The organism is Enterococcus sp. AZ129 (assembly GCF_051714505.1).
Classification (GTDB): Bacteria; Bacillota; Bacilli; order Lactobacillales; family Enterococcaceae; genus Enterococcus; species Enterococcus faecalis.
This window is the reverse complement of the sequence record NZ_JBIORY010000001.1, coordinates 992844-1108186: the sequence shown is the minus strand read 5'-3', so window position 1 is coordinate 1108186 and position 115343 is coordinate 992844. Positions and strand designations below refer to the sequence as shown.

The 115343-nt window shown below is 36.9% G+C and carries 110 protein-coding genes (1 of these 110 only partly in view); 21 read left to right on the top strand and 89 right to left on the bottom strand.

What is annotated here, in order from left to right; translation table 11 throughout:
- Positions 1 to 1297, bottom strand: partial view of a cation-translocating P-type ATPase gene (locus IGJ90_RS05560; protein WP_438767719.1) — the 5' portion only. Its footprint begins 1124 nt before the window's first position; only the first 1297 of its 2421 coding nucleotides appear in the window; its start codon is at positions 1295 to 1297; the stop codon falls past the left edge of the window.
- 218 nt (positions 1298 to 1515) lie between these two features.
- On the opposite strand from IGJ90_RS05560, the gene rnhC reads away from it, so the two are divergent.
- Entirely contained in the window at positions 1516 to 2433 is a 918-nt protein-coding gene (rnhC, locus tag IGJ90_RS05555) for a ribonuclease HIII (RefSeq protein WP_002393198.1), read from the top strand.
- 66 nt (positions 2434 to 2499) lie between these two features.
- On the opposite strand, the gene IGJ90_RS05550 is transcribed toward rnhC, so the two are convergent.
- A complete protein-coding gene (locus IGJ90_RS05550) occupies positions 2500 to 3672 on the bottom strand; it encodes a class I SAM-dependent rRNA methyltransferase (protein ID WP_002366544.1) in 1173 nt (390 codons plus the stop codon).
- Between the two features lie 257 nt (positions 3673 to 3929).
- Between IGJ90_RS05550 and IGJ90_RS05545 the strand changes: the two genes are divergently transcribed.
- The 3 genes from IGJ90_RS05545 to IGJ90_RS05535 all read left to right on the top strand — a co-directional run bounded on the left by IGJ90_RS05545 (position 3930) and on the right by IGJ90_RS05535 (position 7411).
- Positions 3930 to 6038: an LTA synthase family protein gene (locus IGJ90_RS05545; RefSeq protein ID WP_002366543.1), complete on the top strand. Its 2109-nt coding sequence runs from the start codon at positions 3930 to 3932 to the stop codon at positions 6036 to 6038.
- A 105-nt stretch (positions 6039 to 6143) separates the two neighbouring features.
- Positions 6144 to 6845: a hypothetical protein gene (locus IGJ90_RS05540; RefSeq protein ID WP_002357870.1), complete on the top strand. Its 702-nt coding sequence runs from the start codon at positions 6144 to 6146 to the stop codon at positions 6843 to 6845.
- A gap of 14 nt (positions 6846 to 6859) precedes the next feature.
- Positions 6860 to 7411: a hypothetical protein gene (locus IGJ90_RS05535; protein ID WP_002366542.1), complete on the top strand. Its 552-nt coding sequence runs from the start codon at positions 6860 to 6862 to the stop codon at positions 7409 to 7411.
- A gap of 38 nt (positions 7412 to 7449) precedes the next feature.
- On the opposite strand, the gene IGJ90_RS05530 is transcribed toward IGJ90_RS05535, so the two are convergent.
- The gene (locus tag IGJ90_RS05530; RefSeq protein WP_002366540.1) at positions 7450 to 8919 is read right to left on the bottom strand and encodes a sensor histidine kinase; all 1470 of its coding nucleotides are present in this window, start codon (positions 8917 to 8919) and stop codon (positions 7450 to 7452) included.
- Entirely contained in the window at positions 8919 to 9638 is a 720-nt protein-coding gene (locus IGJ90_RS05525) for a response regulator transcription factor (RefSeq protein WP_002381953.1), read from the bottom strand. The genes IGJ90_RS05530 and IGJ90_RS05525 overlap by 1 nt, the downstream gene beginning before the upstream one ends.
- A 214-nt stretch (positions 9639 to 9852) precedes the next feature.
- Here IGJ90_RS05525 and IGJ90_RS05520 point away from each other — a divergent pair, with 214 nt between their 5' ends.
- The gene (locus tag IGJ90_RS05520) at positions 9853 to 10632 is read left to right on the top strand and encodes a Cof-type HAD-IIB family hydrolase (protein WP_002363786.1); all 780 of its coding nucleotides are present in this window, start codon (positions 9853 to 9855) and stop codon (positions 10630 to 10632) included.
- Positions 10633 to 10649: 17 nt separating this feature from the next.
- Here the strand turns inward: IGJ90_RS05520 and IGJ90_RS05515 are convergent, their stop codons facing one another.
- Positions 10650 to 10856 carry a hypothetical protein gene (locus IGJ90_RS05515; RefSeq protein ID WP_002357875.1) on the bottom strand — a complete coding sequence of 69 codons (207 nt, stop codon included), beginning with the start codon at positions 10854 to 10856 and terminating at the stop codon, positions 10650 to 10652.
- A 231-nt stretch (positions 10857 to 11087) separates the two neighbouring features.
- On the opposite strand from IGJ90_RS05515, the gene IGJ90_RS05510 reads away from it, so the two are divergent.
- Both IGJ90_RS05510 and IGJ90_RS05505 read left to right on the top strand, forming a co-directional pair.
- A complete protein-coding gene (locus IGJ90_RS05510; protein WP_025186598.1) occupies positions 11088 to 11864 on the top strand; it encodes a threonine/serine exporter family protein in 777 nt (258 codons plus the stop codon).
- Positions 11865 to 11875: 11 nt separating this feature from the next.
- Positions 11876 to 12337, top strand: coding sequence for a threonine/serine exporter family protein (locus IGJ90_RS05505; RefSeq protein WP_002357877.1), 462 nt, complete (start codon positions 11876 to 11878; stop codon positions 12335 to 12337).
- 31 nt (positions 12338 to 12368) lie between these two features.
- Here IGJ90_RS05505 and IGJ90_RS05500 read toward each other — a convergent pair whose 3' ends face one another.
- The 4 genes from IGJ90_RS05500 to IGJ90_RS05485 all read right to left on the bottom strand — a co-directional run bounded on the left by IGJ90_RS05500 (position 12369) and on the right by IGJ90_RS05485 (position 16732).
- The gene (locus tag IGJ90_RS05500) at positions 12369 to 13136 is read right to left on the bottom strand and encodes an ABC transporter ATP-binding protein (RefSeq protein ID WP_002357878.1); all 768 of its coding nucleotides are present in this window, start codon (positions 13134 to 13136) and stop codon (positions 12369 to 12371) included.
- Positions 13133 to 14020: an ABC transporter permease gene (locus tag IGJ90_RS05495; RefSeq protein ID WP_002366536.1), complete on the bottom strand. Its 888-nt coding sequence runs from the start codon at positions 14018 to 14020 to the stop codon at positions 13133 to 13135. Before IGJ90_RS05495 ends, IGJ90_RS05500 begins: the two co-directional genes overlap by 4 nt.
- Positions 14021 to 14044: 24 nt before the next feature.
- Complete coding sequence (gene trpX, locus IGJ90_RS05490) at positions 14045 to 15034, bottom strand: tryptophan ABC transporter substrate-binding protein (protein WP_002391629.1); 990 nt, start codon at positions 15032 to 15034, stop codon at positions 14045 to 14047.
- A gap of 1038 nt (positions 15035 to 16072) precedes the next feature.
- Complete coding sequence (locus tag IGJ90_RS05485) at positions 16073 to 16732, bottom strand: hypothetical protein (protein ID WP_438768316.1); 660 nt, start codon at positions 16730 to 16732, stop codon at positions 16073 to 16075.
- A 219-nt stretch (positions 16733 to 16951) separates the two neighbouring features.
- Between IGJ90_RS05485 and efbA the strand changes: the two genes are divergently transcribed.
- From efbA to IGJ90_RS05470, 3 genes are all read left to right on the top strand, one after another.
- Entirely contained in the window at positions 16952 to 18664 is a 1713-nt protein-coding gene (efbA, locus tag IGJ90_RS05480; RefSeq protein WP_002366534.1) for a fibronectin-binding protein EfbA, read from the top strand.
- Positions 18665 to 18819: 155 nt separating this feature from the next.
- Positions 18820 to 19083, top strand: a complete 264-nt coding sequence (locus IGJ90_RS05475; RefSeq protein ID WP_002381957.1) for a hypothetical protein — start codon at positions 18820 to 18822, stop codon at positions 19081 to 19083.
- A gap of 73 nt (positions 19084 to 19156) precedes the next feature.
- Positions 19157 to 19498: an iron-sulfur cluster biosynthesis family protein gene (locus tag IGJ90_RS05470; RefSeq protein ID WP_002391631.1), complete on the top strand. Its 342-nt coding sequence runs from the start codon at positions 19157 to 19159 to the stop codon at positions 19496 to 19498.
- Between the two features lie 38 nt (positions 19499 to 19536).
- Here IGJ90_RS05470 and IGJ90_RS05465 read toward each other — a convergent pair whose 3' ends face one another.
- From IGJ90_RS05465 to IGJ90_RS05455, 3 genes are all read right to left on the bottom strand, one after another.
- Positions 19537 to 19995, bottom strand: coding sequence for a DUF441 domain-containing protein (locus IGJ90_RS05465; protein ID WP_002357887.1), 459 nt, complete (start codon positions 19993 to 19995; stop codon positions 19537 to 19539).
- A gap of 473 nt (positions 19996 to 20468) precedes the next feature.
- Entirely contained in the window at positions 20469 to 21518 is a 1050-nt protein-coding gene (locus IGJ90_RS05460; protein WP_025186595.1) for an oxidoreductase, read from the bottom strand.
- 24 nt (positions 21519 to 21542) lie between these two features.
- Positions 21543 to 22976 (bottom strand): glycoside hydrolase family 1 protein, encoded by a 1434-nt coding sequence (locus IGJ90_RS05455; RefSeq protein ID WP_002366531.1) that lies wholly within the window; start codon positions 22974 to 22976, stop codon positions 21543 to 21545.
- 242 nt (positions 22977 to 23218) lie between these two features.
- Between IGJ90_RS05455 and IGJ90_RS05450 the strand changes: the two genes are divergently transcribed.
- Both IGJ90_RS05450 and IGJ90_RS05445 read left to right on the top strand, forming a co-directional pair.
- Positions 23219 to 23932: a GntR family transcriptional regulator gene (locus IGJ90_RS05450; protein ID WP_002366529.1), complete on the top strand. Its 714-nt coding sequence runs from the start codon at positions 23219 to 23221 to the stop codon at positions 23930 to 23932.
- Between the two features lie 270 nt (positions 23933 to 24202).
- Positions 24203 to 24733: a DUF5067 domain-containing protein gene (locus IGJ90_RS05445; RefSeq protein WP_002384665.1), complete on the top strand. Its 531-nt coding sequence runs from the start codon at positions 24203 to 24205 to the stop codon at positions 24731 to 24733.
- A gap of 32 nt (positions 24734 to 24765) precedes the next feature.
- Here IGJ90_RS05445 and IGJ90_RS05440 read toward each other — a convergent pair whose 3' ends face one another.
- The 23 genes from IGJ90_RS05440 to IGJ90_RS05330 form a co-directional block, all read right to left on the bottom strand.
- A complete protein-coding gene (locus IGJ90_RS05440) occupies positions 24766 to 25731 on the bottom strand; it encodes a LacI family DNA-binding transcriptional regulator (RefSeq protein ID WP_002366528.1) in 966 nt (321 codons plus the stop codon).
- A 15-nt stretch (positions 25732 to 25746) separates the two neighbouring features.
- A complete protein-coding gene (locus tag IGJ90_RS05435) occupies positions 25747 to 29022 on the bottom strand; it encodes a GH36-type glycosyl hydrolase domain-containing protein (RefSeq protein WP_438767714.1) in 3276 nt (1091 codons plus the stop codon).
- Positions 29023 to 29039: 17 nt separating this feature from the next.
- The gene (locus IGJ90_RS05430) at positions 29040 to 31190 is read right to left on the bottom strand and encodes a glycoside hydrolase family 3 N-terminal domain-containing protein (RefSeq protein ID WP_438767712.1); all 2151 of its coding nucleotides are present in this window, start codon (positions 31188 to 31190) and stop codon (positions 29040 to 29042) included.
- 4 nt (positions 31191 to 31194) lie between these two features.
- Complete coding sequence (locus tag IGJ90_RS05425) at positions 31195 to 31959, bottom strand: endonuclease/exonuclease/phosphatase family protein (protein ID WP_025186594.1); 765 nt, start codon at positions 31957 to 31959, stop codon at positions 31195 to 31197.
- Positions 31940 to 32857, bottom strand: a complete 918-nt coding sequence (locus IGJ90_RS05420; RefSeq protein ID WP_104659747.1) for an acetylxylan esterase — start codon at positions 32855 to 32857, stop codon at positions 31940 to 31942. Before IGJ90_RS05420 ends, IGJ90_RS05425 begins: the two co-directional genes overlap by 20 nt.
- Complete coding sequence (locus IGJ90_RS05415; RefSeq protein WP_002357898.1) at positions 32850 to 33443, bottom strand: DUF624 domain-containing protein; 594 nt, start codon at positions 33441 to 33443, stop codon at positions 32850 to 32852. Before IGJ90_RS05415 ends, IGJ90_RS05420 begins: the two co-directional genes overlap by 8 nt.
- A gap of 56 nt (positions 33444 to 33499) precedes the next feature.
- Positions 33500 to 35098, bottom strand: coding sequence for a hypothetical protein (locus IGJ90_RS05410; protein WP_002394370.1), 1599 nt, complete (start codon positions 35096 to 35098; stop codon positions 33500 to 33502).
- A 17-nt stretch (positions 35099 to 35115) separates the two neighbouring features.
- On the bottom strand, positions 35116 to 35997 hold the full coding sequence (locus tag IGJ90_RS05405) for a carbohydrate ABC transporter permease (RefSeq protein ID WP_002357901.1): 882 nt from the start codon (positions 35995 to 35997) through the stop codon (positions 35116 to 35118).
- A gap of 14 nt (positions 35998 to 36011) precedes the next feature.
- Positions 36012 to 36923 (bottom strand): ABC transporter permease, encoded by a 912-nt coding sequence (locus tag IGJ90_RS05400; protein WP_002382199.1) that lies wholly within the window; start codon positions 36921 to 36923, stop codon positions 36012 to 36014.
- Between the two features lie 291 nt (positions 36924 to 37214).
- Positions 37215 to 38105 carry a metallophosphoesterase gene (locus IGJ90_RS05395; RefSeq protein ID WP_002384670.1) on the bottom strand — a complete coding sequence of 297 codons (891 nt, stop codon included), beginning with the start codon at positions 38103 to 38105 and terminating at the stop codon, positions 37215 to 37217.
- Between the two features lie 257 nt (positions 38106 to 38362).
- On the bottom strand, positions 38363 to 39037 hold the full coding sequence (locus IGJ90_RS05390) for an AP2 domain-containing protein (protein ID WP_002394369.1): 675 nt from the start codon (positions 39035 to 39037) through the stop codon (positions 38363 to 38365).
- A complete protein-coding gene (locus IGJ90_RS05385) occupies positions 38988 to 40478 on the bottom strand; it encodes a helix-turn-helix domain-containing protein (protein ID WP_002366520.1) in 1491 nt (496 codons plus the stop codon). Before IGJ90_RS05385 ends, IGJ90_RS05390 begins: the two co-directional genes overlap by 50 nt.
- 410 nt (positions 40479 to 40888) lie before the next feature.
- Positions 40889 to 42145 (bottom strand): NADPH-dependent oxidoreductase, encoded by a 1257-nt coding sequence (locus tag IGJ90_RS05380; RefSeq protein WP_002360528.1) that lies wholly within the window; start codon positions 42143 to 42145, stop codon positions 40889 to 40891.
- An 18-nt stretch (positions 42146 to 42163) separates the two neighbouring features.
- Positions 42164 to 42772, bottom strand: coding sequence for an NADPH-dependent FMN reductase (locus IGJ90_RS05375; protein ID WP_002366518.1), 609 nt, complete (start codon positions 42770 to 42772; stop codon positions 42164 to 42166).
- Between the two features lie 26 nt (positions 42773 to 42798).
- Entirely contained in the window at positions 42799 to 43734 is a 936-nt protein-coding gene (locus IGJ90_RS05370; RefSeq protein ID WP_080001645.1) for an FAD:protein FMN transferase, read from the bottom strand.
- 219 nt (positions 43735 to 43953) lie between these two features.
- The gene (locus IGJ90_RS05365; RefSeq protein ID WP_002382193.1) at positions 43954 to 44844 is read right to left on the bottom strand and encodes a helix-turn-helix domain-containing protein; all 891 of its coding nucleotides are present in this window, start codon (positions 44842 to 44844) and stop codon (positions 43954 to 43956) included.
- Positions 44845 to 45028: 184 nt separating this feature from the next.
- Positions 45029 to 46357, bottom strand: a complete 1329-nt coding sequence (locus IGJ90_RS05360; RefSeq protein WP_002394366.1) for an amidohydrolase — start codon at positions 46355 to 46357, stop codon at positions 45029 to 45031.
- Complete coding sequence (locus tag IGJ90_RS05355; protein WP_002394365.1) at positions 46341 to 48125, bottom strand: adenine deaminase; 1785 nt, start codon at positions 48123 to 48125, stop codon at positions 46341 to 46343. Before IGJ90_RS05355 ends, IGJ90_RS05360 begins: the two co-directional genes overlap by 17 nt.
- Positions 48101 to 49165, bottom strand: coding sequence for an ABC transporter substrate-binding protein (locus tag IGJ90_RS05350; protein ID WP_002366514.1), 1065 nt, complete (start codon positions 49163 to 49165; stop codon positions 48101 to 48103). Before IGJ90_RS05350 ends, IGJ90_RS05355 begins: the two co-directional genes overlap by 25 nt.
- Before the next feature lie 26 nt (positions 49166 to 49191).
- Positions 49192 to 50232: an ABC transporter ATP-binding protein gene (locus IGJ90_RS05345; RefSeq protein ID WP_002366513.1), complete on the bottom strand. Its 1041-nt coding sequence runs from the start codon at positions 50230 to 50232 to the stop codon at positions 49192 to 49194.
- Positions 50233 to 50270: 38 nt separating this feature from the next.
- On the bottom strand, positions 50271 to 51050 hold the full coding sequence (locus IGJ90_RS05340; RefSeq protein WP_002366511.1) for an ABC transporter permease: 780 nt from the start codon (positions 51048 to 51050) through the stop codon (positions 50271 to 50273).
- Positions 51043 to 51879 (bottom strand): ABC transporter permease, encoded by an 837-nt coding sequence (locus IGJ90_RS05335; RefSeq protein WP_002382189.1) that lies wholly within the window; start codon positions 51877 to 51879, stop codon positions 51043 to 51045. Before IGJ90_RS05335 ends, IGJ90_RS05340 begins: the two co-directional genes overlap by 8 nt.
- 207 nt (positions 51880 to 52086) lie before the next feature.
- Positions 52087 to 52467 carry a hypothetical protein gene (locus IGJ90_RS05330; protein WP_161975016.1) on the bottom strand — a complete coding sequence of 127 codons (381 nt, stop codon included), beginning with the start codon at positions 52465 to 52467 and terminating at the stop codon, positions 52087 to 52089.
- Between the two features lie 230 nt (positions 52468 to 52697).
- Between IGJ90_RS05330 and IGJ90_RS05325 the strand changes: the two genes are divergently transcribed.
- Entirely contained in the window at positions 52698 to 53459 is a 762-nt protein-coding gene (locus IGJ90_RS05325) for a WxL domain-containing protein (RefSeq protein WP_025188861.1), read from the top strand.
- Positions 53460 to 53573: 114 nt separating this feature from the next.
- On the opposite strand, the gene IGJ90_RS05320 is transcribed toward IGJ90_RS05325, so the two are convergent.
- The 3 genes from IGJ90_RS05320 to alsS all read right to left on the bottom strand — a co-directional run bounded on the left by IGJ90_RS05320 (position 53574) and on the right by alsS (position 57174).
- On the bottom strand, positions 53574 to 54656 hold the full coding sequence (locus IGJ90_RS05320; RefSeq protein WP_409533522.1) for a PA2928 family protein: 1083 nt from the start codon (positions 54654 to 54656) through the stop codon (positions 53574 to 53576).
- 149 nt (positions 54657 to 54805) lie between these two features.
- Complete coding sequence (budA, locus tag IGJ90_RS05315) at positions 54806 to 55510, bottom strand: acetolactate decarboxylase (RefSeq protein WP_002366507.1); 705 nt, start codon at positions 55508 to 55510, stop codon at positions 54806 to 54808.
- Positions 55511 to 55521: 11 nt separating this feature from the next.
- The gene (gene alsS, locus IGJ90_RS05310; RefSeq protein WP_002357923.1) at positions 55522 to 57174 is read right to left on the bottom strand and encodes an acetolactate synthase AlsS; all 1653 of its coding nucleotides are present in this window, start codon (positions 57172 to 57174) and stop codon (positions 55522 to 55524) included.
- A gap of 277 nt (positions 57175 to 57451) precedes the next feature.
- Between alsS and IGJ90_RS05305 the strand changes: the two genes are divergently transcribed.
- Positions 57452 to 58360, top strand: a complete 909-nt coding sequence (locus IGJ90_RS05305; RefSeq protein ID WP_002396082.1) for an LCP family glycopolymer transferase — start codon at positions 57452 to 57454, stop codon at positions 58358 to 58360.
- A 72-nt stretch (positions 58361 to 58432) separates the two neighbouring features.
- Here the strand turns inward: IGJ90_RS05305 and IGJ90_RS05300 are convergent, their stop codons facing one another.
- The 10 genes from IGJ90_RS05300 to IGJ90_RS05255 form a co-directional block, all read right to left on the bottom strand.
- Positions 58433 to 59134 carry a hypothetical protein gene (locus IGJ90_RS05300; RefSeq protein ID WP_002366504.1) on the bottom strand — a complete coding sequence of 234 codons (702 nt, stop codon included), beginning with the start codon at positions 59132 to 59134 and terminating at the stop codon, positions 58433 to 58435.
- 3 nt (positions 59135 to 59137) lie between these two features.
- Positions 59138 to 59971: an ABC transporter ATP-binding protein gene (locus IGJ90_RS05295; RefSeq protein WP_016630258.1), complete on the bottom strand. Its 834-nt coding sequence runs from the start codon at positions 59969 to 59971 to the stop codon at positions 59138 to 59140.
- Positions 59972 to 60321: 350 nt separating this feature from the next.
- Positions 60322 to 61785 carry a helix-turn-helix domain-containing protein gene (locus IGJ90_RS05290; RefSeq protein WP_002396084.1) on the bottom strand — a complete coding sequence of 488 codons (1464 nt, stop codon included), beginning with the start codon at positions 61783 to 61785 and terminating at the stop codon, positions 60322 to 60324.
- 187 nt (positions 61786 to 61972) lie between these two features.
- Positions 61973 to 64084 (bottom strand): MucBP domain-containing protein, encoded by a 2112-nt coding sequence (locus IGJ90_RS05285; RefSeq protein WP_025186589.1) that lies wholly within the window; start codon positions 64082 to 64084, stop codon positions 61973 to 61975.
- Positions 64077 to 64421, bottom strand: coding sequence for an LPXTG cell wall anchor domain-containing protein (locus tag IGJ90_RS05280; RefSeq protein WP_002366500.1), 345 nt, complete (start codon positions 64419 to 64421; stop codon positions 64077 to 64079). Before IGJ90_RS05280 ends, IGJ90_RS05285 begins: the two co-directional genes overlap by 8 nt.
- A gap of 16 nt (positions 64422 to 64437) precedes the next feature.
- Positions 64438 to 65466 (bottom strand): DUF916 and DUF3324 domain-containing protein, encoded by a 1029-nt coding sequence (locus IGJ90_RS05275; protein ID WP_025186588.1) that lies wholly within the window; start codon positions 65464 to 65466, stop codon positions 64438 to 64440.
- Positions 65453 to 66118 carry a WxL domain-containing protein gene (locus IGJ90_RS05270; protein WP_002366498.1) on the bottom strand — a complete coding sequence of 222 codons (666 nt, stop codon included), beginning with the start codon at positions 66116 to 66118 and terminating at the stop codon, positions 65453 to 65455. The genes IGJ90_RS05275 and IGJ90_RS05270 overlap by 14 nt, the downstream gene beginning before the upstream one ends.
- Positions 66119 to 66303: 185 nt before the next feature.
- The gene (locus IGJ90_RS05265; protein ID WP_438767704.1) at positions 66304 to 67647 is read right to left on the bottom strand and encodes an NADH peroxidase; all 1344 of its coding nucleotides are present in this window, start codon (positions 67645 to 67647) and stop codon (positions 66304 to 66306) included.
- 186 nt (positions 67648 to 67833) lie between these two features.
- Positions 67834 to 68526: a response regulator gene (locus IGJ90_RS05260; protein WP_002366497.1), complete on the bottom strand. Its 693-nt coding sequence runs from the start codon at positions 68524 to 68526 to the stop codon at positions 67834 to 67836.
- The gene (locus IGJ90_RS05255; protein WP_438767701.1) at positions 68507 to 70057 is read right to left on the bottom strand and encodes a Spo0B domain-containing protein; all 1551 of its coding nucleotides are present in this window, start codon (positions 70055 to 70057) and stop codon (positions 68507 to 68509) included. Before IGJ90_RS05255 ends, IGJ90_RS05260 begins: the two co-directional genes overlap by 20 nt.
- 147 nt (positions 70058 to 70204) lie before the next feature.
- On the opposite strand from IGJ90_RS05255, the gene IGJ90_RS05250 reads away from it, so the two are divergent.
- Positions 70205 to 71530, top strand: a complete 1326-nt coding sequence (locus IGJ90_RS05250) for a 2-hydroxycarboxylate transporter family protein (protein ID WP_002357930.1) — start codon at positions 70205 to 70207, stop codon at positions 71528 to 71530.
- A 31-nt stretch (positions 71531 to 71561) separates the two neighbouring features.
- Positions 71562 to 72731, top strand: coding sequence for an NAD(P)-dependent malic enzyme (locus IGJ90_RS05245; RefSeq protein WP_438767699.1), 1170 nt, complete (start codon positions 71562 to 71564; stop codon positions 72729 to 72731).
- Between the two features lie 72 nt (positions 72732 to 72803).
- Here the strand turns inward: IGJ90_RS05245 and IGJ90_RS05240 are convergent, their stop codons facing one another.
- The 4 genes from IGJ90_RS05240 to ireB form a co-directional block, all read right to left on the bottom strand.
- Positions 72804 to 73652, bottom strand: coding sequence for a helix-turn-helix domain-containing protein (locus tag IGJ90_RS05240; RefSeq protein ID WP_002385984.1), 849 nt, complete (start codon positions 73650 to 73652; stop codon positions 72804 to 72806).
- A gap of 499 nt (positions 73653 to 74151) precedes the next feature.
- Positions 74152 to 74457 (bottom strand): DUF1292 domain-containing protein, encoded by a 306-nt coding sequence (locus IGJ90_RS05235; protein WP_002357933.1) that lies wholly within the window; start codon positions 74455 to 74457, stop codon positions 74152 to 74154.
- 37 nt (positions 74458 to 74494) lie between these two features.
- Positions 74495 to 74917 (bottom strand): Holliday junction resolvase RuvX, encoded by a 423-nt coding sequence (gene ruvX / locus IGJ90_RS05230; protein WP_002357936.1) that lies wholly within the window; start codon positions 74915 to 74917, stop codon positions 74495 to 74497.
- On the bottom strand, positions 74914 to 75183 hold the full coding sequence (gene ireB, locus IGJ90_RS05225; RefSeq protein WP_002357937.1) for a regulatory phosphoprotein IreB: 270 nt from the start codon (positions 75181 to 75183) through the stop codon (positions 74914 to 74916). Before ireB ends, ruvX begins: the two co-directional genes overlap by 4 nt.
- A 435-nt stretch (positions 75184 to 75618) precedes the next feature.
- Here ireB and IGJ90_RS05220 point away from each other — a divergent pair, with 435 nt between their 5' ends.
- The gene (locus tag IGJ90_RS05220; RefSeq protein ID WP_002357938.1) at positions 75619 to 76371 is read left to right on the top strand and encodes a threonine/serine exporter family protein; all 753 of its coding nucleotides are present in this window, start codon (positions 75619 to 75621) and stop codon (positions 76369 to 76371) included.
- Positions 76372 to 76376: 5 nt separating this feature from the next.
- Positions 76377 to 76886: a threonine/serine exporter family protein gene (locus IGJ90_RS05215; RefSeq protein ID WP_438767697.1), complete on the top strand. Its 510-nt coding sequence runs from the start codon at positions 76377 to 76379 to the stop codon at positions 76884 to 76886.
- Between the two features lie 51 nt (positions 76887 to 76937).
- On the opposite strand, the gene IGJ90_RS05210 is transcribed toward IGJ90_RS05215, so the two are convergent.
- The 17 genes from IGJ90_RS05210 to IGJ90_RS05130 all read right to left on the bottom strand — a co-directional run bounded on the left by IGJ90_RS05210 (position 76938) and on the right by IGJ90_RS05130 (position 94346).
- Positions 76938 to 77804: a TIGR03943 family putative permease subunit gene (locus tag IGJ90_RS05210; RefSeq protein WP_002357940.1), complete on the bottom strand. Its 867-nt coding sequence runs from the start codon at positions 77802 to 77804 to the stop codon at positions 76938 to 76940.
- Positions 77805 to 77822: 18 nt separating this feature from the next.
- Complete coding sequence (locus IGJ90_RS05205; RefSeq protein WP_002357942.1) at positions 77823 to 78737, bottom strand: permease; 915 nt, start codon at positions 78735 to 78737, stop codon at positions 77823 to 77825.
- A gap of 210 nt (positions 78738 to 78947) precedes the next feature.
- The gene (locus IGJ90_RS05200; RefSeq protein ID WP_002357943.1) at positions 78948 to 79754 is read right to left on the bottom strand and encodes an MBL fold metallo-hydrolase; all 807 of its coding nucleotides are present in this window, start codon (positions 79752 to 79754) and stop codon (positions 78948 to 78950) included.
- Positions 79755 to 79810: 56 nt separating this feature from the next.
- Positions 79811 to 80665 (bottom strand): two-component system regulatory protein YycI, encoded by an 855-nt coding sequence (locus IGJ90_RS05195; RefSeq protein WP_002365516.1) that lies wholly within the window; start codon positions 80663 to 80665, stop codon positions 79811 to 79813.
- On the bottom strand, positions 80665 to 81975 hold the full coding sequence (locus IGJ90_RS05190; protein ID WP_002397184.1) for a YycH family regulatory protein: 1311 nt from the start codon (positions 81973 to 81975) through the stop codon (positions 80665 to 80667). The genes IGJ90_RS05195 and IGJ90_RS05190 overlap by 1 nt, the downstream gene beginning before the upstream one ends.
- Positions 81972 to 83801, bottom strand: coding sequence for a cell wall metabolism sensor histidine kinase WalK (gene walK, locus IGJ90_RS05185; RefSeq protein WP_002357946.1), 1830 nt, complete (start codon positions 83799 to 83801; stop codon positions 81972 to 81974). Before walK ends, IGJ90_RS05190 begins: the two co-directional genes overlap by 4 nt.
- 6 nt (positions 83802 to 83807) lie before the next feature.
- Positions 83808 to 84512 carry a response regulator YycF gene (yycF, locus tag IGJ90_RS05180; RefSeq protein ID WP_002357947.1) on the bottom strand — a complete coding sequence of 235 codons (705 nt, stop codon included), beginning with the start codon at positions 84510 to 84512 and terminating at the stop codon, positions 83808 to 83810.
- Positions 84513 to 84685: 173 nt separating this feature from the next.
- Positions 84686 to 85387 (bottom strand): MIP/aquaporin family protein, encoded by a 702-nt coding sequence (locus IGJ90_RS05175; RefSeq protein WP_002394358.1) that lies wholly within the window; start codon positions 85385 to 85387, stop codon positions 84686 to 84688.
- A 117-nt stretch (positions 85388 to 85504) separates the two neighbouring features.
- Positions 85505 to 86365, bottom strand: coding sequence for a DegV family protein (locus IGJ90_RS05170; RefSeq protein WP_002357950.1), 861 nt, complete (start codon positions 86363 to 86365; stop codon positions 85505 to 85507).
- Positions 86358 to 86927 (bottom strand): DUF1836 domain-containing protein, encoded by a 570-nt coding sequence (locus IGJ90_RS05165; RefSeq protein WP_002366491.1) that lies wholly within the window; start codon positions 86925 to 86927, stop codon positions 86358 to 86360. Before IGJ90_RS05165 ends, IGJ90_RS05170 begins: the two co-directional genes overlap by 8 nt.
- A 126-nt stretch (positions 86928 to 87053) precedes the next feature.
- Entirely contained in the window at positions 87054 to 87707 is a 654-nt protein-coding gene (locus IGJ90_RS05160) for a TIGR01906 family membrane protein (RefSeq protein ID WP_002382167.1), read from the bottom strand.
- On the bottom strand, positions 87695 to 88465 hold the full coding sequence (locus IGJ90_RS05155; protein WP_002366490.1) for a TIGR01457 family HAD-type hydrolase: 771 nt from the start codon (positions 88463 to 88465) through the stop codon (positions 87695 to 87697). The genes IGJ90_RS05160 and IGJ90_RS05155 overlap by 13 nt, the downstream gene beginning before the upstream one ends.
- A gap of 5 nt (positions 88466 to 88470) precedes the next feature.
- Entirely contained in the window at positions 88471 to 89112 is a 642-nt protein-coding gene (locus IGJ90_RS05150; protein ID WP_438767694.1) for a YutD family protein, read from the bottom strand.
- A 34-nt stretch (positions 89113 to 89146) separates the two neighbouring features.
- Entirely contained in the window at positions 89147 to 90529 is a 1383-nt protein-coding gene (locus IGJ90_RS05145; RefSeq protein ID WP_438767692.1) for a bifunctional metallophosphatase/5'-nucleotidase, read from the bottom strand.
- A 124-nt stretch (positions 90530 to 90653) separates the two neighbouring features.
- On the bottom strand, positions 90654 to 92342 hold the full coding sequence (locus IGJ90_RS05140) for a ribonuclease J (protein WP_002357956.1): 1689 nt from the start codon (positions 92340 to 92342) through the stop codon (positions 90654 to 90656).
- 30 nt (positions 92343 to 92372) lie between these two features.
- Entirely contained in the window at positions 92373 to 93245 is an 873-nt protein-coding gene (gene dapA / locus IGJ90_RS05135; protein WP_002357957.1) for a 4-hydroxy-tetrahydrodipicolinate synthase, read from the bottom strand.
- A 33-nt stretch (positions 93246 to 93278) separates the two neighbouring features.
- On the bottom strand, positions 93279 to 94346 hold the full coding sequence (locus IGJ90_RS05130) for an aspartate-semialdehyde dehydrogenase (RefSeq protein ID WP_002381968.1): 1068 nt from the start codon (positions 94344 to 94346) through the stop codon (positions 93279 to 93281).
- A gap of 206 nt (positions 94347 to 94552) precedes the next feature.
- Here IGJ90_RS05130 and IGJ90_RS05125 point away from each other — a divergent pair, with 206 nt between their 5' ends.
- Positions 94553 to 95011: an S-ribosylhomocysteine lyase gene (locus tag IGJ90_RS05125; protein WP_002357960.1), complete on the top strand. Its 459-nt coding sequence runs from the start codon at positions 94553 to 94555 to the stop codon at positions 95009 to 95011.
- A gap of 83 nt (positions 95012 to 95094) precedes the next feature.
- Complete coding sequence (gene nfsA, locus IGJ90_RS05120; protein WP_002360554.1) at positions 95095 to 95829, top strand: oxygen-insensitive NADPH nitroreductase; 735 nt, start codon at positions 95095 to 95097, stop codon at positions 95827 to 95829.
- A gap of 57 nt (positions 95830 to 95886) precedes the next feature.
- Here nfsA and IGJ90_RS05115 read toward each other — a convergent pair whose 3' ends face one another.
- The 13 genes from IGJ90_RS05115 to IGJ90_RS05055 all read right to left on the bottom strand — a co-directional run bounded on the left by IGJ90_RS05115 (position 95887) and on the right by IGJ90_RS05055 (position 107115).
- On the bottom strand, positions 95887 to 96135 hold the full coding sequence (locus IGJ90_RS05115) for a YtxH domain-containing protein (RefSeq protein WP_002357962.1): 249 nt from the start codon (positions 96133 to 96135) through the stop codon (positions 95887 to 95889).
- 90 nt (positions 96136 to 96225) lie between these two features.
- Positions 96226 to 97104, bottom strand: a complete 879-nt coding sequence (gene scrK, locus IGJ90_RS05110) for a fructokinase ScrK (RefSeq protein ID WP_002361643.1) — start codon at positions 97102 to 97104, stop codon at positions 96226 to 96228.
- Positions 97105 to 97330: 226 nt separating this feature from the next.
- The gene (locus tag IGJ90_RS05105) at positions 97331 to 97543 is read right to left on the bottom strand and encodes a hypothetical protein (RefSeq protein ID WP_002357965.1); all 213 of its coding nucleotides are present in this window, start codon (positions 97541 to 97543) and stop codon (positions 97331 to 97333) included.
- On the bottom strand, positions 97536 to 98600 hold the full coding sequence (locus tag IGJ90_RS05100; protein WP_002366485.1) for a DUF916 and DUF3324 domain-containing protein: 1065 nt from the start codon (positions 98598 to 98600) through the stop codon (positions 97536 to 97538). Before IGJ90_RS05100 ends, IGJ90_RS05105 begins: the two co-directional genes overlap by 8 nt.
- Positions 98601 to 98738: 138 nt before the next feature.
- On the bottom strand, positions 98739 to 99149 hold the full coding sequence (gene tagD, locus IGJ90_RS05095) for a glycerol-3-phosphate cytidylyltransferase (protein ID WP_002384695.1): 411 nt from the start codon (positions 99147 to 99149) through the stop codon (positions 98739 to 98741).
- Between the two features lie 53 nt (positions 99150 to 99202).
- Complete coding sequence (locus tag IGJ90_RS05090; RefSeq protein ID WP_002363732.1) at positions 99203 to 99796, bottom strand: hypothetical protein; 594 nt, start codon at positions 99794 to 99796, stop codon at positions 99203 to 99205.
- Positions 99797 to 100543, bottom strand: coding sequence for a WecB/TagA/CpsF family glycosyltransferase (locus IGJ90_RS05085; RefSeq protein ID WP_002360559.1), 747 nt, complete (start codon positions 100541 to 100543; stop codon positions 99797 to 99799). It abuts the gene before it with no gap.
- The gene (gene tagB / locus IGJ90_RS05080; RefSeq protein WP_002363731.1) at positions 100533 to 101645 is read right to left on the bottom strand and encodes a teichoic acid biosynthesis protein TagB; all 1113 of its coding nucleotides are present in this window, start codon (positions 101643 to 101645) and stop codon (positions 100533 to 100535) included. Before tagB ends, IGJ90_RS05085 begins: the two co-directional genes overlap by 11 nt.
- Before the next feature lie 316 nt (positions 101646 to 101961).
- Entirely contained in the window at positions 101962 to 102231 is a 270-nt protein-coding gene (locus IGJ90_RS05075) for a type B 50S ribosomal protein L31 (protein ID WP_002357967.1), read from the bottom strand.
- A gap of 100 nt (positions 102232 to 102331) precedes the next feature.
- Positions 102332 to 103624 (bottom strand): transcription termination factor Rho, encoded by a 1293-nt coding sequence (gene rho, locus IGJ90_RS05070; protein ID WP_002357968.1) that lies wholly within the window; start codon positions 103622 to 103624, stop codon positions 102332 to 102334.
- Positions 103621 to 104913: a UDP-N-acetylglucosamine 1-carboxyvinyltransferase gene (locus IGJ90_RS05065; RefSeq protein ID WP_241708970.1), complete on the bottom strand. Its 1293-nt coding sequence runs from the start codon at positions 104911 to 104913 to the stop codon at positions 103621 to 103623. Before IGJ90_RS05065 ends, rho begins: the two co-directional genes overlap by 4 nt.
- Positions 104914 to 105086: 173 nt before the next feature.
- Positions 105087 to 105956: a class II fructose-bisphosphate aldolase gene (locus tag IGJ90_RS05060; protein WP_002357972.1), complete on the bottom strand. Its 870-nt coding sequence runs from the start codon at positions 105954 to 105956 to the stop codon at positions 105087 to 105089.
- Between the two features lie 202 nt (positions 105957 to 106158).
- Positions 106159 to 107115 carry a YitT family protein gene (locus IGJ90_RS05055; RefSeq protein WP_002381974.1) on the bottom strand — a complete coding sequence of 319 codons (957 nt, stop codon included), beginning with the start codon at positions 107113 to 107115 and terminating at the stop codon, positions 106159 to 106161.
- 232 nt (positions 107116 to 107347) lie between these two features.
- Between IGJ90_RS05055 and IGJ90_RS05050 the strand changes: the two genes are divergently transcribed.
- Positions 107348 to 107842 carry a YajQ family cyclic di-GMP-binding protein gene (locus IGJ90_RS05050; RefSeq protein WP_002357974.1) on the top strand — a complete coding sequence of 165 codons (495 nt, stop codon included), beginning with the start codon at positions 107348 to 107350 and terminating at the stop codon, positions 107840 to 107842.
- Between the two features lie 16 nt (positions 107843 to 107858).
- Here IGJ90_RS05050 and IGJ90_RS05045 read toward each other — a convergent pair whose 3' ends face one another.
- Genes IGJ90_RS05045 through IGJ90_RS05015 form a run of 7 tightly spaced genes read right to left on the bottom strand, consistent with a single transcriptional unit; the run spans position 107859 to position 115237 of the window.
- Positions 107859 to 108542 carry an HD domain-containing protein gene (locus IGJ90_RS05045; RefSeq protein ID WP_279434896.1) on the bottom strand — a complete coding sequence of 228 codons (684 nt, stop codon included), beginning with the start codon at positions 108540 to 108542 and terminating at the stop codon, positions 107859 to 107861.
- 21 nt (positions 108543 to 108563) lie between these two features.
- The gene (locus tag IGJ90_RS05040; RefSeq protein ID WP_002357976.1) at positions 108564 to 109529 is read right to left on the bottom strand and encodes an asparaginase; all 966 of its coding nucleotides are present in this window, start codon (positions 109527 to 109529) and stop codon (positions 108564 to 108566) included.
- Entirely contained in the window at positions 109526 to 111988 is a 2463-nt protein-coding gene (locus IGJ90_RS05035; RefSeq protein ID WP_025186587.1) for a helicase C-terminal domain-containing protein, read from the bottom strand. Before IGJ90_RS05035 ends, IGJ90_RS05040 begins: the two co-directional genes overlap by 4 nt.
- A 60-nt stretch (positions 111989 to 112048) precedes the next feature.
- Positions 112049 to 112543 (bottom strand): GrdB-related putative oxidoreductase, encoded by a 495-nt coding sequence (locus tag IGJ90_RS05030; RefSeq protein ID WP_438767688.1) that lies wholly within the window; start codon positions 112541 to 112543, stop codon positions 112049 to 112051.
- A gap of 17 nt (positions 112544 to 112560) precedes the next feature.
- Positions 112561 to 113916: a PTS cellobiose transporter subunit IIC gene (gene celB, locus IGJ90_RS05025; protein WP_002384702.1), complete on the bottom strand. Its 1356-nt coding sequence runs from the start codon at positions 113914 to 113916 to the stop codon at positions 112561 to 112563.
- 18 nt (positions 113917 to 113934) lie between these two features.
- On the bottom strand, positions 113935 to 114264 hold the full coding sequence (locus IGJ90_RS05020; protein WP_002357981.1) for a PTS sugar transporter subunit IIB: 330 nt from the start codon (positions 114262 to 114264) through the stop codon (positions 113935 to 113937).
- Positions 114265 to 114283: 19 nt separating this feature from the next.
- Positions 114284 to 115237: a N(4)-(beta-N-acetylglucosaminyl)-L-asparaginase gene (locus IGJ90_RS05015; protein WP_002361636.1), complete on the bottom strand. Its 954-nt coding sequence runs from the start codon at positions 115235 to 115237 to the stop codon at positions 114284 to 114286.
- Between the last annotated feature and the right edge of the window lie 106 nt (positions 115238 to 115343).

Sequence of the window (115343 nt, the reverse complement as noted above, 5' to 3'; positions counted from 1 at the left end):
TTGTATAATGTTCCACTTCAGATTGATACATTTCATAATTGTCTCTCAAAATCATCTCTGGCGCCCCAAGAATATACGTCGCTTCTGGGAAAGTCACGCTACTAAATTTTTCGACAGACGAAAACGAGGTGTAGCTAACGGCTTCCCTCTGATTATTAGTAACAAAAAATTCTTTCATCGCTTTCATCGTATCATTGTCAGCTGACATTGTTCGGCAAAAATCGCCAATTAATTTTTCGACATTGGTTAAGTCTGTACCATCATTTTCGATACTCACCACAGGAACCAACTCTTGGACTTCCATCGTGTTTTCAGTAATTGTTCCTGTTTTATCTACACATAACACATCAACACGTGCTAAGGATTCGATACTTTTCATGTTGTGCAATAAAACGCCGCGCTTCGCTAAGCGCATTGTGCTGGCAGCTAATGCAACGGTTGTTAAAAGGTACAACCCTTCCGGAATCATCCCAATCAAGGCAGCTTCCATGGAGACAATGCTGTCATGAAGCCCTTGATGGTTGATGAAATAACTTTGGAAAAATAGAACACAGCCGATCGGGATAATAATAATCCCTACCCATTTCACCAAACGGTTAATGGAACCGACCATCTCTGATTGTTCCCCTTTTTTAATTGATTTCGCTTCAAGCGTTAATTGATGAACATAGGCCTCAGCGCCAATTTTATCAATTCTTGCATAACAAGAACCTGACACAATAAAGCTACCTGACAAAAGTTGGCTATCTGCTACTTTGGTAATCTCATCAGATTCCCCAGTTAACAAGGATTCATTCACACGGACTTCACCAGATAAGACAATTGCATCCCCAGAAATCTGTTCACCCGATTTAAAGAGCACCACATCGTCCAAAACCAGTTCATCTGGCGAAATTTCTTGTTCTTGGCCATCCCTCACAACGGTTACTTTTGTAGCATTTAGAATATTTAAGCTATCTAATACTTTCTTCGACTTAATTTCTTGGTAAATTCCAATGACCGTATTAATGATTACTACTGGCAAAAAGGTCATATTTTTATAAGATTGTACCAGCATTAATAACACACCTAGTACCACAAAAATTAAGTTGAAATACGTAAATACGTTATTAATAACAATCTGTTTCGTTGTGATAAACTCTGTATCGACGGCAGCATTGACTAAGCCTTTTCGCTGTCTTTCTTCCACTTGTGCGGCCGTCAAGCCTTGTTTATCTTCTGGATAATAGCGTTCCGCGTTAGCAGTCACTGCTATTGGTTCATTTTCTTGCATTTCTTTTTTTCTTCTCAAACACATCACCCCTTGTTCTAGTCGACTCTTTCATCGTCTCCTTCTCTCCCACAGTATAGCACTGAATAAAAATTTAGATAACAACTAGCGCCCAACTATAGAAAAAAATTATACATTTCCTAAACATTGTCATTTTCAGGAACAAGCTAACGCAAAACCTTTTCATTTACTTGTTTTTCCTTTACTATAGTAAAGAAGAAATATCAAGAAATGAGGAACAATTGATGGCACAGAATCACGTAATTAAAGTTAGTAAAAAAACATTAGCAGAGATGACCACTGTTTATCAACCCAATCGTTTAAATAAAACGGTCCCTTATACTGTCTTTGTGGCCAAGGTTGGCACCACTACCATCACTGCTTATCAATCAGGTAAAGTCATGTTTCAGGGACCTCAAGCTGAAAAAGAGGCCGCTCGTTGGGAAGGAACGAGTACCACACCAAAGAAAAAAATTTCTCCCCAGACTACTACACTGCCTGCTGATTTTGGCAACTGGTCTGTGATAGGTTCCGATGAAGTCGGTAATGGTAGCTATTTTGGTCCAGTAACTGTCTGTGCTGCCTATGTTGACAAAAGCATGATTAGCAAACTAAAAGCATTAGGTGTTCGTGATTCCAAAGAATTAACCGACCCACAAATTATTCAATTGTCACATGTCATTAAAGAACTGATTCCTTACAAGTTATTAATCGTTGAACCAAAAAAATACAATGAGATCCAACCAAACTACAATGCTGTACACATGAAAGTCGCTTTGCATAACCAAGCGATTTATCTGTTGCTACAAGAGTTGGCTCCCACAAAGCCAGAAGGGATTTTGATTGACCAATTCACCCCTGAAAATAACTATCGGAAATATGTTCGTAATGAAAAAAATCAAGTCACTGAAAAATTGTTCTTCGTCACTAAAGGAGAGCAGTATCATGTTGCTGTTGCTGCCGCCTCTATTATTAGCCGCGCTGCTTTTTTAGAAGAGTTAGACAAAGAATCTGCAGAATTGGGTTTCTCTGTGCCCTCTGGTGCTGGCAGCAAATCAGACCAAGTAGCCGCCCGTATTTTGAAAAAAGGCGGCCTAGACTTATTAGCGAACTACGCGAAGTTGCATTTTGCAAACACCCAAAAAGCCCAAAAGTTACTATAAAATAAACACCAAGCAAAAGTCCCAATACCGATTAGCGGCGCTGGGACTTTTGCTTGGTGTAAAAAATTATTTTTCAATTTCGATAAACAGGACTTTTAAGTAATCACCTTCTGGAAAATTAGGATTCACTTGAAAGTCTGCTGGTAATTGATACGTGTCCGTAATCTTGTAACGGACATTTTTCTCTTGCAAGGCAGTAATTACCATTTTTTGATATTTGGCTAAGGATAAATTTGCCGCATTGGTTGAGGCAATAAGCGTTCCCTTATCCGTTAAAATATCAATAGAATCTTTCACTAGCTCCCCATAATTTTTAGCAACGGAAAAAACTTTCTTTTTGTTGCGAGCAAAACTTGGCGGATCCAAAATGATCATGTCATAACTCAAGCCTTTACGTGAAGCATATTTAAAGTAGTCAAAAACATCCATGACAATAATCTTTTGCGGGGCAAGATTTAAATGATTGACTTCAAATTGCTCAGTCGTTTTCGGTAAGCTTCGTTTAGCTAAATCCACACTAGTGGTGGCCACGGCACCCCCCATAGCGGCAGCTACTGAAAAAGCACCTGTATAACTAAACATATTTAAGACTGTTTTCCCTACTGCAAAACCATCTACTAATCGACCACGAACTTCTTTTTGATCTAAAAAGATGCCTGTCATTAATCCTTCGTTTAAATAGGTAGCAAATTGAACGCCATTTTCAGTGACAAGTAATGGCTCGGGTGCTTGTTCGCCATACAAAAACTGTGATTCGGGTAAATTTTTTGTGGAAAAGCGAATCTTTTCGTAGGCACCAATAATGTCAGGGTAAACTGTGCGAAACGCCGTCAAAAGTTCGGCTTTTTTCTGATAAAGGGTTTCATTATACCATGAAAAAACGGCGTAATCTGCATAGCGATCGATGATTAGACCCCCAATGCCATCTCCTTCTCCATTAAATAATCGATAAGCGGTTGTCAGCGAATCCTTTTCAAAAGATGTCCGCTTCTCACGACTTATTTCAAAGAGTTGTTGAAAAAAAGATTGATTAATTGGTCCATGCCATGACAGCAACCAACCAATTCCTTTATTTTGTTCGCCTAAATATCCTTCGGCTAAACGCTGGCCTTTACTATCAATCAAAGTAAGCCAATCTGTTGGCAACGGCGCTGGCACTTGTTGCAAATCTTCTTTCTGAATTAAAGGATATCCTTTTTTAAATTTATGTTCTGCTTTTTTAGTTACTTGAAGTTTCATTCTGTACACCTACTTTTCAAAGTCCTATCTAGTATAGCAAAAAAAGGCCCATCTGTCTTTAAAGGATTCAAGCTTCACGTCATTTAACGAACTAAAAAGTTTAAGGAAATAGTAAGTTTTCTTTAACATCACCATTCCTCACTTCGGTAAGAATTGACATAAAATTTGTGAAAGAGTAAAATTAAAGCGATATTGTAAAATACGAAATTTACCTAATTTTACTTTTATAGAATCATCGTTTAGAAAGGACGTTTATTTTGAAAAAATTATTTAAAACAAATATTTTGAACACGCGACTGGGGTTATTCTCGCTAATCGCCATCTTACTGTGGCTAAAAAACCTCTTTGCGTACGCCGTTGATTTCCATTTACGTTTGGAAAATATTAACGAGTATTTCATACTCTTAATTAATCCAATTGCTACAACGGTCTTTTTATTAGCCATCGCTTTGTATGTTCGCCGTAAAAAAGCTTCTTATATTACAATGATGATTATTTACTTCTTGATGAGTTTACTGCTCTTCTCAAATGTCGTGTATTATCGAGAATTTACTGACTTCATCACAGTTAATACGATGCTTGGTGCTGGCAAAGTAGCTAGCGGTCTTGGCGAAAGTGCCTTACGTCTCTTTAGACCTTATGACGTCATTTATTTCTTAGACTTCATTATTATTGGCGTATTATTATTAACGAAAAAAATTAAAACAGATGCGCGTCCAGTCCGCGCACGTGTAGCAGTCTCTGTCACACTCCTTTCTGTTGTCTTTTTCTTATTCAATCTATTTATGGCTGAAACAGAACGTCCCCAATTATTAGGACGTCAATTCTCTCGTGACTATATCGTGAAATTCTTAGGCTTAAATGCCTTTACCGTGTACGATGGCATTACGACTTACCAAACAAACCAAGTCCGTGCCGAAGCCAGTGCTAACGATATGAAACAAGTTGAAGATTACGTGAAACAACAATATGCGGCACCCGATGATAGTAAGTTTGGTATTGCAAAAGGCAAAAATGTAATTTATATCCATTTAGAAAGTTTCCAACAATTTTTAGTTAATTACAAATTAAAAGATGAAAATGGCGTAGAACACGAAGTCACACCATTTATCAATAGTCTTTACAATAGTAAAAGTACCTTTAGCTTTGATAACTTCTTCCACCAAGTTGGTCAAGGAAAAACAAGTGATGCCGAAACCTTACTTGAAAATTCACTATTTGGTTTAGATCAAGGTTCACTCTTTACACAAGTTGGTGGGAAAAATACGTTTGAAGCAGCACCCGATATTTTAAAACAAACGCAAGGTTACACTAGCGCTGCTTTCCACGGAAATGCCGGTAACTTCTGGAATCGGAATGAAACCTATAAACGTTTAGGCTATGACTATTTCTTTGATGCTAGTTATTATGATGTTAATTCAGATAACTCATTCCAATATGGGTTACACGATAAACCATTCTTTAATCAATCCGTTCAATATTTAGAACATTTACAACAACCGTTCTATTCTAAATTTATTGCTGTGTCCAATCATTATCCTTATTCTCAATTTACAAACGATGAAGCAGGATTCCCAATTGCAAAAACCTCTGACGAAACAATTAATGGTTACTTTGCAACAGCGAATTATTTAGATAAAGCGGTCGAAGAATTCTTTAACTACTTGAAATCTTCAGGTCTCTATGAAAACTCAGTCATTGTTCTTTATGGCGATCACTATGGGGTTTCTAATTCAAGAAACCAAAACTTAGCAGAATTAGTAGGTAAAACCAAAGCAGATTGGAACGATTTTGACAACGCCAATATGCAACGTGTTCCTTATATGATTCACGTTCCTGGTCAAGAAAATGGCGGTGTGAACCATACGTATGGCGGCCAAGTTGATGCCTTACCAACCCTTCTACACTTGCTTGGTGTCGATACGAAAAACTACATTCAGTTAGGCCAAGATTTATTCTCTAAACAACACAATCAAATCGTTGCTTTCCGCAACGGCAATGTTGTAACACCTAAATATACTATTTTAGGTTCTAGCATTTACGATACTAAAACAGGCGCTTTAATTACAGAGCCAACCGAAGAAGTTAAGAAAGAAGTCGCTGATTTAAAAGCCAAAGCGACGAAACAATTAGAAACGTCTGACCAAATTACTAACGGTGACTTGCTTCGTTTCTATACCAATAGCGGCTTAAAACCAGTTAACCCAGAAGACTATGATTACAAGAACCAATTGCAACAACTGGAAGCAATTGAAAAAGAAAAAGGTGAAAAATCAACGAGTGTTTACAGTAAAAACAATAATAAATCAACCGTTGATGAATATCACACTGACAGTTATCAAGGCTATCAAAAAACGGGTAAATAAATCTTCAAAAAGCTTGAGCAATTTGCTCAAGCTTTTTTGCTACTTTTTCATAATTAATTCATATTATTTCACTATACTAAAGATAGTTTAGAGAGGTGAAAGTTGATGAGAAGTGTCCGTTACGCTACAGCTAGTAGTTTTTATCATAAAAAAATCACGTTAATCACTGCACTCTTCTTCTTCCTGTTCTCTTTCTTATTGACTGGGCTGTTTAACTTAATTGATTTTGAAAAAGAGTTTTTACGAACGATGCCAGACTTTGTCGATATTGAAAAACAAACTAGTTACCATTACCAACTGATCCAATACTATTGGCACCTCTATCTAGGTAGTGTCATTTTCTTTGGTGTTACTTTTCTTCTGTTGATGTATGTGACATTACGCATAAAAAAGGAAGAAATACATACATGGTATCACATGCACTTTTCAAATATGTATGTCACCAAACAGCTCTTACTAGAGTTGTGTTTACCGGCTCTATTAGGAATTTTCAGTTTTTTACTTTTCACTTTAATGTTTCAAGAAACGTATAATACTGTTCTTTGGGCTGCTCGTGATGCTATTTTACAGTGGTCTCATTTGGAAACTCCAGCATTTTTAGCTAAAAGTACCGACCAGGATGTCACGATTACAAATATCCAGCATTTAGGGATTCAAACGATCCAAGCGTTTTCTTTTGATTTTAAAAGTATGCAGTCGCTTTATACAATCCGTAACTGCTTTGTTAACTGCTTAATCTTGCTTGGCATTCCTCTTGTTTGCGGGACTCCTTTCACGTTGATTTATTTACGCACACATCAGAAATAAGGGAGGGATTTTCTATGAATGTCACACCATCATTCAAAAAAACAACCGAAAAAAAATCCTCATTCGACGCGTTAGCTTTGCGAGAAGTTTATGGAATCATTTATTCTGCTCCAGAACAAGAACTCGCATTGGCCGATTTTTTCCAAACAAATCAACTAACCATTACTAGGCTTTCTTCTAGTGAAACCTTTCTGCCCTACTTGCCATTAGAAGAAAATTTATTTATCGCTAGTACAATCAAAGAACGGGATCGAAAAGTAGTTCTAGCCGAAGCTTTCCAGGTGTTCCAATTAGAACCTGCCTTACTTGGTCGTTCCTTTACTTCTTTTACGACTTTTGAAAAAATTAAAATGCGCATAATACAACTTTTGCTTTCAAAAACAAGTACGTTAGTGATTGATGATATCTTTTCTTCATTAACGATTGGACAACGTCAAGAAATTTTACCTCAATTAAAAATAGCAGTTCAAAAAAGAAACAAGCGCTTGCTATTTCTGACAAAAGAGCCACAAATTATTGATAGTCCCTATGTGCACCCCCTGTCTCTACATGCGTTATTAAACTAAAGAAAACGTCTGGCACTGATTGTGACCAGACGTTTTCTTTAGTTTTCAGTGATTTCAACATCAGGAAATGAAATAATAAATGTGGTGCCTTTACCAGGTTCGCTCTCAACATTGATTTTTCCTTTATGCAAGCGGACCAATTGTTGAACGATTGGTAAGCCTAATCCTGATTCTCCATATTTCGTATTTTTACGGGATGGATCTACTTTGTAATAACGATCCCAGATATTCAGAATTTGCTCTTCCGTCATGCCGATTCCTGTATCAGAAATACGGACAATGGTTTCTAAATAGCCTTTTTCTAAAGCAATATGAATTTCGCCATTTTCAGTAAATTGGATAGCATTTTGAACAATATTGACAACTACTTGAACGAAACGATCATAATCGGCATACACATCAATTGGTTCGGTGGTGTCTAAATACAATTGATTACCGGCGGCTTCAGCTTTGGCCGTTAGTTGAGTCACAATATTTTCTAAAGCTTCTGTTCCGTTGAACTTCTTCACAACAATTTGAATCTGGTTGGTCCGAATTTTTTCATAATCAAGATTTTCATTGACTAAGCGAATCAAGCGAGCGGTCTCATTTTGCATCAGTTTAATCGCATTCTCTTTTTGATTTTCAGGAATAGCATTATACTGCAATCCCTCTAACAAGCCATTAATAGTTGTTAAAGGCGTCCGCATTTCATGAGAAGCATCCGCCATAAATTGACGACGGCGCTCTTCTTGCCGATTGATTTCTTCTTGTGATTCTTTTAAAGACGCGGCCATTTTATTAAAATCTTCTGCTAGGTCATCAAATTCATCTTTGTCATGAACCGGTAATTGAATATCAAAATTTCCACTAGTGATTTCTTTGGTGGCTTTACGCATCCGATTTATTCGTTTCACTTGGAAAGTCGCAAATAGATAACTTAGTAACAAGGCAATCACACCAGAAAAAATAAAGCCTTTAATCAAGTTTTGTGTCACGGACTGGACACTTCGGTCAACGTTTTTGGCAGGTTGTGTAATAACGAGTGAACCAATAATCACTTTTTTATCAGAAGACTGATTTGATGCATACACCGGTAACATTACATAGGACGAAGTATTTCGGGCCCCGTAAATATCAATGTTTTCTGTTGCATAAACACGATTGCCTTTCATGATTTGATCCCAATTTTTATCGATTAAGGAAAAGTCTAATTTTTTCGTGCTATCAACTGGTGGGTACTGCACTTCGCGGTCCTTGTTAATAAACACAAATTGCACATCTTGCTTCTGGAGTACGCGCTCAGTCAACTGAAATGAATAGGATAAAACATCTCGATCTGAAACGCCTGCGACATTAATAAAAAAGTCACGTGTTTCTAAAGCCGATTCTGCATAACCATACAGCTGTTCATAGTTATTTTCTTGCATTGTGCGCTTGGTCAATTGTGTGAAAGACGTTCCGACAATGAGAATAATCAGAGCAATCACACCTATAAAAGCAAGTAATTGTTGATACAAATACTTCATTAAGCAACACCTGAATCGTCGAATTTATACCCTACGCCCCAAACCGTTTGGATGACTTGAGGACCCACTTTTTCAATTTTTTGTCGTAATTTTTTGATATGGGCATCAACTGTCCGTTCATCGCCAAAGTATTGATAGTCCCAAACCAATTCTAGTAGTTGTTCGCGTGAAAAGACTTGGCGTGGTTTTTTTGCTAAAGTGTATAGCAAATCAAATTCTTTAGGTGTTAAGCCTTCAATTAATTGATTATCTAAATATGTTTCTCGTGTTTTCGTATTCATTTTAAAATGATCCGTAATCACATCAAATGTTTCATCTGTATTCTCAGACGTATCATGCGCAGCCTCTGCCACCTCGGCACGACGATGTAGAGCTTTCATCCGTGCAATTAAAGTTAATGGACTAAATGGTTTTGTCACATAATCATCCGCACCCATTTCAAGGCCAATTACTTGGTCACTTTCAGAATCACGAGCGGTCAACATAATAATGGGAACATTGGCTGAAACTTTGCGAATTTCACGACAAACAGCCATCCCATCCATACTAGGTAAGTTTAAATCTAACGTAATCATGTCCCATTTTTCTGGCGAAGCAAGAAAAGTCGCCAATCCTTCTTTGCCATCATCTTTAAAGGTAGCTTCCCACCCTTCATTTAAGAAAAACATTTGCATCATTTCTGAGACGGATTCATTGTCTTCAATCATTAATATATTCATTTCATTCACTCCTTATTCACTTTTCATAAAACTGCTCTATTGTAGTATACTCTAAAATTGAATTTGTACCAACCGATTCTATATTTCTTCAAAAATCCTTTACAGAACCATCAAAAATCACTTTTTTTCCTGCTCTTTTAAAGAAAACGAAAGGAACCCATTGTCTTTTCAGAAAAGTTTGTTAAAATAACAAGCGTAGAGAGGATGTTAGGGTATGGATAAAATGAAAGCTATTACTTTTTTTGATTTAGATGGAACTTTGTTAGATGGAACATCGCAAATAACTCCTGAGATTACCGCAGCAGTGGCGGCCTTGAAAGACAATCAAATTTTACCTTTAATTGCGACAGGTCGGACCTTGTGTGAGATTCAGCCAATCATGAAAGCCAGTGGCATTGATTCTGCGATTGTAATGAACGGGCAATTTATTCATTATGAAGGAAAAACGATTTATTCAGATGAATTTACAACAGAGGAATGTGTTTCACTGCATGAACATGTCAAACAGCGTGGTCATGAATTGGCTTTTTACAATGAGCGCCGTATTTTTTGTACAGGGCATACTGGCACAGTGAAACAAGCCTATGATTATATTCATTCAGCTGTTCCAGAAATTGATCCCACAGGTTATGAGAATGATGCCGTCAACATGATGTTGGTCTTAAGTCAACATGGCGATGATGATGAATATTACTATGAGCGGTTTCCTGAATTGACCTTTTATCGCAATGGTCCTTTTTCAATTGATATTGTTCGTAAAGGGGTCTCTAAAGGCTCTGGTGTCAAAAATCTTTTTAACACCTTGGGATTAAACGGCATTCCCACTTATGCCTTTGGTGATGGCATCAATGATTTGGCGCTGTTTGAGGCCTGTGATTATGGAATTGCCATGGGTAATGCGCGAGAAGAACTAAAAGAAAAAGCCACCTTTATTTCAACTAAAAATACTGAGAATGGCATTGTTAATGGCTTGAAAAAATTTGATTTACTATAAGAGAAAACTACCTTCTTCTATTGATGTACTTTAGAAGAAGGTAGTTCTTTTGTATGTTCATTTTTCTTTTTCTGCTGTGCACAGAGAGCTACTCCCACTACTTGAATCAGCAAAATCGCTCCCAACAAACAACTTAATACGATGTTTCCTGATAGGATTGTTCTTCTGATTAAAATAATTAATACAACACTGCTAATTCCGTAGAGTAACCATTGGTTGTCCATTTTTATTGACCCCTTTGTTTTTCTATGTTTAGGATAGGATGTTTCCTACTAAAATGCAAGGAAAGATCCTAGATTCTTACAACTAACCCATAATTTTTACTAATTCCTTATTTGTTTTCATTTATTCTTAAGATTCGTTTCATTTTTGTAAAAAATCACACTTTTTTTCTATCTCTGTTTTAAATTGCGTACAGTTCTTAAAAAAAATGATACACTAAAAGTGAACTCGAAATGAAAGGAGCCATTCCTTTGGTTAATAGCGAAAAAAGAAAACAATTAATTATTGATACATGCATTTTAGCTGGAAAAATTATGCTGGAAAGCGGATCTGAAGTATATAGAACCGAAGATACAATTACTCGGATTGCTACAAATGCTGGCGAGCCAGAGAGCGTTTGTTACACGACGGCTACAGGGATTTTCGTGGGCTTTCGTTCCAGTAATTATACGCAATTAGAAAACATCCCCCAGCGCTCGATTAATTTGGAAAAAGTTAGCCTTGTCAATCAATTATCAAGAGAATTTGCGCAAAAGGAGATTACTTTGCCAGATCTTTATCAGCGCTTAACTCTATTAGAAACAGATACCCCCACTTTTTCAATTTCGTTACGCTTGTTAGCAGCCGGGATTGTTAGTTGTACGTTAATGTACATTTTTGGTGGCACTTGGCAAGATTTTATTGCAACTTTTTTTGTTGGCATGATTGGGTATGCCAGTTATCTTTTTACCCAAAAGTTATTCCAAGTTCCTTACCTCGATTCATTCGCAGCCGCTTTTGTCATTGGTTTGTTGGCCTATTTGGCTGTGCATTTTCACTTAGCGGTCAACATCGATAATATTATTATTGGTGCGGTAATGCCATTAGTTCCAGGTGTGGCGATTACGAACTCTTTTCGCGACATTTTAGCGGGCCACCTCATCAGCGGGACGGCGCGAGGGACAGAAGCTATTTTTATTGCTGGGTCTGTTGGCCTGGGAATTGCCTTGATTTTTAAATTATTTATGTAAGGAGTGTTCAAATGGAACTAATTTTTCATCTTCTCTTTAGTTTTTTAGCGACTGTGACGTTTGGTATTATTACGAACATTCCTCGTAAAGCACTGGTGGCTTGTGGCATTACTGGCATGACAGGCTGGATGATTTATTATGTCTTAACGCAAACTTTTGATGCTAGTCAAACCTTTGCAAACTTTTTAGGAACGGTCGGGTTAGGAATCGCTAGTATCTTTTTTTCCCGTTACAAAAAAATGCCGATGATTATTTTTTATATTCCAAGTTTGGTTCCTTTAGTGCCAGGAGGCCCTGCCTATCAAGCGGTTCGGAGCATTTTGTTAGGAAATATTGATGACGGTTTGCAGTTGATTTTAAAAGTTGTCTTTACTGCTGCAGCCATCGCAGCGGGCTTTATGGTGACATCGCTACTGGAACGAATTGTCAAACGTTTTTTCCCCAAGCGACTCTTCCGATTGGTCAAAAAATAAAAAAACAAGCTCATTTTCTGAGCTTGTTTTTTTACTCTACTTCTTCAAAGAACAGCAACAAATCTTGTAGCGTTAATTGTGCTTTTTCAGCAGCGTTTAAATCTTGAACAATTTTACCTTTTTGTAAAACAATTAAACGATTGCCATATCGTAAAGCATCTTCCATTCGATGGGTAATCATCAAACAAGTTAAGTTCCCTTCTTCAATCCGTTGTTCCGTTAAGTGCATCAACTGCTTGGATGTTTTGGGATCTAAGGCAGCAGTATGTTCATCTAAAAGTAATAATTCTGGTTTTGTGATAGTGGCCATTAATAAACTTAAGGCTTGGCGTTGACCGCCAGAAAGGTTACCTGTCGGTGTATCCAGATGATTTTCCAAGCCATTGCCAACTTCTTGACAGATTTTTGTAAACAAGGCGCGTTGCTCATTTATCTTCCGTAATGTTAAGGGACGTTTTTGTCCGCGTTTCATGGCAAGCAATAAATTTTCTGCCACGGTCATTCTTGGTGCTGTCCCCATTTTAGGATCTTGAAAAACACGCGCTAGAGATTTAGCCCGTTTGACTTCAGAAAGATTGGTGCGATTGACTCCTTCAATTAAAAATTGTCCTTCTGTTAGTGTCAAAGTTCCTGCTAAACTATTGAACAGCGTACTCTTGCCTGCGCCATTTCCACCTAAAACAGTAATGAAGTCCCCAGGATAAATGGCTAAGTTCACATGATCCAAAATCACTTTTTTTTCATTCATCCCATTATCAATGATTTTTGTCGCATTTTTTAATTCAACAACTGGTTTCATTTCGTTTCCCCCTTATCAGAAAAGCCGTGTAGGTGTAATGCTTTTTTCAATTGCGGGATTATTAAACAGATTGCTAAAATCACTGCTGAGAAGATTTTCAAATACGTCGTATCAAAGCCTAATTTAATCACTAATAAAATCAATAGTTGATAAATAATACTCCCTACAACAATCGCCATCAACCGTTCACCAAACGTTAATTCTCCAAACAGTACTTCACCAATAATGAGTGAAGCCAAGCCAATCACAATGACACCGGTTCCTTTACTTACATCCGCATATCCATCATTTTGGGCAATCAAAGCGCCAGATAAGCCAATCAAGCCATTCGATAAAACCAATCCTAAAATTTTCATGCGATCCGTTTGAATGCCAATCGAGCGAGCCATTTCTTCATTGTCACCTGTCGCAATATAGGCTTGTCCTAAACTAGTGTTAAAGAAAAATAACAGTAAAATCATTACCACAGCCAAAACACTAATCCCTAAAAAAATAGTATCATAATAATCTGGTAAGGCCATTTTTTGAAAAACATCTTGAATCTTCGGTTGGTTTAATAAAGACTTATTTGGCGATTTCATCACAAATAAAATCACGGAATTTAAACCAGACATCACTAAAATTCCTGCTAAAATAATTGGAATTTTTCCTTTTGTAAATAGTAAACCAGTCACTAAACCGGCAAGCATTCCTGCTCCAACCCCTAAAAGAGTCGCTACAAATGGTGAAACCCCTGTTGTAATGGCAGTTACACAAACCGCCCCTCCTAACGGAAATGAACCTTCTGTGGTCATATCTGGAAAATTTAAAATACGATAAGTCATAAAAATACCTAGTCCTAACAAGGCCCATAACATTCCTTGTCCAATTGCTGAAACAATCATCGCTTCTCCTACTTTCTTTCCTAATTAGTTAATCAATTTCGATTTTTTTGCTAACTCTGCGGGAATCGTAATTCCTAACTTTTGAGCTTGTTTTTCATTGATAATTGTGTCGCCTGTATTAAAGGTATAAATGGGTGTAGTTGCTGGTTGACTTTTCCCAGACAGAACCTCTGCTGCCATTTTGCCGGCTTGTACCCCCAACGCATGTTGATTAATCCCAACAGTTGCTAAACCGCCTTGTTCTACCATTGTATCCACCGAAGGAATAATCGGCGTCTTGGTTCGATTTGCTTCTCCGACTACCGTTTGCATGGCATTAGCAATCGTATTATCAGTTGGTATATAAATCACATCTGTTTCCTTAGTCATCACTTGAACCGTTTGTGCAATTTCATTACTAGATGGCACAGCATATGTTTTCACTGTCAATCCTTTGGCTTCAGCTGCTTTCTGCGCTTCAGCTACTTGGTATCGAGAATTTTCTTCTGAGGAAGCATAGAGAATACCTATTTTTTTGGCAGCTGGTATCAATTCTTTTAGTAAATCCATCTGGGCTGACAAAGGTGATTGATCACTAACACCCGTGATGTTACCGCCTGGCTTTTGATTGTCTTTCACCAATCCAGCACTAACAGGGTCCGTAATGGCGCCTAAAATGATCGGGATTTCTTGGGTAGTGTTGGCTAACGCTTGCGCAGCTGGCGTGGCGATGCCAATTAAAACGTCTGCCTTTTTTTGTACTAATTGTTGACTCATGATTGCTAACTTACTCTGGTCGGCTTGACCATTTTGAAAAATAATTTCTAAGTTTTTGCCTTTGTCATAGCCATTTTCCTTTAACCCTTCCTCAACACCTTTATAAATTTCATCCAAGGCGGGGTGACTGACAAACTGCAAAACCCCTACAGTAACTGTTTCTTTCTTTGAATTCGTCACTTTTTGATTCACAAAAAAAGCACCAATTAAATAAATAGCTAATAAAGACACGACAAACGTTAAACGTTTATTTTTCATTTTGCATTCTCCTAACTGCCCTTTTGTTTGGCAACTTTTTCTTTTTAATAATAAAACCATTATCTATAGGGCGTTTCTTCCGTTGAAAGTGAAACTGAGATTCGTAATCCTCTGCTTAGTCAAAATCCTAGGAACACTTTTTTACAAATGTCAGGATTTAGCTGCGACGAGGATCGCAATTTTGGTGAGAATCTCAGGAGCACTTTTTCTACGAATGTGACAACGTTCTCTTCGTTCACCTTGTGCTACTCATCATTCTTAAAGGCCAAACTGCGGCGAGTATACGCAGCCTGCATCTACTCTGTCACTTCGTGCCAATCGTAGTGCTTGTCAGGATTTAACTGCGACGAGGATCACAACTTTGGTGAGAATCGCAGGAGCACTTTTCTACGATTGTGACAACGTTCTCTTCGTTCACCTTGTACTACTCATCATCTACTCTGTCACTTCGTGCCAATCGTAGTGATTCGTAGCAAAAAACAACGACTTATCCTAAGTGTTTAGGAGTGGTCGTTGTTTTTATGCAAAACAAAAACCACATAGATGGGTCCTCTATGTGGTCGTTTTTTCTTCTTGAATATAACCAGCATAGATACACTTTTTAGAATAAGTCTTCTAAAGTTGTATCTATGAAAGAATCATACATACAACTATCTACGCCAGTTTTGCCATGATTGGTGCATTTCTTTTACGTTAGATAATTGTGTCATGTATTTTCCCTCCTAGTTATGTTGTTAAAGGTAGTCTACACTATATTGATTTTGTTCGTCAAGAAAAAGTTTTTATTTTCTTGCATTTCTTTTACTTCTAAAAAACGAGCCACTCTTATGAGAGGCTCGTTTTTCTTTATTTCAGCATATTTACCACTTAATTGTTTCGGTTTCTTTCAATTTTCACGGGAACTTTAACTGCTTGTTTTTGCGATTGAATCAGCCATAAACTTACTAAAATCGTCATTGAAATTACTAATGCCATCGAAAATCCCCTCTTTCTAATTCCTTAAAACTTTCTACAATCTAAGTTTAACATAGCTAGCTATTATTCACCAGTTTCTGGTACTGTATCAGTGCTTTCTGTCGTCGTTTCAGTAGATTGAGCAACGCCAGTCGTGCTGGTCGTCGTCTGTGTTTCAGCGGTCTTTGCTGCTTCTTTTTCAGCTTCTTGGGCCGCCTTTTGTTGGTCTTTCAAAACGCCAGCCATCGGTAATCGATTTAATTCTGGTATTAATTGTGTTTTTAAATCCATAGATTTTTCGACAACCGTCCGTGTCTTTTCTTTGCCTTTTTCAAAGAAAATAAGCGTAATCTCATCGCCGCTAACATTGTATTGCTCTTGTGCTTTGCCAGCATTATAAATTAACGGATAGATATACAGCGAACGATGAAATTCATTCATTTTATCTGAATTAAACAGCTTCACCATTTGATCGTATTGCTTGCCAGACGGTTTAGCAAACATGACTGACATGGCTCCTGTTTCTTGGATTTTCTTGTCTGCTGTTTTGTAATCTAAGACACTGACTTTCTCTGATTTGATGGGTCCTGCGACTAACGATTCAACTTGAGCAGCTCGAATATTTTTTTGCATCGTTGGAATAAAAATGATTGAGCCAATTATTAATACTAATGCTACAATAGCGGTAATCATTAACAGTTTTCTTTGTCTTAATTCATAAAGTGCCTCTTTTAGTTCTTCCATAAAATTATTCAACTTCTAATCGCTCCTCGCTTTTAGTTCTTATCTATTATACTAATCATTTTCTTTCTTGCCTACCCTTGCGCTTTAATTACTAAAAAAACCAGCAAACTTCCCCAGCTTTCTAAGGAAAACCCAACTCCTTTTTAACAAGCTTCTTTCTTAAATTCAAAAACTCCGCTATAATAAAGCTATTAGTCGGAAAGAAACGAGGGATTTATTATGTCATTTGATGGCGTATTTACTCATAGCATGGTTCATGAGTTGACAGAAACACTCGTAAGTGGCCGGATTTCAAAAATCCATCAGCCTTATGAAAACGAAGTCGTTTTAGTCATTCGTGCGAAAGGTAAAAACCATAAATTATTATTATCAGCACATCCTAGTTATGCGCGCATACAACTATCTACAATTACCTATAGCAATCCGGAAACACCTCCTAATTTTGTGATGATGTTACGAAAATTTCTGGACGGTGCCATTTTAGAAACGATTCAACAAATAGAAAATGATCGCGTGATTCACTTCACCTTTTCAAAAAGAGATGAACTAGGTGACTTACAAAATATTGTTTTGATTGTTGAATTAATGGGACGTCACAGTACAATCGTTTTAGTTAACCAATCTTCTGGAAAAATCTTAGATGCGATAAAACACATTGGAATGAGCCAAAATAGTTATCGTTCGTTGCTTCCTGGAGCAACTTATATTGAACCGCCAAAACCAATGGGACTTAATCCGCTCACGGCCTCAAAAGAAGAAGTCTTTGCGCTTCTTTCTACAGCTCCTGAATTAAACGGACGCTATTTACAACAACATTTCCAAGGTCTAGGCAAAGATACAGCAGACGAATTAAGTGCCCGTTTACTTGCACAACCAAATGAAAAAATGGCCATCTGGACGGAATTTTGGTCCTCAGTCACTGAAGCTGTTGTACCGACATTAACAGTTACTGAAAAAAAAGAATATTTTACGCCCATTCCTTATCAATCATTAGTTGGTGAACAAACAACGTATCCGACACTCAGTGAATTACTAGATGCCTTTTATTCTGGTAAAGCAGAGAAAGACCGTGTCAAACAACAAGGCGGCGAACTAATTCGCAAAATTGAAAATGAACTAAAAAGAAATCAAAAGAAACTTAAAAAATTACAACAAACCTTAGCCGATACAGAAAACGCTGAAAATTACCGTCGCGACGGAGAACTATTAACAACCTTCATGGCACAAGTCCCAAAAGGAACCACCGAGGTGGAATTACCAAATTATTATGAAGAAAATGCACCGTTGCGTATCTCGCTAAATCCTGCACTTTCACCTAATCAAAATGCACAAAAATATTTTCAAAAATACCAAAAATTGAAAAATGCTGTCCGAGTTGTTAAGACACAAATTCAGCAAACACAACAAGAAATTTCTTATTTAGAGTCAGTTGTGGCACAACTTGAAATTGCGACACCAATGGACATTGAAGTGATTCGTGAAGAACTGATTGAACAAGGCTATTTAAAACGTAAAAAAAATAAAAAACAAAAACAGCCGAAAAAAAGCCAACCCGATCTTTTTTATGCTACAGATGGCACACCTATTCTCGTTGGAAAAAACAATTTGCAAAATGATCAATTGACTTTACGAACCGCTAAAAAAACTGATTATTGGCTCCATGCCAAAGATATTCCTGGATCTCATGTAATTATTCGTGACGCACATCCTAGCGAAGAAACCCTTACTGAAGCCGCACTTCTAGCAGCTTATTTTTCAAAATATCGACTTTCTTCACAAGTGCCTGTTGACTATGTCCAAGTAAAACATGTGCATAAACCCAATGGAGCAAAACCAGGTTATGTGATTTATGAAAACCAACGAACGTTATATGTGACGCCAACAGAAGAATCGATCAAAAAAATCCAGCAAAATAAGGCTTCTGCTTCCTAATTATATTAAACTAAAAAACAACGTACTGCCGATTGATCGTACGTTGTTTTTTTGCATTGGCAAAGACATTTATCAAGTGATAAATAACACAAGTAAGCTCAATTAGTTTACAAACTAGCCATTTCTCTCTATACTGACTGTTGGAGGTGAAATTCATGGTCTTTTTACACATTATTTTTGGGATGTTTGCCTTTATTGGCGCTTTAGGTTTAGGTGTCGCCTTCCGCGATAGCTTTACAGAACTTTCAACACCAAAGAAAGCAGCGATTATTTTATCTTACGTAGGTGCGATTGGTTCAACAGTCCTAGGGTTCACATCAGCAACAAAAAATCCATTTGTTTTAGCTGCAACAGTTGTCTTAGTTGTCGCCTTTTCTATTGCTCTTTTCAAAAAAAGCAGTAAAGAAACAAGCAAATAACAAAACCTTTGAAGAGCGGCATAGCGACAAGCTACCCTCTTCCTTTTACATACTATTTAAAGGAGTGAGGCAAATGTCTCTGACTATTTCTGAAGAAGTAAAACAACGTTTAGCCCCTTTCTTAACTGAAACGAACACCTTCTTGTTGGTAGCAAATGACGGCTCTAATCCTTATTCTTCCGCAGAAGGTTGTTGTATGATTGGCGATCGTTTCATTATCGTTCCTGTTGATCAAGCAGAAGCGCCTTATACCGAAACAATTGCTAATGATTCTTTTCACGTCTATACTTCGACGTATGACCAAATGTTTTTAACAGGGCATTTACAGCTAGTGATTCATCCGAATGCGGGAACCATTACTTTAAAAAATGAAAGTGGCATATTAGATAGTAATGTGGACATTTATCAACACTAAAAAAGCAAACAAAACGTTTACGCGTTTTGTTTGCTTTTTTAGTGTTGAAAGGCTTGAAAGGTAGTAATGATTACGTACATCATCCCCGATGCAATAATCGGACCAGCTGCAATTCCTTTTAAAAAAACGACGCCAAGAATCGTTCCAAAAACTAAGGCCACCGTAATCTCAGGCGATTGATTAATTAAACCTACTCCTTTTGAGGATAAAACAGCCACCAGAATTCCACAAAGTATCCCCAGCCATCCCATCGGTGTTTTGAATGATTGAATTAAATCCTTTAAGCCAATTTGTCCTGTAGCAATCGGGACTAAAATGGTAATTGAAATAATTGTGACGCCTAAATTAATGCCTTTATCTGACAACCACGACATGATTTTCGCACTATTTGGTAAAGCTTTTAAAGCAAGCACAACAACTGACGCAATTAATAAACTTTGATTTTTTGCAACAAACGCAATCAAGGCAATCAGTAGTAAAAAAAGCCAACTTTCCACTGGTTGTCCTCCTTTCTGATTTGGTTCTTTCGTTAACCAAACTTTCTTGTCTTTCCTATTTTAGCAAAGAACCTCTTTAATTACCATTCAGCTTCAGTAATTATTGTCTTTTTCACCCGAATCTTGCTTAGAAAAAACGAGTTAAAAATTAATTTTTTCTCATAACAAGCCTTTTTCTCTTTGAAAAATTATTTTATGAAGTATACTAATATTAACTATAAAGTAGTTTACTTGCATTTATACTGGATATTCGATATCCTATTTAAGGCTCTTCAATTGAGCGAGCATCACAAAAGACATTTTAGTAGCAATTCTTGGGGAAGTAGTGCTACTAAGATGTCTTTCCTTTTTTTATTTTTACTAACAATATACGTTTCTTATATTAAAATTCACAATTCTTTATAAATAAAAGCGCCTGCCCCACAGTTGTCTGGACTGTGGGGCAGGTGCTTTTCAAGTCATTTAAACACGCTTTAGTTTTCTTTCAAACGATAAACACTTGGACTTGGGTTAAGGAAACCTGCTTCTAAAATTTCGATGTTAGTTAATGCTTGCTCTTCAGTTACTAGTTGCGGTGCACCATTTTTCAACGTTTCATAAACGGAATCATAATAGCGACCGTAATCACCTATAGGCGTTTTAATTTGTTTTTTAATCCAGTCGCCATTGCCATTACGGTAGGTCACTTCTCCATAATACATTGGTGAATCTTCTCCAAAGCCTGGTGCATCTGGCATGATTCCGGCTTTTAAATCATTTTCTTGTTGATCTTCGCCATATTTGATGAACGAGCCATTGCTGCCATGAACAATAAAACGTGGATACGGACTAGCGACAGAATGATTCGTTTTAACTTTTACTTTTAATTTTGAACCATAATGTAAATCAACGTCAAAATAATTATCAACTGCCTCGCTCACTTCATTATTACGAATATCATAAGTGACTTGATCTGGACGCCCGAAAAGAGCAATCATGCGATCCATTAAATGAATGCCTAGTCCGTAAAACGAACCATTTTCTTTAGGTCCTTGTTCCGTGATACTTCCTGGTCGATAATAATCAATATGTGTTTCCACTTCATTGATTTCTCCTAAAAAGCCTTGCTCCACTACTTGCTTCATCGCTAGGTAATCGCCGTCGAAACGTCGATTTTGATAAGGCATCACTACTACCCCTTTTTCTTGCCCTAAAGCAAATAATTCCTCTGCATGTTCTAACGTATCACAAAATGGTTTTTCCACAATCACTGATTTACCAGCTAAAATGGCTTGTTTGGCTAAATCATAATGTGTATGCGCAGGCGTACAGATTGTGATCAATTCAATTTCTGGATCCGTCAATAATTCATTAAGGTCAGTGGTAAAATTTACGCCTTTTTCTTTAAAGGGCGCCGCTGCTTTTTCATTAACATGTAAATCGAAAATTGTTTTCACTTCTAGTGTTTCTCGAATCATTACGTAAGGTAAATGGTAACGATTGGCACTTTTACCAAATCCAATAAACCCCATTTTTACTGTCATATTTTCCACACTCTTTTCTTATAATTAGATAAGTCCATTTGTTTCAATGACTTTTTGATACCAATAATAACTGTCTTTCGGGATTCTTTCTAAGGACCCTTTTTGTGTTTCATCTTGATCCACATAGACAAAACCATAACGCTTTTGATAGCCGTTGAGCCACGACAGTAAATCGGTGTAACTCCATGTACAATAACCAATAACTGAAACACCATCCGTAATCGCCTCTTGAATCGCTTGGATATGGCTTCGCAAATAATCAATGCGATACGTATCATGAATTTGTTTATCTTCTGTTAAGGTATCATATTCGCCTAACCCATTTTCAGTAATTAAAATAGGCACTTGATAGCGACTAGCTAATCGTCGTAAGGCAATTCTCAAACCTTGCGGGTCAATGGCCCAATCCCAGTTCGTTCGTTCAACATATGGATTATTTACTTTTTTAAATAGCCCCGGTACCCCAGATTCCGTTTCAGAACCCTTTTCACCCGTTGTATTCATCTTCCCTATTCCGACGCCATCTAATGGATTAGCAGCAACCGTATCCGTCCGATAATAATTAATACCTAGAAAATCAGGTTTGGCTGAACGTAGTAACGCTAAATCTCCCTCTTTTATCGTTGGGGCCACACCTTGCTCCTGTAAGTAATTTAATGCGGCAATTGGGTATTCTCCCCAAAGATAGACATCTAACCAAAAATGCGACAGCAAATCTTCTGCATTTTCAGCCGCTAATACATTGGCAGGATGCGCATCAACGGCATAAACAGGCGTATAAGCAAAGCTAGGGCCAATTTTGCCAGGCATTTCTAATTCATGAAACGCATTAATCACTGCTGCATTGGCTAGATTAGCAATATGATTGGCCTCATACATCCGTTTATTGTCTGTTACGCCGGGAGGATGCACGGCTAATTGATAACCTAACGAAGTAAACACATTTTGTTCGTTTAAACTAATCCAATAGCGAACTTTGCCACGGAAAGCGTCAAATAAAATTTTCGCATAGGCCACAAAATCATCAATAATTTTTCTTGATTCCCAGCCACCATATTCTTTTTGCAAAACAGCTGGCAAATCCCAATGATATAAAGTTACCATTGGTTCAATTCCTGCCGCTAATAACTCATCAATTAAATCTGAATAAAATTTCAGTCCCGCTTGATTTACTTGACCACGCCCTTCAGGTAAAATTCGTGTCCATGCAATCGAGAAACGATATGCTTTTAAACCTTGTTGTTTCATTAAAGCCACATCTTCTTTGAAACGATGATAATGATCGACGGCTAAATCGCCAGTTGTCTCTTTGAACGTTTTTCCTGGTAGCCGAACAAATTCATCCCAAACAGATGCGCCTTTGCCGTCTTCATTCCAAGCACCTTCTACTTGATAAGCTGCCGAAGCAGAGCCCCATAAAAAATCTTGCGGAAATGCTTTTAGTTGGTGATGTTCCATTGTCATACCTCCCTCTTTTCTGTGCTGCCCTTTTATTGTAAAAGGTTTTCACAAAAAGTACCAATCAGATCAATAAGTTCTTCTGTTTACTTTTAAAACTATATAGTTTTAAAAAGAATAAGTCAACTACTTTTATTTAAGTACTTGATTATTAAGTTGTTACGTTAAAAATAAATATATAGTTTTAACATGTTAAATTCATGGTATAATGAGAGAAATACTGGTGATAAAGGAGGACTCTGATGCGGACAAATACACGTTATAAAGAAATTTATGCAGCTATAAAACAGGATATTGAAGCAGGTGTTTATCCAATTAATCAAAAGTTACCCCAAGGTCGTCTTCTTGCAGAAAAATATCAGGTCAGCGAACTAACCATTACAAAAGCCTTACATTTGCTTGTGCAAGAAGGTTATGTTGTCAGACGACGTGGCTCGGGCAGCTTTGTTCAAGACTTTCAAAATCGAACCATTACTAAATTTTCTCCGTTAACCGGCACTTACTCAACCTACGATGGAAAAGTTGAATCCGTGGTTTTAGGCTTTGCAACAGAAGTACCTGAGCCTTGGGTGACTGAAAAATTAAGTATTACAGAAGAAGAGTTAGTCTACAAAATTATTCGTTTACGGATTATCGAAGATGTGCCCTCAATTATTGAATATACTTGGATGCCCGTTGCCCTAATTCCGAACTTGACAATGAAAGAATTGAAAGTCTCCATTTATCAATATATTTCGGAACAATTGCATCAAAAAATTCAAAGTGCGCGGGTCAGCATTTCTGGGATCCGTCCTTCTGCGTTGGAAAAAAAATATTTAAACTTAACCGATAATGATTTCCTGATGCGTGCAGAACAAATTGCTTACCTAGGCAATGGGCATATTTTTGAATACTCAATTGCGAATCATATTCCTAGTGAATTCACTTTTGAAACTGTCTTAATTGCAGAAAAATAGAAAACTTTTATGTTGCCATTTCTCATTTCTAACAAAACGATCTCTTTACTTTGAGCCAATACTTTTTGTTAGAAATGTTTTTCTGCTAGTTAAAAATATTTTTCAAATTATATTTCCAAACATGAATTTTGATAAAAGTATTGCTATTTACTAGAACTACGATTAAAATATTGCTTGTAGCACTCTTTTTTATATAGATACAAGCAATTTGTTTTTTACATAGTCAATCAACCAAAGTGAGGACTTTATATGAGGAAACCCTACATTTTAATGAGCTTACTCGTTCTAAGTACCTTATTAAGTGCTTGTTCAACTGTAAGTGGCAGCCCAGCAAGTCAAAGTGCGCCCGCACCTGATGAAGTGTTGGCGACAAGTATTGGGACGTATGAAAATCGAACATTGTTGGTTCCAGATGGTCGTTTAGCCTTAACTGCCTTGCATAAAGGAAAAGATTATCAAGGCAAACCAATGTTTTATGTCCTGTTTGAATTAACCAATACAACCGAAAAAACACAAAATATTCAGCTAATGATTCAAAGTTTTATGGAAGTTAGTCAAACTGTCCACGGAAAAGCCCAAAATTTACAATATGCAGTCTTAACAGATTCACCTTTCCAAGACAAATTAGATCGTTTAGCAGATGAAATCAATCCTGGTGAAACAATTCAAGGCGCTTACCCGTATGAATTTATTAATGAGAACAAGCCGGTCCATTTTAAATTTAGAGATCGCCTTCTCAGTCTGGATGAACCCATTGCATCAGAAGAAATTACCATTACAGAAAAAAGTTTGGTCCGCTAGCTTAGCTAGCATTGGACCAAACTTTTTATTTATTATTCAGATGGAAAAGATTCTCCTTCTATAAAACGTGTGTAAATGTGTTCGCTCTCAGCAAGTTCTCCCCGCATTAAATGAATAATTTTCTCTGCAGCCACCATGCCCCATCGATGTTTAGAATAGGCAATTGTTGCTAATCGCGGTTGCACAAACGCACCTAGTTCAGAATTATCAAAACCAATCATCCGAATGTCTTTCCCCATTTGGTAATTTGTTTCTGCAACATATTTATAGACACCGATCGCCATTTCATCATTAAAAGCAAAAACATCGACTGGTTCTGTCTGTGGTTGACTCAAAATTTTTTTAGCAGCCGCATAGCCAGAAGGTTCGGTAAAATCGCCTTGGATAATTTCATAAGGTATCCCAAAACGAGTTAATTCTCGTGTACTAACAGCCAATCTTTCTTGGCTATCATAACCTTGTTCTGGTCCAGAAAGCAGAAGAACTTTTTTTGAACCCACATTGACAAATTGCTCAATTGCCTGCGTGGCACCGCCACGATTATCCAAGAGAACTTGCCGAATATTCCTATGCTCAGTGGTTCGATCAAGGACAACGATCGAATGGCCTCGTTCAGCAAACTTTTCAATTTCTTTTGTTGGAAATGTCCAATCTAAAATAATTGCCCCATCCACCATTTTTTCAGGAATGAAAAGATGTGACTTTTTACCGCTGCAGACAATCATCTCATAATCAAACAGTGCTAAGCCTTTCTTAATTCCCTCCAACAATTCACCATAAAAACTACCGCCATAATCGGCCAAATAGACACCAATAATATTAGTTTGACGACGTTTTAATGTGCGAGCGGCCATGTTAGGAACATAGTTTAGCTCTTCAGCAATTGCTTGGATGCGCGTTCGTGTTTCTTCAGTTACCTTTGAACTACCATTCAATGCGTAAGAAACGGTCGAGATTGATACGCCTGCTTTTTTTGCAATATCTTTAATTCCTACCATGGACTACTCTCCTTTCTAATGGTAAATTTCAATAACACTTGCTTCATTTAATAATGAAAGCACCTCGTCTTTTTGAACTTCCATTCCCCCTTCTCGATAAGGGTTTTCTTCAAACTTAAACGGAACCTCTTGACCATCGATAACTATTTTCGCTGACTGATTTGGGTAAAATTTATATGTGACAGGTTTATCAAACAATTGGTAAGTTAGTGCTAAACCAGACAATTTTTCTGGTAACACGGGATCAAAAACCACACTTTGGGCCTTTTGCCGAATCCCTAAAACAGCTGTAATTAATTGATTTAAATAAATTCCCGGCCCGCTTGAATAAATTCGCCAACCACCTTTTACCCCAATACTTCCATCTTTTAGTTTACCAAAATTTTCTTGTGATTCATACCTTGTTTTAAAATCGCCATCGGAACTACTAAAATAGGCATTGGCTTGACGTAACTCTGCATTGTGAACCACTTCTTTTAATTGAACTGGATTGATTTGCATTAATGCTTGCCAGGTTTTGTCTCGCTGACCAATTTTCGCCATCGCTTCTGTATAGCGAATGTGCGCATGAACATACTGTAAGCCAATTTCGCGACCAAAATTAGCCGCCTGTTCTGCTCGTTTAAAATTAGTGCTCACACCGCCTCGATAGTTCGCTGGTTTGTTCATTAAACGCACGCCATCAGGAAACGTTAATTCTTTTTCAATAATTTCTAAATGATGACTTACTTGTTCCGGTGTTAATAATTCGGCTAACATACTACGGGTCATTGGCAATAATCGATATTGAATCCCTGTTTTTTGGTCATTTGGGTGAATCATTTGTTCAAAAGTTTCTGGCGTTTCCATATAAATAAACCCTGGAATCGTTTCATCCGCCAACATATATTTTTGAAAATCGTTCTTTATTCCTGCGACTAAAATTGCTAAGTGCTGACTATAAGTAGCATCGATTTCCGTAATTAAAGCCGCAAATTTTTTCAACACTTGATACGTTAAGGCAACGGTCCAACTACTAGCCATTTGCTCTTTAAGACGATTATCGTAAGGTTGTAACGTGTCATCCCAATCGCCGTCACCATAACAGGATAGAAAAGTTTCTGGTAAAAAATGTTGTTCAATATAATTTATTTCTTTTTTCAAATGTTCAAATAAAGATGCTGTTTCTTTTGTTTTGTGATTATCTTTGCGACTTGTATAAGGGATTTCCGTAGCTAAGATTGAATAATCTGCGGTTTGTTCCAAATAATCAGTCACTACTTTCAATGGCCAGACGATAATATCGCCATGGCTTTCACTGGCTTTTTGTTCTTCGTATCGGTCAAACATAAACCATTGCGGCCAGTTGCCATCGTCCTCAAATTGATTTTCAAATAGATGCTGAATAATGGAGGCCACGATCTTAGGCTGTTGCGTCGCAAAGAAAAATTCTGTCGGTCCTTGCGACACATCTCGTGTGCCCCAAGCTGCTCCACCATATTGTTCTAAGCCATGTGGCGACAAATAATGAACGAGCATATTATGAGTATACCAACGAGTTAATTGATTCATTTGCTGCACACTTGAGTCTGTGTGTGTTAACTCAAAATGATGCAACAAGCCATTAATGAATGCCAAATATTGACTTTCTGCTTTTTCAAAATCTAATGGTGTATTAACTAATGCTTGGTCCTCTATACTGCCCGTAATAAGTAGTGAAAATTTTTGGGTCTTTTCGATTGCCAAGACTAATAAGTCTGCTTCAGCTCCACCAAATAATGTGCTATCGGTTACTTGAAATGATTTATCAACTGTCAATGCATAGGTTAGTTCTGGGTAATAATTTTCTGTAGCAGAATGATTTCCCGTCACTCGAAGCGTTTTGCCAGTTTGTTCTAATTGATAGGTTGGTACTTCTTCCGGTCCTAATAACAAATGGTTAGAAACAGCCCACATATATGCATCCTTTTGACTGGTCACTTCCAATTGAATCACTCTTGAATCAGGCGAAGTGAAGGTGCGTACTCGAATTGTATCCTTTGGCAACTTATAATACCACGTAGCAGAGTTCAACCCCATTTCAAAAGCAGAAGGCATTGTTAGTAAGCGCCATAAGCCATTCTCTAAAATGTAGATTCGTTGACCAGAGCGTTTCATAACGTTTAAAGCGTTTCGGCTATTACTCATTAATTTGTTCATGGTCGTATTTCCTAAAACTACTTGTGAATTGAAAATGCCATACATATACACTGTTGTACTAAGCAAAGGTTCATCAACCGTTAAGCCTTTACCACTTAATAAAATGTGGCCATGCGCTCTTTCCATGGCAATTTCTTTTTCTTGAAGAACAACGTGATGGTAATTTTCCGTGAAAAAGGAATACGTCTGACCTGCTACTTTTTCAATTTGTGTCTGAAGGGGATAAAGTGCGGCCAACTCTTCTTCTGTCAATGGATTTCCTGTGATAGGTTCTCCTAAAAGTTTCGTAGGATAGTCCTGTGTTTCTTCTAATGAATCGAATGTCACAGTTTCATAAATAGCTTGTAAGTCTTCTTTCGATAAAAAAGGTTCAGCTAATGCTTGCGGATGTGTTTCTGTTACCGCACCATAAAAAACAAATTCCTTACTTTCATTCGTTAATTGGACGGCTTCCGTTTGTAAAGCGGTGTAAGCAAATTCATATTGATAGACTTCATTTGCTAAATATCTTTTCCCCAATGCTTCTGGTGTGTTTGTTTGTTTAAATGAACGTCCGAAAAATTGATAACCGTCCGTTGAGTAGCCTGCTAATTTTTGAAAACTCCCTTGAATAAGGGCTGGAAACTTCTCATTTTGCGGTTGATTTTGTCTTGATAAAACAACAAGCTCTTCGCCCTCTTGCCAAATGTGATGATCAAGATACTGCGACACATACGCTTCATTTGACTGAACGGCTCCTTTTGTCGCTAAGCCAATATCTTGACCATAAACAATATCTACTAAGCCAGTTCCAGTGACATTAACCCGCCAGAACCATTGATTGCTTGGCCCCAAACGAAAGTCAACTTGGTAACGAACCGCTTCAAATTCACCCCGCCATGTCAATTGGTTATCTGAAAGATAAAAATCACTTTGACTGTTGGAACCAATCATTGGTCGATAATTAATTGTGTCCCCTGTAATTATCCGCAAATAGAGTTGGTTCATACTGCCGTCTAAAGGATTGCCTTCTAATTGATTAATCATCATGCCACAGCTATTCAATTCTTTTAAATCACCTGTCTCTAGAAATGTAGCAACTGTGTCTGCTTGCTTAAGCTTCTTTATCTGCATAACTTATCCTTCCCATCTTATTCATTTAACGTGACTGTTGCGGTTTGTACATCGCGACTATTTCCACCAATCATTACGATAAATTCACCTGCATCACTGGTTACCTGATTGTCTGAATGAACATAACGCACCATATCCTCTGAAAGAAGAAACTGAACTTCTTTTTCTTCCTTTGGTTCCAGCCAAACTTTTTGGAAATCTTTTAACTCTTTAATTGGGCGAACCACTTGTCCCACCAAATCACGTACATAAAATTGCACGGTTTCCTCTCCAGCGATTGGACTGTCATTTCTTACTAAAACAGAGACAGTGACTGGTTGTTCTTTGGTAAATGTTAATGCACTTAGTTGAATTGGTTGATAAGAGAAATGACTATAACTTAAGCCAAATCCAAAGGGATATTTAGCGTAATTGGAGACATCTAAATATTTAGAAACATATTTTTCTTCTGGTGCTGACTCATAAGGACGCCCAGTATTGTCGACATTGTAAAAAATTGGCACTTGACCAACCGTTTCTGGGAACGACATACTTAAACGACCACTTGGATTGTACTCTCCCCACAAAATTTCTGCTAGCGCATTGCCCCCTTCTGTTCCAGGTTGCCAAGCTTGCACAATTCCTTTTGCAACATCTATCCCTTGTAAATCTAAGGGCCGGCCACTGTAGACCGTGACAACAACATTGGGATTTTTCTCAATAATTTGTGCCACTACTGCTAATTGTTTTTCGGGTAGACGAATATCACTGCGACTGGCAGCTTCCCCACTCATCCAATCTGTTTCGCCTAGTGCCACTACTACTTTATCTGCTTGACTAGCTAACGTTAAAGCCTCTTCAATGGCCGCCGCGGTCGGTTCAAAGTAATCAAAGGGTTCTTGGGCAACTAGAAGATTTGTAGTTAATTTTTTGGCCCCAGCCACGAGGGAAATGGCTTCTTCTTTCTTTCCTTGCCATGACCAAGCCCCTAAAATATCTTGTGATTGGGCCCCTGGGCCGACAAGCGCGATTTTTTCTTGCGGCGTAAAAGGCAAAATATTTTCATTTTTTAAAAGAACCATTGATTTTTGAGCAATCTTTTTAGCTATTTCTCGATGCTCTTTGCTTAAAATCACTTCTGCTTCCGCTTGTTCATCCGCACCACGATAGGGATTTTCAAATAAGCCTAGCTCATTTTTTAGTTTTAAAATTCGCATAACTGCTTCATCAATAAGTGTTTCAGCAATCCGGCCTTCTTCAAGTAATTCTTTTAAATAATCTGGATAACACGTGGTCATCATTTCAATATCTACACCAGCTTTGATAGCCAATTCTGCTGCCTGTTTTTCATCTTTGGCAACACCATGAGGAATTAATTCTTTAATCGCTCCCCAGTCTGAAATCACAACTCCTTCAAAGCCAAATTCATTTCGTAATACGTCTCTAAACAGCCATTGGTTGCCTGTAGCAGGAATCCCATCCACTGTATTGAAGGACGTCATGACAAGTTTTGCACCCGCATCTAATCCAGCTTTATAGCCAGGTAAATACATTTCTCTTAGCTGCCGTTCAGACATATCTACCGTATTATAATCCCGACCAGCTAAGGCACCACCATATGCCGCAAAGTGCTTCACGCACGCGGCTACTCGCCAATTGTCCTCTTTTAAATTTTCTCCTTGGTAACCTCTAACCATTGCAGCAGCTAAGCGACTGTTGAGTAATGGATCTTCACCTGTTGACTCCATGACACGTCCCCAACGTGGATCGCGCACTAAATCAACCATTGGTGAAAAGGTTACATGTAATCCTGAAACAGCAGCTTCTTTTGCTGAAATCTCCGCCATTTTTTCAACCGCTGCTTCATCCCAAGTGCTTCCTAAAGCCAAAGGAATCGGAAAGATGGTTCTGAAACCATGAATAATATCCGCCATTAAAAGTGTTGGAATATTTAATCGATGATTTTGCATATATTCTTTTTGAACACGTTTTGCTTCATTTGCACCAGAAACACCCAATGTTGTCCCCGCCGTATCAATCGTTTCTTGACTTAGTCCTAGCTCTGACATAGGGCCGGTCTTTTCTTCTGCTTTATCTGAATAAAACGCTGCTGCTAATTGTAATAATTGATTAATTTTCTCATCAATTGTCATTTCTTCGACTAATTGAATCAGTTGATTTTCTTTCATACTCTCACCTTTCTTCAATACATACTTCTGCTTCTAAAGGAAAATGGTCGGAAGGAAAACGTCCATCGATGCTATCTGTTAAACTTGCGGTTTGCTGTACTTGCCAACCTTTTACATAAATATAATCAATTTCTTCTAATTCCGCCCAAGGTTTTGTGTAAGTAAAATTTTGAAATGTTCCTTTTGGGCCATAATGAGTAGCTAAATTTTTACTATCTTGAAATTTTTTTTGAACAAGTTGATGCACCGCTTCACCCGACTCTGCATTAAAATCGCCCATTAATAAAGTTGGATACTGTGCAATTTTGTCATGTAACTCCTCTAAGATAACGGTCATTCCTGCTAAACGAGCATGAGCTGAAATATGATCCAAATGAACATTGATGACTAAAAAAGGCGTATTTTGAGTCGTTTCCTTAAATAGTCCCCACAAAGCAATTCTTGGACAGCCAGCTTCAGGATGGATACTTGGCTGCTGAGGTGTTTCAGATAACCAAAAATACCCTGTATCAATAGCCTGAACTTTTTGTTCGTTATAGAGAATCGCTAGTCCTTCTCCTTGACCATCCCCTTCTCTTTCCGCAGAAAGACAGGTGAATGTTGTATACGCCTTTAAATCCCTGACTTGATTCGGTCGTACTTCTTGAATACAACAAAGGCTCCAATCATGAAAATTGATTAACTGACAAACAGCCTCTTTACGAAAAGACCATTGCCAATCTTGGTCATACTCTGTATCTACCCGGACATTATACGTAGCTATTTTCATTTTTAACCTCCTGCAATAGTTGTTGAATTTGACACATCTCACGACGGATCTGGGTTGTTTCACCGCCACCATGGCCTTTTTTCCAATACACTCTGACTGCTTTTCTTGCCTTTATCTGATGATAAGAAGGGAAAAAATCTTTCATTGGACATATCGGATCGTGACTCCCAACAGAAGCAAAGACTGGATTTTTAATTTGCGAAACAAAGTGACGACTATCAAAATAAGGAAGAACCGCGGCAATTTTTTCATGCGCTTGAGGATGCTCTTGTAAGTACTGATGAATAATTTGATACGAACCCGTTCCTTCTGCTACTCGATTTTCTAAACAAGAATGACTTGGAACATCTGCAAAAGTAGCTAAAATCGGGAAGTCAACTAAACTGTTCACCATTAACACTACGCCACCCCCTTGGGAACCACCACGAAGAATGATTTGGTCCTGATTAATTTCAGTAAAGGTCCGCACCACTTCTACGCTACGTAAATGGTCGGCAAACAAGCGGCGTTGGTACCAATCTTCTTTGTCTAGAAATCCTCGTCCCATTGGTGCTTCATGCCAAATTGTTTGATATGGCACGCGATCTTTGGTTAATCCCCCTTGACCTCGATTATCAATGACAAAACAAGCACAACCAATTTGTGTCCAATGAGCAAATTGCCAAGGTTCTTGAATATGATTCATATAGCCTAAACAATCAATCACTATTGGCTGTTTCCCCGCCGTTTTAGGAAGTAACAAATAGCCAAAGATGCGCTCACCTAGGAAGCTTAAAAAGTCGACCTGTTCCACTTGAACATTTTCCAATGGATAGTCAATGACCCGCCGATGGATATCTAGCGGTATTTTTTGAAGTTCTTCCTTGGTCTTTTGCCAAAACTCAAAATACTCATTCATGTTCCACACCTAACACTTTCTGAAAAAACGCAACTTGAAGAAAAGCCGTTGTCCCGAATCCTAACGCAATATATAAAAACAAATTAAGCTTATAGAAAAAAACAAACGTTAAAAGAGGTAAAATAAACAAAATAATCGCATTGGCACTATTACTTAAGACCACATAAACCGTCTCACCTAGTGTCTTTTTAACGGACCAATTAAAAACGGAAAAGAGAAAAAGAAAACTCGTCAAAAATAATGCAACAAAACTTAATAGAAAAATAGCTAAGAAACCTAAACTAGTGGCTATTTTAAATAAACTTGTTACGACAATACCGCCCAGTAAAAAAGCAACGAACAAGACACCTGTTAAAATAAAACCTCGCATGATATTATTTTTTAATGCTGTCCAAAACGTTCGCAAAACAGGAATATCTTTTTCACGATACAAACGATAAATCGTTCGATACAACGCAATTAAGCCGACACCACTAAAGATGCCTGTTATACAGGTAATTAAAAAGAGAAAATTAATAATGATCAAGTTGGCAATAAAAGAAAAAATCCGATAATACCAACCTTCATATGCAAATAGCTTATTCATATTAAAAGAGAAAAGCGGATTTCTCGTTGCTTTATCCGCTTTTCTCTCCTCCTCTCTTACTTAAGTTTGTCTCTGTTTTCTGCCATTTTCTCAGATTTTATTTTTTCAATTGCATCCCATTTATTTGATTTTAAGAATGCTTTGTAGTCTTCTAAAGATTTGTCAAAGACTTTATCATCTTTCGCACGAATCATTGAAATAACGGTTGTATTTAGTTTGGTTTCAATCGCTTCATTCGCCCGAGCTTCCGGCGTTCCTGCATCTGGATTAATATTTTCAATTACGAAATGTGGGACCAATTTTCCTTTGCCCCATTCTTGCATTTGCGTTAAAGCACTTTCCATTGGCACTTTTAGTTTATTAACACGGTCATTGTTAAAGTATAGGAAACGACTAATGCCATATTTTTTGTTGTAGGCATCATTGTCTGTTTGTTCTAATTTTTTCACTTCTGGTAAATAATCAATTTTCCCTTGATCATTGTACGCATAAGTAACTCCTTCAACGCCATATTTTGTTAAAATTTGTCCCGGTTCATCAATTAAATATGTGAACAGTTGAGTGACTTTCGCTGGATCTTTCGCATCTTTCGTAATGTAATTACTTAACCAACCTGAAATGCCGGTTTGATTTAATGTTGGTTTTCGGCCAGAAGTGCTACTTGGTCCATCAATGGCTATATAACGTGTGCCAGATTTTTTCATAAATTCTGTGAAGTTCCCACCTTGACCACTGGTTCCGGCAACGAGCATGGTTGCATAATTTCCTTGTTTCACTTTTTCATCAAACGTTGCCCCATCATCTGTGAAGCTATCATCACTAATATTGCCTGCTCGGTAAACATCATTAAATGTTTTTAACCATTCTAAATATTCTTTATCTAAATTTCGATCATAGTATTTACCATTTTTATCCTCTAAAGGAACACCTAAGAAGTCTTGTAATTTGTCTAAAAATGGTCCTGCACCATCGCCCACTGTGGTGAAGCCCATTGGGGTCATCTCAGGATATTTTTCTTTAATCTGTTGCATGACTTTTTCAAAATTTTCTGGTGTTGAAACGTCTGGCTTGCCTAATGCATTATAGACATCTTCACGAATAACAAAATTATCATTTACTGGGATATTTCCACTTTCATAATCCGCTTTTGTATTAGAGTAATTAGGGTAACCATATGTTTTTCCATCCTCTAAGGCATACCATTTAAACGTATCTTGGTTAACAACTTTCATTAAATAGGGGTCATATTTTTTAGCTAAATCGTTTAAAGAATAGGCCCAAGAATCTGCTTTCAATGCTGCTTGTCCAGTTTTTTCAGTTAATGTCACGATATCAGGCATATCTCCACTTGAAATCATGGCATTTAATTTTGAATCATCGCCGGAAATAAATTCAATATCCACATTTAAATCTTTTTTTATCTGCGCAGTGGTCACATCTTTCCCAAAAGGTAGCGCCGTCCAATCTGAGTTAATATACCATTTAATCTTGGTCGGTTCTTTCTTCTTATCTAACTTCCAAGCAGGCGTCTTTTCATCTAATTCATACCGATCCTTAATTGAGACATCTGAGCTAGCTTTCTTTTCCCCACCGCTACATGCCGCTAAACTAACGACCGCCGTTGCCACCAATAAACCGCCTAAAACTTTTTTCATATTGTTCCCTACTTTCTTTATTCTTTTACTGCACCGGCCATCATACCGCCGATAAAGTGTTTTTGTAGTAATGGATAAATGATTAAAATTGGTATCGTTGTAATGACAATTGTTGCCAGCTGAACACCACGTGTCGTTGCCTGCACCACCATATCTGTACTGCCGCTCTCTGTCATGGTACTCAAGTTTGATTGAACAATAATTTCATAAATTTTCATCTGCAATGGATACAGATATTCTTTGGTAATGTATAATTTCGTGGTCATAAAGTCATTCCATTGACCAACCCCATTAAATAAAATAATGGTGGCTAATGCCGGTTTTGTTAAAGGTAAAAAGATTTTATAAAAAATTTGAAACTCACTGGCGCCGTCTATTTTGGCGGATTCTTCTAAAGATGGTGGAATTTCTCGGAAAAAGTTCATTAAGATAACTACATCATAATAGCTAAATAAAGCTGGAATGATATATACCCAGAAGGTATCTAAGAGTCCTAATGACTTAATCAAAAGATATGTGGGAATCATGCCCCCACCAAAGTACATTGTAATGACACCCATCGTTGTATAAATGTTACGCCCGACTAGTCTAGATTTACTAAGTCCATAGGCGACAATTGCACAGAACAGCGTATGCGTCGACGCACCGATGACTGTTTTTAAAACAGAAATCAAAAACGCTCGCGGAATGCTACTATCCGAAAAAACTTTCCGATAATTTTCTAGCGTAAATCCTTTCGGCCATAAAACCAAGCCTTTACCGGCTAAACCCGAACTTGACGAAACTGAGGAAACTAAAATATTCCAAATTGGCACGATAATTAATAAAGAAAACAACACAAGAATTAACGTATTGAAAAAGTAAAACCATTTGTTTTCTTTTGATTTTCTTTTAATCACAGCTGTTGCCTCCTTTATAAAATAACCGACCGACCATTGTTCATTTTTCTAGTAATGCGATCCGTAATGACTAATAAAACAATTGAAATAACGGAAATCCCTAAACCAACTGCCGTCGCATAAGAAAAGTCCCCTTGCGTTAGCCCCATACGATAAACAAATGAATTAATTACTTCTGATTTGTTTTGGTTTTGAGCATTCATTAAAACCAACGTTTGATCTAAGTTCGATCCCAATAAACCGCTAACATTTAGAATTAAGTTCAACGAAATAATCGGCGCTAATAAGGGCAAAGTAATCGTTCGGATTTGTGTTAATTTTGAAGCACCATCAATTCTCGCCGCTTCATAAAACGTTGGATCAATACGAGACATGCCAGCAAGATAGAGAATCGTGCCCCAACCTACTTCTTTCCACAAATCAGAAAGAACAGCAATCCACCAATACTTATCAGGATCTAACAAATGATTGACGCCCTGATTCATTAAGCCTAACGACATCATGACTTGGTTGATAAAGCCATTTGTTGAAAGCCACGAAATCAACATCCCGCCTAAAACGATCCAAGAAAAAAAGTGCGGAATATAAGAAATTGTCTGAATCACTTTTTTTAAATGTCCATCTCTCATTTCAAAAATCATTACCGCTAAGATAATCGGAATAGCGAATCCTAAAAAAAGTTTCATTAAACTAATCGCTAAGGTATTACGAACTGCTTCCCAAAAAAAACTATCTTCCATAATGATTCGAAAATTTTCAAGTCCAACCCATGGTGCAGAAGAAACCGTGTCAACAATCGTATAATTTTTAAAAGCAATGATAATTCCATAAATTGGAATGTAGTTAAAGACAATCATGAATGCTACACCCGGAAGTACCATCCAATGCAATTGCCGCTGATCATAAAACTTTTTTAGTTTTTTCATAAGCAGGGTTCCTTTCTTTTTAGTGAAACGTTTCTACAAACAGATTATACATTCACTTCAAACGGTTGTAAACCCTTACATTATGGTTTTATTTAAAAATAACAGCATTAAAAAGCGCTATAGACCATTTATAAAGAAATTATTTTCCCTGCTTCTTTTTCCATAAAAATACTCTTTTCTAGATATTTTAAAGCATTTTATAGAAACGTTTCACCAAAATATGAACACCTTTTTCTTAAAAATAATTCTGTTAAATAACAGAAAAAAGTCTGGTCGGATTGACCAGACTTTTTAAATATAGATAGTAAAATGTGTAATTTCAGGGATCACCCCAAAACGGGCATGAATGGCGGTCGTTCCTAAGCCTGTATTAACATATAGTTGCGTTTCTTGGTCCAACTGATACAATCCTCTGGTATACTTTTCTGCTAAAACATTTGTGATTGGATAAAAAGGAATCCAAATTTGTCCGCCATGGCTATGTCCTGCTAAAACTAACTGTGTACCCGTACCAACAAATGCATCCGCGACATCTGGTTCATGGGTCATTAATAACGCATAGTCATACGTTTCTCGATAGGATAATGTTTCTGAAACGGAAGGATTTCCTAATAACGAGTCATCTAAACCACCAATAAAAAGACGGCGTCCATCTGCTAAGGTTACTGTTTCTCCTTGGTTTTTCATAACGGTAAAGCCACTGGCCTCCATGACTTCATCATACACCGCAGAAGCACCACCACCATAATCATGATTTCCCCAAACTGCATATTTTCCAATTGTCGCTTGCAACTGTTTTAACTTTTCAATCATCGGTTCTTTTTGTTGCGGATTTTTGGCATAATTGTCAAATAAATCACCTGTAAAAACGATAATATCTGGTTTTTCACGATTGACTTTTTTTATGACTTTATCTAACCGCTTCGTCTCATAAAATTCTGAAACTTGTATATCCGAAAGTTGCACAACATTCAATGGTTCTCGTTGATTTTTCTTTCCCAAAGTCACCTGATTAACGTGAACTAAATTCGGCTCAATCTTCCACGCATAGATTGGGAGTGCGATAATTAAGAAAAAAAATAAGAGCATTATACTTAAACCAATTTTTTTAACCACATCACTCGCTCCTTTCTTTTCTTTGATTTCCGAAGACTTAGTATAGAGAAAAATCTTCTTAACCACAATCTAAAACAAAGGAAATTAAGGCTTTGTTAAACAACCTAAAGAATTTCCACAATCTCTTATCCTTTTCTTAGCTTTTTTATAAAAAAAGCTAGATAATTTCATCTGTCGATGAAATTATCTAGCTAGAACATTCTTCTCTTAATGATGATGTTTTCGAAACGTTTGATAACCAATTAAGCAAAATAAAATCCCCAATAAAATCATTCCAGTTACTGAAAATAAGCCTGCTAACATCTTTCGCATCCTCTCTGTTGCTAAACTTCCTTATTTGTAGTCACTATTTCTTGTTGTAAAATTGGTTGAAATAGACGACGTTCTGCTAATTTTCTTGCTAAAATTGCTTCACTTTTTTTCGTAAAGATACCTAAGTTATGGCGCTTGCCTTTCAAAGAGATATAAGCCAGCCATTTCCCAGAAGCGGTCTGGCTCACCCCTTTGTGTCCACTGCTATTATTTTTGGGGCGTTTACTTTGTAACTTCCCTGGAATTACGCCAGCAACTCTTTGTCGGTAATCCTTCTTTTTACGATGACCGCAACTTTTGGTATGGCCATTCAACAAATTTTCACAGCGAACCCAGCAAGATTGTCCGCACGAACACAGACAATACGCTTTCATTGTCTGTTGAATACTTTCGATCCGTACCACGACTAATTCATGATAGTTTTTTTTCAACATTGTTTGATAGCGATGGTGCGCACATTTGGTTCGATACCCACGAATTAGTTGTCTTCTTGAAGCTTCTGTATAGCTCCCACAAGAACAGCGACAGGTCCAAACAATTAGCCCTTCTTTTCTTTTTGCCGTTGGTGCTACTACTGTCAACTCACCAAACTTTTGACCAGTTAAATCTTTATAGTTACCTGCTTGTCTCAATTGACTATCCTTCGTATTCTTGTTCTCGCCACATCTCGATTGGGTCTCTCCCATAGTGCTCATTTTTCTGAGTCTCTCCCTTTCTTAGTTCTCTGACCACCTCAGCAAATACTTGCCAATCTTTTGTTTCCGGCAAATGACGCCATGTCAATTGACGACACCGTACTTTCGAACTATAAAAATCGGACAAATACAAATCGGTTTCTAAGGTTAATTTGTGATCAATCATGACATCCATATAATTGAAAGAAGCAATAATTTTTGCAATAAAGCGGTTATAATCCTCCCCACCAGAAAAATCAACAAATACATGAATCGTTTTTTCAATTGCGCAAAAAGACCGATCATTTAACAAACAAAACATAAAATCATAGTATAGATGCACGCGTTCATACATTAAAAATCGTTTTTGATGCAGCGACTCTGTCTTTTGTATAAAACCATCTAAGGCGCGATGAATTTGAGGAAACCGCTCTTCAAAGAAACTGCTCTGCTTGGCGGGAATAAATGCAGCCACTGAAAAGTATAGGCGGTCCCAGCGATAACAAATCAACTTTAATTTTTCTTTTGTTTCCACCGTAATTCGCTTTTCAAAGAAAGGAATAACACTATTCATATGATCAATAAATTCGTCTAACATGGTTAACTTATCTGGAAAAACAATCGGACTATCAATGTATTCATTTAAACTTAAAAAAAGAAAAATATATGAAGTCTCTTTGCCAAAATCCTCTTTAAAAAGAGGTGTTTCGCTTGTATAGATTTTTTCAAACGCGTGCTGTAAACAGCTAGGCACATGAACTTCCGTAAAAGAGTCCACTACATGATCAGAAAACACACGAAAACGTTGGATCGTTAAAAGAATAAATAGTTGTGCGCTTTGATTAAGACTAAACGTTCTTTGATACATCAGTTGTAAATCGTTTATAAATCGCTTAATGCCAGGACTATTTTCCAGCAAAATGTTAGGCAGCCTTTCTTGATTACTTCCATAAAAATAATACAAGCATTGAAAACAAAAACTTCGGATATTTTTCTCTTCTCCAACCAAGCCTGTTGACTTTAATTTAATACGCCAATTAGCTAAAATCAGATTTAGTTTATACGAGAAGGCATAAATTTTGCTTTTGCTCATAAAATGAATTTGAGAAAATTCTTGAATCGTATGCTTTTGATAGAGGCCCACATCAAGAAGCAACTTGGCCATTAGTGATTGATCAAAATAATATTTTCTTAAGGCTTGATAATCAATTTGCGATAATTTTTGCGCACTAATCAGTCCTTTAGCTGGAAAAAGAATTTGACTCCTTGAAGAAATCTGTGTACATTCATAATTTATTTGACGGCACAACGATTCTAACTTTTGAGTGGATAAATCAAAATATCCATAAAATTCTTCTTTTAATAATGGACCTTCACTATTCATAAAAGTTTGATAAATGAGTAATTTATCTCGGAATTCTTGGTCTAATAATTCATCTAACAAAGTAGTCACATTTTCAACTCCAAACTATCACGCCTTAAGTATCTATTTTTTTAACAAGACGTGAGTGTCAATCTTGCTTATTTTTTCCACAAATTTAAAAATGATTCTTTCAATATTTAGGAATCTTCATAGAAAAGTATTATTTTAACCAAAAAAAGCCCCCTTGCGTCACCAAGGAGGCTTTTTTGTTATTTTTTTACTTTAAATTTAAAGAAAAGCTGATTTGTTTGACTAATTTTCTGTTTCTTTTCTAGCCTATTCGTCAAAAATGATTGAAACTTTTGGTTCGTCTTCTATACTATCTTCCTATAAAGTTCTTACTCTTTTAAGTATCAGCTTCTGTCAATAAAAGTCCTCATTTGGCATTGCTAATCTGAATACAGTATGACTACTTGTTGCCGCTATTTTTTGCTGTTATTTTACTCTTTAATTGAAGCGCTAGAAACGCTGTCAACTGTTGGCTTTTCGGTCGCTGACTCTTCTTCATGGACTGATGCACTTGAGACACTATCTGCCGTTTCTGGCGCTTCTTTTTTGGAGGCACCACTGACTGCATCGACGTTTTTTCCACCGACTAATTCTTGCCCAGTTTGTTTTAAATACCAATCAACAATTGGTTTAAAGTCTAAAATATACTCATTAATTCCCGCGTAATTTCCATTATCATCATACATCGCTTGATAATTATGCACTACATAGGTATCTGGTCCGTGCATTGGAACATGAACGCGAATAGCATCTGTTTTTCCTGACCGTAATTGTTGAATAACCCATTCTACATTTTTCAATGCTTTTGGCGGATGACAATTCGCTAATGGATTACCAACCTGTCCTGGTTGCCGTTTAGCAAACATTTCTTCAGCAGCCATTTTTTTATTGTAATATAAAAATTGATTATTACTGTCTGCGTAAGTCAATTCCATTGGCATTGATTTTAAGAAATAATTTAGCTGATCTACGGTTAAAATGCCTCGATCTAATTTTACATATGTGTCGCCTTCCACAGCCTGAACCGCTTCTGCTGCTTGTTCTACCCAATCATCTGCTGCCATATCAACCCCTTCGATCGTTGTTTCAATGGTTCCTTTTGCATGTAAATCTTCAGGTAAGTCTTTTGGCTTAGCCCCTTCTAATTTTGAAATCACATCAATGAATTCCACGAATTTTTGTAATGTGCTTTCTAAAAATTGACGTGTTCCCTCCGCAATTAAGTTGCCGTTTTCATCAAATGCTTCTTTCGCTTTTCCTAATAAAAACTCGTTTCCAGGCATAACGATTGCATTGACACCAGGTGCATCAAGAATTTGACGAAGATGTAATTGCGCACGTGAGGTTCCTTGATCATAATAAGAGCAACCAACAATCATTACTGGTTTATTTTCCAGCGGATGAATTTTGAAAGATAACCATTCTAACACACTTTTCAAACCGGCAGGAATGGTATGGTTATGTTCGGGCGTCGCAATAATTACGCCGTCTGCTTGTAAAATTTTGCGATTCATATTCTGAATCAAGACACTGTTCGTTTGATCCTTACTTTGATTAAACATTGGAATATCTTTAATTTCTAAAATTTCCAAGTCGAACATTTTATAAAACTCTTTGCCAATATATTGCAGTAGTAACCGATTATAAGAAGAATCAGCGTTTGATCCGACGATCCCAATTAATTTCATTTTATTCACTCCATTTCGTTAAATCGTTTCCCATGAGAAATTTTCTGCTTCTTTTTTATTTTGCGCATGCGCATGTTTCAGCTGTTCTGTAATTTCAATAAATACACAAAAATCTGCAAACAAACCAGCTAGTTTATCTATTTGTTCTGAATCTTTTAACGCATTGTTTTCATCAAAAGCTTGTAAGGAATGCGCTAATAGAAATTCAGAGCTTGGCATAATTCGTGCTTTCAATTCAGGAGCATCTAAAATTTGACGCAGATGCGCTTGTGCTCTAGAGGAACCTAACGTGCCATAGGATGCACCAGTAATCATAACTGGTTTATCAACAAACGGAAAAATCCCGTAAGATAACCAACTTAGGGCATTCATCAAAGAAGCCGGAACCGCATGATCATATTCAGGCGTACTGATAATGACGCCATCTGCTGCTTCAATTTTTTCAGCAACCGTTTTAACTATTTCTGGCAAAGCTTTGTCTTCTGGCTTGTTAAACATAGGAAAGTCAACAATTTCAACTAGTTCAATGTGAGCCTCCTGCGCAAAATAGTGTTGCATAAATTGCAAAAGTTGACGATTGGTTGATTGCTCTGAGTTCGTTCCTACTAAGCCGATAATTTTTTTCATAATGAGCTGTCCTTTCTTTTTCGGTTCTATGAATGGATAATGTGAAGAGTATCTGCTAACCCGCTGCTATATAAAATTTGCTGGTCTTGTGTAATGATGACTCCTTCAATCCCATCTAGTTGATTGAGGATTTCAAGCGCTGCTGGAATTGGATAACCAAATAAACGCGTTGTCCAAATCTCACCATCCACTGAAGCATCCGAGATAATTGTGATGCTGGCCATTTCAGTTTCCAATGGGTATCCGGTTGTCGGATCCAACAAATGGTGATAGACTCGCCCAGCTTCGGTTAAACTTCTTTCATAAATGCCCGACGTCACAACCGATTGATTAGCCACTTCGACAAGTAAGCTGATTGTTTCTCTGGATTCTTGCGGATTGCGAATACCAATTCGCCATTTTTTGTTTTGATGCGTAGAGGGCCCCAACGTCACAATATTGCCGCCCAGATTAATCAAAGCAGACGTCACATGGACTTCTTTCAAATAGGCAATTAGTAAATCAGCGATATAGCCTTTTGCTAAAGCCCCCAGATCTAATTTCATTCCTTCTTCTTCCAAAAAAACCGTTTGTTTTAATGGATTTAAGTGAATCTTTTCTGGATTAATTTTTTTCAAACAGGCTTTAATTTCCTCTTCTGACGGGACACGGGCATCTTTAAAACCGATTCGCCATGTTTGAACTAACGGGCCAATGGTAACATTCAAATGACTAGCTGGATCACAACTATGTTTTTTCCCTAATGCAATTAATTGATACAACTCTGGATGAACGCTGACTGGTTTTTGCCCAGCTTGTTGATTGACAGCCATCAGTTCCGAAGTTGAATCATTTGCACTAAAACGTTGTTCATAAGTGATCAATCGTTGATGCACTTCTTCTAGAATTTTTTCAGGTTCTTCATGGTCTACAAATACATCTATTACTGTGCCCATCAAATAAATAGTTTGACTTTGTTGCACCTCAAGACTTCCTCTCCACGAAAGATTGTGTTTTATTTCACATTTATTCACAAATGAATCATACGCCTTTATTTGATGCCAGTCAAGTCGTTTATATATTTTTTTATATAAAATAACGACCTTAAAATTTTCATTTAAGGTCGTAACATGTCTTGAACTCTTTTAAAAAACGCTTTTTTTATTATATTTTGAAAATAAATATATAATTTTCTATATAAACTAATTATTCTTAGATAAAATTGTTTCTTTCAATGTTTGAATTGCTTCCAACAAGATGCGGTTTTTATTGATTTTTGCATACGCGCGGGCATCTTGTAGTAGTTCTAAAATTTGTTCTTGGGGCTTTTCTTCAGCTAAGGCATTTTTCGCAAGTTGGAAAGCTGCTCTTGCCAAGTAATACGTGACGTGATTATCAGAACAGATGGAAATCGCATACTCTAACAAAGCATCACTTGTTTCTAAATCGCCTTTTTCTGCATAAAAAACACCACAGTGAAAGACAACATTTAATACTCGCCAAGTATCTTCCATTGATTGAATAGTATAAAGATATATTTCCTTGAAGACCTTATTGAAATAAAATTCCGCTTTCTCAATTTCGCCTTCTTTGGCATAGGCCATGCCAATTCCAGTAAAAGCTAACAAACGGTAAATATCGCTCGTGTATTTTTGCTCTTCAAACAGAAGTTTTTCAAAGGTAAATAAGCAATCCATCAACGAAGCATTTTGAAAAATCATGACAAAGCCTTGTAAATAATAATATTCTAATAACAGTTGGGAATCTTTGATTTCATCAAAAGGAATATTTTTTAAAATTGTTTGCAATTGGTCATGTTCGCTGGTAATCAAGAAGAATTCTGCTTCTTCCATTTTTTCAAGAATTTCAGGTTGTTTAATCCCTACGCGCGGGAAGAGTTCCCCCAAAGGTAGCTCTAAACGATTACATAGTTGGATCAATATTTTTAAAGTTGGGACTTGACCATTCTTTTCAAAGCGACTAACCGTAACTTGCGTACAAATCCCTTTAGCTAATTCACTTTGCGACAAACCACGTGCTTTGCGTTTTTCTATAAACCGTTGTATATTCATTGCTTTTCCTCTCATTCTCATCTTCTCAAACTTACTATAATACAACTTACCTTAAAAATATATATAGAAAAAGAAAAATGTTTATAACAAAAAAGAACACAGACAACTCTTTCATTAAAAGTTTGTCTGCGCTCTATTAGAACCTGAATCACTAAACGTCAATTCAGCGTTATTTAATCAATCCGATACGTCCTACTTGTTCTGTTTAGAGAGCAGCTCTTTTTTTAGCTTCTTTCACAAACGTATTCATGGCCTGATATAATTTTTCCTTGATTTCTTTGAGATTAGCTTGTTGTAATTCTTTATTGGCAACTAACTGTTGACCGTTCACCCAAACAGCTTCAACATTGCTAGCATTTGCTGAATAAACTAACGCTGAATAGGCATCAAAAATCGGAAACATATTAACTGATTGCGTTTCAATTAATGTTATATCCGCTTTTTTGCCCACTTCCAATGAGCCGACTTGCTCCGCCAAGCCTAACGTTTTAGCGCCCCCCATCGTTGCCAGATAAACAATTTCTTTCGCAGGAAACAAAGAGCGATCTTGGTGTGCTGTCTTATGAAAATTCGCAACCATACGCATTTGGGTGAATAAATCTAATGTATTCCCACTACTAGGTCCATCCGTGCCTAAACCGACAATAATCCCTTGATCAAGCATTTGCTTAATCGGCGCTACGCCTTTGGCTGATTTAGTATTCGCACCGATACAATGAGCGACACGCGCTTTTCCATTAGTCGCAGCTAAACTCGCAAGATCTTCATCTGTTGCCAAAATACAATGCGCTAAAATAAACGGCTCGCTCAAATAACCCAGTTCTTCTAAGAAAGCAATTGGTGTTTTTTGATAGGCTTTTTCAAACTCAGCCATTTCATAAGTCATTTCAGCAACGTGCATGGTCACAGGAACTTGGTATTGCCGACTAAGTTCAATAATTTTTGCCAACACTTCTGGTGAATTGGTATTCGGTGCATGTGGCGCAAGTATAGGCGTAATCAACGGATGGCCTTGCCACTTGCGAATAAAGGTTTCCGCGTAAAAAAGACCGCCTGAAGGCTCCGGACTATCACAAGTGGGCATATCAATGATCGTCTCTCCGAGCAAAGCACGAACACTCATTTTTTCACAACTTTTAGCAATTTCATCTTCAAAATAATACATATCACAAAAGCTCGTAATACCACTCAGTAACATTTCGGCAATTGCATAATCACTACTGCATCCTACTAATTCTTTTGTCATGAATTGTTCTAATGGAAAAAGAAAACGCCGGAGTCGATCTGGCACATCGTCTCCTAACGAACGAAACGGAATCATGCCTACATGGGTATGGGTGTTAATCATCCCAGGCATTAAAATTCCATTTTGACCATCGATTACTTGATTTGCAGCCATTCGCTTTTCATCAAGTGTGGTCATTGGTGCTAATTCCACAATTGTGTCTTCTTCAATCACTAAATAGCCGGCTTTGATTTCTGAAAATTGCTCATCCATTGTTAGTATATGCACATTTTTAATGAGTGTTTTCATGCAAAAGAACTCCATCCTCTGGAAAAACTAATGGATAGAAACGTTGTGACTTCGTATCCATCATCCCAAAATCTGTCACTTTAATGGCTGGCGAGACAGGTAATGATAGTGTAGAAAAGGACATGATTTCATTCATATTTTGATAACCTAACGCTTGCATAGCTTGTCGGACTTTTTGTAAAGAAGCGCCTAATTGTTCAATCGGTGCTTGCGATAAAATCCCACCAATTGGTAAAGGACAAGTTGCCATCACTTGCTGATCCGAAGCAACCAAATAGCCGCCTTGCATCGCTAATAATTCATTCTGCGCTAACAGAATATCCTCAATCGTATTACCCATCACCATTAAATTATGATGATCATGGGCCCAGGTTGTCGCAATGGCTCCTTTCTCGGAAAGAGGTTGATCCATTAAAGAAAAAGAAATATTACCATTTTTTCCGTAACGTTCCATCACAATTAATAAGGCGCAGTTGGCTTTTTGCCATTGCAACAATCCATTTTCAACAGGAATTTCTTTTGTAATTCGTTCTGTAAATGTGCCAATTTCTTGTTTTTGAATCACATTACAACGAACTGTTTCTTTTGTTGTAGCCACCTTTAAAAGTAAATCTTCTTCTGTTAACTTTTTACATTGGATGGTTTGTTGGTAAGCGGCTGGAAACTCTTCGATTTTTTCTGGATAATGGAAGGGCTCGCCTTTTTCAAAAACGACCTTTCCAGATTTATAAACCGTATTAATATCAAAACTTTCTAAGTCATTTAATAACAAAAAGTCAGCTTTTTTACCAGGTGCAATTTCGCCGCGATCATGGAGACCCATTCGTTTGGCCGGCGTATAAGTTGCCATATAAATGGCTTTTTCGATAGGTAATCCTGCATGAACGGCTTTTTTGACATTTTCATTTAGATGACCTTTTAACAAATCATCGGCCATCACGTCATCCGTGATAATACTTGCATAATTGTAGAAGTCATTGTCTACTATCACCTGAATATTTTCAGGAGTGATTGATTTATTTTGAAATTGAATAAAGACGCCCGCTTCAATTTTTTCTTTTAACGTTTTAGGAAATTGATGGGTATGATCTGAAGTGATACCACTATATAGAAAATCTGCTAACTCTTGATCTTCGATTTTAGGACAGTGGCCTTCTAAAGGCATGGTTGGTCGTTGTTTTTGGCACAAATCGATAATTTGACGAATTAAAGAATCTGGCTCATAGGAAATCCCTTTAAAATTCATGGCTTCCCCTAAACAAATCACTTTTGGCTCTTTGAGTAATTCTGCTACTTCTGCTAAGCCGATAATCCCACCAGTTGTTTCTAATTCGGGAGTGGTCGAAGGAACCGAGGAAGGAATTGCGTGAAAGATATCTAGTTCTGTTTCAGCGGCCATAAAAGCTTTTAAGCCTTCTAAGCCAAATACGTTAGCCATTTCATGGGCATCGGCAATCACCGTTGTCACACCGTAACGCACTACTGCTTTGGAAAAAATAGTAGGTGTCGTCATGGAACTTTCAATATGCATGTGTGCATCAATTAAGCCGGGAATCATCCATTGATTCTCGGCATTAATTGTTTTTTTGGGCTGTAAATTGACGTTCTCTTCTTCATAAATGTAATAAAATTTATCATTTTTAATCGCAACATTTTGTTGAACGAATGTTTGAGTGACTGTTTGATACAGCCACACATTTTTTAGTAATACATCGACGTTCATTTTGTCCCTCTTTTCTAAAACTATTGATTCATCGTCCGGTTCCATTGATCAATCCAATCCGCTAGTTGACTATTAATAAAATTAAAATCGACTGTTTTGGCACGTTCGGCAATGGCACCATATGTTTTATTTTTCGCTTCTTTTTCGCTTAGCGTTACTTGTTGATTTGTAGGTCCTTCATTTAACGAAATCGCTTTGGCCTTTTGTGATTCTTCACTAATCCGTGCGTTAACAAATTTAAAGGCGGTTTTTTTATTTTGTGCTTTTTTAGGAATATTGACTGTATTATAGTTGGCATACGTGCCGCTTTCTGGAACGACATACGTCACGTTTTCTGCTGCGCCTTGAATAATATCAACTGCAAAATCAGCAACCACAGCTGCTTCAATTTCACCAGATTGGAACATATTAGCTAAGTCTGACGATTTTGAATACGTTTTAACAACGTTTGGTTTTAATTCTTTCATCGCTTCAAAAGCGGCCTTCCCGTTATCTTTTGTAATATCTTGACCAGCATGTTCACTGGCAACGTATAACATTAAAGGACCTGCCGTCGTGGCAACGTCTGGAACAGAAATTTTACCTTTCAAATCAGCTGACCATAAGTCATCCCAGTTCTTAATTTCTTTGCCTAATTTTTCTTTGTTGTAAACAATCCCGATACTGTTTACAGCGATTGGTACGCCAGCACCACTTTCAAAAACCTCTTTTGCTCCCGGCGTTAACTGACTTAAATTAGGTACTTCTTTTTCTGTAATTTTTTCAAATAACCCTTCTTTTCCACCTTGTGCTGCATTTGCTTGTGCTAATTCAATGACATCAATTCCCGCATTGGGATTATTTTTTAATTTCGTAAAGCGGTCTGCACTATTGCCTACTTCTAAGGTAACTTTCGCTTCATTCTCTTTTTCAAATGGAGCGATGATGTCTTTTTTGACAATATCTTCACTTAATCCGAAAGTTGAAACGACTAAAGCATTACTTCCACCTTTGCTCTCGCTTTTCGTAGTTGCTTCGCTGTTTCCACAAGCAGTCATTAATAACGTTGCAGCGACTAATGTCCCTAAAATTACGCGTTTTTTCATTTTTAAATCTTCCTCCAAAATGGTTTTTATTTTTCTAAAATAACTAATTTCTCAGCTGGAAAAGCCAAGTGAATGGTTTCGTTTGTTTCATATAACTGTTCACTTGTTCCATTAACCAGCAATGTACCTAACGCTGTTTCCACTTCATATTGATAGCTTTTCCCTAAAAATGTTCGGACAGCGACAGTACCTGCGACAGTATTAGTAGCAGCTTCTGAAACAATCTCAATGTCCTCTGGACGAATCGTTGCCACCGTCGTTGTAACATTTGGTTCAGGATTAGTCGTTTTCACTATTTGATTTGTTTGTGTCCGATAATGACCAGCTTCCATTTTTTCGACAGAGAAAAAGTTTTCAAAACCGATAAATTCAGCGACAAACTTAGTACGAGGCAAACGATAAATCGTTTCTGGTGAATCATATTGTTCAATCACGCCATTATTCATAATGGCCACTTTATCTGAAATAGAAAAACATTCTTCTTGGTCATGTGTGACGAAAACAGTCGTAATGCCTAATTGTTGTTGAATCCGTTTGATTTCAATCCGCATTGCCACTCGCAATTTTGCATCTAAATTACTCAACGGTTCATCTAGTAGTAATAGTTTAGGTTCAATAATCAGAGCACGTGCTAGCGCAACCCGCTGTCTTTGACCACCAGATAATTGTTTTGGATAACGGTCGCCCAAGCTTTCTAAACCACATACTTTTAGCATTTCCGCGACTTTTTGGTCCATGGTTTGTTTGCTTTCTTTGCGTAATTTCAACCCAAAAGCGACATTTTCTGCAATCGTTAAATGGGGAAATAACGCATAGCTTTGAAAAACCATCCCGAAGTTTCTTTTATGGACAGGAACCTTTGTTAGTTCTTCTTGGTCAACGAAAAACTGTCCGTCGTTTGGCTTAATTAATCCAGCAATCACTCTTAGCGTAGTCGTTTTACCACAACCACTCGGTCCTAATAAAGAAACTAATTCTCCTTTTTCCATTGAAATATTTAAATCTTTTAAAATATCTTGTTTTCCGTCATAGCTGACGCGAATATCTTTTAAATCTACAAAAGTCAAAATTTTCTCCTCTTTCTATCTCGTGCTTCTTCCATGTTTTAGGCAATGGAAGCTAGTCCCAACGTTTTTTCAATTAAAAACATTAAGCCCATTGTTAGTAGCATCAACAATACAGAAATTGCTGAAACAGTTGGATCATAATTGTATTCCATATAACTTAATAAAGAAGTAGGCAGCATCGTCACACCGGGACCTGATAAAAACATCGATACAGGAACATTGTTAAACGAATTGACAAATGCTAACATAAAGGCTGCAAAAATTCCTGAAGACACATTGGGTAAAACAATTTGAATAAAAGCTCGCAATCTTGTACAACCTAATGTCCAAGCTACTTCTTCCATTGAATAATCTAGTTGTTCCATACTTGACCCAACCACTCGAATAATATAAGGCAAACTAATTAAAAAATGCCCCATTAATAATCCTTGAAAGACAGGCAAACCTAATTTAATAACAATATATTGAAATAACGTATACCCGACCACAATTCCTGGAATCACAGTTGGGGATAAGAAAAAGCTTTTAATAAAGTTGCGCCCGCGAACGGAATAACGTGCCAGCGCATAGGAAGCCGGAATCCCTACTATTAATGCTAAAACAGTCGCTAATACCCCAATCAACAAGCTTAACTTAAAACTGTCCATAAACGTTTCCGATTGTATGGCTTTGGCGTACCAATCTAAAGTAAATCCTTTAATCGGAAATTGAATCGCTGCGGCTGTTCCAAAAGAAGTCACCACAATCAAACATAATGGTAAAAATAAAAACAGAAAAACTAGAATTGCAATAACAGATAGTCCTTTTTGCTTACGCATGATTTGCTTCTCTCCGATCTACTTTCTTAGCGACCATGTCTAGGCCTTTCATCACAATTAATGTTGTTAAAATCATAATAAATGCAAGAACACTCGCCGATTGCCAATCACCTAAAGTATTAGCCTTTTGATATAAGAAGGTCGACATCATCATTTTTTGGTTACCACCTAACAGCTGTGGCGTCGTATAAGCCGTTAAAGTTCCTGTAAACACTAATATACTTCCTACAATGGTGCCTGGAATTGATAAAGGTAAAACAATTTTCCGAAAAGCCGTCATTGGATTGGCGCCTAGCGTCTCAGCCGCTTCTAGCATTTCTCCTTCAATGTTTTCCATAACCCCAACTAAGGTCATAATCATTGTTGGTAAAAATAAATACACTGAACCGATAATAATTGCAAATTCTGTATACAATAAATTCAGCGGTTGCTCAATTAAGCCTGTTTTTAATAACAACGTATTCACTACACCGTTTTTTCCTAAAATGTTAATCCAAGCAAAACTTCGAATAACTGAGTTGGTTAATAGTGGAAACAAGGTCATAGCCATTAAAAAGCCACGCCATTTTTTGGAAACCCCAGCAATAAAGTATGCCGTTGGAATGCCCAACACGATTGAAATACCCGTCACAATTAACGAAACTCTTATCGTTCGCCAGAAAATTGAAACATTATAGTCATCTTTAAAAAAAGTAACATACTGATTTAGTGTCAAGCCATGATCAGTAAAAATGGTTGGCAAAATGCTAGTAATTAATGGAATCATTAAGAAAAATAATAATAGTACTAGCCCCGGTGCCACAATTAAATAAGGAACTTTCTTGTTCATTCGTACACTCCTCGTTCGTTTTTTCACTTCATCAGTATACGCAAGGAAAACGTATATTTCAACACATTTTAATCTTTTTGTTCGTTTTTAAACCCGAACGTTCGTATATTTTTTCGAAAAAGGTTATTAAAAAATAAAACACGAACATTAAACAAAAAAACACAAACAAGACTGTTTGTGTTTTTTGTCAACTTTTTTATTTATCACTTAATTTTCTTGGAACGTTTGATCCTTTTCCATCATTTTCACTATAATACCATCTTGATACACCTGATAATATCCGAACAATTCATTCTCTTTTGAGACACTATTCTTTTCAAATCTAATTTGAACAACATAACTTCCTTTATTTGACTGCTTAAACGTATAATGAAACGCCGAGTCATTCGTTGGTATCCCTAAACCATTTTGTAAAAATTCAATCGCTTCCTGTTTAGTATAAGATTCTGCTTCTAATTGCGTTCCTAAATGCGGATTTTTTTGATCGACAAATTGTCTTACTTTGTCATTATTAGCAGACTTTTCTATAACGACTTCCTGTTGTGAATCCCTACTTCCTGAACAGCCAGATAATACAAATAAAATCATCAACAACCCCAAACACTTACTCAAAGTTTTCTCCTCCTCTCCCTTTTCATTAGTGATACCTGATGATTTCTTTTATATTTTAGCATGCTTGATATAACGAATGGTGCTCAAAAAAGACAGAATCAACAAGTAAAAATTGTCGACTCACCTTTCTCAACTAATATTAAAAACTATTTGTCTCAATATTTTCGAATTCCCTGTAAATTACTGATAAATAAAAACAGCTCTTTTTGCGTATACTTATATTATCAGCACCTAAAGGAGGAACTTTCTTGAATAAAAAAAATCTACTCACTTATCAATCAATGGCAGCCTTGTTTCTAATATTCAGTCTCTTTACTTTTGACCCATCGGTTTCTTTTGCCACCCGTTCTGGAAAAACGCCGGTTTCAGTTGAACTAGAACTTGGAGGGCTGCCTGGCGATGAATCGGTTGACGATGCCATTGATCCTGACTTAGAAAATCCTAACACTAGTTTTGACTTGCTCTTTATTCCGAAAGAATTTACTTTTGAAACCCAAGCGATTTCTGGTGATTTAACGTCAGTTCCTATACGACCTTCTGAAGGCAATACTCATACAATGAGACACTTCGGGATGGGGGATGTTCGCGGAGCCTTAACTGGTTGGCATGTCACTGCTGAAATCCCACACATGCGAAACGAAGCTCATTCTTTACTAGGCATCATTACGTTTCAATTAACAGGCGGCTATGCCCGCTATGACAAAACGTTAAGGCGTTTCTTTATGACAAATACAATGTATGGACTGGATTTTTCAGAAGATCCTGCTGCACCCGACTTCCCGACCAACCCAATTATTATCGGTAACGGTGCGACTTTAATGAGTAACGCTGGTGATAGAAAAGGACAAGGAATGTGGAGCGGCCGCATGACCGATATTTCTCTTGCAATCCAAACCCCTGTTTCACAATTATTTCCTGGCGCATATACAGGTTCGATTATCTGGAATTTAATCTCTGGACCTGCATAAAATAAAAAAAACGCTTAGAAAACTAGCGGAATCACTACTCTTCTAAGCGTTTTTTTATATCATAAGGACTATTTGCTCCTTCTATTTGTCTAAGCATGCTTTACCACTTTTCGTTTAACGAATCACTTGGCCCCAACGGTAATCAAACTGATACTCTTGATTACCATTATTCAGGTTAATTTTGTATAAATAACGCGGGACTTTAATGAATAACGCATCCTCTACTTGAAAAGCTTCAATAGGTACATTTTCTTTAGTTAAAAGCAACGGTGTTTGCCACTCGTATGTTTTTTTCTGCCAATTGTATAAGCCAACTATCGCTTGATTACTTTGTCTTTTCTTGTATGACAGAACATAATAATTTGCTTCATCTTTCTTGCCTAATAAAACTGGTGCTATTAGTTGCTCTTCTAGTTTTCCTTGCACTGTTGTACGCTCTTCCGATGACAGCTTTTGACCAATTTGACTCTCATTTGAATCTACCGTCCATTTAGGCGCTTCTTGTGTTTGAAAGACTTCTTTGAAAGTTGGATCTTGTTTTAACTGCCAATTTTTCAAATCTAATTGATAATATCGATTGTTTAATCCATAAATATAGAGATAGCGATTATCCATAAAACGATAATCAACGAAATCAGAGCTTAAATAGTCTTTTAATTCAGGGAATTTCTTCACTAAATCCCCTTCAGAAAACTGTTTTTTCCCTGTTTTTGTATCTAGTAAGTAAATGGCCTCGTTATCAGCATTATTCAAAACCACATATTGATCTGTTTGACCAATTAAATAATCACGCCAACCTAAACGTTTACTCCACATTCGTTCGCCCGTCTGACTATTAACAGAAATCACTTGGAACAATGAGTTACTGGTGCTAATGCCATTCGTTCGTCCATTTGGGATAATCATTCGCTCAATTGAAGTTAAGCCTTTCGTTTTTTCAGAATAAAACGTCGCACTTTTCTCTTCAATCGTTACTGAACGAAACATTCCGAAAAAGATTAAACCAGCAAAATGTACCACTGCAAGATAAACCAACAAAATTAACGCATAGGGAACCAGTCTCCTTGTACTCCGCCTTCTTATTAAGGAAATAACCAAAATACCACTAATTACTATAAAAATAATTGCTACAATGATGACAAAAATATCATGATAAAGCCAACCAGACAATTGCCAGCTTCTATAAAGTGTGTCCATTACGCCATCCTTTCCAATTGTTATTTGCTTATTATAAAAAGGATACTATTTTTTTTTGAAAAATAACAACAAAAAGCGACGAGCAGCAATAAGCCCATTCAAGTTGACTAACTAGGTAAACTTGAATGGGCGTGGAGAAATGTGCCTTGTTATTCCGCTTCTTCAATTGCGGACAAAGCTTTTGCAATATCAATTTCTTTATTCCGATAGTCAGCATCATGAACTGGAAAATGCTGTCGCAATTCTGCTGCTTCCATCCACGAAACAGTCCCTTGTTTAATGCCAAAATCAAGAATGTGCCCACCAAATTGGTGATCCTCACTGATAAAGTGCAAATGAAATCCTGCAGCAGAAGCACCATGAAATAATTTAGGTGTAAAGAACCCTACAACTGTTCCCTGAATATTCTCCGCTGTAAATTCAGGTTGATTGCGTGCTGCTTCTACAAATGGTGGATATGGTTTTTCTTGTTTAGGTGCCACGCGGACATGCATCTTCGCAAAAAGACCGCTAATTTTAATTGCCGCAAAAAAATTAGGACTAATTTTTTCTAAAATTTGTGCTTTAATATTTTCATCGGTTTCCGTTGATACAGGGAATGCGCCATCTTCTTGAAAACGAGTAACTGCGGCATATGGCGTTAATTCTTCGCCTTCTAAAATAGTAATTTCGCCAGTTTGATTCGCATGATACAATATACCGTCCAATAAAATAATTTCGCCATTTGAGCCTTCTAATGTCCCAATTCCAAAATCACCTTGCGTGAGTAACGTACCAATTTCTGCCGTTCCTGCCATCAAACTTTCCATTAAACCGCCTAGCGTACCATGTTGATAAACATATTGTTCGCTCATTTTTCCATCTCCTAATAAAGTTGATCTGGTAACAATGTTTTACCTAATTCTTGATTATCTGAATAATCCACAGGAACATCAATAATCACTGGGCCTTCTGTTTGCATTCCTTCTTCTAAAGCTGCGGCAAATTCTGCTTGTGAATGTACTCGAACCCCTTTGGCTCCAAAAGCTTCAGCATATTTCACAAAATCAACTGGACCAAAATCTACGCCAGAGGATCGATTATATTTCATTTCTTCTTGGAATTTAACCATATCATAACTACCATCATTCCAAATAATATGCACGATATTTTGCTTTAAACGAACCGCTGTTTCTAATTCTTGCGCCGAAAATAGGAAACCGCCGTCCCCAGAAACAGAGATAATTTGTGTATTCGGACGAACCAGCGCAGCCGAGATTGCCCAAGGCAAAGCGACACCTAATGTTTGCATACCGTTACTAAATAATAAATGACGCGGTTCATAACTTCTAAAGTGGCGAGCCATCCAAATGTAGTGACTCCCTACGTCAACAGTAACTGTCATTTCATTCGTGGTTTTTTCTTGAAGCGTTTGAACAATTTCTAATGGATGTAATCGATTTTCAATTGTACTTGTTTTTACTTCTTTAATCGTTAATTTTTCTTGAAGCGTTTCTAAATAATCTTGCGCATCTTCTGTTAATATTGGTTCACTAAATGCTTCTGATAATTTCAAAATATTTTTAGACATATCACCAATTAGCTCTTCTTCCGGTTGCATATATTGGTCAATTTCCATTTGAACTTCATCAATAACAATAACGCGCGCATCTTTTTCTGCATTCCAATTACGTGCCTCATATTCAATTGGGTCATAACCAATCGCAATCACTAAATCACTTCTTTTTAACAAACGATCCCCAGGTTGGTTTCGAAATAAACCAACACGCCCAAAGAAATGTTCTTCTAATTCTTTTGAAATAATGCCTGCTCCTTGGAACGTTTCCACGACTGGCAAACCAGTTATAGCAACCAATTCACGAATGGCTGCGGTAACTTTTCGTGCAGAGGCCCGCATTCCTAAAAGTAAAACAGGTAATTTCGCTTGCTTGATTCGTTCAGCTAAAGCTGCGATTGTTTCTGCTGATGCATGGCCCAGTTTCGGAGCCGACAAAGGCTTAATTGCTTCGCCTGTCACCGGACTATCTGTGACATCTTGTGGGATCGATAAGAACGTTGCACCTTTTTTCGCTGTTTTGGCGATACGGTAAGCATTGGCAATATTTTCAGATAATGTTTCTGGATCTTGAATTTCTGTACTGAATTTTGTTATTGGACTAAATAATGCAGCATTATTCATGCTTTGGTGAGTTAATTTTGACAAATCGGACCGTTTCACCTGTCCAGCCAATGCTAAAACAGGGTCCCCTTCTGCAGTCGCAGTTACTAACCCAGTTGCTAAATTGCTGGCACCAGGTCCACTAGTTGCAATAACTAAGCCAGGCTCTCCCGTCAAACGACCAATCCCTTGTGCCATAAAGGCAGCGTTTTGTTCATGTCGAGCTAAAATTAATTCTGGGCCTTTATCAACTAATGCATCAAAAACCCCATCAATTTTTGCACCGGGAATCCCAAAAATATAGGGCACTTCGTGATTGATTAAACTTTCTACTATGATATCTGATCCTTTTTTACTCACTGTTATACCTCCAATTAAAATCTGTACTAATTACAAATACAAAAATACCACTAAAATTCTAATTAATCAACAATGAAACACATTGAAAACGTGTAATATACTAATTCGCATATTTTAATAGAATTGAGATATTTCAAAAGATTAAGCAAAAATAATGCAAAATACCTTAAAGTTTTATAGTCTTTCAACAATTATTATATACTTCTTCACTAAAAATTAGTAAGATTAACCTATAAGAAAAAAATCACAACCTGTGATAAATTATTGGAGGAAAAATATGTCAAAAGGGAAGAAAATTTTTGCCATTATCTTTGGAATTATCTTGGTTCTATTTCTTGCAGTTGTTGGAATGGGAGCAAAACTTTATTGGGATGTTTCTAAATCAATGGATAAAACCTATGAAACAGTAGAACGATCTAAAAAAAGTCAGGTCAATTTAAACAATAAGGAGCCTTTTTCTGTTTTATTATTAGGGATCGATACAGGCGATGATGGGCGTGTCGAGCAAGGTCGTTCGGATACAACAATTGTTGCAACAGTTAACCCTCGTGACAAACAAACAACCTTAGTCAGTCTTGCTCGCGATACCTATGTTGATATTCCAGGTCAAGGAAAACAAGATAAATTGAATCACGCCTATGCTTTTGGTGGGGCATCTTTAGCAATGGACACAGTTGAAAACTATTTAAATATACCTATTAATCATTATGTTTCAATTAATATGGCTGGTTTAAAAGAATTAGTCAACGCGGTTGGCGGAATCGAAGTGAACAATAATCTGACTTTTTCACAAGACGGATATGATTTTACGATTGGTAAAATTTCATTGGATGGTGAACAAGCACTCTCCTATTCAAGAATGCGTTACGAAGATCCTAATGGTGACTACGGCCGCCAAGAACGGCAAAGAAAAGTGATTGAAGGCATCGTCCAAAAAGTCTTAAGTCTTAATAGCGTGAGCAACTATCAAGAAATTTTAACAGCTGTTTCTGATAATATGAAGACAGATTTAAGTTTTGATGACATGAAAAAAATTGCCTTAGATTATCGCAGTGCCTTTGGTAAAGTGAAACAAGACCAACTTCAAGGTACTGGTTTTATGCAAGATGGTGTTTCCTATCAACGTGTGGATGAACAAGAATTAACTCGTGTCCAACAAGAGTTGAAAAATCAATTGAATAACTAAGTAAAAGCATGTACCAGACAATAAAATACGTCTGATACATGCTTTTAAAATCTTAAATCGAACTATCCTTACTCAAAAATCAATTCGTAGTATTTTCCAATGATTTATTCCGTATAACACTAGTATGCTTACTAAACAATAAAATAATTCATCCATCGTTCCTGAACCCATCCCTAAAAATGTTAAAATGTAAAAAGGAGACTGCAAAAGAACGACCCATCCGATAGTTGATGCTCCAATATTTATTAAAATAGGAACAATCATCACAAAAACTAAATTAAAGATCGTTAAAGTCACTCCCTGTATATGAAAGAATAAATACATTGTTATACCTAAAACTAAGTAGAATAACGGCAACAATATATAAGAAGCTAATAGGACAGTCAACACTTTCCATGAAACAGCTACTGAAAGAACCATGCTTAAAAGAGCACAAACACCGATTAATAAAAATCCTGCTAACAAGCCCAAACATAGTCCACAAATCAACAGCGAGAACAAATAAAGATGGCGACCTTGCCTCGTTTTAAAATAATAATCACTAATTCGTGAACCTTGATCGTCAACAACAAAGGACACTACTAAAATCGGTAATAGCAAGCTGTTAATAAAATTCATCGCACTGATATAATCATTTACATCAAACATATCGCCAAAAAAATAATTTAAAAATGGTGGAACTAACCCTAAAATGGCAAACATAATGAGGTAGTTTCCAGAAAACCAAAAAATTCTGCGCCAAATATCTTGTTTTAACACAGCTGTTACTTTCATCTCTTACTCCCCTTCTACTAATGAAAAATAAACATCTTCTAAATTTAGTGCATGTTTTTTCATTTCTAATGGAATGATGTCGTTTAAAACCAACTCTTTCAAGAACAACGGATAATCTGCTTCCGAAATTAACCAAAGAGGATGTCTTTGTTCTACGCCATCAAAAAGAGCACTAATTTCACTCACTTTGTCTTCGTTTTTTTCATCAAAGGTAAATTGATAGACTGATACTTCTTTTCCTAAAGTGACTGTTTGAATAATTGCTCCATTTTTAATAAAATACGCTCGATCGCACAACTTATCTAGATCCCCTAAAATATGACTGGAAATGACAATCCCTATATGTAACTCTTTTGCTAAGTGCTTTAGTGTCTGAATGGTCGCTTGTACGCCATCTGGATCTAAACCGTTCATTGGTTCATCTAAAATAAGCAGCTCATTTTTGTTAATTAAAGCTAACGCCATTCCTAAGCGCTGCTTCATACCTAAAGAAAAATCTTTGACTTTCTTTTTCCCGTAATTTTTCATATCAAATAGTGATTCTACGTAATCAACTGAATAACTCTCTTTTGAAAGAGCACGAAAATAATTAAGATTTTCTCTTGCTGTTCTATTTGGAAAATATTTAGGTCCATCAATTAAAACACCAATCCGTTCTTGTCCAACGACTTTACCTTGAAAATTAATTATTAACCCACTCATGATTTTCATTGTAGTCGTTTTACCTGCACCATTTGGACCAATTAAACCTACAATTTCACCTGGTTCTACAGTAATTGAAATATTTGTTAGAATTTCTTTTTTATCAATGGTTTTTGAAATATTTTCTAATTGCATTAGCAACACTCCTTAACTACAATTTTTTTCAGCCTTTAGTTCGTAATAGCAAAACAAGCCAATCCCTATTAATTTAACACTAATTACTACCATACCAAATGCAACCATTACTACCCGCTCCTTTCTATACTTTCAATTACTAGCATAGCAAGAAAAATAATCATTTTTTAGTGTAAAAAAATCCGCTATTTGGAAAAAAATAAAAGAAACAGCGCCGGCAATTATCCTTCAGCGCTGTTTCTAAACTGACTAAAATTGTCTGTTAGCCAATGTTGCTTTTGTAAGTAAACAAAATTAATAGTAGTCGATATGTTATTAATTTAAAATGTAAAGCTCGCAAAAAAGTAGCTTTATTTATCATTGCAATGGGTTATTTTATAAAGAATTTTCTCTAAATTCCGCCAGTTGCGTTCTGTTGGTATATTTTTCATCAGTAATAAAGTCGTTCCTTTTGTATCAAAATAATAGTTAGAAATCACTAAATCGACTTCAGATGCATCTACTTCATAATCATAAAAAGCCAAGGGATAAGCTTTACCAAAATAATTTTTTATTTTATTCATCAACCATAATCGATGAGTATGATGTAAATCGTCTGCAATTAAAATCTTAATGGGCGTCAATTTCTTTAACAACAAATCATAATAATCTAAAACATAGTAATAGTTTAAGAAAAGTTGTTCCCAATTTTTTAAAATTTCTTTGACCTCTTTTGTTGCCTGCTCTTGCAAATCTCGATGAAAGTTCTCCATCAGTTGGGCTATTTCCGTATTTTGTCTTTTAATTTCATTAATATAAGACTGATTGAAAAATAAATCAGTATTACCGAAAAAGAATTGACTTCGCTCGTGGAATGCCACAAAGTTAAAAATTAATTCAGAATCTGACAAATCCAATTGAAATTGATAGTCTTTTTGCGTGAGGTTATTTAATAGCAATACAGCTTGGTAAGACGTAGTATGATGCAATTTATGTGCTAATGCATGACTAACTTCATAGCGAGGATTACCATCAATCACTCCAAACGAGTAGATAATTCGATATATAAAATAGATCTCTTCTTCAGGCAGCGATAAGTTACACTTCTTCAGCCACATTTTTACTAAAGGAAAAGCTTTATCAGAATCAGCTACCTGTTTAATTTCATCTAAAAGTTCCACTCTTTTTTGTGGTGCACGTTCTAATACAATTGCTAGCCAATAAGAAAAAATTCGTTTCGGCAAACGTAACAATTTAATATCGTATACCTCTTCAAATTGTTCAATATATTGTTCAATCAACTTTTCAGAAATCGTAAATGGCCAGTCACCTGTACGTGAAGATTGCCAATAAAAATAATAATAAAAAGAACGACTCATGCTTTCTTGATTCTCTAGTTCTAAAGAGAACGTATGAAAGGTCATTTGATATCTTTTAAAATATTTTACTAATAATTTGGCATACCGAAAAACAGTCGAAACACTTGTAAATTGCGCATCTGCATAGTCTTCTAAATTTCTGTCTGGGTATTTGTACATATAATCAATCAAATTGAAATTATAAGATTGACGATAGTAATGCAAGTAAACATTATAGATAGGAAAATTAGCATCTTTATACATATAAAATCGTTGATTATTTTCATTTTTCAGTACAATTTTCCCATTAAATTGTTTAAAAATGTCTGATAATTCTTCTACATACAATAGAATAGATTTTGAAGAAACATTCAGTAAGTCTTTTAAATCTGCAATGGTTCGCCACTTGTTTTTTTCTAAGAGATAGTTAAATAGACGAATTTTCTTTTGAGAAGATTTCGTTAAAAATGTATGCACTTTATCAACCTCCTGTATTTCTAAATTTTTATAAATAACTTAGTCATATTAATTATACGACTTTCTTTTTGCAAGAGGTAAATTTTTGCCCCCAAAAAAACAGGTGCTAAAGGAGTTCCTTAGCACCTGTGCTTGATTTCAATTGATTCAATTATTAAGTCATGTTTAACGGAAATTTTATCTAGCTTTAAATAGGGGCATCTTCTAAGTTCCAAACTAATTGACCTTGATAGCTACCCGCGACATCGCTTGGAACTAAAGTTAATTCAAGTGTATTTGCTAAATTCAACATTTGACTTCCACTGCCACTAGCAATAGTTTGTTCGACGTCATTAATCGGTGTCCGTTTGCCCTCTTTAATAAAGCTTAAACCTTTTGACAATGTTTGATTATTTTGATTTTTCATCATTTGTTGCATTTTAACTTTGACTTTCCATTGACTTTTATCTAACTGGCTTTCATCAGTGATAGCCAGTTCTGCTTCTTGTGGCAACTTGACATAGCTATCTTTTACAGGGATTTCTTGTTGTCCAAAAGAAAGAACGTCAGGTAATTTTAATTGCGGCCCCTTTTCCAGACTGACTATCTTTTTTTCATTATTTGAAACTTGTCCAGTTTCATTCATTGCGTAAAATTCAACTTCTTGGTCAAGCCAATTATCTGGTATCTTCATTTTCACTTGATCGTCAACAGTCTCTGGTGCTGTTGGATACTCTTTTACTAATTGTTCCTCTCCACCGAAACGTGCCATTACGCGAATCGTTTTTCCTGCTTCGTGTTTTAAAGAATACGCCACCTCAGCTTCTTTAGTAAAGCGAGAAACCGGTATTGCCTCTCCTGAATTTTTCAATTGAAATTCCAAATTTTTACGATACCGATGAACGATTGTTTGTTCTTCTTGTTTAAACGTTCCTTGATCTTGTTCCACTGGATTTTTAACTGGATAATATCCAGGGATTTCAGGATACTCAGATGATACATCAAATGCTTGTGTTAAAATACCTGGCTGACTCATTGGCTCTTTCAATGGTTGATTATTTTCGTCGACAAAAAGAAGATTCACTTTGCTGTTATAATTCACTTTTAACATGCCTTCGGTCGCTTGATTAAACACTTTATCTCTATTGGTGGCCTTTGTTTGGATTGTATAAGGTAATGTCAGATTTCCTTCTGTATCAATGAAACGATTATCGACTGCTGGGGCATCTTCACGCCATTTCACGACGACTGTATAAAGTAAAGTCGTGGCATTTAACCGGCTATCTTGTGGTTGTAAGGCAGTCAACACTAATTCTTCGCCTTGCATCTCTTGTGAGAACAAAGCCGTTACATCTTCACCATTAAAGTTTTGAATGTTGATATTACCTGGCTCGTATTGCTGTGATTGCAAGAGATTTGTTAAGCTAAAACGTACTTCTAAATTACTTAATTTACGATCCTCTGCAACATTCGGCATGATTTGTTGGGCCTTTAATTCACTAACAGGTTGCGGTTTCTCTAACATTAAAGAATTTGCCAGAGCCCCGCCAAACTCAGGTTTTGCCACAAAGTCTGTACGATAAGGAATTTCTAATGGCTGATTATTATTCCAATTTCGATAAATAAACGTTAATTTTTCTTTTGGTCGAGTTAAAATTTGTAGCTGTTGCTTTTGACTGTTGATGGCATCGGTTTCTGTTTCATTATGATAAGTTACCCAATAACCACTACTTTCATCATTCCATGTTCTAGAAAAGTTATTCGTCGGTTTGCTCGCATATAGTAATTCCAAAGGGAAATATATACCAAAATAGTATTTTTTACTTAAATCATACGTATTAAAAGAGGTTTTTAATTGTATTGGTTGGTTTTCTTCGTCAAAAAATTCATACGTCACTTTTACATCTCCAAGGAGAGATAGTGTTAAGAAACGCTCTTTTTCAAAAAAGATTGTTCCCCCCGCACGACTTGGTAAATTTTTCAACATTGAAACTTTAACGCTGACTTTTTTGCCTTGATACCATCCCACATTACGAATCATGGCACTCCCTGCAGGAGAATTTTCATCAACTGTTAATTGACTACTGTTCACATTGCCTTCAAGTGGAATAACTTCTGTTTCTGCCCCAGATTGCATGACAAAAGTATGGGAAGCTGGCGTATAGACACCTGGCAAGGCCTTAAAGTAACCATAATCAGACAATTTTGTGTGATTTGAAATTTTCTTGACTAACTCAGTTGCTTCACCAATTTGCGGTCCTAAAGCAAACCCAATCAACATGATTATAAAAACGAATGAGGTTTTAGCAATCTTATTCATCTGCTTTCCATCCTTTCTTTCGTCTTCGAGCCACTACAAACAGGATGATGCTTATAAGAAGTAAACCGATAGTTAGTAATTCCAATTGCTGTTTTTCTCCCGTATTGGGTAAAAGTTGATTGATTAATCCTTTATCAGAGTTAATCGTTTCTCGATTGGGTTGTTTGGCTTCATTAACTGGGGTTATTTTTTCAAAAGGCACTACCTGATCCTTATAATTTTTCTGATAAAATGTTATGCCTACTTCTGAATCTACTTGCTGCGCATGTACACTATTAGCACTTGCTAAAAAAAAGAGTGCTAGCATGAACACAAGATACCCACTTCTTTTTTTCATTTTAAAGCCTCCCTATTTATGATTTATTTCGGCGTAGTTTTAAAATATAAATAAATAACGCCAAAATAATTAAGATACAGCTTCCTATCACAAGATACAGAAGAATATTCGAAGCAGGTCGGGTGACTTTGACTGCCTCCTCATTCAATTTTTCATCTTCACCTTTAATTTCAAACGCTTTTTTCAATGTCCACTTTTTACTGTTTTGATCTTCCAACTGAATCGTCAACTCATATAAACCTTTTTTTAAGGCTTCATCATTCCAACTAATTGGAAGTTCAAATTGACTACGTGGTGCCACAGAAATTTGTTTTGATAACTCACGAATTTTCTCACTTTTTCCTTTTTTAGTAACAAAGGCGTTCATTTTCAATTGGCTCATTAAAACTGGTTCTGTATTTTCAATTGTCGCGAACAGTGTTAAATAACCATTTTCTAAACCTGGTTTCACCTTTGTTAACTGAAATGCTGGTTCCATTTTTTTATTTTCAACAACAAGTTTTGCTCCGATTGTGTAAGCAAATTTATTCGTTAAACTAAATCCTTTTATTTCCTTCTCTTTTCCATCTGTTAATTCATAACAATAAAATCCACCTAAAATCGTTCCTTCAAAACCATTTTTAGGGACATTTAATTGAAATGAAACTTCTTTTGTTTCTTTTCCTTGTAATTCGACTGTTTGTGACGGCGAAATCAATTCTTCAAATGTAGGACTACCTAATAATTTTTTTCCATGTTGCGAATAGTCTAAAGCGCCATTTTTATTGGTCAGCCCATTATTTGCATCGACACGCACTTTAATCGGTTGATCATTTACATTTTTCAAGTGTAATTTAAACTCTTGTGTGCTTCCAGGGGAGACTTTCAAATCGTAATAACTGACGGAAGATTGCTGATTTTCTGGTAAAATAGCTTCTGCTTCAAAATTAATCTGATTTTCCTCAGCAGAAGCCGGTGCAGACCACAGAACCAACCAGCTAACTAAACTAAGAAAAAAGATGGGAATAAAAGTTCCCCATCTTTTTAAAGTCTTACGCTGGCGCATCAGATAAACCCCATGTAATCGTTGCTGTGTAGGCTTGTGCTTCAACACCTGCACGTGGTACAAAAAGTTTTACATTTTCATTTTTACCTTTTTCCCCTTGGAATAAGGCAGCCCAGGCGCCTGCACCTTTGCCTTTTTCAGCTGACATTACTGGTTGTAGTGAATCATTTAGTGTTAAACTATTTGATGCAATTGTTGGTGCTTCTGATTGGTTACTTTCTGTAGTTACTTGACCATTTGCCAAGGTTAATTGTGCACCTTTTAAGACGTTTTGATTTGTTACACCTTTAAATTCTGATATGGATGCGGATAAAGCCCAGCCTTCTGCACCTCCACGAGTATCATTAACTTGGACAAATGGTTTTTCATTTTGTGCAAAGTAAGTGGCATCCCCTTGTTGGATTTCTTGTTCACCAAAGCTAATACTTGAAGCGTACGGGATTGATAACGCGCCTTCTGCGCCCGTAGCTGGATCTTCATCTGTATCGCCTGTTGGATCAACGACAGGTTTGACATCTTTCCCAGAACCTGCTTTTAAAGTTACATCAGCTTGCGTGTCTTGTAAGTTTGCTTCATTTGCATAAACTGCTTGTCCTGCAATACTTAATGTTAATGCACTTAATGCAACACTTGCTAAAATTTGTTTTTTCATTCTAAAATTCCTCCTAAAATTTCTTGGTCACTTGCGACCTGCTTTTATTTTTACATCATTTTGAAATTTTAGTAAGAGTAAAAAAATTCTTTGTTTTAGAAAAAAAGTAAAAGTGCGTTGTTATTTTTTTGAAAATATACAAAAAGAACGATACTATTTTTCAGCATCGTTCTTGTCTGTTTTTATTAACGTTCTTGTTTCACCGCTTCTAAAGCCGCTGTATTAATAATATTCCAAGGTTTGTCAAACGCTGGTTGGAAGAAGAAATCCGCATAGGCTAAGTCTTCAATTGTCATTTTGGCTTGAATCGCTAATGAAATAGCATTAATGTTTGCAGTTAAATCTGCTTTCGACATTAATTGAGCGCCTAAAATTTGTGTTGTTTCAGGATCATACACTAATTTAAACCAAGCTTTTTGTTTGTCTGGATTAAAGTCCATCAAGTAGTCTTCTACTACTGTCACCGCTTTTGTTTCTTTTCCTAATTTTTGAGCCATGACTTCGTTAATCCCTGTTGAAGCAAATTTATAATCAAAGACGGCCAAGCCAGAAGATCCTTGAACACCAGGGAAAGGTTTAACTGGTTCCTCTAGGTTTTTCACAGCAAAGCGACCTTGTTTACGAGCATTCGTTGCTAAGGCAATATTTACTTCTGTGTCTGCAGGATTGTATTTAATTAACGTAGCATCCCCTACTGCAAATACATCTGGCTCACTTGTCCGCATGTATTCATCCGTCTTGATTAGGCCATTTGGATGTAATTCCAAGGTACCTTTTAACCAAGCAGTGTTTGGACGGACACCAACCGCTACAACGATCAAATCAGCATCGTACGCATTTTTATCTGTAACGACTTTTTGCACACGACCGTCGCCTTCGTAACGTTCAACTGTTTCACCAGTTGCAATGGTAATGTTATTGGCTTCCATCTCTTCTGTTAAAACATCTGTAAATTCTTTATCTAGATATACCCCTAATGGACGATCTAAAATGTCAATAACAGTAACCTTTTTGCCGGCTTTTGCAAATGCTTCGGCAGCTTCAATCCCAATATAACCACTACCAATCACAACCACATTATTGACTTCTGGATCTACTGTTTTTTGTTTTAATTTAATGGCCCATTGACGACCACGCATCAAGTAAATATTATCCAAATCTTTACCTGGAATATCTAATTCAAATGGGACAGCTCCGGGACTGATGATTAATTTATCATAATTTTCAACACGTTCTTCACCTGACACTAAATCTTTCACTGTCACTTGATGTTCTTTTGGTTGAATCGCTGTAATTTCAGTATTAGAAAAGACATTCACACCACGACTCTCCATTTTTTCGCCAGTCATATAGCGAACAGAATTAACATCTTTCACTTTTCCTTCTAGGTACAACTGCATGCCACAAGACAAGAATGAGATAAAATCACCTTTCTCATACCATTGAATTTCTGCATCAGGATGAAGATTTAGTAATTCCTCTACCGCTTCATAACCTCCATGTGATGATCCTAAAACAATAACTTTCATCGCTCGTTCCTCCCATATAATATTATTTCTTACATAATAAAGAATATCATATATTCTCAAAAAATAACAAACAATATCCTCTTTTCCATTCTCAATTAAGTGCTTTAAATGAGAATAAAAAGGAGTATCCTCTGTATTTCGCCACTTTTCAATTACTTTTTTTTATTTACTAAAAAATAAAAAATACTAAATTCTCCGATACGATTGATAGGGACGCCCCACTTTTAAATAGCTATTTTTACTTTCTAAAAGGTTATTTTTTTCTAGAAACAACACATATTTGCGAACAGAAACATGTGAAAGCTGACTCGCTTCTGATAATTCTTGAATCGTAAAATAGTCGGTAAATTCGTCTATTTTTTTTAACAATAGTTGTAATGTTGCTTGTGTTAGTCCTTTTTCTAAGGATAGGTTTTGAAGATCTTGTTCATTTTTACGTGCGTTTGTCTGTGAAGAATGAAACAATTGGTCCACTTTTGTTTGCGAAAGCTCCTTCGTTTCCAGCGTGAATTGAGCAGTTTTTTTCTGATAGTTTTCGATACTTTGTTGAAATCGCTCAAAAGAAAAGGGTTTAACTAAATAGTCTAAAACGCCTAAATGTAAGCTTCGTTTAACATTTTCCAACTCGTTGGCAGCCGTAATCAGGATGACTTCTGTATCAATTTTTTCATCTCTAATTGTTGCCAGATAGGTCAAGCCATTGCCATCTTTTAAATGAACATCTAATAAAACAAGTGCTGGTTGTTTTTCTTTCGTTAGTTGTAGACCTTCAGCAATTGTTGCCGCCGTAAAAATAGTCGGTTGGTGAATTAATTTTTCAAGATATTTTTGATGTATATATGCAACCATAGGATCGTCTTCAATAATCAATAGGTTCATTTTCCTCTGCTCCTTCGTAATGAACATTTATGCGAATGACAAGCCAATTGTTTTGTTGGTTTTCCCAAGCCAATGTCGCTTCCGCATTCTCTAATAATCTTACCAAATAAGAAGTGAAAAATTCTTGCTCAAAGCGTTCCAGTTGTTCTTTTGGATAAGCAAACGAATAAATCGTCGTCAAACTTCCTGGCTGATAATCAATGGTTTCAATGATCTCTTCTGGTAACGGTTGTTCCATCAGGAAACGATGAATATAACGGTAGATAGCAATCAAATTTTGCGTATCTTCATCTCGTTTATTTGGTGGAATTTCTGGATAAATTTCAATAGCTAATTGTGTTTTAATTTCTGCAAACTTGATTCTTTCCCCACTTAAAAAACCTGCTAAAATAGGATTCCTAACCAAAATAGCTAAGCGCTGTGCAAATTCCTTTTCTGGTTTCAATAAATCGGCTAGATAATGTTTTAGCGCCTCGTAATCTTCTAAATCGACTAAGCCATAAATGACATGCATCTTATTCATAAATTCGTGTGATTGACTTTGTAATGCCGAAGCATATGTCGTTGTGCTGACAAGCTGTTCTGCGACAATAAACGTTTCCGTCGCATTTTTCAGAAAGATAACATGCCCAATTGTTTTTTTACGGACATTAATCGGGGCGATTGAGACGAAATAATCCTGGCCATTTTGACGATAGAATTGCTCTGTTTTTGAATGTACGATTAATTTTTCAGGAGATAAAACCAATGCTGAAAGTTTCTTTCCTAGTAAATTTTCTTCACTATTTGTTATATTATGATACATTTTAGTTGCTTCAATATTTGCTAATAAAATATTTTGATCGGTATCAATCACAAGGATTGCGTCTTTCGTTTCCTCAAGCATGGCGTTTCGCTCTTCTAATAGACGAGCAATTTCTCTTGGCTCTAAATCGTGAAGTTGTTTTTTTAAATAATAAGAAACCACGATGGCTAATATAAAGCCAAAACCAACACTTAAAAGGACACTCACTGTGTAATCATTTTTTGTTCGTTCAATCAATTGTGAAAGCGAGGTCATTTTAATGCCCATTGCCACAACCCCAATTTGTTTTCCTTGATCATAGACTGGGACAAAACCTCGTAATGATTCTCCTAAACTCCCTTGACTAACAGACAAATGTTCCTCCCCTTTTAATGCTCGCACTTCATCGCCACCTTCAAAATGCTTACCTATTTTTTGGCGATCAGGATGTGTTAAACGAATCCCCTGCATATTCATAATCACGATAAAATCCAACTGATGGATTTCACCTAAACGAACCGTATACGCTTCCAATTCATCTGAATAGTGATCATTCTTTAAGGATTCAATAACATTCGGTTCAATAGCCAACTGTTCCCCGACGGCTAAAAGTGCTTGCTCTTGGTTTTTACGAACTTCTTTAATTGTTTGGACCGTCGTTACTCCGTAAAAGAAAGTAATCATAATAATTAATGTTGCAATAAAAATCACTGATAAGAAGCACCATAATTTCCCGCCACGCTTCATGCCATCCCTCTTTTCTCTTCAAATAAAGTATAGCATAGGAAGATTTGGTTAAAAAACTTTTCTTTAGTTAAATTAATTAAATAATCTACTCTACAGAAAACGTTTACATTATGATGAATATAGATTAAAGTTATAGGAGGAAATAGCATGGAAAAGAAATTGCACGCAACAGCTGCTAATGAAACAGATTGGCGCAACAAATTAACCAAAACGAGGATTGGTTCGGTTACGTTACCTGTTTATCTTGTAACAGCTAGCATTATTCTTGTTACGGCTCTATTAGAACAACTACCAGTCAATATGTTAGGTGGTTTTGCCGTAATTTTAACAATGGGTTGGTTACTTGGAACAATTGGTGGAAATATTCCTATTTTGAAACATTTTGGCGGTCCCGCAATTTTATCTTTATTAGTACCATCAATTATGGTCTTTTTCAATTTACTCAACCAAAATGTCTTAGACTCAACAGATATTTTAATGAAACAAGCAAACTTTCTCTATTTCTATATTGCTTGTTTAGTTTGTGGAAGTATCCTTGGAATGAACCGCAAAATTTTAGTCCAAGGTTTAATGCGCATGATTGTCCCGATGGCATTAGGAATGATTTTAGCAATGGGCGTTGGGACCCTTGTTGGAACGCTGTTAGGTCTCGGTTGGAAACATAGCCTTTTCTATATCGTCACTCCTGTTTTAGCTGGTGGAATTGGTGAAGGCATTCTTCCTTTATCCCTTGGTTATAGTGCCATTACTGGATTGCCAAGCGAACAATTAGTGGGGCAATTAATTCCCGCAACCATTATTGGTAATTTTTTTGCTATTATGTGTTCTGGTTTACTTAGTCGTTTAGGAGAAAAACGCCCTGAACTTTCTGGACAAGGTCAGTTGATCAAAATTACTAATTCAGATGATTTAAGTGATGCTTTAGAAGAAGACAAAGCACCAATTGATGTAAAATTAATGGGTGCTGGTGTTTTAATTGCGTGTACCTTATTTATTACAGGCGGTTTATTACAACACTTAACAGGCTTTCCTGGTCCTGTTTTGATGATTGTTGTCGCAGCCTTTTTAAAATACTTAAACGTAGTACCGAAAGAAACCCAACGCGGATCAAAACAGCTTTATAAATTTATCTCTGGCAATTTTACGTTCCCGTTAATGGTCGGCTTAGGCATGTTATATATTCCTTTAAAAGATGTCGTAGGAATGCTTAGCTGGCAATATTTTGTTGTGGTAATTAGTGTCGTTTTCACTGTTATTGCTACAGGATTTTTCGTTTCACGCTTCATGAATATGAATCCCGTTGAGGCTGCCATTGTCTCCGCTTGTCAGAGTGGTATGGGTGGGACTGGCGATGTGGCTATTTTAAGTACAGCCAATCGAATGAACTTAATGCCGTTTGCACAAGTTGCGACACGTTTAGGCGGTGCCATTACAGTAATAACAATGACTGCTATTTTTAGAATGCTTTTTTAACTATAAGTGAATTATTTAGGAGGAAAATGATATGTCAACAAAAGATGTAAAAGAATTAGCGATTGAGCAAGCAAAAAAATTTGGGGGAAAATTAGAAGTCTGCCCTAAAGTTCCGATTGAAACAAAAGCAGATTTAGGAATTGCCTACACACCAGGTGTTGCGGCTGTTTCTTCTGCCATACATGAAAAAAAAGAACGCGCTTACGAATTAACAACAAAGAAAAACACCGTCGCCGTTATCAGTGATGGTTCAGCAGTTTTAGGTTTAGGTAACATTGGTCCTGAAGCAGCGATGCCTGTCATGGAAGGAAAAGCTGCATTGTTTAAACGCTTTGCTGGTGTGGATTCGATTCCCCTTGTTTTAGATACACAAGATACCGAAGAAATTATTCAAACGGTGAAATTTTTGGCTCCAACCTTTGGGGGAATTAACTTGGAAGATATCAGCGCTCCTCGTTGTTTTGAAATTGAACAGCGTTTAATCGATGAACTAGATATTCCCGTTTTCCATGATGATCAACACGGGACAGCGATTGTTGTTCTAGCGGCTTTGTACAACAGCTTAAAATTAATCAACAAGAAAATAGAGGACATTCATGTGGTAATCAACGGCGGTGGCTCCGCTGGTCTTTCGATCACAAGAAAATTTTTAGCTGCTGGTGTAAAACATATTATCATTGTTGACCGTGCAGGGATTCTGAGCGAAACAGATACAGCTCTGCCACCACACCACTCAGAAATTGCGAAGCTAACCAATCGGGAACACCGTACCGGTGATTTAGCTACTGCTCTTGAAGGCGCTGATGTCTTTGTTGGTGTTTCGGCACCAGGTGTTTTAAAACCCGAGTGGATTCAACAGATGAATGAGCAGCCAGTTATTTTTGCAATGGCTAACCCGGTTCCTGAAATTTTTCCTGATGAAGCTTTAGCGGCAGGCGCTTATATTGTCGGAACTGGTCGTAGTGACTTTCCGAATCAAATTAATAATGTGTTGGCCTTCCCTGGTATCTTCCGTGGTGCCTTAGATGCTCGGGCGAAAAAGATTACGATTGAAATGCAAATTGCCGCTGCCAAAGGTATTGCAAAATTGATACCCGATAATGAACTCACGCCGACCAATATTATTCCCGATCCATTCCAAGAAGGAGTCGCAAAAGTCGTCGCCGAAAGCGTCCGTAACGCTGTCAAAGAAACAAATTAAAAAGAGAAAAAAGGAACAACCTAACTCCTCTTGAGTTAAGTTGTTCTTTTTAAAATCTGAAACAATAATTTATTATTTAAAACTGATGTTAAACTCTTGCATATCTTTTTCAATATAAGTAAGTAATTTTTTATTTTCAAAGAAACGTGTAAAGTAGTATGCAATACGATAATCTTCAACAGCATCTAGTCCTAGCATTTGTTTATTAAAAGCTTTTTCGTATAATAAGCAATCTAAAGAGTAAATAGAACTGTGCGTCCGATTAATTTCGATTCCTTTATCACTTAATTCAATACTCTTTGCATAGTCTTTAATTAATGAATAGAATTTTGCGGTATTATAATAAATACGGCATTGCTCTAATGGATAATCTAATTTGAATTCGCTTAGCAATTGTAAAGATTTATCGTAATAAACTTTTGCTTTTTCAATATCATCTTCTAATTCATATAAAATACCGATCGCATTCATACTCAAAATATTATAAATATTAATATCACGACTAATTTCAGAACCACGATGTAAATAGAACAATGCTTCGCTATTATTTTTCTTACCTAATAAACTCGTAATTCCTTTATAATAGAAAAATTTTGTTTCTAAAATTCTGTTTGAACTTTCGATATCATCTGGATAGTCTTTCAACAAATCATAGGCTTCATCGTGCTTAAAGTAAAAGCATAATTCTTCTACTTTATTTAATAAGCTTTCGAGTTTTTTCTCACTAGAACCTTCGATACATTCTTCCACTTGTAAGTCTAAACGTAGACATACAGATGAGAAAATGTCTAAACTGTCACACACATTTTTGTTTTCAATGTTACTAATTGTTGCTTGTGTACAAATTCCTTTTGCCAATTCAGCTTGCGATAATTTTTTCTTTTTACGCGCTGTTTTGATTTTTTCTCCCGCTACTCTCACAGTCAAAACTCCAATCTTTCTATTTTTTTTGTATTAAACATACCATCATTTTACAGATAATGTTATAATGAAGCTATCATAATAAAGGAGGTGAAATATATGTTTGATTTACTTGCTTTATTAACTGGAATTTCAGTTCGTGGCAATGCACCACACCAATAATTACGTGTTTGTTTAACTGAATTTCTGACGGCTCTACCTATGCCAGTAGGTGGAGCCATTTTTTATTTAATATTATAAAATTAACAGTATTTCCAAAACCTCATACTTAGTATAACACAAATTATAAATTATGCTAGATAGTTACCAAATTAACGTCATTACAAGGATGTTACGTTTTTACAACATCTTGTAAAACTAGACAATGCTGTCCTTCTTTATCCACCACACTCAATGATAGTGATAGTATCTTATGATAGAAACAACATGTACATTATAACAATTATTATTAAGAAAGCTACTTCTCAATAGGAGAAGTAGCGCTTCTCTCGTTACAGTTTTACTCTTCTTCTTCAGCCATGAATGTATTGAAAACTTCTTCAATCATATCCCATTCAGCGTCTGTTTCGATTTGCTGTAAATCGCCTTCTGTACCTTCTGCGTTTTCCACATATGAGTAAGCTTGCAATTCAACATCTTCATCCTCAGGAATTCCTGCTGGATATAATAAAACATAATTTTTACCGAATTCTTCTTGACCGTCAACAGTTAGTAAGATCTCGTATAATGTTTCATTTCCTTGTTCGTCTACTAAAGTAATGTGTTCATGTCCTTCGTGATCATGATCGTGGTTGTGTTCTGTCATTCTTCTTCTCTCCCTTGATGTATTCAAAGCTCGATAATTATCGGCTATGTGCATCTAAATAATTTTGTAGAATCATTACTGCCGCTAGTTTATCAATGACTTTTTTTCTTTTGGCTCTTGAAGCATCTGCTTGCTCCACCAAGAAACGCTCTGCTTGGACAGTTGTTAATCGTTCATCTTGATAGTCAACAGGTAATTGAAATAATTCTTGAATCTTATCACCGTATGCCATGGATGCTTCAGCTCTAGGACCGATGGAATTATTCATGTTTTTCGGTAAACCTACGACAAATTTCGTGACTTCGTATTCTTTCACCAATTCACCTAATCGCTCAAAGCCGAAGTTCTCTTCCTCTTCATTGATGCGAATAATTTCGATGCCTTGTGCTGTCCAACCTAATAAATCACTAACAGCCACACCGACTGTCCGTGAACCTACATCTAGCCCCATGATCCTCATTTGATATCGATTCCATGGTTCGCTAAGTAATATTTGGTTAATTCTTCCATGATTTCATCACGTTCATGACGACGAATTAAGTTTCGAGCATCTTGATAACGAGGAATGTAAGCCGGGTCCCCAGAAAGTAAATACCCTACTATTTGGTTAATAGGATTGTATCCCTTTTCTTCTAATGCCCGATATACGGTTTCTAACGTTTCACTGATTGCTTTTTTTCGATTATCATCAAAATCAAAGCGTACTGTTTCGTCTGTAAAACCCATTTTACTACACCTCACTTCTACTTTTATACAATTTCATTTTACTAGAAAAGAACCGAAACTACAAACAAAATTTCTTCTCCTTCTCTCTTTTTTGTTATTTCTTAGTCTTTTATTAATAAAGGCTTCGTAAAAAAATGACAGCCATCGATAATTTTAAAATTATAAAAACAAATACACAACTTTATAAAACAAGAATAAAGCTCTGCTAAATCGCCAGAATATCACCTTTCCCTCCAATTCATTTTGCGAAAAAATCGACGTTTCTCTTTTGAAAACTTTTAAATATCTATGATTAAATAATATCAGCCTTTTAATGTTACAATTCGCTAACAATCTGTTTACGATGTAAATTTTCGATTGCAGCTGTTATTTATTTCCTCTTTTTGGTTCGTTTGTAGTACACTAGAAGAAAATACATAAAGTGAGGCTTGCTCAATGACTCCTGCTCATTTGGATTTACTTTTAGAAACCTGTTTGTTAGCTGGTAAAATTATGATAGAAAGCGATGCAGAAATGTACCGTGTTGAAGATACAATGAGCCGGATTGCGCTTGCTTCTGGCAACTATCGAATGGTTAGCTATGTGACACAAACTGGGCTATTTGTTGGCATAGATGGAACCTCCACTATTCGTATGGTTCAAGTAATGAAACGTGGCATTGATTTAGAAAAAATCTCTCGTGTGAATCAGCTGTCTCGTGCTTATGTGGCTGGTGATTTTTCTTTAGAGGAATTACTGAATAAACTAAAAGTGATTGATAGTGAACACCGCCATTTTCCAATTAGCGCACGCATTGTTAGTGCGGCCGTTGTCAGCGCTACGATTATGATTCTTTTTGGTGGCGTCTGGTCTGATTTGTTCTTGACTTTTCTGATTGGTGGCTGTGGCTATAGTCTTTATTATTTTAGTTTAAAGTTTCTCAAGATTAAATTTTTATCTGAATTTTTAGCTTCGCTGTTCATTGGTGCAGCCGCTATTCTTTCAGTCAAATTGGGACTCGGACAATCACAAGATTTAATCATCATTGGTTGTGTCATGCCTTTAGTGCCAGGTGTGCAAATTACCAATGCTCTTCGCGATTTGCTAGCTGGACACTACTTATCGGGTGTTTCTCGTGGGACTGAAGCATTAATGACTTCAGGAATGATTGGTTTTGGCATTGCTTTTGTCTTTCAACTTTTCTATTAAAAGGAGTGACTTACTTGCTAGGAATCGTTTTGGTACAATTTGTCTTTAGTTTTTTAGCTTCTGCGGCGTTTGCGATTATTATTAATGTTCCTCGACGATCACTGGTGGCTTGTGGTCTAACTGGTAGTGTAAGCTGGATGCTTTATTGGGTAATCGTTGAAGTTTTTAGTGGAAATGCGGCATTAGGTTCCCTCATCGGTGCTGTCGGTGCTGTCGGTGTTGCGGCAGTAAGCTACCTATTCTCAAAAATATTGAAAATGCCTGTCACGATTTTTAATATTCCTGGTATTGTTCCATTGGTACCTGGTGGCTTAGCTTATCAAGCTGTTCGGAATATCGTAATTGGCAATTATGAAAAAGGTGCCTATTTTACCGTGCAAGCTGTAATGATTGCTGGGGCAATTGCGTTAGGCTTAGTCGCTTCTGAGGTTTTCAATCAGAATATCCGCAGCTTTCGAGAAAAAAGAGAATCTTTGGGTTTTATTCGTCGTAAGCGCAACAAAATTAAAAAATAGATAGCAAAAAAGTTGGTTGCTTCCTTATCAAATGGAAGCAACCAACTTTTTTTAAAAGGAACGATAGACATATTGATTTTTTGGTGCTTGATCTGCTTTGACTTTCTCCACTTGCACAGTTGGTATTTGTCGTTTAAATGGTGGATAATAGGACAACTCAACGGTTCCGGTAATCGTTACCCAATCATTGTTTTGAAATTGAGTATGTTCAGGAAAATGAACCAACAAGCCAAAAACGCCAGAATCAGCGACACAATGAATAATCCCAAAACGGAAGACAAACTGGTCAACACTTTCTTCTCTTTTTGAATTATAGACAAAGCCTTTATAAGAAATCCTTTTCCCTGCAAATTGACTTGGATAATTATAGATTAGTTCCATAATTTCCAAATAGTTTTCATCAGTAATTGAAATCACAGATTGGCCATCATATTGTTTCATGGCTTTTGCCATCTGCTTGTCATAATCCGTCTTATTGAAATACATACTTGTATCAGGTTTCAAATATTGCGTTTGCATATCAGGATCCCCTACTGATTCTTTACTTACTGGAAAGTTAAATCCTTTTGCTTCAACAATTGTTGTGTCTAAACTAACTGTCGGAAATAATAAGCCAACAATCAACGGTAAAGAAAGTAGTAAATAGGCAAGCCCTCTTTGGCTGGGTTTTTCCAAATTATGCTGATGGCCATGATGTTCATGTCCCCCATGTTGGTGCATGTCTTCATGTTTTTTTTGCATTGATGGATCTGCTTGGTTCCACAAAATCAATTGGACAATCGCCATAATAAAAGCTAAAACCATTGATAAAACAGCTAAGTAATTATAATGAATATTGATATATTGGTTCAGTTCACCTGAAATTTGAAGATACATCATCAACCCCATATATCCAATTAAAATAATAAATCGTATCATCGATTGTAGGCCTCCTTTCTAAACTACTGCCGCATAAATAGTTACGACAAGCGCCACTATCAAAACAAATTGTACAATGAATGACATTTTAAAATAACGTTTCATCATCAATAAATTTTTAATATCTACCATTGGACCAAAAACTAAGAAGGCGACAATTGGTCCTGTGCCAAATAAACTCAAAAGAGAAGAACCAATAAATGCATCTGCTTCTGAACAAAGTGATAGAGTGGCAGCGATGACTAGCATGACTAGAATCGCTAAAATCTTTGAATGGCCCAATTGCATAAGCGCACCAGTTGGAATATAGGTTTGCATGATTGCTGCTAACAAAGAACCAAAAATTAAATAACGACCCGTATCAAAAAATTCATCAATACTATGGGTTAACGCTGACCAGCCGTTTTTCCAAAATGAACGAGCTTCATCAACGTGTTCATGCGTATGAGCAACCTGCTCTTCTTTAATCTGCGCCAACTCTTTTTCTGTTAAAATTGATTCTTTTCGAAAATAAGCTAACCAAATGCCGATAACCCACGCGACAATCATACTACCTAAAACTCGCCAAATCACAAATTTTGTTGCGCCACTAAAAGCTACGTATGTTGAGAATAGCACAATTGGATTAATGATTGGTGCCGTTAACATAAAAGCAAAAGCGGTATGTGTTGGTACATCTTTTTTAACAAATTGATGCACAATTGGGACGATCCCACATTCACAAGAAGGGAAGAAAAACCCTAGGAAACTCCCTACACAAATTGATAAAAATTTATTTTTAGGTAACACTTTTTTTACTCGTTCTGGTGTTAAAAAAACATGTAAAGCGCCTGAAATCAAGCAACCTAACATGACAAAAGGCAATGCTTCGATAATAATCGAAAGAAAAATAGTGCTCATCTGTAAAACAGAGTTTGGTAAAAATTGAAACATCATAGACCTCCCACTAGTAAAAATCTAGTTAACTATACTCCTAACACCAGACAAACACAAGCATTTGTCAAAAAATTAACTAAGAGTTTAAAAGTATTGTCACCGATGTCTCTGTCAAACCAGCTGGATAAAAGAACAAAAAATGAGCATGGGACAAAAATCACTTTGGATTTTTGCTCCACGCTCAAAAACTGATAAACCACCATTATTCTAAATTTGAAATAACTCTGAGGCTGAATCGGGGTCTGTATCATATACCTTAAATGCTTCACCGACGCCTAAATCCTTTTGCTTCAAAGTAGACTCCATTGCCATTCGCGCATGAAGTTTCGTATTATTTTCTTTGCTAAGATGACCTAAATAAATGCGTTTTGTTTTATCACCTAATACATCCGCCATCACAAGAGCACCATCATCATTGGATAAATGGCCTTTATCTCCTAAAATCCGTTGTTTAAGACTCCATGGATAAGGTCCTGCTCGCAAAATTTCAATTTCATGATTGCTTTCGACTAAATAAGCATCTGCATTTTCAATCGTACCACGAATATGATCGCTACAATAACCTGTATCCGTTAGAACAACAAAGGAACGATTATTGCGATGAAAACGATAAAATTGAGGCGCAATCGCATCATGTGACACACCAAAACTTTCAATGTCCATATCTCCCAAGGTCAAAACTTTACCCATTTCAAAAATATGTTTTTGAGCGACATCGACTTTGCCAATCATGGGATCCATCGCTTGCCACGTTTTTTCATTAGCATAGACATCTAACTTATATTTTCGCGCTAACACGCCAACGCCATGAATGTGATCCCGATGTTCATGTGTAACTAAAATCGCATCTAAATCTTCTGGTTTGCGATTGACTTCTGCTAAAAGTGAAGTGATTTTTTTGCCACTTAAACCCGCATCTACTAATACTTTCTTTTGGTTGGTTTCAATAAAAAGGGAATTGCCTGTACTGCCACTGGCAAGAACACTGATATTAAAAGCAAACTCTGAATCCATTTAAAACTCTTCCCTTCTACATTACAACATTAACGTGTTTCATTATACAACGGACCTTAATGTTTTTCCACCTTTGGCACAGTATTATTTGTGATGATGGTATTACTTACGGCATTCACCTGTTCAATTTCAACTGAATCTTCACCAGTAGAAATTCCTACAAACCAGACTGGAACGTATACATTTTTCTCACGAATTTTATAAATTCTTGAATAGGCCAATTTAATGAATGTTATTTTGGAATTACTAGGAATCCGGTTATTCATATAGAGCGTGTCTATCGCATCACGATTGGAATATAAATCCGTTTTGTCTCGTAACTCTTCAATATTTTCAATGTGCGTTTGCGAATATTTACTAATTTTCCATAATTCACCTGACGTATCTGCTAAAATACTTAATTTTGCCGTGTCATCTCTAAAGGGAATTCCTTTATACGATTGTGCAGCCACAATTTCTGCCGTCGGCTCTTTTAAATGAGAAAATTCTGGTAAGTATTGATATTCGTCTCCGAATAATAAAGCATTTTTTTCATTTAAAAAAGTACTTAAATCTTTATCAATTTTCTTAGGATCAATAAAATAGTTTTTACTAGGCACACTCGTTAAAGTATTATCCGCAATTTGCAGCCCATTTCTCAAAAAGTTTTTATTCTTTTCACGTTGGATTTTTAAAGCAGCAGAAAAATTGGTTTGTTCGCCACTTAAATAATAGCCTTCCAATCGTTCTGAAGAAAGTGTCCCTTTATACGAGATGTTATCTTTTTCCAACCGACTTTCAATCGATTCTGTTTGGCTGGAAGAAGAGACGTTGCTCTCTTCTTGTTGACCTTCCCGATAAATTCCAAATAAAAAGATATTTAATCCTAAAAATGCTAAGAAGAAAATCCACTCAATTCGTTTAAAATCCATTAGCCCACCTCCAAGCTTGGTAATTGTTTTACCAAGTCCGTTGCAGTGTACCAATTGTTGTTATAAAGGACATACCATTCCGGACTTAAATCAACGACTTGTTTGACTTCTTCAATTGTCTGCCACGTATAACCGATAACAGCCGATTGAATTTTTTCCTTTTTAGCACCAGCCGTTTCTAAACGCTTAATCAATTTTTCCGTGCTTTCCAGCGTCACTTCTTCTTCTGAAGGAATCGGTACTTGGATTGTATTCACACTTGTGTTAATGGTTACGCTTGGCGCAGCACCATCGTTGTTCGTGATGCGAATATCCACTTGGCCTTTTAAATCATTACTGAACACTGGGAAACCTTCCACAAAAGTCCGATAATTGACACTATCTTTCGTTCGATCAAAGTAACGTAAATTCCCCATATTGGTTCCTAAACGTTTTACATAAGAAAAGCTTTGATTATAGATTGAATCCCGTTTATTCTCTTCTGGCAAGGTCCCTTTAAAATCAATTTTTCCCAGTTTTTCTTCTGCAAACAATCGTTCTTCTTTACTCGTATAGGTTAAGTCTTGACTGTCTTCATTGGTTTGGATATCTTCCGTTTCATTGAAAAAAGCATTCCTAAAACGAGTAACTGGTTGCGAAGCTAAGATATAACTGTACTTTTTCAACTTCATATCATTGGTTAAATAACATTGCCCTTGTTTGGTTAGCGTATTTTCGGAAACGTCTTGATATTGTAATCCCTCTTTATTGATAATTCCCATTAAGCGCGCCTTATTGACAGTCATGGGCGCTTCATAGACGTTGGCTTGGTCATAATCTAAAAAACGTATCTTATTTTCGTTAAAATCCAATTGAATTTTCGTAAAATACTGGTCCGTCAACTCATTAAAGTTAGTAAAATTAATGGATAGATTATAAATCGAAGCATAGTCCGAGATTAAAAAGGGACCTTGATAAAGAAGTTCAATGCCTTGTTCCATTTGGTTGTAGCGCTTAAGTTGCTCTGCATTTTTTGTCACAACTTGTGTCAATTTACCAAACGTAGCCATTTTAATATCATTTTGAACATTACTAATTAATGTTTCACGATTACTTTGCATCGCTTTTCCATCGGCTATTCGAATCAATTGCAAAGGTAAATAGACATCGCCAATGGCTTTTTCATTGACAGCTGTTGTGACTTGGCTTCCCGACTTCATTTCTGGTATTTTTTTGGCAGAATTCAGCCAGATATTGACTGAAAAATATATACTTAAAATGACCATTAAAATCAAGCCAATTCTTGTAATCCATTCTGATAATTTCATCATTCCCACCAATCCTCTTCATAAGGTTCATATGGTAGTGAAATATAGAAAGTCGATCCTTCACCTTCTGTACTTTCCACCCAAATACTCCCGTTATGGGCCCGAATTACTTCTTTAGAAATTGCTAAACCTAAACCAGTCCCACCTTGTGCTCGCGCACGGGCTTTATCCACACGATAAAAACGCTCGAAGACTTTCCCGAGATCTTTTTTAGGGATGCCCAAACCTTGGTCCGAGATACTAAAGACGACATTATTATGTGTTTCAACTAGTCGGCAGGTAATGACGCCACCATCTGGCGAATACTTAATCGCATTGTTCAAAATGTTGTCTAAAACCTGAATTACTTTGTCTGTATCTAACTCTACCCATAAATCGCGTTTAGTAAATTCACGGCGAATTTTGTAATTTTTTTGCTCATTTTCAATCATCATATCAAAGCGATCCAAGACAAAATTAATCAATTCGTTAAAATTCACATACTCTAATTGAAGATGTGTATTCCCAGAGTCCATCCGAGATAAATTCAACAAATCATTAATCATACGAATCATCCGGTCGGTTTCTTCTAACGTGACTTTTAAGAAATTCGGCGCAATCTCAGGGTTTTCCCAAGCTCCTTCACTCAAAGCCTCTATATAACTACGCATACTTGTCAAAGGCGTTCGCAACTCATGAGAAACATTGGAAACAAATTCCCGTCTTTCCCGTTCGTTTTTTTCCTGTTCTGTGACGTCATGAAGTACGCAAACTAAGCCAGTAATAAATCCTGATTCCCGACGAATCATCGTAAAGTCTACCCGGATAATCATTTGGTCTTCTTCACGATCAGACGTTGAGCGATCAATCAGCAGTTCATCTGGCTCTTCTAACAGCTTCCGCAATGTGTAGTCTTCTTCAATATCTAACAACTCTAATAACGAGGTCCCAATCACATTTTCATTTTTTACATTTAATAACGAAAGGGCCATTTCATTAATCGTAATCACCTTTCCGCGGCGATCCGTCGCAATGACACCATCTGTCATATGCGTTAAGACACTATCTAAACGATTTCTTTCTGCTTCCATTGTTTCTTGTGCTTCTTCAATCCGTTCTGATAATTGATTAAATGTTTCTGCTAATTGGCCTAATTCATCTTTTCCATGGACTTCTACTTTTCCAGCGTAATCACCACGAGCGATTCGAATGGCTTGCTCGCGCATTTCCCCAATCGGCTTCGTGATTGATCGTGCAATCAGTAAGGTCACAATAATCGAGATTGCTGCGGCAATAATAGAAGCAGTGAAAAAGATACTTGCTGTGTTGGTAATTTCTTGGTATTTATTTTCTAAATTACTTTTCACATAAAGGACGCCAATCACTGTTTCTCCAGTAGGCGATTGAATCGGCTGAACATTCACATACACACGTTTATCATTATCTAAAGCTTGATATTTTTTACTCGTAAAGTCATTTAAATCACGATAATCATTCTTTTTCCCAATAATATTTTGTTGATTTAAATCATTGGTTGCCCGAATAATCCCTTTATCATCGACAATTCTCGCTTCAGAAATGTCTGCATTTGAAAAATCAGATAACGCTTTTTTTAAATTTGCATCAACGTCACTACGTTCGAGATCTTTGTTGCTCATCTGCGTACTTAACGTATTTGACAATTGGACAACCTGAGAATCCATATTTTTCTTAAAATCGGAAATTGTAGTGGCTTCCAGTTCACGAATGAAATAGCCGCCAATGATTTGAATCGCAATCAGTAACAGCAGAATAAATGATAAAGCAATCTTAAAATTAACAGATTGAAAAAAGTGAACTTTTTTCTTCATACCTGATTACTCCTGTTCAGGATTTCTTAGATAATAACCAACCCCACGACGAGTAACTAAATACGTTGGATGACTTGGACTATCTTCAATTTTTTCTCTTAAACGACGTACGGTTACGTCCACTGTCCGCACATCACCAAAATAATCATAACCCCAAACGGTTTGTAATAAATGTTCACGAGTCATCACTTGTCCGATATGTTTTGCTAAGTAATAAAGTAACTCAAATTCACGGTGGGTTAATTCAATTTTTTCACCCCGTTTTGAGACCATGTATGCATCAGGATGAATGGTTAAATCACCAATCGTTAATTCAGATTGTGTTGTCACCTCGGCTTCTTTCGCATTGGTTGCACCTCGCCGTAAATTGGCTTTGACACGAGCAACTAATTCACGATTTGAAAATGGTTTCGTTACATAGTCATCGGCTCCTAATTCTAATCCTAAAACCTTATCAATTTCAGAATCTTTGGCAGTCACCATAATGATTGGCATATCATGTGTTTTGCGCACTTCTCGCGCGACTTCTAAGCCATCCATTTTAGGGAGCATTAAGTCTAAAATAATTAAGTCTGGTTCCACTTCTTCCACTTTTTCAAGTGCTTCTTCTCCATCGTAAGCAGTAAATACTTCATATCCTTCTTTAACCAAATTATATTTAACGATCTCTGAAATTGGCTTCTCGTCATCAACTACTAAAATTTTCTTCACAAAGAGACACCTCTTTTTCCTTCTAATCTTATTTGATACTTTCCTATTATACCTTATTTTGATGATGTTTTCATCTTTGGTTAAAAATGCGCCTTTAGGTTCTCCTAGTATAACAAAAAAAGAATCTCTGACAACAATTGACGCTTGTTATCAAAGATTCTTCTTTCGCTAATCTATTCTTCCGTATCTAAGACGAATTTTGCTACAAGAGCGGCTAATAATCCACCAATTAATGGCGCAACGATAAAAATCCACAACTCAGATAACGCTGAACCACCCGCAAAAACGGCTGGCGCGATGCTACGAGCTGGGTTGACAGAAGTTCCTGTCAAAGGAATGCCGACTAAGTGAATCATTGTTAGTGTTATCCCAATTACGATTCCTGCTAATGAAGCATTGCCTTTCTTAGCACTTGTAACTGTCATGACAACTAAAACAAAAATAAATGTTAAAATAATTTCGACTGTCAATGCACCAGCAACACTTAATTCCCCTACGCCATTTTGACCTAAGTTCTCAATACTTTTACCAGCACCTTTTAGAATGCTTAATAATGCAAATGAGGCAATCAAGCCGCCAACAATTTGTCCCACTACATAGTAGATTAATTCCATTGTTGTTATTCGTTTATTAAGCCACATTCCTAGAGAAACAGCTGGATTTAGATGTGCACCTGAAATTGTGCCAATACTATAGGCAGCAGCAACGATTGTTAACCCAAATGCTAAGGCAATCCCCGTTGTTCCAATCCCTTCCATACCATTTCCTAGAACGGCTGTTCCTGTCCCAAAAAAGACAAGAATAAATGTTCCTAAACATTCTGCTATTGCTTTTTTCACAAAAAATTCCCCCTTTGTAGACAAATTGTAACACATTCGTGAAATTTTCAATATAATTTTCGTTGTTTTTTCAGCAAAATGATATTTCTATGAAAAAGAGAAATCTTAAATGAAAAATCCCCTCAAAAAAATTTGAGGAGATTTTTCATTTAATTAATCATTTAATAACTGTATACCAACACCTAAAAGTCCTGGTCCTGTATGAACAACTAATGCCGGACTAATCGTTCCAAAGTAAATTTCTTCTGCTTGTGGAAAAGCTGCTTTCAAGCGTTCCATCATTGCTTTTGCTTCTTCCTCTGCCGCACCGTGAGCGACTGCCAAACGAAAACGGGGTGCCTCACCTATAAAGTTCGTCACCAACTCAAACGTTTTATCAAGACTTTTTTTACGGCCGCGAGACTTAGCCACCGTATAGTAAATGCCTTCTTCATTACAAGAAATAATGGGGTTTAATTTTAGCGCATTCCCTAAAATAGAAGTGACTAAACCAATTCGTCCACCTTTTTGTAAATATTCTAAAGTGGCTACATTAAAAAATACTTTTGCGTTGGCTACTTCTTCTGTTAATTTTTGTTGTAATTCTTGCCAGCCTAATCCTGTTTCAATTAATTCTGCTGCTCGAATCGCTTGAATGCCAGCCCCGATACCAATGTTCTTTGTATCTAAAACAAATACATCTAGTCCTTCGGTTTGTTCTCCAAGCAAGCGAACCACATTATAGGTTCCACTTAAACCACTAGAAATGGTCACCGCTAAGACTTTTTCGTAACCCGCTTCTTTAATTTTGTCAAAAATAGCTTGGATTGTTGCGCCATCTGGTAATGAAGTACTAGGGATTTCTTTCTCTAAACGTTGATACACTTCTTCTGGTGTAATATCTACCTTATCTGTATAGGTTTTTTCAGGATAAATAATCTGTAAAGGCAAGACATACATGCCGTATTGTTTGACTAATGCCTCTGGAACATCTGTCCCAGAATCAACCAGTAGTGCGATCTTTTCTTTATTCATGTGTCATCTCATCCATTTCTTTTAAGTATTCTTGTTCCAATTCAATCACTTTTTCACTAAACATTTTAGTAGCAAAAGACATTGTCGCTGCTTTTACAGCCAAATATTCAATCCCCATAGGTTCTTGTGATTTGGTCTGAACTTCTTTTTCTTGCGCTTGAGCAGCAATCACATAAATCGCTCGTTCCTGTTCTTGACAAAATAAATTGTACGCTTCACGAATACCAACCGTAGCTCCTTGGAATAAAATGCCTTGCTTAATTTCTGGCAATGTTAACACTTGTTTCAACAACGTAATCGCAATTAAAAACGCTAAATGCTTTTGATTGTAGCGCTTTTTCACCGGGGCCGGGATTAACCCGTGTTTGACATAATTATTAACCATTGAGGACGTTAACAAAGTATGTTTTTCCAGTGTAATCAATGGGGATAAGTATTTTTCTATCAGAGTAATCACTTGATCCATATATAATTCAATATCTGGTAACTCATGCCATCTTGGCAAATGAACATTTTCCAATTGTTGGCCCCAATCTTGTAGTGATTTTTCTATCTCGTCCATAAAAACCCTCCTAACCATTTCTAAAAAAGAATATCATACTTTTGACAATTATTCAATCTAGTTTTTAAAACTAGATTGAACAAAAAAGAAAAGCGAGCAATTTTGGAATTGTTCACTTTTCTCTCTTTATTTTTTTAAAGAACGTTTTCCGATTAAAATACCTATCAAAAACAGGCCTTCTAATAAAACAAAAAACAAGATAAAACAATGCATAAAGTAGGCTTCAGGTAAGGCATTGATAATCGGATCAGTTAGCGGATTAAATAACCAAGCATCGTTGTTAAAAAATAATCCATGAAACGCAATAAAAAATTGATCAAAGCCAATCAGCATGAAAAAGCCAAAAAGCACAGGCAAAAACATTCCCCACTGAAATGGCCGTATCAATGTCCATAAACGCTGATTTTTCACCAAATATTTTAAATAAAGGACACTAGGCAACAACGTAACTAGTAATACGCCATAGCACAATAAAAATAATTTTTTCACTTCATAAAAATGAAAAGCCGCGCTATCAGACATTGGAAAGTCAGGAAATACTAATGTTTTTTCAAAAGGATTGTTTAAGTACATCATTAAATGATCGTAATTTTTAATCAAGGTCACACGATCAACCTCTACGTCTTTTAAAATATTTAAGTGTTGGATATCAAAAAGATACAATGGACGAAAATTAATCGTGATCGTGATACTTAAAGCCACAATCGTTAAAAACAAACAAATGAGTCCAAGCGTTTCCCTTAAACGCAATTTCGACCTCATCATACTCAAAAAGTCCATTCATCTAAGGAATCAACAACATAGGTTGGTGGCGTTGGCAAAGTTGGAACAGCTGACTTAGGGGTAAAACCTGATGTAACTAACAAGCTATCAATACCATTTTGAATCCCTGATTGAATATCGGTTTCATAATTATCTCCAACCATAATTACTTGCTCTTTTTCCACGCCTAAATGCGCAATCGCTCGTTCCATGATAATCGCTTTTGGTTTGCCAATATAAACTGGTTTTGTTTGAGTAGCTGTCTCCACAAACGTCACAACTGAACCTGCACCAGGTAATAAGCCTCTTTCTGTCGGAATGTTCTTATCTGGATTGGTCCCAATAAACAACGCCCCTTTTTGAATGGCTAAGGTAGCTAAAACCACTTTTTCGTAGGATAATTCTGTATCAAGTCCCACGACAACATAATCAGGATTTGTTTCATCCCATTCAAAACCTGCTTCTAAAATTAAGTCAATTAAACCAGCCTCGCCGATGACAAAGACTTTCTTGCCCCGATTGGCTTCTTTCATGTAATCAATCGTCGCTAAAGTCGCTGTATAAACAAGGGATGCTGGGACATGAATATCAAATTCATTTGCTAAACGTTGTGCCACTGTTTCAGGAGATTTAGTGGTATTATTCGTTACAAATAAAAAAGGCAAATCTTTTTCCTGTAACTGCTCGACAAAACGTTTTCCGGCTGGAATTGGTTCTTTTCCTAAATAAATCGTTCCATCTAAATCAATTAAATATCCTTGATAGTCTTTTTTCACTCTGTTTACTCCTCACGTTGACGAATCGTAAAGCCTTTGCCAGATTTTTTGGGACTAGGCTGTTTGGGTGTAGTCGTTTTTTTATTTTCTTCTTTTCGCGTACGAATCACTGGCTTGCTATTTTTATTAGCGGGCGCACTCTTTTCCTCGACAAACGCGTTAGAACGATTATTCTTTTTATGGCGACGACGACGATGCGTTGTTTTTTCTTTACGTTCCCCTGTTCGTTCAATTACAAAATAGGCACAGCCAAAATTACAATATTCATACAAATAGTCTTCTAGTGTATCAATGCGTTGATCCGGCGCTGCCCGACGATTAGAAGTATCAAAAAAGCCACGCAAGCGTAACTGTTCATAGCCCCAGTCTCCTACGATATAATCATAACGCGCTAATACTTCACTAAACCGTTCACCTAAGCGTTCAGGATCAAAGGCATCACGATGATTTTTAACAATTCGGTACTCTCTTTCACCAATTTGAATATCTGTTTCATTCACAATGGTGACAATTTCCCCTTTTTTCTTTTCTTTTACAGGTTCTTCTTTTATTTCTTCAAGAACTGCTGTTAGTTCTTCTGTAAAGGTTGCAGCAGTTTCTTTTTCTTTTTCTTTTTCTTTTTTTTCGGTTGTCTTTTTGTCTGTCATTTTTTCACCACCTAGTTTTTATTATACCTTGTTTTTATTTGATTGGATAGTGGGCATGCAGATAGTTCGCCACGACAGTTCTTAAAACGTCTGGAAATAAAAATTCGACTTCTCCAACTAACTCAATCGTTGGGAAAAACGGAACAAATTGAAAGTGATCCACTGTTGTCAGCGTATACTTCTGCTCTGGCTGAATAGGTTTCCCTTGCCAAAAAACGGTCTGGCTATTTCGCTCAAAACGAATCCCATCATAACATAATTCGCCAAAAATTTTCCCGCGGAAGCCCATCCCGCGAATCGGAAATTTCCGCAGAAATTGACGACTTTTTTCCATTTCACGAATCAAACGGCTCATGTCTGACCCTTTCAAGGTAACCTTGATTAAATGCATTGGATGAGGCAAGGCCTCATGTAATTGGTCTGCATTGATTATTCCTTCTGGTAAATCTGCTAAAAATAACCCGTTGTTCAACACAGCCGCTTCGGTCTGCCCCGCTTCTTTTAACGCCTTCAAGGCAACAGTTATAAAGGCATGCGGTTGCCGTAAGTCCGTTGACAAGGTTTCAGGGATTTGTGCAATTTGCTGCGCTTGCAATAGTCGATGACCTTCCGTTAAGTAACCCGCAATTTCCTTAGCATCAGTTGCTTGCTCTTCTAAACTTGCTGTTTCCATCGTTTTTGCATAACTTGTGACTTGCTTCGTGTCGTCATCCACAAACAGATGCACTTCACCAATATACTGTCCATATTTGCCAGCAGCTGCTAGTTGCACATGATTAATTTTTTCACCATCTTTAAATAAATGATGTGTATGGGAACCTAAAATCACTTGAATTTCAGGATAATTCGCCGCAATCATAAAATCAGTATCTATCCCCAAGTGACTAAGCAAAATGAGAACATCACATTGAGGCGCAACTTCTGGAATCAGTTGAGGAAGGACTGCTTCCACTTGTTTGATTGTCCAGCCATTGGGATTATACGTTAAAGGAAATGGTGCGGTTAAGCCAATAAACCCTAACTTTGTGCCTTCTTTAGTTGTCATAATTTTATATGCTTGACAAAAATCTGGTAACGTTTGGGTTTTTGGATCTTCTAAATTAGCTAAGACCACTTCAAATGTTGCCTGATCATATAAATGCTCTAATTGTTTCTTTGAATTGCCGATTCCTTCGTTATTTCCAATTGTAACCAGATCATACGCTAATGTATTCATTATAGCTACATTTGCTCGACCATCTGTTGCTTCGGTCAAAGGATGACACCGATCTGAAAAGTCACCTAAATCAATGGTTACGACTGTTTTGCCCTCTTTTTGGTACAGCGAACGTTTGGCTTTAACCAGACGCCGTATTTTGGGCCAATTTTCAAAGTGAGAATGAAGATCATTGGTATGGAACAACACAATCTCTTCCACTAAAACCGCCTCCTTTATTCAGCGCTCTGATTAATAGTACCATATTTATAGAAGAAAGTTACAAAAAAGAACAGATGACTTTAGAAGAATTTCTCCTAAAATCACCTGCTTTTATCAGGACGAACTATGCGTTATTTTTGGGACGCTTGCGTTGCGTCGCTTCCATGATAACTGGTAAGATCACAGGACGACGTTTGGTTTGTTCAAATAAATAACGGCTTAAGTTTTCGCGGATTTCTTGTTTCAGTTTGCTCCATTCAAAATCGTCACTTTCTAAATGTTTTTCAACAATTTCTGTAACAATATTGCTACTTTCTTTCATTAGGTCTTTACTTGTTTTAACGTAAACAAAACCTCTAGAAGTAATTTTAGCTGGTGAAACAATTCGTTTTTCTCGGCGATTAATTGTCACAACAGCCACAAAAATACCATCTTCGGAAAGAATACGACGATCTCGTAAAACGATATTACCAATATCGCCGACACCAATCCCGTCAATCATAATATTTTCGGCCGTTGTGCTGCCAGCTACCGACATTCTACCTTTTGTATACTCTAAAATGTCCCCACGACCTGTAATAAAGATATCTTTATAAGGCATGCCAATTTCGTGTGCTAAGTCCGCATGCGCAGCTAACTGACGGTATTCACCTTGGACAGGAATGAAATATTTTGGTTTCATTAAGTTCAGCATCAATTGCAAGTCATTCGGATTAGCGTGACCAGACACACGTAAATTGTCGGAAATTTGCTTCACCGTAGCACCGGCCCGATAGACAATATCCTCTGTTTTGGCAACCGTTGTTTCCATGGCCGTTGTTGGCGTTGTCGTAATATAAACTAAATCGCCTTCTTCAATTCGAACGACACCATGTGTATTATTAGCCATTTTTTGAAGTGACTTAATAGGTTCTCCCATCCGGCCTGTTTCTAAAATTAATAATTGTTCGGGTGCATATTTTTTCATTTCTTTTGGTTTCACTAATAGATCTTCACTTGGCAATTGTAATTTTTCTAATTTCATCGCCGTCCGAATAATCCGTTCAAAATCTTGGCCTGTCAAAACGACTTTACGACCAGAACGATCCGCTGCATTCAATACTTGTTGAACCCGTTGCAAATTACTTGCCACACATGCCACGATGATTCGTCCTTCCCAATAGCGAATCGTGTCGAACACTTCATCAGCGATTTGGGCTTCCGATGCAACTTGGGCTGGGTTTTCAGCATTTGATGAATCACTAAGTAGCGCCAAGACGCCTTCTTTCCCAATTTCAGCCAAGCGGCCATAATCGGTTTGATACATCTCAATCGCACTTTGATCAAATTTAAAATCACCAGTATAAACAATGTTACCTTCTTTTGTTTTGATGCTAACACCAATCGAATCTGGAATGGTGTGCGTTGTTTTAAAGAAGCTCACCGTTGCTTGACCAAAATCAATTTCTGTATGCGGGTCAATCACATGGAAATCTTTAAATTTCTTCGTTTCCGCATGACTGTTGACACTTAGTTTTGCTAGTTCAATCGTTAATTCTGTCCCAAAAACAGGCACTTGAATTTTTGAAAGCAAATACGGTAAGGCCCCAATTGCATCTGCATGGCCATGTGTTAAAAAGACCCCTGCAATTCGTTCACTATTTTCTTCTAAATACGTAAAATCCGGAATGACAACGTCAATTCCTAAAAGTTCGTTCTCTGGATATTGTAATCCACAATCCAGTACAAAAATTTCATCTTCCACTTCAGCAACGTACATATTTTTTCCATTTTCACGAACGCCGCCTAATGGAACGATTTTTATTGTACTCACTCTTTTCACCTCTCTATGATTACACGTTCTTTAAATCTCTAACGTGCGAATAATTCTTTGCTCTTCTTCTGGTGTACAAGCAACTAGAGGTAAACGTAAATTTCCAACAGGAATACCTAAATGATTTAAGGCCGCTTTCACGGGTGCCGGCGAAGGCACTGAAAACAAGGCGTTCATTTTTGGTAATAACTGTCGTTGAATTTTAGCCGCTTCCGGCAAGTTCCCCTGCTCCAGCGCTTGATACATCTCATACATTGACGAACCGAAGACATGACTGGCTACCGAAATAACCCCTTGTCCGCCAAGTGCCTTGGTGGCAAAAGCCAACCCGTCTTCTCCAGTATACACTAGAAAGTCTTTTGGCGCTCTTTCAATCAACTCAGTAATTGCATCTAACCCTGCACATTCTTTAATCGCCACAATTTTTTCCAATTGTGCTAAGCGCAAAGTAGTTTCCACTTCTAGACATGCAGCCGTTCTACCAGGAACATTGTACAAAATAATTGGTAGTTCACTTGCTTCTGCGATGGTTTTAAAATGTTGATACATACCTTCTTGATTTGGTTTATTATAATAAGGAACAACCGCCAAAACAGCATCGATACCAGCGATTGTCGCTAACTCTTTCACAAAAGCGACTGAGTCACGTGTATCATTCGTACCTACACCACAAATAATCGGAATACGTCCATCGATCAGTTCAATCATTCGCTGGAATAATTGTAATTCTTCTTCATGGGTTAACGTGGGTGATTCACCAGTTGTTCCTGCTAAAATAACGCCTTCTGTATGATTGGCCAATAAATAGTCTACCAATTGCGGCAGTTTATCAAAATCTATTTCTCCCGATTCTTGAAACGGCGTAACCATTGCCGTAATAATTGTTGCATTCGTTAAATCCATCCTATTCCCTCCCGAGTATACAATACAAACCTTCTAGTCGTTTTCAGGTACACGAAGCAAATTCATTTCGTGTAGCGTTTCAGCAATTTGGACCGAGTTCCAAGCAGCTCCTTTTAATAGGTTGTCTGACACAATCCATAAATGGAAACCGTTCTTCACGTCAACGTCTTGACGAATACGGCCGACAAATGTTTCTTTCTGGTTGACGCTATTTAGCGCTTGTGGATATAGTTGTTCACTTGGCTCATCTTGCAAAATTACACCTGGAGCTTGCGCCATTAATTCTTGGATGGCTGAGACCGATGCATCTGCTTGTTTCACTTCTATATAAACAGATTCAGAATGTCCTGAAATTACCGGAATACGGACACAGGTGGCAACGACTTTTAGCTTGTTGTCTCCCATGATTTTTTTTGTTTCATTCATCATTTTCCATTCTTCGTAGGTATACCCTGCTTCTGAAAAAACATCAATTTGAGGCAACGCATTAAAAGCAATTGGATAATGTTTTTCGTCACTGCCAGCTGGTAAAATTTCAGCTGACCATTCGCTGACAGGTTTTCCCTCTAAAAAATCTTCGGCTTGTTCTTTTAGCTCATTAATTGCACGGATACCTGCGCCACTCACAGCTTGATACGTTGAAACGATGATTCGTTCTAAGCCAAACGCTTGCCGAATTGGTTCTAAGGCCACCATCATTTGAATCGTAGAACAATTGGGATTTGCGATGATTCCCTGATGATTTTTCAAGGCTTCCGGGTTCACTTCTGGAACAACTAAAGGAACATCTTTTGCCATTCTAAAATGGCTAGTGTTGTCAACAACAACAGCTCCGCGCTTAACTGCTTCTGGTGCAAACTTTTCGGAAATACTCCCACCAGCACTAAATAATGCTAAATCGATTCCTTCAAATGATTCCGGGACTAATTCTTCCACGATAAGAGGTTGCCCTTTAAACTGAATCTCTTGTCCGGCAGAACGCTTAGACGCCAATAACCTCACACTGGCAATTGGCAAACTTGTTTCTGCTAACAATTCAATCATTCTTGTCCCGACAGCACCTGTTGCTCCTACCACGGCAACATGATATTCTTTTCCCATATTTTCATACTCCCCTCTTACCTTCTTGTAAAAGCTACTTGTCCTATTTTACCATAGTATTGAAAAAACCTACATAGTCAAAAAAATGATTTTTTTATTTTCCCATGATATTTTAAAACTATTACCCATCAAAGGACTATCCATTGACTTTTGACTTAAATTTGTTATAGTTAAAACGAATTTAATTATAAAGGGAGCGAAATTTCATGGCACGCGTAGAAAGTTTTGAATTAGATCACAACACAGTAAAAGCACCATATGTTCGCCTTGCTGGCACAGAACAAAATGGTGATGCGTTAGTCGAAAAATATGACTTACGTTTCTTACAACCAAACAAAGATGCCCTACCAACAGGCGCATTACACACGTTGGAACATTTATTAGCAGTTAACATGCGTGATGAATTAAAAGGAATCATTGACATTTCGCCAATGGGTTGCCGCACTGGTTTTTATATGATTATGTGGGATCAACATTCACCACAAGAAATCCGTGATGCATTAGTCAACGTTTTAAACAAAGTAATCAATACAGAAGTTGTTCCAGCAGTCTCTGCAAAAGAGTGCGGAAACTACAAAGATCATTCTTTATTTGCAGCGAAAGAATACGCAAAAATCGTCTTAGACCAAGGAATTAGTTTAGATCCATTTGAACGTATTCTGTAATCTTTAGCAATTAACGACAGAGAAACCCACTATTAAGCTGTGGGTTTTTCTGTTCTCTTTCTTAATTTAAACGGAGGTTTTTTATGAATCAAACAATCGAACAATTACTAAGTCACCGTTCCGTTCGTCATTTTAAAAAGCAAGCGTTAACGGACAAGCAGAAACAACAGTTAATTACTGCAGCTCAAGCAGGATCAAGCTCCAATTTTTTACAAGCTTATACAATTATAGAAATCAAAGATCCTGAGCTACGCAGAGAATTGGGACGTTTAGCGAATTGTGAAGACTATGTCGTTAACACTGGTGTGTTCTATGTTTTTGTTGCTGATTTGTATCGTCATGCAACGATTTTGTCAAAAGAGGGGCAATCATTAGAACCCCTAAAGACACCAGAATCATTATTAGTAGCTGCCGTTGATACAACGATTGCTGCGCAAAACATGGCCATTGCGGCTGAATCTATGGATTTAGGGATTTGTTATATTGGCGGCATTCGAAATGACTTAGACACAGTAGCCAAACGCTTATCTTTACCTGAATTAACTGTACCACTTTTTGGATTAACGATTGGTGTACCAGAAACGTTAAATGGTGTGAAACCACGGATGCCTTTTGAAAATATTTTAAGCGAAAATCACTACCAATCAGACAAATTGACAGATATGCACACATATGATGAATTATTAAAAGATTATTATGCCAGCCGCTCAAGTAACGCCCAAACAGCGGATTGGTCACAGAAGTCTTTGTCCTATTTTTCTTATAATCGTCGCCCAGAAGTAAAAATTTTCTTGCAAAAACAAGGATTTGATGTCTAAACAAAAGAGCGTGGGCTTACGTTATTTCAACGTAAGCCCACGCTCTTTTGTTAATTTTTATTTATCTTTACTAAATTTGTCTTTTAAGTCTTCAAAGCCTTCTTTAACTTTATCAGTTAATTTTTCAGCGCCTTCTTTAAGGTCGTCGCCGGCATCACGTGCTTTGTCTTTTACGTCAGCAAAGGTTGATTGAGCTTTTCCTTCAAGTTCTTTGCCTTTATCATCCGTAACTTTGCCTTGCGCTTCTTTTGCAGTACCTTCTACTTTATCTTTTGCATCGTCAAAACGTCCTTTTAAATCTGCCATGCTAATCCCTCCTAAATAATTAATTACATAATAAGAGTATCATTCTTAGCCATTTCCTTCAAATATAATGCATGAACTACGAATAAATGGTTATTTTTGAGCCATTAAAGCTTTTTTTGCCAAGGCAAAGCAACCAATTGTTCCTGGATTATCTTCTAAAAGAGGCGTCACCAAGTATTTTTCTAAAGGCGGTGTTTCCACATATCCATTGACTAATTCAGCAAATTTTTCACGAACTTTCGGCATCAAATGACGTTGTTTCATGACGCCGCCACCTAAAATGATCACTTCTGGCGCTAATAATAAAGTAGTATTGTACGCTGCTTGCGCTAAATAATAAGCTTCTAGTTCCCAAGTTTTATGATCCTCTTCCAATAAATGACCTTTTTTACCAGAACGACCTTCAACTGCTGGTCCTGCTGCAATCCCTTCTAAACAATCTCCATGATAAGGACAATTTCCTGCATACGTATCTTCAGGATGACGACGGACTAACGCATGCCCCATTTCTGGGTGGCTAAAGCCTTCAATAAACTCACCGTTTTGAATCGCTCCAGCGCCAACACCAGTTCCAATTGTATAATATACACAACTAGATGTATGTTGCCCATTTCCAGCAACATACTCACCATATGCCGCAGCATTCACATCCGTTGTCCAAGCCATTGGCACATCAAAATGTTGTTTCATAGTTCCTAACAAGTCAAAGTTACGCCAAGCTAATTTTGGTGTAGAAGTGATATAACCATACGTAGGAGAATCAACATGAATATCAATCGGACCAAACGAACCAATCCCAATCGCTTTTAAAGGATATTGTTGGAAAAATTCTATTACTTTTTTCATTGTTTCTTCTGGGGTTGTTGTGGGAAAACTGACACGTTCTACGATGGTCAAATCATCTGTCCCAACGCCACATACAAATTTTGTGCCACCGGCTTCGATACTTCCTAAAAGTTTTTCTGTCATTGCAATATGCTCCTTCGTTTCCATTTTATAAGTAAGCGGATACATTACTTTTGATTAAATAACTAACATACACGTTTAGTTTACCACTTTTTTTTCGTTTCGACAGAACAATTTAACAATTTCAGTCAGGTTGCCCAATGAAATCTGGCAAGTTGCTAAAGAGCATTTTCCTAAAACAAAAAAACGAGCATTCACGGTTATCTAACAATGAATGCTCGTTTTTTGTTTATTGATTCTTTAGCGAAAAATATAACAATAGTCCGATTGTAATCCACCCACCACTAAGTAAAAGCATTAACCAACTTAAAAGCGTTTCTTTTAGAATACTTCTGGGTTCTTTTGCATGCTGAATAAAACTCATACTAGTCAGCAAAGAAAAGAGGAAAAACATAAAACAAATGACCGCTAAACCGCCAGACAACCAAAACCAACTAGCCATTATTCTCACTCTCCTTTTCGCTTATTTTTTGGTAATTATTGCGCCAAATGACACTACAAATTGCCCCGATTGTGATTACTAACAACGTGTAGAAAGTCGGTAACCACCATGTAGGTAGGACCCATTTGACCGTAGCTTCTTGATTTAATTTTTTTGCTTCGCGAGTGTTAATCGTAAATTCTTGTTGAAAAGGCCAAGACTGTTGTTCATCTTGTTGTAAAATAGCACGTCCTGTAAATATATAAGTCCCAGCATCTAGCGGTTGTTTGCCCAAATCAAGATGAAAATTCATGGAACTATTTGGGGCAAAGCGAACATTTTTTAGTGTCCGTTGTGCAATTTTTTTAGAGGATCCTTTTTTTATCACTTGACCTTCTAAACGAACTTCAGGAAAAATAGCAGCATACGGATTTTGAATGACCGCCTTTAGCGATTTGGCTCCTAAAGCAATTGTAGGTGTTACTTTCGCTAATTTCAGTTGGTTCACCTCTGTTAAAGGAACATTCTCAGCACTCCTCATGGCAATCGCAACATTAAACCCGTAGCGACTGGTTAATCCCGTTGTTTGGTTCTCTTCCTCTGTTTTTTCATCTTTGAGATGCGCATAAACCCCGCCTAAAACAACTCCTTTGATAGGCTGATCAAGTCCCTTCACCTTCATCTTTGCTGATACTGTTTGATGAGGCGGCACACTCACTTCCTCATTTTCTAAAGTAACCAAGTCTGTCAGCGGAACCTTTAACGATGAATCAAGTGGTTTATCAAAATCATTGTACACAATCAACCCATTATCATTTGTTGATGCATTTGCTAGAGTCAATACGATGGACAATTTTTCGTCTGTCTTATTTTTTATATCTAAGACAATAGTGGAAGATTGCTTTGGTGCTAGAATTAAATCATAATAACTTGATGTTCCTGACACTTGATTTTCTGGTAAAACAGGCGTTACTGTAAATTTAGTCTTCATTTCTTCTGTAGCTTCTACTTTTGGAACAATAATCAAAAATGTGAAAAACAGCAATAGACAGAAAACACCGACTTTTTTTCTACTCATTTCTTCAAGATCTCCTTTATAAAGCTGAATGTACCTACTAGTCTAACAAATCAGCGAAACAATGCTGATCAATCTTTGACTTTTGGGAAGGATAATCTTGAAAAAAGTCTCCTTGAAAAATACCAAGGAGACTTTTTATTATTCACTATAATATAATTCTTTTTTTATCTGTGTGGTTGATACTTCTGGCGTTCGTGGCAAATAAAGAACCTTTGCGGTTGTTTCAACTTCTAGAAAATCAAAAGCCCCTTGCCAATCGTCGCCCATGACTAAAGTATCAATTTTAAATTCAGCAATATCGGAAACTTTTTGTTTCCAACTAGTTTCAGGAATAACTAAATCAACATAACGAATTGCCTCTAATAATTGTTTACGTTTTTCATATGAAAAATAACTTTGTTTCTTTTTTTCTAAATTAAAAGCATCTGTTGAAAGTCCAACAATCAGGTAGTCCCCTTGTTGTTTCGCTTTTTTCAACAAATTAATATGACCATAGTGCAGGAGGTCAAATGTGCCGTAAGTAAGTATTTTTTTCATAAAAACCTCCATTTGTACTTTGATATTTCTTCGTTAATTATCAATTTTTATGAATAGAAAAAAGGCTACTCTTGATTGACTTTGATGGTTTTTCGATCAAATTTTTTATTTTCTGTAGCAGTATAAATTAGTAATAACTTACTCAGAGATTTTATAGAGAAAGACGTTGTTGTAGCTTTTTTTAATTGCTTTAACTGCTTTTGCAATTTTAACGGATTTTTATCTTTTAATAATTTAATTTTCGTTAAACGAAAAATGTGTTCCTGATGCTCAAATGAACGTTCAGCATCTGAATGACTAAAACGAAGATATTCTGAAAGCACCTCTTGATTTACAGCAACTTTTCCTTTTGGTAAAAACCATTCTTTGCCATTTTGATCTATTAGATGCCGCTCACTTTGATTTGAAATAACAATTTCTTTATCGTCTTCAAAAAGATACGAAAAAAGCATTGCTTTTTTTATAATTATGTACTCAGTTACTTCATATGAAGACAATTTTCTTAATTCTTCTATCAAACTATTCCATTGATTATTTTGAACAAATTTACTTAGTTTGTGAATAGGTGGTACTCGTAAAATGAACTTCTCATCTTTCTCTATTTTCACGATATAAAAAGTTGTGTCTAAGTCATTTTCCCAAATAAACAAAATAATCATTTACTGCCCCCTAGACTTGTTGTTCCGATACTTAATAGTCAAATAAATATATTTAGGAATTTGCATTAACCGATCGTATCTCTTCATTGTCAAACAACGATATAACCATTCCAAATTGTGATTTATATAAAATTCTGGCGCTCTTTTTACTGATCCAGCTAATACGTCAAAAGTACCGCCTACGTCTAAAAATACATTAGCTGTCAGGTGATCAATTGTTTGTTCCAAAAAAATCTCTTGTTTCGGTGAACCTAATGCTACAAAGACAAACCTTGGTTCAGCTTTGTTAATTTGTTCCACAATTTCTTGCTGTTTTTTCTTTGTATAGCCATGTAAAATACCGCTAATAACAATCCCTGGATATTGTCGTTGAATATTTTTAGCTGCTGCTTCAACTACTTCTTGCTTTGCACCATACAAGAAGATTCGTTCCTTATGTTGATTTGCATACTCTAAAAAATTATCCATGACATCAATTCCTGTAACTCTTTCACGAATAGACCCACCCATTAGCTTCGATGCCTTGACCACACCTATCCCATCTGCAATCCGATGAGTTGCTCTTTTCAAATATAACTTAACTTCTGGATGTTCAAATGCTAACAATGAAATCTGCGGATTAACGCTAGTTACAATCATTTTCTCTTTAGCTTTGAGATAACTTTCTAAGTCATCCATAATTTCTTGATGTGTTAATACGTCAACTGGTAATCCCCCAATATATTCAGTGCGTACCTTACTTTTCACAAAATCCCCCCAAGATTCTCTCTACCAACTCTACTATTTTATTAATGGTCTCTTTTGACTGATATTGATTCCATTCTTCGTTAATTCTAGTAATATTATCTTTATAACTATTTATTGAAAAATTTGACAATGCCACAATCAACTGTTTTTCATTTTCAACTAACGGTCCTGGTAAATATTCAAAAAAATCAGGCTCAATTCCAGGATTTAATGCATATTTTTCTAAATCTGGACAAAAAAATAAAATATTCGGTTGCTCTTTAACATGCATGTATTCAAAGACCACACTTGAATAATCAGTAATCAAGTAACCTATTTCACTAAAGCTTTCAAAAATATGCTTTTCCCAAATAGAAACATTTCTCGGTAGTTCAATGGCATCTAACTGGATTGATGGATGTAATTTCATATAAAAATGAAAATTTGGCATAGCAGAAAAAGCCTTTATTGCTTGATTTATCACAAGCATCATTTCATTCATTCCCTCTCGGTAAGTTGGTGCATATAAAACTTTATTATTCTGATTTGTTTCTCCTACCTCTAATTTTTCAAGATAAGCAAGACGCGGCGAACCAAAATGACAAAATTGAGCATTCTCGAGACGATAATTGTTTCTAAAAATTGCTTCCATTTTTAGTGAATTAACGATAAAATAATTCATTTTATCGTAAACTTTTTGAAACCTGATTTGATCCTTGCTACTTCTATGTTTCGTGTGATAAGCACCCCAGCCAAACTGTTTTAAAGCCCCATTAGCATGCCATAATTGGATAACTACTTGCTTTTTTTTTAAAATTGCCAATTCTGGAAAATAATTATCTACAAAAATTAACGGCGCTGACTTCAAGTATGAAATCGCCGTTGTAATCAACAAAGTTTTCTTATCAAAAAGTATCGTCTTTATGCCTTTTTGATTTAAGGATGCTGCGTATGATTGACAATTTTTTGTATAAAGTACTATTATCATTCCGTGATAGTGTTGTTCTAATTGTTCAATTAAATGTCCATCATTTCTTGGGAAACTCATTATGTACACAATTTTTACTTTTTTATGCTTGTACGGTCTCCATCTTAATACTGTTAAGTACAATTGTTTTAGCACTTTTATATCCTTTCACAAACAATAGTTTTCTTATAAAAAAGATATGATCAAAGTCTTTAAAAAGAAAAAGCTTACATATAAACTCATTAAAACAAATTATACCTTAAAGATTCTAAAAAGACAATTGCACTTTACAATATGTATACTATCCAAATAATTTAAATTATACGGTATACGGACTAGCTATACTTTCAGTTAAATAAAATAATATTTAAATAATTTCTCTGAATTTAAAACTGCCTATCCAACAAAAAAAGAGGTTCCCCACCACAGTGGAAAACCTCTATAAACCTTGTCATAACAATGTTTTGAAAGACTATGCGTCTGGATTTGCGTTTTCGTCTTTGAGACCGTATTTTTTGTTGAAACGGTCCACACGTCCGTCGGCTTGTGTGAATTTTTGACGACCAGTGTAGAATGGGTGTGAGTCTGAAGTAACCTCAACACGTAATAATGGATAAGTGTTGCCATCTTCCCATTCAACAGTTTCTGAAGATCCTTTAGTTGAACCTGAAAGGAATTTGAAACCTGTTGTTGAATCCATGAATACTACTGGTTGGTAATTTGGATGGATATCTTGTTTCATACGTTTTTTTCGCTCCTTTGCCCTGATCCATTTGCTGTATCAGAGTTATTTTGTCGGTATACAACAATGCTATCTTACCATGTTTTCAGTTGGTATGCAATTATCTTTTTGGATTTCTTTTAATTTGTTTGCCAAACGAAACATCATGGAAAACTTCAAATAATTGTTGATTATTTTGGGTCCGTTTCAACATTTTTATGAATTGATCCGTATATTCCAGCGAGTCTCCTGACATATTATTTCTCAATTTCCACGTTTCTTCTAGTTGTTCTGGTGTCATCAGCAACTCTTCTTTTCGCGTACTTGATTTTTTAATATCAATTGCTGGGAAAATACGGCGCTCTGCTAATTCACGAGATAAATGGAGCTCCATGTTGCCTGTGCCTTTGAATTCTTCATAGATGACATCATCCATTCGGCTACCTGTATCCACCAATGCCGTGGCTAAAATAGTTAAACTGCCCCCTTCTTCGATATTTCTGGCAGCACCAAAAAATCGTTTAGGTTTGAAAAACGCAGCTGGATCTATTCCGCCACTTAAGGTTCGACCACTAGGCGGGACCACTAAATTATAGGCCCTTGCTAAACGAGTGATGCTGTCCATTAAAATAACTACGTCCCGTTTGTCTTCAACTAAGCGCATTGCTCGATCCAGAACCAATTCAGCAACTCGCGTATGATTTTGTGGTTGTTGATCAAAAGTTGAAGAAACCACATCGCCTTTAACGCTTCGCTCTAAATCAGTCACTTCTTCAGGACGCTCGTCAATTAACAACAGAATCAATTCCACATCAGGATGATTTTCTGTAATCCCATTAGCAATTTCCTTTAAAACACTTGTTTTCCCGGCTTTTGGCGGCGCTACAATTAAACCACGTTGCCCAAAACCAATTGGTGCAAATACATCAATCATTCGTGTTGATAATCTGCCAGCCGTGGTTTCTAACGTTAATTGTTTTTCAGGATACAACGGTGTTAGCGCTGGAAAATGTGGCCGCTCTTTCGCTTCTTCAGGATCTTTCCCATTGACACTTTCAACATGCATGAGTCCATAGTAACGTTCTGATTCCTTTGGCGGACGCGCCTTGCCAGCTACTTTGTCCCCATTTCTCAATCCGAAACGACGAATTTGAGAAGAAGAAATATAAATGTCTTCTGCACTTGGTCCATAATTAATTGGCCGCAAAAAGCCATAACCATCCTGAGAAACAATATCTAAAATTCCTTCCATGAAGAAAAACCCTTGCTTCTCAGCTTGTGCACGAATCACAGCTAAAGACAATTCTTTTTTGTTCATTTGGCTATAATAAGGAATTTTAAACTCTTTCGCGTACGCATAAATATCTTTTAACGTACTATTTTCCAATTCAGCCATTGTTAAATAGTCGCTCATTGATCCACCTCAAACGGACCTTCTTGTTCTTCGGTTTCTATCATTTGAATATCAGCGCCCAAAGCAGTTAACTTTTCGATAATGTGGTCGTACCCACGTAAAATATATTCTACATTATAAATTGTGGTCGTACCTTCAGCCATCAAGCCGGCAGTGACTAAGCAAGCGCCTGCCCGTAAATCAGAGGCGACTACTTCTGCACCGTGCAATTGATTTGGACCATTTAAAATAATCATATTGCCTTCAACCGAAGCATCAGCCCCCATCCGCACTAACTCAGGGATATGCTTATTTCGTTGAGCATAAATCGTATCAATAATTTCACCAGTTCCTTGCGCTTTTAAAAGTAATGGCGTTAACGGTTGTTGCAAGTCTGTGGCAAAACCAGGATATGGATAGGTTTTCACCGTTGTCATTTTCAGATCATGTGACGGATGAACTTCAATCATGTCTTCTTCAATTGTCATCTTAACGCCCATTTCTTGCAATTTCGCAATGAAGCTTTCTAAATGCTCATAAATAACATTTCGAACTTTGATTCCTTCACCCATAGCTGCTGCCATAGCTAAATAAGTCCCAGCTTCAATTCGATCTGGAATAATCGAGTGACGACAACCATGTAATTCTTCGACACCTTCAATCCGAATAACGTCCGTTCCAGCTCCTCGGACTTTTGCACCCATGTTATTTAATAATGTAGCAATATCAATAATTTCTGGCTCACGCGCAGCATTTTCAATAATCGTTTTGCCTTTGGCTTTAACTGCGGCTAACATGACATTGATTGTAGCACCAATAGATACCATATCCATAAAAATTCGTGTTCCTTGTAAGCCAGCTTCGTCTGTTCTCAAGTACATCGCCCCATGTTCGTTGGTTACATGAGCGCCTAATGCTTCAAATCCTTTGATATGTAAATCAATTGGACGAGGTCCTAAGTAACAACCGCCAGGTAAGCCGACAACGCCTTCCCCAAATCGACCAAGAAGTGAGCCCATAAAATAATAGGACGCACGTAAGCTATTGATTTTTCCTTTTGGCATTGGCACAGAAACAACTTCTGTTGGGTCAATAATTAATGTATTATTTTCAAAAGTAATTTTAGCACCCATAATTTCTAAAATTTCAATTAATGAGTGAACATCCTGAATGTCAGGAACGCCATCTAAAGTCACGGGCGAATCTGCTAAAATAGCAGCTGGAATTAAAGCGACCACACTATTTTTGGCGCCGCTAATGGTTACTTCGCCCTTTAATGGACGATTCCCATTGATTACGATTTTTTTCATTTATATTCTCACCTATCTGTAATATACGTTTTCTAAATAAACTACCCAATCATTCTATCATAATCAAGCTTAAGAAAAAAGAAAACTTCTCAGGTATTTTAATAGAATGAAAAAATAACAAAAAATAAAAAAGACAGCCACGTGCTGTGGCTGTCTTTAACGTAACTAGTTGATTAAGCTTTGTTAGCTGAACCGAACCAATCAATGTGTTCTTCTGCATCTTTGATGATTGCAGCTTTACCTGGTGCTAATAATTTACGAGGGTCAAATCCTTTACCTTCTAAATCTTTACCAGCTTCAATATATTCGCGCGTTGCTTTAGCGAATGATAATTGGAATTCTGTATTTACGTTAACTTTTGAGATACCCATTGAAATTGCTTTTTCAATTTGTTCTTGAGGAATACCAGAACCTCCGTGTAATACTAGAGGTACATCAGAACCGACAGCTTCAGCAATTGCTTGTAAGTGATCAAATGCTAAACCTTTCCAGTTTTCTGGATATTGACCATGGATGTTACCGATACCACATGCTAAGTAGTCAATACCTGTAGCAACCATTTGTTTACATTCTTCGATATCAGCTAATTCGCCAGTACCGATGATTCCATCTTCTTCACCACCGATTGAACCAACTTCACATTCGACAGAAATACCTTTAGCGTGAGCTTTTTCAACTACATCTTTCGCTAATTTTAAGTTTTCTTCGAATGGTAAGTGAGAACCATCAAACATGATTGAAGTATAGCCAACTTCGATACATTCTAAAGCAGCTTCGTAGTCACCGTGGTCTAAGTGAATTGCTACTGGAACTGTGATATTCATTGAGTCTACTAAATTAGTAATCATGTCTTTAGCTACTTTGTAGCCGCCCATGTATTTAGCAGCGCCCATTGATGTTTGGATTAGAACTGGTGCTTTTTTAGCTTCTGCTGCTTCTAAAATCGCTTGTGTCCATTCTAAGTTATTTGTGTTATAGCCACCTACTGCATAGCCGCCTTTACGTGCTGCTTTTAAGAATTCTGCTCCTGATACTACTGGCATAAAAAATTCCTCCTAAGTTTTTAAAAACTTTATTTGTTAGGTGTTCCCTAACCAACGGTTCTATTTTAGCAGAATTCCTGACACTTTTCTAGTAAAATTCCCTTTTTCAGAAAATTTTTGTCTATTCTTTCACATAACCTTCATTTTTATAAAAAAACCTCCAGTTTTCCCATTATCACTTTGGGATCTGAAGGCCGACTTGCTATTTTAATTTTTTCTTTGGTGGATAACGTTTCACCTTGTAAGATTGAAGCTCAGGAAATGTTCCTGTACTATGAAAAATCCGTTGTTCATCTTCATTGGCAAAACGCCCTAAAACCGATTGTGTTGGTAAAATATTTACAAAGGCATTCTCATCGATACTGTAAACTGCTTGTTCTAAATCATAGAGTTCGTAGCGAGTAATGACCATCATAATCATCCGACCTTCTGCACCTGAATAGCCGCCGATTGAAGGCAACAAGGTCATGCCACGAGCGATTTGTTGAGAAACTTCTAAGGCAACGGCTTCTGGTCTCGTGGTGACAATCATTGCTGTGACTTTTTGGTGACTGGTATGAATCATGTCGACCACCTGACTCAAACAGTAAATAGAAATAATAGTATACAACGCACTTTCCCAGTTAAATACAAAACCAGCCAACAGCACAATAATACCATTTAATAAGAACATAAAATTACCAACTGTTTTCCCTGTTGTTTTTGAAAGAATCAGTGAAATAATGTCCATGCCGCCAGTGTTAAAGCCCATTTTCAATGAAAGCCCTGCGCCAACGCCGACTAAGACACCACCCATAATTGCGTTCATCAAAGGATTCGTAGTGACTGTTACGATTGGTACAAACATAGTCACAACGGAAATGCCAATAACATTGATGAAACTAAGAATCGTTGATTGTTTCCCTAATTTTACAAACCCTAGAATGAAGACGGGAATGTTTAAAAATAAAATGAAGATCCCTGTATTAATATGGATTCCTAAATTTGTATATAATAATGTAGCAATGATTTGCGCAATTCCGTTCATCCCTGCCGAAAAAACTTTTGCCGGAATCAAAAAGAAATTCAAACCGACCGCAGAAGTCAAAGCGGTTATCGCCATCACTGCTATTTTTTTTATCGATTCATTTCTTTGGTAAGTACTAACCAATCGACTCATTTTTCTTCGCTCCTTCGCTATTCTTCTGACTTAGAATAACAGGTTCTATCCTAAAAGAAAAGGGGCTAAAAGCGAACATTGAAAATTTTTTTTGCAACGTTTCCATGAAAGAATGCGGGAAGATATCCCTAAAAATTGATCTTCTTATTTCTCTATTCAAAATGATTCTAGCCTAACCTTTTTTACTATTTCATGATATGATGAAGCAAAGAATATTTTAGGAGGTTTTTACATGGCTGCAAAAGAAGCAAGTTTTGATGTAGTTTCAGAGGTCAATATGGAGGAAGTCAAAAACGCAATTCAAATTGCCTTGAAAGAATTGAAAAATCGCTTTGACTTTAAAGGGTCAATTGCTGATATTAAATTGGAAAACGATAAACTAGTAGTCGTAGCTGAAGATGATTATAAAGTCGAGCAAGTGAAGGATATTTTATTTGGAAAATTAGTCAAACGCAATGTTCCGATTAAAAATATTCATTTCTCAGAAAGTGAAAAAGCCTTAGGCGGTACCGCTCGCCAATATGGTGATTTAATCAGTGGTATTGATAAAGAAAATGCGAAAAAAATCAACACAGCTATCAAAAACTCTGGGATTAAAGTTAAGTCACAAATCCAAGAAGACAAAATTCGGGTAACTGGAAAAAGTCGGGATGATTTACAAAAAGTCATGGCTCTTTTACGAGAATTAGATTTACCCATGGCTCTTGAGTTTAATAATTATCGCTAAAAAAATCCTTCAACTGTTAATGAACAGTTGAAGGATTTTTTGGTTTTGGTACCGGCCATTCTTGATTATTCAATAAAACGATTGGTCGGCGTTGGATTTTTTCTGAAAAAGCGGCAATTGCTTTGAAGACCTTTGGCATAAAATAAAACGCATTTAATTCTTCTAAATCCAGTTCTTCTTCTGCCGTAAATGAGACACAAACCTCTTGTTCTGAAAGCATAATTTCAATTTTCTTTAAAAATTGAAATTGCCGCATTCCCGGTACAAAATAACCAGCCTTTGCAACACGAGAGGTTGTAATATCTAATTTATCACTAATGATTAGCGCTAGCGTCATTAACTCTTCCGAATCAAAGCCGTTACTATGATTTTCTATAGAAGATAAAATTTCTTCTTGATAAGGCAAACAAATCTTTTGCTTACGAAAATATGCTTCTGCAAATTGTTTCCCACGAAGTGCATGTCCTGCTTTTCCTTGTAGCGCACCCACATCATGGAGCAGTGCCGCAATTTTTGCCGCTTCTAAATACTCCTCTGAAACAGCAAGTTGTTTCAAAATCATTTCCGTCATGGCCACGACATTGGTTACATGAAACCAATTGTGGTATGCCCACCCAGCTTCTTCATCTTCCATTTGACCAATTGCATCATAAATTTGTCGAATTTCAGTATCTTGATGAATGCGTTCAAACAGCTTCATTTATTTTCTCCTTAAAATTAGTTACTGTTCCAAAAATTCTTTTAACTCTGCAGGATTTTTTTCGCTGTTTAAACCAACAATTAAACGAATCCGCGCTTTCGGTCCGTTTAAACCACGGGCAAAAACGACCCCCATTTTTTTCAAGCCAACGCCACCACCAGCATAATCATAGATATCTTCAGCAATGCCATTGGAACAACGAGAAACTAAAACGACTGGAATCCCGTTGTCTAGCATTTTTTGTAATGCTGGGAGCGTTTCTGGCGGTAAATTACCCGCACCTAACGCTTCAATTACTAACCCATCCGTTTCTGGGGTGTTTAATAATTCAAACATTCGTTCACCCATCCCCGCATAGGCCTTCACTACGTGAACATTTCCTTTCACAGAAGAAACATCGCAAACTTCTTGCGGTAAGACCTCTTTCGCAAAAAAAGCACGTTCTTTCGCAATGGTTCCAATTGGTCCAAAAGTTGGCGTCCGAAACGTCGCTACGTTCGTTGTATGTGTTTTTGTCACATAACGCGCCGTATGAATTTCATCATTCATCACGACTAAAACACCTTTATCGTACGATTCGTCTGAACAAGCAGTCCAAATAGCACTGATGAAATTATACAAGCCATCACTACCGATTTCGTTACTTGACCGCATTGCTCCTGTTAAAACAATGGGGATTTTTTTCTCTAAGGTTATATCTAAAAAATAAGCTGTTTCTTCTAATGTATCTGTTCCATGCGTAATAACCACGCCATCAATTGGTTCAGAATAAGCTTTTTGAATCCGTTCTTTTAATTGAAACATCCGTTCTAAGGTCATGTGTGGTGAGGGAATATTAAAAATATCTTCGACAACTAAATGAACCTTGCCAGAAAATAATGCTTCTTGTTCCATCAACGGATTTTTTTCATTCGGGGCAACACTTCCTCCTGCTACTTTCGACATGGAAATGGTCCCACCTGTATGAAGGACTAAAATGGTCTTCATTTGTTTCCTCCTTTGTTTTCTTTATTTTTTAACCAAAATTGTTTCACTTGTTGAATGAGTTGTTCATTGGTGTTTGCCTTTCGATGCGCCAACCAATGCGGCGGAAAGAAACGCTGGACACTTGGTAATTCAAATCGTTCGTCTAATAACAACACAAAGCCTTTATCTCGCGCATCTCGAATGACACGTCCAGCCGCTTGCAAGACTTTATTCATACCAGGAATTTGATACGCAAATTGAAACCCTTGCCCTCGCTCTTCTTGATAAAACGTGCGAATCAGTTCTTGCTCCGGGTTCATTTGTGGTAGCCCGACACTAACAATTATCGTACCAATCAATCGGGTACCTTTCAAGTCAATTCCTTCTGAAAATATACCACCTAAAACACAAAAACCGATGAAAGTTTCTTGAGGATTCTCTTTAAATTCAGCTAAAAATGCTTCTCGCTCTTTTTCGTTTAAGTCCGTTCCCTGAATTTGAGTTTTTACTTGCGGGTAACGTTGGCTAAATACTTGATAGACATCATCCATATAGGCATAAGAAGGGAAGAAAATTAAATAATTACCTGTTTTTGTTTCACTTAACTTCCCTAAAAGTTCACTAATCTGTGGATAACTTTTTTCACGGTTTTTATAGGTTGTTTGAAGATGACTACCGATCATCAACAATTGATTTTCTTCTGGAAAAGGATACGGAATCCGATAACGTAGGCTTTCTTCACCTCCACCAAGCACTTCTTGATAATAATTCAGAGGTGTTAAACTTGCCGAAAATAAGATACTCGCTTTCCCTTTATCTAATCGTTGTGACAATAAATAAGCCGGATCGACACAAAATTGTTTCACAACGCAGTCATAGTTTCGCAAAGAAATAGACGTATAAAAACCGTTGTCGTAATACTCGCTGATTCGAAGATAACTTAAACAATCAAAATAAAAACTGAGAATCGACGCCAATTCCTCAATGTGTTGATTTTCTGGCAACCATTCTGCAATTACTTCTGTTAATCGATGTATCTGTTTAACTAATGAATCAATTGGCGCGCGTTGGGCAAAAAAATCCGTGTCTTTTTCTTCACAGATTGCTTCAATATCATCAAACGTAGTTAAGACTTTTTGACAAGCTCTTTTTAATTGAACAGATTCTTTTTGCAATCTTTTTTGAATTTGCAAAACCGCATTCCTAGAAATAGCGGCCGAATACATCTCCCGTGAACGATTAACCAAATTATGGGTTTCATCCACTAAAAAAATATTCTCTTCTGCACTTTGGGGTTCTTCAAAGAAGCGCCGTAAATAAACCGTTGGATCAAATAGATAATTGTAATCCCCAATAATTAAATCACACCAAAGACTTGCATCTAGCGACAACTCGAATGGACACAATTGGTGCTTTTGTGCATACCGTTCAATAACCTCTCTCGTTAAATGATTTTCATGTTGCAATAAATCCCACAGTCCCTCATTTAAACGATCATAATAGCCGTCAGCAAACGGGCAATGTTCTGGTGTACAATTTCGTTCAGTTAAAAAACAAATTTTATCTTTTGCTGTTAACGTAATACTCTTAGTTTGCGCTTGTTTTTCGGACAGCGCTTTGACGGCATCTTCAGCCACTTGCCGCGTGATGGTCTTAGCTGTTAAATAAAAAATCCGTTCGCCTTCTTCTTCACCAATTGCTTTCATCGCTGGAAAAAGAGTGGACATTGTCTTGCCTGTTCCAGTTGGTGCTTCCACGAAGAGCCGCTGTTTACTAAGAATTGTTTTATAGACGGCTACCGCCAATTCTCGTTGCCCTTTGCGATACTCCCCGTAAGGAAAACTAAGATTTTTTAATGATTTATTTCTCAAAATACGCCATTCTTCTTTAAAAATTACCCACTGTTCATAGCGCTTCATCAAATCAGTAAAAAACTCCGCTAATGCAGCTTCTGTAAAATGGCGTTCTTGTCGTGTGATTTGTTTTGTGGTGGTCTGATAATAAGTGAGTTGAAGCGTTATTTCAGAAATTTGTTCTTGTTGGCAATACATGTGACCATAACACATCGCTTGATACCAAAACAATTCGACCTTTTCTGGCGGTAATTCTTCAAACGCTGGTTCGGATGTTTTAATTTCATCAATGACCACTTGCCCAGTTTCTTTCACAAAAATGCCGTCTGCACGACCTTCTACACAATAATTATGGCCATTTAAAGGCACCTCAATTTTTAAAGATACTTCCTTTTGATAAAGGCTCCCCGCTTCCTTTTGCAACATTCGATGAAGGCGACTACCTTCTTGTGGTGTATGTTCACTCACATGGCGAGAATCGATACTTCCCCGCCTTAAAATAAATTCGACCACTTGACGAACCGCAATTTTTCTCGTTGATTTCACGTAATCCCACCTATCTGCCTCCCTATTATAGAACATACATTCGCTAAACAAAAGCAAAAAATCCAAAACGAACACAATCATGCATTCATTCTGGATTTCTCTTTACATTATCAACAATTAAAAACAACTTGTTTCTTCTAACTATTTGGTTTCTTTTCCATTTGCTTTTGCCACGACCAATTGCGCCATTTGTTTAAACGAATTATTTAAACCAATGCCACCCTTTTTGGGCATCTTCACAATTGGCACTTGCTGATAATAGTGACTGACTGCTGGATTTTCTTCTGCCATCGCTGCAATTGCAGGAATGCCCGCAGCATTAAACTTACAAGCTAGACGAGCAGCCATTTCTCCAAAATTAGGATAATGCATGGCAGGTCCGCAAAGAACCGCATCGGCATGAAACTTTTTTGCAAAGCCAATAAATTTCTTTGCTACCTCTTCCTCGTTTTCCAAATAATATTGGTCACCACAATAAAGTGTCGCAACAATTTCCGCTCCTTGCTTCTGTAAAAATGGTAGCAATGTTACCCCTGGACCTAAGGGAGCTTTTTTACCACTTGGTTTCAGCTGAGCTTGTTCATCACTGCCAAATCCTGCTAAACTGTGGTTTAAGACTAAAAGGATTTTTTTCACGCCTATTTCCTCCTTATTTATAAATCATCAAAGTCAAAGGAATCAAAATCAATTTCTTCACTCTCTTCTTCTTGTGCTTTCCATTCTTCACGTAAATATTGGTCATCCATAACTCGAATAAAAGGATAGTAAATGAACATTCCTAGTACCAATAAGAGAGCTTGCAGAATTGATCCTTGCCAACCGCTGACTAAAAATCCTGAGATAATTGGTGGGGTCGTCCACGGCAATTGAATACCATTCGTCAATGGAACTAAGCCCCAATCCATAGCAAAATAGGCAATAATAATATTAATTGCGGGTACTAAGACAAATGGAATTAAAAGGATTGGATTTAAAACAATTGGCAACCCAAAAATGATTGGTTCGTTAATCCCAAAAACACCAGGAATTAGTGAAAGTTGCGAAAGCTTTTTAATTCGTTGACTTTTACAGAATAAGACCATCACAATGATTAATGAGAGTGTGGAACCGGCGCCACCAAATGTTGCAAACATATCTTGAAATTGTCCAGTGATGATGTTGGGAATTTCATGGCCGTCTTTGAATGCTTGTAAATTTTCAACAGACAATGCCCGCAAAACAGGATTAAAGACTGCGCCAACCACGCTACCTCCGTTAATGCCAAAGAACCAAAAGAAGTGTAAAAATAAATAAGCAATGCTCATTGCACCTAAGGTATTACCAAGACTCAATAAGGGCGTTTGTAGAAATTCAAAAATAACATCTTGTAAATTACCATAAGGAGTTAAAGCAGCCAGCCAATTGACTAAAAACATGAGAGTAACAACTAAAAAGCTCGGGATCAGGGCCTCAAAAGACTTAACCACTGTTGGTGGCACTCCTTCTGGCATTTTTATTGTCCACCCTTTACGAACAATGGCCACAAATAAACGAGTCGCAATTAATGCGACAATCATTCCTAAAAACAAGCCACTGGAACCCATCCATTTTAAAGGTAAACTAGTAACTTCATAAACCTTTGAACTATTTTCCGGTGTAAATAATGTTTGATAAGGCGTTACAATAAAAAATGAAACCAATGCGATAATTCCTGCTTGCATTGCATCCACATTGAATTGTTTCCCTAAACTATAGGCAATACCGACAACGGCCAGAATGGTCATTACATCAAAACTAGCACTAGCTGGAACAGACATCATTGTCGCCCAGTCTTTACCAAGCAAATGAGACATCCAAGTATCCCATTGTGGCAAAGGAAAATTAGCAATTAATAAGAAGACCGAACCAACAATCAACAAGGGCGTTGATAAAAGGAAGCCATCACGAATCGCTACTAAATACTTATTTTCTCCTATCACTTTTGCCAAAGGGGTCAATACGCGCTCTAACCAATCCAAAAATTTTTGCACGGTCGTCACTCCTATCTATTATTTTTTATTTTGCTTAATTAACCGCAGCGCTTCTTTCAATGCTTTTTCGCCATCCATCATGCCATAAATTTCTGGCGCAATTGCAGCGACAGGAATCCCTTGAGGAGCAAATTGTTCTTTTGTTTTTTCTAATAAAAAACGGACTTGTGGTCCTAATAAAATAGCAACAGGCTTCTCTGCTTCAACCACTTCTTGTGCTCTTGCAATAGGAAAAGCAGTAATCATTAAAGGCATTTGATGTTTTTCAACCACTTCCATCATTTTATTCACCATAATACTTGTAGACATTCCTGCATCACAAAAAAGATAAATTTGTTTTTTACTCATGTTCCTTCACTCTCCTCATTTATTCAATTGGTGCTTTGATTCTTTTTTCATAGGCAGCTAACCATTCTTGTGAAATCGGCTGAATCTCTGTGGTATGATTCTTGCCTGGATTTGCAATATAAATTTCTGGTTGCTGCATATCAGTACCAACCGTAAAAGTAAATTCCACATTCGTAGCTACGCCCCAGTCTCCCTGTTTGTTCATGGCCACCAGTGAAAAAGCTCCTGCTTTCCCATAACGTTGGGTCAATTTTTCGTGAAAAGCATAGACCGCTTGATCACATGCTTGTTGTGGCGAGCGCCCTTCCCCCATTAAACGGACGATTTCATAAGAAAGACAGCCTTTCATTAAATCTTCACCTAATCCTGTAGCCGCAGCACCACCAATTTCGCTATCAACATAAAAACCAGAACCTGATAGTGGTGAATCACCAACACGTCCTGCTTTTTTCATAAAGAGTCCCGAACTGGAAGTGCCAGCTGCCATTGATCCTGTTTGGTCTAACGTAATAGCGCCGACAGTATCATGCCCATCATAGGGGTTCAACTGATTTTCCTGAATTTCTTTTAAACGCTTTTGCCACCATTGATTAGCGCGTTCTGTCAACATATTCTTTCTTTCAAAACCGTGCAACATTGAATATTTCGTTGCACCTGCGCCAACACGAAAACTATTAAACTTCTCTTTACTTAATGCTTTAGCCACTGAAATCGGATTTTTAACATCTGTAATTCCTGCCACAGCACCAATTGCAAATGTGTCTCCATCCATATAGGCAGCATCCATTTCTAAAATCCCTTCCTCATTAGGTAAACCGCCGTAGCCCACTGACTTATAAAAAGGATAGTCTTCTACTTCTTTAATTAATTGTTCCACGGCCGTGCCTGCAGCACCTCCTTGTTGCAATTCTTCTGTAGCTTTTAGTAACCCATCATGTGCCATCCGCCATGTCGCAATTGCACCCCAAGTCATTTTCCATCCGCCCTTTCGTTAACGCTTACATTTCTCCACCATTATAAACTAGTATATACTTTTTTGTATATACTGAAAATGAAATTTTAAACAGAAAAATAAAAGA

Coding starts and splice junctions, on each gene's coding strand:
- rnhC (WP_002393198.1), top strand. CDS start 1,516: ATGGCACAGAATCACGTAATTAAAGTTAGTAAAAAAACATTAGCAGAG.
- IGJ90_RS05550 (WP_002366544.1), bottom strand. CDS start 3,672: ATGAAACTTCAAGTAACTAAAAAAGCAGAACATAAATTTAAAAAAGGA.
- IGJ90_RS05540 (WP_002357870.1), top strand. CDS start 6,144: ATGAGAAGTGTCCGTTACGCTACAGCTAGTAGTTTTTATCATAAAAAA.
- IGJ90_RS05535 (WP_002366542.1), top strand. CDS start 6,860: ATGAATGTCACACCATCATTCAAAAAAACAACCGAAAAAAAATCCTCA.
- IGJ90_RS05530 (WP_002366540.1), bottom strand. CDS start 8,919: ATGAAGTATTTGTATCAACAATTACTTGCTTTTATAGGTGTGATTGCT.
- IGJ90_RS05525 (WP_002381953.1), bottom strand. CDS start 9,638: ATGAATATATTAATGATTGAAGACAATGAATCCGTCTCAGAAATGATG.
- IGJ90_RS05520 (WP_002363786.1), top strand. CDS start 9,853: ATGGATAAAATGAAAGCTATTACTTTTTTTGATTTAGATGGAACTTTG.
- IGJ90_RS05515 (WP_002357875.1), bottom strand. CDS start 10,856: ATGGACAACCAATGGTTACTCTACGGAATTAGCAGTGTTGTATTAATT.
- IGJ90_RS05510 (WP_025186598.1), top strand. CDS start 11,088: ATGAAAGGAGCCATTCCTTTGGTTAATAGCGAAAAAAGAAAACAATTA.
- IGJ90_RS05505 (WP_002357877.1), top strand. CDS start 11,876: ATGGAACTAATTTTTCATCTTCTCTTTAGTTTTTTAGCGACTGTGACG.
- IGJ90_RS05500 (WP_002357878.1), bottom strand. CDS start 13,136: ATGAAACCAGTTGTTGAATTAAAAAATGCGACAAAAATCATTGATAAT.
- IGJ90_RS05495 (WP_002366536.1), bottom strand. CDS start 14,020: ATGATTGTTTCAGCAATTGGACAAGGAATGTTATGGGCCTTGTTAGGA.
- trpX (WP_002391629.1), bottom strand. CDS start 15,034: ATGAAAAATAAACGTTTAACGTTTGTCGTGTCTTTATTAGCTATTTAT.
- IGJ90_RS05485 (WP_438768316.1), bottom strand. CDS start 16,732: ATGGAAGAACTAAAAGAGGCACTTTATGAATTAAGACAAAGAAAACTG.
- efbA (WP_002366534.1), top strand. CDS start 16,952: ATGTCATTTGATGGCGTATTTACTCATAGCATGGTTCATGAGTTGACA.
- IGJ90_RS05475 (WP_002381957.1), top strand. CDS start 18,820: ATGGTCTTTTTACACATTATTTTTGGGATGTTTGCCTTTATTGGCGCT.
- IGJ90_RS05470 (WP_002391631.1), top strand. CDS start 19,157: ATGTCTCTGACTATTTCTGAAGAAGTAAAACAACGTTTAGCCCCTTTC.
- IGJ90_RS05460 (WP_025186595.1), bottom strand. CDS start 21,518: ATGACAGTAAAAATGGGGTTTATTGGATTTGGTAAAAGTGCCAATCGT.
- IGJ90_RS05455 (WP_002366531.1), bottom strand. CDS start 22,976: ATGGAACATCACCAACTAAAAGCATTTCCGCAAGATTTTTTATGGGGC.
- IGJ90_RS05450 (WP_002366529.1), top strand. CDS start 23,219: ATGCGGACAAATACACGTTATAAAGAAATTTATGCAGCTATAAAACAG.
- IGJ90_RS05445 (WP_002384665.1), top strand. CDS start 24,203: ATGAGCTTACTCGTTCTAAGTACCTTATTAAGTGCTTGTTCAACTGTA.
- IGJ90_RS05440 (WP_002366528.1), bottom strand. CDS start 25,731: ATGGTAGGAATTAAAGATATTGCAAAAAAAGCAGGCGTATCAATCTCG.
- IGJ90_RS05435 (WP_438767714.1), bottom strand. CDS start 29,022: ATGCAGATAAAGAAGCTTAAGCAAGCAGACACAGTTGCTACATTTCTA.
- IGJ90_RS05430 (WP_438767712.1), bottom strand. CDS start 31,190: ATGAAAGAAAATCAACTGATTCAATTAGTCGAAGAAATGACAATTGAT.
- IGJ90_RS05425 (WP_025186594.1), bottom strand. CDS start 31,959: ATGAAAATAGCTACGTATAATGTCCGGGTAGATACAGAGTATGACCAA.
- IGJ90_RS05420 (WP_104659747.1), bottom strand. CDS start 32,857: ATGAATGAGTATTTTGAGTTTTGGCAAAAGACCAAGGAAGAACTTCAA.
- IGJ90_RS05415 (WP_002357898.1), bottom strand. CDS start 33,443: ATGAATAAGCTATTTGCATATGAAGGTTGGTATTATCGGATTTTTTCT.
- IGJ90_RS05410 (WP_002394370.1), bottom strand. CDS start 35,098: ATGAAAAAAGTTTTAGGCGGTTTATTGGTGGCAACGGCGGTCGTTAGT.
- IGJ90_RS05400 (WP_002382199.1), bottom strand. CDS start 36,923: ATGAAAAAACTAAAAAAGTTTTATGATCAGCGGCAATTGCATTGGATG.
- IGJ90_RS05390 (WP_002394369.1), bottom strand. CDS start 39,037: ATGGGAGAGACCCAATCGAGATGTGGCGAGAACAAGAATACGAAGGAT.
- IGJ90_RS05380 (WP_002360528.1), bottom strand. CDS start 42,145: ATGAAATTAATTGGGATCGTCGGATCAAACGCTGATTCTTCTTATAAT.
- IGJ90_RS05375 (WP_002366518.1), bottom strand. CDS start 42,772: ATGAAAAAAATTATCGGCTTAGTAGGAACGAACTCAGAGCAATCAACC.
- IGJ90_RS05365 (WP_002382193.1), bottom strand. CDS start 44,844: ATGAGAATGAGAGGAAAAGCAATGAATATACAACGGTTTATAGAAAAA.
- IGJ90_RS05360 (WP_002394366.1), bottom strand. CDS start 46,357: ATGAAAACACTCATTAAAAATGTGCATATACTAACAATGGATGAGCAA.
- IGJ90_RS05355 (WP_002394365.1), bottom strand. CDS start 48,125: ATGGAACCGGACGATGAATCAATAGTTTTAGAAAAGAGGGACAAAATG.
- IGJ90_RS05350 (WP_002366514.1), bottom strand. CDS start 49,165: ATGAAAAAACGCGTAATTTTAGGGACATTAGTCGCTGCAACGTTATTA.
- IGJ90_RS05340 (WP_002366511.1), bottom strand. CDS start 51,050: ATGCGTAAGCAAAAAGGACTATCTGTTATTGCAATTCTAGTTTTTCTG.
- IGJ90_RS05335 (WP_002382189.1), bottom strand. CDS start 51,879: ATGAACAAGAAAGTTCCTTATTTAATTGTGGCACCGGGGCTAGTACTA.
- IGJ90_RS05330 (WP_161975016.1), bottom strand. CDS start 52,467: ATGATTTTATTTGTATTATCTGGCTGTTCAGGAAGTAGGGATTCACAA.
- IGJ90_RS05320 (WP_409533522.1), bottom strand. CDS start 54,656: ATGGACACACTTTATAGAAGCTGGCAATTGTCTGGTTGGCTTTATCAT.
- budA (WP_002366507.1), bottom strand. CDS start 55,510: ATGAGCGAACAATATGTTTATCAACATGGTACGCTAGGCGGTTTAATG.
- IGJ90_RS05305 (WP_002396082.1), top strand. CDS start 57,452: ATGTCAAAAGGGAAGAAAATTTTTGCCATTATCTTTGGAATTATCTTG.
- IGJ90_RS05300 (WP_002366504.1), bottom strand. CDS start 59,134: ATGAAAGTAACAGCTGTGTTAAAACAAGATATTTGGCGCAGAATTTTT.
- IGJ90_RS05295 (WP_016630258.1), bottom strand. CDS start 59,971: ATGCAATTAGAAAATATTTCAAAAACCATTGATAAAAAAGAAATTCTA.
- IGJ90_RS05285 (WP_025186589.1), bottom strand. CDS start 64,084: ATGAATAAGATTGCTAAAACCTCATTCGTTTTTATAATCATGTTGATT.
- IGJ90_RS05280 (WP_002366500.1), bottom strand. CDS start 64,421: ATGAAAAAAAGAAGTGGGTATCTTGTGTTCATGCTAGCACTCTTTTTT.
- IGJ90_RS05275 (WP_025186588.1), bottom strand. CDS start 65,466: ATGCGCCAGCGTAAGACTTTAAAAAGATGGGGAACTTTTATTCCCATC.
- IGJ90_RS05270 (WP_002366498.1), bottom strand. CDS start 66,118: ATGAAAAAACAAATTTTAGCAAGTGTTGCATTAAGTGCATTAACATTA.
- IGJ90_RS05265 (WP_438767704.1), bottom strand. CDS start 67,647: ATGAAAGTTATTGTTTTAGGATCATCACATGGAGGTTATGAAGCGGTA.
- IGJ90_RS05260 (WP_002366497.1), bottom strand. CDS start 68,526: ATGAACCTATTGATTATTGAAGACGATCCTATGGTTGCATATATACAT.
- IGJ90_RS05255 (WP_438767701.1), bottom strand. CDS start 70,057: ATGAAGCGTGGCGGGAAATTATGGTGCTTCTTATCAGTGATTTTTATT.
- IGJ90_RS05250 (WP_002357930.1), top strand. CDS start 70,205: ATGGAAAAGAAATTGCACGCAACAGCTGCTAATGAAACAGATTGGCGC.
- IGJ90_RS05245 (WP_438767699.1), top strand. CDS start 71,562: ATGTCAACAAAAGATGTAAAAGAATTAGCGATTGAGCAAGCAAAAAAA.
- IGJ90_RS05235 (WP_002357933.1), bottom strand. CDS start 74,457: ATGACAGAACACAACCACGATCATGATCACGAAGGACATGAACACATT.
- ruvX (WP_002357936.1), bottom strand. CDS start 74,917: ATGAGGATCATGGGGCTAGATGTAGGTTCACGGACAGTCGGTGTGGCT.
- ireB (WP_002357937.1), bottom strand. CDS start 75,183: ATGGGTTTTACAGACGAAACAGTACGCTTTGATTTTGATGATAATCGA.
- IGJ90_RS05220 (WP_002357938.1), top strand. CDS start 75,619: ATGACTCCTGCTCATTTGGATTTACTTTTAGAAACCTGTTTGTTAGCT.
- IGJ90_RS05210 (WP_002357940.1), bottom strand. CDS start 77,804: ATGATACGATTTATTATTTTAATTGGATATATGGGGTTGATGATGTAT.
- IGJ90_RS05205 (WP_002357942.1), bottom strand. CDS start 78,737: ATGTTTCAATTTTTACCAAACTCTGTTTTACAGATGAGCACTATTTTT.
- IGJ90_RS05200 (WP_002357943.1), bottom strand. CDS start 79,754: ATGGATTCAGAGTTTGCTTTTAATATCAGTGTTCTTGCCAGTGGCAGT.
- IGJ90_RS05195 (WP_002365516.1), bottom strand. CDS start 80,665: ATGGATTTTAAACGAATTGAGTGGATTTTCTTCTTAGCATTTTTAGGA.
- IGJ90_RS05190 (WP_002397184.1), bottom strand. CDS start 81,975: ATGATGAAATTATCAGAATGGATTACAAGAATTGGCTTGATTTTAATG.
- walK (WP_002357946.1), bottom strand. CDS start 83,801: ATGAAGAAAAAAGTTCACTTTTTTCAATCTGTTAATTTTAAGATTGCT.
- IGJ90_RS05175 (WP_002394358.1), bottom strand. CDS start 85,387: ATGTGTTACAATTTGTCTACAAAGGGGGAATTTTTTGTGAAAAAAGCA.
- IGJ90_RS05170 (WP_002357950.1), bottom strand. CDS start 86,365: ATGAATAAAGAAAAGATCGCACTACTGGTTGATTCTGGGACAGATGTT.
- IGJ90_RS05165 (WP_002366491.1), bottom strand. CDS start 86,927: ATGGACGAGATAGAAAAATCACTACAAGATTGGGGCCAACAATTGGAA.
- IGJ90_RS05160 (WP_002382167.1), bottom strand. CDS start 87,707: ATGGACTTTTTGAGTATGATGAGGTCGAAATTGCGTTTAAGGGAAACG.
- IGJ90_RS05150 (WP_438767694.1), bottom strand. CDS start 89,112: ATGACAGACAAAAAGACAACCGAAAAAAAAGAAAAAGAAAAAGAAAAA.
- dapA (WP_002357957.1), bottom strand. CDS start 93,245: ATGGATTTAACGAATGCAACAATTATTACGGCAATGGTTACGCCGTTT.
- IGJ90_RS05130 (WP_002381968.1), bottom strand. CDS start 94,346: ATGGGAAAAGAATATCATGTTGCCGTGGTAGGAGCAACAGGTGCTGTC.
- IGJ90_RS05125 (WP_002357960.1), top strand. CDS start 94,553: ATGGCACGCGTAGAAAGTTTTGAATTAGATCACAACACAGTAAAAGCA.
- nfsA (WP_002360554.1), top strand. CDS start 95,095: ATGAATCAAACAATCGAACAATTACTAAGTCACCGTTCCGTTCGTCAT.
- IGJ90_RS05115 (WP_002357962.1), bottom strand. CDS start 96,135: ATGGCAGATTTAAAAGGACGTTTTGACGATGCAAAAGATAAAGTAGAA.
- scrK (WP_002361643.1), bottom strand. CDS start 97,104: ATGACAGAAAAACTTTTAGGAAGTATCGAAGCCGGTGGCACAAAATTT.
- IGJ90_RS05105 (WP_002357965.1), bottom strand. CDS start 97,543: ATGGCTAGTTGGTTTTGGTTGTCTGGCGGTTTAGCGGTCATTTGTTTT.
- IGJ90_RS05100 (WP_002366485.1), bottom strand. CDS start 98,600: ATGAGTAGAAAAAAAGTCGGTGTTTTCTGTCTATTGCTGTTTTTCACA.
- tagD (WP_002384695.1), bottom strand. CDS start 99,149: ATGGAGGTTTTTATGAAAAAAATACTTACTTACGGCACATTTGACCTC.
- IGJ90_RS05090 (WP_002363732.1), bottom strand. CDS start 99,796: ATGATTATTTTGTTTATTTGGGAAAATGACTTAGACACAACTTTTTAT.
- IGJ90_RS05075 (WP_002357967.1), bottom strand. CDS start 102,231: ATGAAACAAGATATCCATCCAAATTACCAACCAGTAGTATTCATGGAT.
- rho (WP_002357968.1), bottom strand. CDS start 103,624: ATGAGCGACTATTTAACAATGGCTGAATTGGAAAATAGTACGTTAAAA.
- IGJ90_RS05065 (WP_241708970.1), bottom strand. CDS start 104,913: ATGAAAAAAATCGTAATCAATGGGAATCGTCCATTAAAGGGCGAAGTA.
- IGJ90_RS05060 (WP_002357972.1), bottom strand. CDS start 105,956: ATGCCAGTAGTATCAGGAGCAGAATTCTTAAAAGCAGCACGTAAAGGC.
- IGJ90_RS05055 (WP_002381974.1), bottom strand. CDS start 107,115: ATGAGTCGATTGGTTAGTACTTACCAAAGAAATGAATCGATAAAAAAA.
- IGJ90_RS05050 (WP_002357974.1), top strand. CDS start 107,348: ATGGCTGCAAAAGAAGCAAGTTTTGATGTAGTTTCAGAGGTCAATATG.
- IGJ90_RS05045 (WP_279434896.1), bottom strand. CDS start 108,542: ATGAAGCTGTTTGAACGCATTCATCAAGATACTGAAATTCGACAAATT.
- IGJ90_RS05040 (WP_002357976.1), bottom strand. CDS start 109,529: ATGAAGACCATTTTAGTCCTTCATACAGGTGGGACCATTTCCATGTCG.
- IGJ90_RS05035 (WP_025186587.1), bottom strand. CDS start 111,988: ATGATTGTGTTCGTTTTGGATTTTTTGCTTTTGTTTAGCGAATGTATG.
- IGJ90_RS05020 (WP_002357981.1), bottom strand. CDS start 114,264: ATGAGTAAAAAACAAATTTATCTTTTTTGTGATGCAGGAATGTCTACA.
- IGJ90_RS05015 (WP_002361636.1), bottom strand. CDS start 115,237: ATGACTTGGGGTGCAATTGCGACATGGCGGATGGCACATGATGGGTTA.